Genomic DNA, 113,744 nt, shown 5'->3' with positions numbered 1-113,744 from the left:
GGAACTACCCGGGTGCGCTTGATCGGCGGCGTGGCCTTGAGGCGCACGCGACCCTCGGCATCGTTGTCGAGCATCTGCGCATCGGTGCTCAGCAAAGTCAGGCGCTGCGCCACCGAGGCCTGCACCGCCGCCTGGTTATCCGCCACCGGCTGCGCGGCCAGACGCCGATGCACTTCCAGCAACGAACGACTGCCACTCAACTCGGCGCGCTGCTCTTCGCTCAGCGGCAGATGGGCCAAGTATTCGCGCACGGTAATGGCGGCTGGCTTATTCATCGGCGGGCAACTGGTTGCTCCAGGTTTCGCTCAGCACCTGCACGGGCGGTGGCGGCGGTGGGGGCACGTCGCTGGCTGGCACCGGCGCAGCGGCAATAGGCGTGGCCGACGCGCTGGCCTCGACCGGCGCGGCAGGCGCTGGTGCTGGTGCTGGTGCCGCCTTGGGTTGCTCTTCATCCACGGCGGCGGGCACTTCCACCGGCAGGTCTTTGACCAGTGCCGCACGCATTTCCACCGGCTTGCTCGGGTCTTTCACCTTGAAGCGCAGGGTCAGGCGCCAGCCCTGGGTTTCGGGGTTGTAGCGCACGTTGTTTTCCATCAGCTTGGCGTTGTCATCCAGGCTGATTTCACTGCGCACCGGCGCGTCTTCCAGCAACGCTTTCAAGGCCGGACCTGCGAAATCGACCAGGTAGGCGATGCTGCCATCGGGCTCACGGATCAGGTTGGACTGCTTCACATCGCCGGTGGAGCGCAGGGTCTGTTTAACCGAGGCCAACTCTTGCGATCCCAGCGATGCTTCATCGGCGCTCCAGTGCAGGCGGTAGCTGAAATCGATGGGCTGCCCGGCCTCCGGCAGCGAGGCTGGTTTCCAGAAGGCGACGATGTTGTCGTTGGTTTCATCCGCCGTGGGAATTTCCACCAGATTGACCGTGCCCTTGCCCCAGTCGCCCTGGGGTTCGATCCAGGCGCTGGGGCGCTGGTCATAGCGGTCATCCAAATCTTCGTAATGGGAGAAATCGCGGCCGCGCTGCAGCAGGCCGAAGCCTTTCGGATTCTCCACGTCAAAGCTGCTCACACCCAGGTGTTTCGGGTTGTTCAGCGGACGCCAGATCCACTCATCGTTGCCGGCATGAATCGACAGGCCGCTGGAGTCATGCAGCTCACGACGATAGTTGAGGGTTTTCGGCGGCTGGTTGGCACCGAACAGAAACATGCTGGTCAGTGGTGCCACGCCCAGCTGGGCGACGTTCTCGCGCAGGTACATACGGGTTTTCACATCCACCACCGAATCGGTGCCGGGGCGCAGCACCAGGCGATAGGCACCGGTGGCGCGCGGTGAATCCAGCAGGGCGTAGATCACCAACTGCTTTTCACCGGGCTTGGGCCGCTCGATCCAGAACTCACTGAAATGGGGAAACTCTTCACCTGAAGGCAGTGCCGTGTCGATGGCCATGCCGCGTGCCGACAGGCCATAGGTTTGCCCCTTGCCCACCACACGGAAATAGCTGGCACCGAGCAGGGTCATGATCTCGTCCTGCTTGTCGGCCTTATTGATCGGGTAGAGCACGCGAAAGCCGGCGTAGCCCAATTGCTCGGTGGCTTTGGCGTCGAAGTGGAGGTCGCCGAAATCGAAGCGGCTGGGGTCGTACTTGATTTCACTGACGGTGGTGGCGGTGACTTCGTTGATCTTCACCGGCGTATTGAAGTGCATGCCCTGGTGATAGAACGACAGCTTGAATGGCGTTTGCAGGTTCTGCCATTCGGCCTTTTCGCTGCGAAAGCGGATCTTCTGATAATCCGCAAACTTCATCTCGCTGAATTCGCTGGGCAGGTTGCTCTTGGGCACCACATACTTCTGCGCGGCCAGGGCTTTGGCCTTCTCCGCCACGTCATCCAGGCTGAACGCCCAGAGTTGACCGGCGGCCAGCAATGACAGCAATGCCGTGGTCTGGGTGATGCTCTGGCGCAGTCGTTTACGTTTGCCGGTGGCGGCATTGGGGATGCTGAAAGTCACAGGGCCTCCTCGCGAAATCAGGGTTGCCAACGGGAATGCTAAGGGTGCTAAGCGAGTTGGCGGGACAAAGTTCCGACTGCAATTGCCCCCAATGATTCCAACGCAACGCGTCAAGCACGGCCCGGCCAGGGCTGGTGCGGGCTGCGCCGGGTTTGCCCGGTTGGCAGCGAAGCGCTGTAATGGCGGGCGCTGCGGCGCGGCTGGGTGGCACCGGGCCGGTCGATGATTTTGCCGATGAAAGGCAACGCGGGCGGCCGGGCCACGCCGCTGGCTGGGCTTTTTTTAGCACGATGGCTTTACGCCGCAGGGGTGCCGGTTCTACTGTTCAGCGCAGATAGGGAAGGTCGTTGAAACAAGGCTAGGAGCACAGGGCAGCATGATCGTCGGCATCGATTTGGGCACTACCAACAGTCTTGTCGCCGTCTGGCGCGCTGATCAGCCGCTACTGGTGGCCAACGCCCTCGGCGGTTTTCTCACCCCCAGCGTGGTCGGGCTGGATGATCAGGGCCAGATCCTGGTCGGTGAGGCCGCCCGCGAACGCCTGCAAACCCACCCGCAACTGACCACCGCGCTATTCAAGCGCTATATGGGCAGCAACCGCGAAATCCAGTTGGGTAGCCGTCACTTTCGCCCCGAAGAACTCTCGGCGCTGGTGCTGAAAAGCCTGGTGGCCGATGTCGAGCGCGCCTATGGCGAACCGGTGAGCGAGGCGGTGATCAGCGTGCCGGCCTATTTCAGCGACGCCCAGCGCAAAGCTACTCGCACCGCCGGTGAACTGGCCGGGCTGAAAGTGGAAAAGCTCATCAACGAGCCCACCGCCGCGGCGCTTTCCTATGGTTTGCAGCGCAAGGAAGAAAGCTCGTTTCTGGTCTTCGACCTCGGTGGCGGCACCTTCGATGTGTCGATTCTGGAACTGTTCGAAGGGGTGATGGAGGTGCGCGCCAGCGCCGGCGACAACTTCCTCGGCGGCGAAGATTTCGACGATGTGCTGGTGCAGCGTTTTATTGCCCTGCACGGTAAATCGCCCGGCTTCCCCGATGCCGATCAACCCAGCATCCGCAACCGGCTGCGCCGTGAAGCTCAGCGCCTGCGCCATGAGCTGGGGCATAACCCGCAGGCGACCTTCAGCCTGCGCCTGAACAATCAGGAGTGGCGCGAGGTGTTTACGCAGGAGCACCTGCACGAAGCTGCCTTGCCACTGCTCGAACGCCTGCGCGCGCCCATCGAGCGGGCGCTGCGCGATGCGCGGATTCGCGCGGCCGATCTCGACGAGGTGCTGCTGGTGGGCGGCACCACGCGTATGCCGTTGATACGCAAACTGACCGCCGGCCTGTTCGGGCGGATTCCGGCCATGCACCTTAACCCTGACGAGGTGGTAGCCCTTGGTGCCGCCATCCAGGCCGCGCTGAAGGCCCGTGATGCGGCGCTGGAAGAGGTGGTGCTGACCGATGTCTGTCCCTACAGCCTGGGTATCGAGGTGAGCAATCGGCTTGGCCACAGCGTTGAGCACGGCCACTATCTGCCGATCATCGAGCGCAACACCGTGGTGCCGGTCAGCCGGGTGCAGAACGTCTGCACCATGGGCGACCAGCAGAAGCAGGTAAAGGTGGTGATCTACCAGGGCGAGAGCCGTCTGGTGAAAGACAATATCTACCTGGGCGAACTGGCCATTGCCGTACCGCCACGGCCGGCCGGCGAAGTGGGCCTGGATGTGCGTTTCACCTACGACATCAATGGCCTGCTGGAAGCCTTTGTGACCATCCCGCTGACCGGCGAAAGCCATAGTCTGGTGATCGAAAACAGCCCCGGGGCGATGAGCCCGAGCGAAATTGCCCAGCGCCTGGCGGCCCTGCAAAGCCTGAAAATCCACCCCCGTGAAGAACAGGTCAATACCGTGCTGCTGGCGCGTCTGGAGCGCCTGTATCAGGAGAGCCTGGGGGAGATGCGCGAGTACGTCGGGCAGCTGGCCGGGCAGTTCCAGCAGCTGCTGGAAACCCAGGATGAGCGCCAGATACGGGTGGGTCGCGCGGATGTCAGCCAGCGCCTGCATGACCTCGAACAAGGGTTTCAGGGGCGATGAGTAAGCCCTCTTGTTGGCAGGTGCTCAAGCTTGAACGCGACAGCAGCGAACGGGATATCCGCCGCCAGTACGCCGCGCTGTTGAAGGTCACCCGGCCTGACGACGATCCGGCCGCTTTTCAGCAGCTGCGCGAAGCCTATGAACAGGCCATGGCCGAGGCACGCGAGCAGACGGCGGATGAGGAGGGCGATCTGAGTCTCGTCGAAGCGCCGGTTGCTGCGTCTGCGCAGATCGAAGAGCAAGAACAGCGGGTGCAGGAACTGCTCGCCCAGCTCACCACAGCCAACCTCGACGACAGCTTGAACAGCGCCCGACAACACAACTGCCAGGCGCTCTTCGAACATCGCCTGTTGCAGCTGTGCCTGAGCGAACATGCCGAGGCCGAGGCGATCACCCAATGGGCGCTGGTGCGCTTCGATTGGCTGTTGCCCTGGCAGTCGCCCATCTTGCCCCGTTCGTTTCTGCAGCTATTGGCCGAGCGCCTGTTGCGCTGGCAGTTCGCCCGCCTGGAGCACTTGCTGGCAGCCCGCTATGAGGCGGCGGCGCTGGACCAGGTCGAACAGCTGCTGAGCGCCCCCTGGCTCGATAGCCTGGACCGCCGTGAATGGCTGCAGCAGCGCCTGCTGAGCTGGCTGACCGGCAACACCGATTGGTCGCCGGGCTTCTTCGATGGTCTATGCCGGCGTCTGGAACTGCGCGCCGACGACTACCAAATGGAAAGCAACCCACTGTGGCGCGCCTTGCTGCACCGCTTGCAGGGGCAACATCTGCTGCACCGTTTGCAGCAGCAACTGACGCAGAAAAAGCCGGTGTTGTTCGGCGATCAGGCCGCCTGGCTGCTGCTTAAGGATCTGGGCTCGGGTAGGCGCCGTCGCCTGATCGACCGCATGGGCGATGCGGCCTGGAATGCCTGCGCCGAACTCACCGAGTTGCTTGGCCAGCGCCACCCGGAGTTGCTGGCCAAACTCGGGCTACAGCGCTTGCCGGACTGGCAGCAGTGGCGTCCGCAGCCGGTGGGCTCGGCCTGGCTGTGGTGGCTGCTGCTGGCCTGTTTTGCCGCCGTGCAGTTGGCGGCACCGTCGATGCCGACGCGAGGCGGGCTGAACATGGCGGATCAATCGCGACTCGGCGAGTACCTCGGCATGGCCACGGCCGGCGCGGCGGGGCTGTACTGTTGCAATGAAATCTGGCGGCACCTGTCGCGAACCCTGGCGATGCTCGACGGCTGGCTAAGCAACCTGCTGCTGCCTGCGGCGTTGAGCAGGCAGGGTGCCGGGTTGCTGGTGATGCGCCATGTCGTTCCGTGTCTGACGTTCGGCGCGCTGGTCGGCCTGTGGGTCAACCAATGGGTGGCGCAGGCGGGCGCGCTGGCTGGTCTGGCGGGGGTGATAACGGCGGCCGCCGCGCTGCTGTATTGCCTGTACCTGCACGGCCTGCTGCCGCTGGCGCGGGCGCGAAAGACCGGCAGCAAAGGCGGCTATATCTGGAATGTGCTGGGGGTGATCCTGCTGCTTAGCTTCCTGCTGTACTCCACCAACGGCAGCCATAACTCGAGCCGTTTCAGTAGCCAGGCACCGAGCAGCTACAGCCTGGGCAGTTCGCCGAAAGAGACGCCCAGCGCGGCGGCAAATCCTTTTGGCCTGAACGATTCACCGCTGGTGGACCCCGCCCAGGATCCGGATCTCGCACCGCCGGCGCTGAGCAAAGCGCCGGCGCAACCGCTCACCCAGCTGAAGTACAGCCCACCCGGGACGATTGATTCCAGGCCGCCCTAGCGCTGTTTGTCGGGTTCGCGATTCTCTGGCGCACTGAGGGTTTCGCGCTGCGCCAGGGTCGGGAACAGCTTGTACCAGGTGCCAGTGACCAGCAGGGTGCCGACCCCGCCCAGTACCACGGCATTGACCGTACCCAGCCAGTGGGCAGTGAGCCCGGATTCGAACTCGCCAAGCTGATTCGAGGCACCGATAAACAGGCCATTTACCGCGCTCACCCGGCCGCGCATGGCGTCCGGGGTTTCCAACTGCACAAAGGCACCGCGGATCACCATGCTGATCATGTCGGCCGCGCCGAGAATCGCCAGCACCAGCAGCGAGAACCAGAACGAAGTCGACAGGCCGAAGGCAATGGTCGCCACGCCGAACACCCCCACGGCAATAAACATCACCCGGCCGACCTTGCGTTTGATCGGGAAGCGGGCAATCCAGAACGCCATCAACAACGCCCCCACCGCTGGGGCCGAACGCAGCATGCCGAGGCCCCAGGGACCGGTGAGCAGAATGTCCTTGGCGAACACCGGCAGCAGCGCCGTGGCACCGCCCAGCAGCACGGCGAACAGGTCCAGGGAGATGGCACCGAAGATATCCGGGCGGCTGCGAATAAAGCGGATGCCGGCCAGCAACGAATGAATCGAGGGCCGTTCCTGATTCAGCTTGGCCTGATTTTTCGGCAGGCTGAGCATCAGGCCGCACGCCAGCACATAGAGCGCGGTAGTCGGGGCGTACACCCAGATGCTGCCAAAGGCATAAAGAAACCCGCCGAGGGCCGGGGCGACGATGGTGGCGGTCTGAATCGCCGACGACGACGCAGCAATCGCCGCTGGAAACAATGCTGCCGGCACCAGGCTGGGTAGCAGCGCCTGGGTCGCCGGCATTTCGAAGGCGCGGGTACTGCCGAGCAGGAAGGCCAAGACGAAAATCATCTCGCGGGTGACATCGCCGCTGGTGCTGCCCAGCACCAGGGCCAAAGCGATCAGGCCCTGGCAGGCCTGACAGATGGCGGCCACTTTGCGCCGGTCGTAACGGTCGGCGACATGGCCGGTGTGCAGCATAAACAGCACCCGCGGCAGGAACTCCACCAAGCCTACCCAGCCGAGGTCCATGACATTGCCGGTGAGTTGGTACATATGCCAGCCGATGGCTACGGTGAGCATCTGGAAGCCGCTGGCGGTGCAGACGCGGGCTAGCCAGAACTTCAGGAACGGGACGTGGTGACGGAGCAGCTGTGAGCCGGATGTGGACATGGCGGATGAGGTCTTGGCGTGGGGCGGGGAAGAAGGGGGCACAGGCTAGCATGGCGGGTCGGGGCGTGGGCCTGGGGCGGTCACTGATCGCCCGGTTTTTGTTTGGTGTTGGCGTTATTTTGGTGGGGGCTCGTACCTGCCCCAACCTTGGCCCTACGCTGCGCTCCGACGATTCGGGATAACGGAGGTTTTCGTCCCGAGCACCGTCATCCCGAATCGTCATCCCAGCGCAGGCTGGGATCCAGGATTTCGCAGACATACGACATTCATTCCGCCAACAAAGAACATGCTCTTGCTCGTGATCTGGCTGTTGATCTACCGCTACAGCGGGTAATGCCGCCCCAAAAACTCAATCAACAACTCATTCACCCGTTCCGCCTTCTCGTTCTGAATCCAATGCCCACAATCCCCCAGCACATGCTGCTCCAGTCGCGGCACCAGCTCCGCCATCTTCTTCACCGTATAAGCCTCCAACTTACCCACCGGGTCATCTTCTCCCAGCAAAAACAGCGTCGGCTGCAACACCTGCCGTCCAGCCAGAAACTCAGTGCTCTGCCAGTTCAACGTGAAGTTACGGTACCAATTCAACGGCCCTCGAAACCCATGCCGACTCAAGGTGCGCCGGTACACGGCGAAATCCGCTTCGCTGCACCACTGCGGAAAGCTGCTGGGCAACGGCACCCCATCCAGCAGACGGGCATCAGCCGGTTTTGGCTGCAGAAACACCTCACCAGTGCCACCAATCAGCAGACGCATGCTGCGCTCCAGGTCGGCATCCAGCTCGGCCTCGGCCACGCCAGGTTCCTGGAAGTACAGGATGTAGTTGAATCGTCCGGCATTGGCCTCGCGCATTATGTCGATGGCCGGGCGTTTCGGTCGCCCGCCAAAGGGCACCGACATGGCACCGAGCACGCTGACCCGTTCGGGCTCCAGCAAGCCCAAGTGCCAGGCCACCGGGGCACCCCAATCGTGGCCGATCACGCAGGCGTCGGTATGGCCAAGGGCGTCCATGGCACCTTGAATATCGGCGCACAGGGTCAGTAACTGATAGGCCTCGATTTCCTCTGGCGCGCTGCTGTCGCCATAGCCGCGCATCTCTGGCGCATAGACGCGGTAGCCGGCCTTGGCCAGGGCGGTCATCTGGCTGCGCCAGGAATACCAGCACTCGGGAAAGCCATGTAGCAGCCACACCGGCCGGCCGCTCTCGGGGCCTACGCTGTAGATGCTGAGGGTGATGCCGTTGACGTCGAGCAGATGCTGTTGGAAAGCAGGCATAGGGGTCACCAGGTATCCACGAAGGAGCGTTTTTTGCCGTCACGTTTGCCGGCACGCGGTGCGGCGTTGAAGCCACGGGTCAGCCAGCTGCGGGTTTCCAGCGGGTCGATCACTGCGTCGATCTCCAGGAAGCTGGCCATGTTGATGCCTTTGCCGCTCTGGTAGGCCTTGGCCACCAGCTTGTCGAACAGCGCTTGCCGCTCGGCGGGGTCTTCCAAGGCTGCCAGTTCTTTGGAGAAGCCCAGGCGTACCGCACCCTCCAAACCCATGGCACCAAACTCGGCGCTGGGCCAGGCGATGGTGAACAGCGGTGAGTGAAAGCTGCCCGCTGCCATGGCCTGGGCACCAAGGCCGTAACCCTTGCGCAGCACCACGGTGAAAAACGGCACGCTAAGGCTGGCCGCGGTGACGAACATGCGCGACACATGGCGCACCGTGGCCTGCTTCTCGGCATCCGGGCCGACCATAAAACCGGGGGTGTCGCACAGCGAAACCAACGGAATATCGAAGGCGTCGCACAGCTGCATAAAGCGCGCGGCCTTGTCGCCGGCCACTGCGTCGATGGCACCGCCCAGGTGCGCAGGGTTGTTGGCGAGCAGGCCGAAGGCTTGGCCTTCGATGCGGATAAAAGCGGTGATCAGGCCGGGCGCAAAGCTGCGGCGCAGTTCCAATACCGAGCCTTGGTCGGCGAGGGTGGCGATCACCTGGCGGATGTCGTAAACCCGCAGGCGGTTTTCCGGGATCAGCTGACGCAGTTCGCGCTGATCGGCGCACTGCCAGTCACTGAGGGGACCCTGGAAGTACGAGAGATATTGCTTGGCGGCTTGCACCGCTTCGGCTTCGTCCGCCACTTCCACGTCTATCACGCCGTTGGGACCCTGCACGCTGACCGGCCCCACCTGTTCCGGGGTAAAGGTGCCCAGCCCGCCGCCTTCGATCATTGCCGGCCCGGCCATGCCGATGCTGGCATTGGCGGTGGCGATGATCACATCGCAGCAGCCCAGTAGCGCGGCATTGCCGGCAAAGCAGCGGCCGGATACTACGCCCACCAGCGGCACCAGGCCGGAGAGCTTGGCCATGCCGATAAAGGTATGGCAATCCAGCCCGGCCACGCCGACAAAGTCGCTGTCCCCCGGGCGGCCGCCACCGCCTTCGGCAAACAGCACCAGGGGCAGGCGCCATTGTTCGGCCAGTTGCAGCATGCGATCGGTTTTCTTGTGGTTCATTGCCCCCTGGGTGCCGGCAAATACCGTGTAGTCGTAGGCGATGGCCATGCAGCGGCTGTGTTCGGCACCGAACTGTTCGGCATTCACCGTGCCAATGCCGCTGACCAGGCCGTCGGCCGGGCTCTGCACAATCAGGTCTTCCACCGAGTTGCGCCGCCGGCGGGCAGCCAGGGCCAGGGCACCGTATTCGATAAAGCTGCCGTCATCGAGCAGGTCATCGAGGTTTTCGCGGGTGGTGCGCTGGCCGGTTTTGCGCCGTTTGGCCACGGCCTGCGGGCGGCGTTCGTCGCGGGTCAGGGCATTGCGTTCGAGCACTTCGGCGAGGTCGGCGCGGATATGCTCGAGGTCGATGCTTTCTTCCGTGTGCTGGTGCTGCTGCGCCACGTCGGCCGGCTGGATAAACAGCAGAGCCTGGGCGGCAAACAGGTTCTCGCCAGGGCTGACGGCCAGGCTGTGGACGATGCCGCTGTGGGCGGCCTTGATCACGAATTCCATCTTCATCGCTTCCAGCACGGCGATGCTCTGCCCGACGGCTACGGCGTCGCCCACTTGCACCTGCAGGCTGACCACCACCCCCGCGCTTGGTACTTCGAGGGCGATGCAGCCGACCGGCGTGTCGATGTGTTGCTGCAGGTGCGTAGCACCGGCGGCCTGGGGGAAAAACAGAGGGCGGTGCGCCTGCTCCTGAGGGGCGAGCAGTTGGCCGATCTGTTCTTCGACAAAACGCGTGCTGACCTGATTGGCTGGCACCTGAGGGTGGCGCAGCAGGTTCTGCAGAAAGTGGATATTGCTCGCCACGCCCTCCAGGCGGAATTCGCACAGGGCGCGGTAGGCACGGCGCAGCACGCCCGGGTAGTCGTCGTTGGCCTGCACGATCAGCTTGGCCAGTAGCGAGTCGTAGCTGCTGCTGGTGGCATAGCCGCTGTAGCCGCAACCATCGACACGAATACCGGCACCGCTCGGTGGTTCGTAGGCACTAAGCAGACCGGCGGCCGGTTGCACGCTGCCATCGGCCTGCATGCTTTCCAGATTGATCCGCAGCTGCACGGCAAAACCGCGCGGCGCGGCTATCTGCGCCTGCTGCAAACCCAACTCGGCCAGGCTGGCGCCACCGGCCACGCGCAGTTGCGCCTGCACCAGGTCGATACCGGTCACGGCTTCGGTGACGGTGTGCTCCACCTGCAAGCGTGGGTTGGCTTCCATAAACACAAAGTCGCCGTTATCCACATCCAGCAGAAATTCGAAGGTGCCCAGGGTGCGGTAGCCCACGGCACCGGCCAGTTTCAGCGCGGCCGCGAACATCGCCTCGCGCACGGTGGGGTCGAGGTTGGGGCTGGGGGCGATTTCCAGCAGTTTCTGGTTGCGCCGCTGCAGGGTGCAGTCGCGTTCCCACAGGTGCACCACCTGCTCGCCGTCACCCAACACCTGCACTTCGATGTGCCGGGCATTGCCGATCAGGCGCTCGACATACAGATCGCCATTGCCGAACGCGGCCTTGGCTTCGGACTGGCAGCGGGCATAGGCCTCGGCCACGTCCTCGGCGGCAAATACCGCGCGCATCCCGCGCCCGCCACCGCCGGCCAGGGCCTTGATCATCATTGCGCCGCCATTCAGCTCGGCCATAAACGACTGGGCACGGGCCAGGCTGGTGGGCTGGTTGGTACCGCTGGCCAAGGGCACACCGCAACGCAGGGCCAGGGTGCGGGCCTGGGTTTTGTCGCCAAACTGTTCCAGCACCTCGGCGCTGGGGCCGACGAAAATCAGCCCGGCTTTTTTGCAGCGCCGGGCGAACTCGGCGTTTTCCGCGAGAAAGCCATAGCCGGGGTGTACCCCATCGCAGCCCTGGGCCTGGGCGATGGCAATCAGTTGATCCATATCCAGATACGCGCTGACGCCGCGGCCCTTGAGACCTACCGCCACATCGACCTTGCGCGTATGCAGGGCGGCCGCTTCGTCTTCGGCAAACACCGCCACGCTGCGCATATCCAGCTCGGCGGCGGCACGGGCGATGCGAATGGCGATTTCGCCACGGTTGGCGATCAGCAGATTGCGGATGGGCATTGGTACTCCCTGGTTTTTATTAAGCGCTCAGGGAGTGGAGCTTAGGCACCGCTCAAGGCCAAGTGAAAGCTTGCTGGCTGGGGCGAATGGCAGGGCAGAGGTGAGGGTGATAGTGGGCGCACCACGAAACGTAGGTTGGGTTGAGCCGCAGGCGAAGCCCAACCTACGTTTTTTATCGGTGGATCAGCTGCGGCGTTCGACGATATAGCGCGCCAGGTCGCGCAGCGGCTCGGCCGCTTCACCGAACGGGCGCAGGGCGTGCAGGGCCAGGTCGCGCAGTTCCAGGGCGTAGGCCTTGGCCGCATCCAGGCCCAGCAGGGCAGGGTAGGTGGGTTTGTGATTGGCTTGGTCCTTACCCTGGGTCTTGCCCAGGGTGGCGGTGTCACTTTCCACGTCGAGGATGTCGTCTTGCACCTGGAACGCCAGGCCCACCGCCTGGGCGTATTCCTGCAAGGCGTGCAGGCTCAGGCTGTCTGCCTCGCCACTGGCCAGGGCACCGAGGCGCACGCTGGCTTCGATCAGGGCACCGGTCTTGTGCCGGTGCATGATTTCCAGCGCTTGCTGGTCCAGCCATTGGCCGACCGAGCCGAGGTCGATGGCCTGTCCGCCGACCATGCCCGCGGGGCCGGCAGCCTGGCTCAGGCTGCTGATCATATCCAGGCGTACTTCGGCCTCCAGCGGATTGCGCCGGGCATCGGCCAGCACCTCGAAGGCCAGGCTTTGCAGACCGTCGCCGGCGAGAATCGCGCTGGCTTCGTCGAAGGCCTTGTGAGTAGTCGGTTGGCCGCGACGCAGGTCGTCATCGTCCATGGCCGGCAAGTCGTCGTGAACCAGCGAGTAAGCGTGGATCAGCTCCACCGCGCAGGCCGCCGCATCGGCGCGCTCGGCCTTGCCACCGAGGGCTTCGCAGGCGGCGTAGACCAGCAGCGGGCGTACGCGCTTGCCGCCATTGATCACGCTGTAGCGCATGGCTTGGTAGATAACCGAGAGTTCGCCGCGCGGTGCTTGGAACAGTTCGTCGAGCTTGGCGTCGACGCGCGTCTGACAGCTTTTCTGGTACGCCGCGATCATGCGTGTTCGTCCGCGTCGAAGGGGGCTTCCTCCAGCTCGCCGTCGCGCTCCAGAAGGATCTGCACTTTCTGTTCAGCCTGCGCCAGGGCACCCTGGCAATCGCGGGTCAGGCGGATGCCTTGTTCGAAGGCGGTCAGCGAGTCCTCCAGCGACAGCTCGCCGTTCTCCAGGCGCTCGACCAGGGTCTGCAGCTCGGCAAGGGATTGTTCGAAATCGACGGTGGCTTTTTTGCGGGCCATGGGCAGGGTCTCGGGAGGGCTGGCTGGAACCGCCGGGAGGCTAGCAGAGCTGGGCATGAGGGGCAAACCGCATGCAGTTGTCTCCAGGCGCCATTCCCTTGCAGACTAGCCGCCACTGTTTCAGCCCGGCCCGCCGATGAATATCGATACCCGCATCAAATTCCGTCACCTGGTGTGCTTTCTCGAAGTGGCGCGTCAAGGCACCCTGGCACGCGCGGCGGACAAGCTGGCGGTCAGCCAGCCGGCGATCTCCAAGACCCTCAAAGAGCTGGAAGAGCTGCTGGGCGCGAGCCTGTTCGAGCGCAGCAAGACCGGCGTCGCGCTCACCGAAGCCGGCGTGGCTTTTATGCGTTACGCCGGCCCCTGTGTGCAGGCCCTGCGGGATGGGGTGAACAGCTTGCGCAGCGGCGAGCATGAGTCCGGCACCGTACGTCTGGGGGTGCTTTCCACGGTGGAAAGTCTGCTGATTCCTGAAGTGGTGCGGCGCCTACACGAACGCCATCCGGCGCTGGTGGCCAGTGTGGTGACCGGGCCCAGCGCCTTTCTGTTATCCCAACTGCATGTCGGCGAGCTGGACCTGGTGGTCGGGCGGATGACCGACAGCCCGCAGATTCAGGGGCTGACCTTCGAGCATCTGTACAGCGAATCGATGACCCTGGTGGTGCGCCCTGGCCATCCACTGCTGGAGGCGGTGCAGGCGCAGCAACTGTTGCAGGACTACCCGCTGGTGCTGCCTCTGGCGGGCACCACCATCCGCAAATACGCCGATGCGCTGTTTGTGCAATGCGGCATCAGCCCGCCGCGCCAGCGCCTGGAAACTCTGTCCATCACCCTGAGCCGCCGCTATGTGCAAAGTAGCGATGCGGTATGGATCGCGCCTTATGACGCGGTGCAGTTGGACCTGGCCAACGGCGGTCTGGCCGAGCTGCAACTGGGGATCAAGGAGCCCGGTGGGTCGGTGGGTATTTGCAGTAACGCGGCGCTGCCCTTGTCGCTGGCGGCGCATTGGAGCGTTGAGGTGTTGCGCGAAGTGGGGCAGGCGTATCGGGAGGGCAGTTTTCCATAGCGGATTTTCACGCTTGCAGGGATCGCGGCTGAAGCCGCTCCTACAGACTGCGCTTCCCGTAGGAGCGGCTTCAGTCGCGATGCCCTTAAATGGATAACCATAACCAAATGGTTATGGAAGGGCCGCTAACATTCATTTTTCCTCGATCCTCAGCCTCAGCAGACTGGCTGCCTGTTCGCCCCTATAAATCCAAGAAAGGAGAACGACATGTCTGATGCAGACAGCAGTCGCTTCGTCATCCGTGATCGTAACTGGCACCCCAAAGCCCTGACGCCTGATTACAAAACCTCCATTCCCCGTTCGCCGCGCCAAGCGTTGGTGAGCATCCCGCAATCCGTTTCGGAAACCACCGGCCCGGACTTCTCGCACCTGAAGATGGGTCAGTACGACAACGACCTGTTGCTCAACTTTAATAACGGCGGCCTGCCGGTGGGTGAGCGCATCATCGTTTCCGGGCGGGTTTGCGACCAATACGGCAAACCGATTCCCCATACCCTGGTGGAAATGTGGCAAGCCAACGCTGGCGGCCGTTATCGCCACAAGAACGACCGCTACCTGGCACCGCTAGACCCCAACTTCGGTGGCGTCGGCCGTGCCTTGACCGACCGCGATGGCTATTACAGCTTCCGCACCATCAAGCCGGGCCCGTACCCATGGCGCAACGGCCCGAATGACTGGCGTCCGGCGCATATCCATTTCTCCATCAGCGGCCCGTCGATCTCCACCCGCTTGATCACCCAGCTGTATTTCGAAGGCGACCCGCTGATTCCGATGTGCCCCATCGTCAAATCCATCGCCAACCCGGAAGCGGTGCAAAGCCTGATCGCCAAGCTCGACATGAGCGCGGCCAATCCGATGGATTGCCTGGCGTATCGCTTCGATATCGTGTTGCGCGGCCAGCGCAAAACCCATTTTGAAAACTGCTGAGGAGGATGCGTCCATGCCTATTCAACTGCTGAACGAAACGCCCTCGCAGACCGCCGGCCCCTATGTGCATATCGGTCTGGCCCTGAGCGCTGCCGGCAACCCGGCCCGCGAGCAGGAAATCTGGAACGAAATGGCCAAGCCAGGCGCGCCGGGCGAACACATCCTGCTGCTGGGCAATGTCTACGACGGCAACGGCCACCTGGTGCGCGACTCGTTTCTGGAGTTCTGGCAAGCCGACCACCAAGGCCAATACGACGCCGATTTCAATCTGGCCAAACCCTTCAACAGCTTTGGCCGCACCGCCACCACCTTCGATGCCGGTGAGTGGACGCTGCACACCATCAAGCCCGGCGTGGTGAAGAACGCCGCCGGGGTGCCCATGGCACCGCATATCAACGTGTCGCTGTTTGCCCGGGGCATCAATATCCATCTGCAAACCCGTCTGTACTTCGATGACGAAGCCGAGGCCAACAAAGCCTGCCCGGTGCTTAACCTGATCGAGCAGCCGCAACGCCGTGAAACCCTGGTGGCCACGCGCTTCGAGGTTGACGGCAAGCTGGCTTACCGCTTCGATATCCGTATTCAGGGTGAGGGCGAAACGGTCTTCTTCGATTTCTAAAGGTGGGTTTTGACTTCTGATATAGCCGGGCCCGACGCCGAAGGCCTGCTCGAACCGGTCGAGCAGCGCATTCGGCGACGTTTCGTCGATGCGCTGGAAGCCCGCGGTTACCGGGCCGACAGCGCGCAACAGGCAGCTATCGACACCCTTGCCAGCTGGCTCGATGCCTGGCTGGCGGGGCGGCGCAGCTGGCTGCGCAAGCCCGTGGCGGGCATTTACCTGTGGGGCGGGGTAGGCCGGGGCAAAAGTTTTGTCATGGACACCTTCTTCGCCGCCGCTCCAGTGCAGGCCAAACGCCGGGTGCATTTCCATGCATTTTTGCAGGAAGTGCAGCAGCGTATGGGGGCCTTTACCGGGCAGAACGAGCCGCTGCTGCGGGTGGCCCGCGAGGTAGCGCAGGAAGCGCGCTTGCTGTGTTTCGATGAATTCCATGTGCATGACATCGCCGATGCCATGCTGCTCGGGCGTCTGCTCAAGGTGCTGGTGGAGGAGGGTGTAGGCCTGGTCTGTACCTCCAACTACGCGCCGATCAACCTCTGTCCCAATCCGCTGTACCGCGACCGTTTCAAGCCGGCCATCGAGCTGCTGGAGTCGCGTTTTACGGTGCTCCATCTGGATGCCGGCGAAGACTACCGCGAGCGGGCCAGTGCCCAGGAATCCTGGGGTTACTACGCCTGGCCGCTGTCGCCGGCGCTGGGCGATTGGCTGGAGCAGCAGCTGGGTTTCAGCCAGGCGGTGGAGCGCGAGCGGGTGCTGGAGGTCAATCACCATCCGCTGCGGGTGCAGGCGTTGGAGGGCACTCGCGCCTTGCTGGATTTTGATCAGCTGTGCCGCCATCCCCATTCCAGCGCCGACTTTCTCTGGCTGTGTCAGCGTTACCGGCAGATCGCCATTTACGGCGTGCCCTGTCTGGATAGCGAAGGCATCGATGTGCAGCAGCGCATTCTCAATTTCGTCGATATCGCCTACGACAGTGGCGTGCACCTGCTGCTCGGCTGCGCCGCCGAATTGGACGAGGTATGCCGCCCCGGTTCGCACCTGGACTTTGTCCGCACCCGCAGCCGCCTGCGCCAGCTCACTACGCAGGTGTTCGCTGCGCAGAACTGAAGGTTTATTTGATTGCTGAACGGGGTCGGTTGAGCCGGCCTGCCGGCGCGCGGGTAGCGCGACGGTGGCAGGGCTCGGACGGGGAGAGGAGGCGCCGTGGCGTCTCCAGGGCTGCACCTTGTGAGCACAACCCTTGCTGCTGCCGGTTATGGCAACAGGGCGGTCAAGGTAGGCGGCAGAGCCGAGAGGGTCAATTGCGATTATCGAACTACGGTTCGATAATCGGCCACACTTCAACAGACTGGGTTTTCTGCCCACGCTGCACGAGACAATAACAAGATGACTGACGAAGCCCGTATTTCCCTGCCGCCCCTGGCACCGCCGATCATTGCTTCACCGGCCAAGCGCATCGAAGCCTTTACCGGCGATCCGAATTTCATGACCTCCCTGGCCCGCGGCCTGGCGGTAATCCACGCCTTTCAGGAGCGCAAGCGCCACCTGACCATTGCGCAGATCAGCCACCGTACGGAAATCCCCCGTGCCGCGGTGCGCCGCTGCCTGCACACGCTGATGAGCCTGGGCTATGTCACCACCGACGGGCGCACCTACTCGTTGCTGCCCAAGGTGCTGACCCTGGGGCACGCCTACCTGTCCTCAACGCCGCTGGCGGTCACCGCTCAGCCGATTCTCGATCGCCTCAGCGAGCAACTGCACGAGGCCTGCTCGATGGCCACCCTGGAAGGCGACGAGATTCTCTATATCGCCCGCTCGGCCACCCCGCAGCGCCTGATCTCGGTGGACCTCAGCGTCGGCAGCCGCCTGCCGGCCTACTGCACGTCCATGGGGCGCATCCTGTTGGCGGCCCTGGATGACGCGGCGCTGAACGACTACATCGACCACGCCGAGATGCAGATCAAGACCAGCCGCACCGTGCACACCCCGGAGGCCCTGCGCGCCAGCATCGCCGAGATTCGCCAGCAGGGCTGGGTGATCATCGACCAGGAACTGGAAGTGGGCCTGCGCTCGATTGCCGTGCCGCTGAAAGACTCCGCCGGCCAGGTGCTGGCGGCGTTGAACGTTGGCACCCACGCCGGACGCATCTCGCGGCAAGAGCTGGAAACGCGCTTCTTGCCGGTGCTGCTGGAAGCCAGCAAAGAACTGAGTACGCGGTTGTTTCATTGACGCGGTTTGCCTGAAAACCCCACAACCCGTCGGAGCGGCCGGTCCGGCGCTCCGGTTAGCCGCGAGTTTTTGATGCTCTGAACGGCAATCCAAGATGGTCTCCTACACCTTGCGCACTCAATTCACATGCTCGCTTGTGTTCGATAAACGCCCAGTTAGTCGATTATCGGATTGAAGCGCCCCCCTGCCGCTGCGTACTGTGCTCCGGTCGCCCTCGCGACCCAAGCTACGACTCCAATAAAAACAAATGAGAGCCAGCCATGGACATCCGTTTGCCGCAGCGCCCCCGCGCTTCGCTGACCGTCGCGGTGCAGCGTGTGCCCGGCCCGTCCCTCATTCCTGTTCCATTCGCCTGCATGTGCCTGGCGAAGAAAAACTCACAGGAATTTTCCGCATGACCAGCCCAGCTCACGTGCCCACTGGCGGCACCCTCGACGTACAAGGTTTTATCAACGCCCAGCCGCTTTCCCGCTATCAGTGGAAGATCGTGCTGCTGTGCTTTCTGATCGTCTTTCTGGATGGCCTGGACACCGCCGCCATGGGCTTTATCGCCCCGGCGCTGACCGTGGACTGGGGCGTCGACCGCGCCAGCCTGGGCCCGGTGATGAGCGCCGCGCTGATCGGCATGGTCTTCGGTGCCCTCGGCTCCGGGCCGATTGCCGACCGTTTCGGGCGCAAGGTGGTGCTGGTGGTTGCCGTGGCCCTGTTCGGTTTCTTCAGCCTGCTGTCGGCCTTTAGTACCAGCCTCGACCAACTGCTGGTGCTGCGCCTGCTCACCGGTCTGGGCCTGGGCGCGGCCATGCCGAATGCCACCACCTTGCTGTCCGAGTACACCCCGGAGCGGCTCAAGTCGCTGCTGGTCACCAGCATGTTCTGCGGTTTCAACCTGGGCATGGCCGGTGGCGGTTTTATCTCGGCAAAAATGATTCCCGCCTTTGGCTGGCACAGCCTGCTGTTGCTCGGCGGCATTCTGCCGTTGCTGCTGGCGGTGGTGCTGTTGGTGTGGCTGCCGGAGTCCGCGCGCTTTCTGGTGGTGCGTAACCGCGGCGCGGAGAAAGTGCGCAAGGTGTTGCAACCCATCGCACCGGCCGAGGTGGCCATGGCCGCTGACTTCAGCGTGCCGGAACAGAAAACCGTACAGAGCCGCAATGTGCTGAAAGTGGTGTTCTCCGGCACCTACAGCGCCGGCACCTTGCTGCTGTGGCTGACCTATTTCATGGGCCTGGTGATCGTCTATCTGCTCACCAGCTGGCTGCCAACCCTGATGCGCGACAGCGGCGCGAGCATGGAGCAGGCCGCCTTTATCGGCGCGCTGTTCCAGTTCGGCGGTGTGCTCAGCGCGGTTGGCGTGGGATGGGCCATGGACAAGTTCAACCCGCACAAGGTCATCGGCACCTTCTACCTGCTGGCGGGGGTGTTCGCTTACTTCGTCGGCCAGAGCCTGGGCCAGGTGACTGTCCTGGCCACTCTGGTGTTGCTGGCGGGCATGTGCATCAACGGCGCGCAGTCGGCCATGCCGTCGTTGGCGGCGCGTTTCTACCCGACTCAGGGGCGCGCCACCGGTGTGTCCTGGATGCTCGGCATCGGCCGCTTCGGGGCCATCCTCGGTGCCTGGATCGGGGCCACCTTGCTGGGCCTGGGCTGGAACTTCGAGCAGGTGCTGACCGCCCTGGTGGTGCCAGCGGCGATAGCCAGCGTGGCGGTGGTGATCAAGGGCTTGGTCAGCCACGCCGACGCCACCTGAGTTCAGCGCTTTATCGACCTTGCCAGGCAGCCACTCGCTGTTTGGCAAGGCTGTTGATGTCCCCGCCAAACCTCGCCGTCCGCAACAAACCCCGCCGCTGATTTCCCTCGCGCGACAATCGACCACAGCAGCCCGTCTACGCTAAAGCGTTAGGCTTTGACTCATGTCAGTACACCCCTTGGTACTGCGTGCAGGGCCCAGCTGCCCCTATTTGCGTTGACCGTCATAACAATAATTTCCTGAACCGAATGCTGATTTCCGGGGCTAACGAGATGCCCGGAGAATGCTTGCTGATTGTTTTTGATGAGGAACATCCATGTTTGGCTTAGAGGCGCTGGATCTGGCGCGAATGCAGTTCGCGTTCACCATTTCCTTTCACATCATCTTCCCGGCCATCACCATCGGTCTGGCCAGCTACCTGGCTGTGCTCGAAGGTCTGTGGCTGAAGACCAATGACGAGACCTACCGCGACCTGTACCACTTCTGGTCGAAGATCTTCGCGGTCAACTTCGGTATGGGCGTGGTGTCGGGCCTGGTCATGGCCTATCAGTTCGGCACCAACTGGAGCGCGTTCTCCGACTTCGCCGGGGCGGTCACCGGGCCGTTGCTGACCTATGAAGTGCTGACGGCGTTCTTCCTCGAAGCCGGTTTCCTCGGCGTCATGCTGTTTGGCTGGAACCGCGTGGGCCCCGGCCTGCACTTTTTCGCCACGGTGATGGTGGCCATCGGCACGCTGATTTCGACCTTCTGGATTCTCGCCTCCAACAGCTGGATGCAAACCCCGCAGGGCTACGAGATCGTCGATGGTCGGGTGATTCCGGTGGACTGGATCGCGGTGATCTTCAACCCGTCGTTCCCCTATCGCCTGATCCATATGTCCACCGCCGCCTTCCTGGCTACCGCGTTTTTCGTCGGTGCCTCGGCGGCCTGGCACCTGCTGCGCAAGCGTGACAACCCGGCGATCCGCCGCATGCTGTCGATGGCCATGTGGATGGCGCTGATCGTCGCCCCGATCCAGATGGTGATTGGCGACTTCCATGGCCTCAACACCCTCAAGCACCAGCCAGCGAAAATCGCCGCCATCGAAGGCCACTGGGAAAACGTCGGCAACGAGCCGACCCCGCTGATCCTGTTTGGCTGGCCGGATATGAAAGCCGAGAAGACCCGCTTCGCCGTGGAAATTCCCTATCTCGGCAGCCTGATCCTCACCCACAGCCTGGACCAGCAAGTGCCGGCGCTGAAGGAGTTCAAAGCCGAAGACCGACCCAATTCCACCATCGTGTTCTGGTCGTTCCGCGTCATGGTCGGCCTCGGTCTGCTGATGCTGCTCACCGGCGTGTGGAGCCTGTGGCTGCGCTTTCGCGGCAAGCTGTATGAATCCAAACCCTTTCTGTACCTGGCGCTATGGATGGGGCCGTCGGGCCTGATCGCCATTCTCGCCGGCTGGTTCACCACCGAAGTCGGGCGCCAGCCCTGGGTGGTGTATGGCCTGATGCGCACCGCCGATGCGTCGTCCAACCACAGCTTCGCGCAGATGAGCCTGACCCTGATTCTGTTTGTGGTGGTGTATTTCGCCCTGTTCGGCGTTGGTCTCGGCTATATGGTGCGCCTGGTGCGCAAAGGCCCGGTCACCGACGAAGGCAAGGAACAAGGCATTGGCGGCCCTGGCCAGCACCGCACACCGGCACGCCCGCTGTCGGCGCCCGGTGAAGGCCTGGAAGCTGACCAGAACGGCGGGAGCAATTGACTATGGGTATCGATCTTTCGCTGATCTGGGCGGTGATCATCGTCTTCGGCATCATGATGTACGTGATCATGGATGGCTTCGACCTGGGCATCGGCATCCTCTTCCCGTTTGTCAAAGACGACGGCGAGCGCGACATCATGATGAACACCGTGGCACCGGTCTGGGACGGTAACGAAACCTGGCTGGTACTCGGCGGTGCGGCGCTGTTCGGGGCTTTTCCGCTGGCCTATTCAGTGGTGCTCAGCGCCCTCTATCTGCCGCTGATCTTTATGCTGCTGGGGCTGATCTTTCGTGGCGTGGCCTTTGAATTCCGCTTCAAGGCCAAGGAGCGCAAACGGCATATCTGGGACAAGGCGTTTATCGGCGGTTCGCTGACCGCCACCTTCTTCCAGGGCGTCGCCTTGGGGGCCTATATCGATGGCTTGCCGGTGGTCAGCCGGGTATATGCCGGCGGCTCGCTGGACTGGCTGGCACCGTTCCCGATCTTCTGCGGCTTTGCCCTGATCGCCGCGTACGCGCTGCTGGGCTGCACCTGGCTGATCATGAAAACCGAAGGCCGCTTGCAGGGCCAGATGCATGACCTGGCGCGGCCGCTGGCCTTTGTGCTGCTGGGCGTCACCGGGGTGGTCAGCTTGTGGACGCCGCTGGCCCACGCAGAAATCGCCGAGCGCTGGTTCAGCCTGCCCAACCTGTTCTACTTCCTGCCGGTGCCTCTGCTGGTGCTGGTGACCTTCTACGGCTTGCTGCGCAGCGTGCATAACAACCGCAACTACTCGCCGTTTATCCTCACCCTGGTGCTGATCTTCCTCGGCTACAGCGGCCTGGGTATCAGCCTGTGGCCGAATATCATCCCGCCGTCGGTAAGCATCTGGCAGGCTGCTGCGCCGCCGCAAAGCCAGGGTTTCATTCTGGTCGGAGCGCTGTTCATCATCCCGTTTATCCTCATGTACACCGCCTGGAGCTACTACGTATTCCGCGGCAAGGTGACGCCGGATCAGGGCTATCACTAATGGGAGCGCGCGTGATGGACAGCAGCGAAAAGAAACCCCTGTGGAAGCGCCTCGGCTGGCTGGTGGGCATCTGGGCGGCCAGCGTAGTGGCGTTGGGGGCGGTGTCGTATCTGTTGCGCATGTTTATGCATGCGGCGGGGATGACTACGCCGTAGCAGCCGCGATGCTCTTGAGGGGTAATAGCATCGCGGCTAAAGCCGCTCCTGCAGCTTGAAGGTCTCCGCCACCGTCGATTTATCAACATCGCGGTTCGTGGAACAAATCGGCTACTTGATCGCTTTGAGAATCACGAATTTCGGATTCGCCGCCACCTGCTCAACCCCTCGAAACAGGCGCTTGAGCTTGGCGTGGTAGCCCAGGTGACGGTTGCCGACTATCCATAGCTCGCCGCCTTTGACCAGGGCCGCGCGGGCTTGCTGGAACATGCGCCAGGCGAGGTAGTCGCCGACCACTTGCTGCTGATGGAACGGCGGATTGCACAGCACCAGATCCAATGAGTCTTCCGGCTGCTCGGCCAGGCCATCGCCAGCGCGGATATCCACCGGGCGAGCGCCCAGTGCCGCTTGCCAGTTTTGCGCAGCCGATTGCACCGCCATATACGACTCATCCACCAGGGTCAGCTGTGCCTCGGGGTTGGCCAGGGCGCAGGCGATGCCCAGCACGCCATTGCCGCAACCCAGGTCTGCCACCCGTGCCGTGCCGAGGTTCAGCGGCAGGTGCGGAAGAAAGGCACGGGTGCCGATATCCAGGCCTTCGCGGCAAAACACATTGGCGTGGTTCAGCAGTTCCAGGCGCGGGCTGTCGAGCAGATAGCGGCTGGGGTAGGGCGAGGTCACTGCCGGTTTATCCCCAGGCGTAACCAACAGCAGGCGGGCCTTTTTCACCGCCAGCGAAGCCTGCACCGGGCCGATATATTGCTCGAGCAAATCGCCGGCACTGCGTGGCAGGTGCTTGACCATGCCGGCGGCTACCACCCGAGCGCCGGGGGCGAGCTGGCCGTGCAGGCGAATCAGTTGTTCTTCCAGCAAGGCCAGGGTTTTCGGGATGCGGATCAACACCCAGTCGAAGGGCCCGCTCACGCGCTGGCTGGCCGGCACGAAATGCACGCTGTCGGCGGCCAATTGGTTGCACGCCAGGTTATTGGCCAGCGCCAATGCCCCCAGGTGCGAGTCGCCGCTGCTGACCACCTGCGCCTTGCCCACCAGGCTGGCGGCCAGTGCACCAAAGCTGTCGTTCAGCAACAGCATCCGCGCGTCTGCCGCCAGGCCCTGTTCGGCCAAGTGGTTGAGCAGGTACTCGTCGGCCGCATCGAAGGCCTGCAACGGATCGTCGCGCTGCGGCGGCTGGCGGAACAGGTCGAGGGCGGCGAAGGGGGTGGTGAACAGGGGCATGGCAGAAACCGCAGGGGAGCAAAGGCGGCAATGATGGCCGATGTGGCTGGAGGCTGCAAAGGGCCAAGGCCACCACCGGCGTAGGGCGAATATCCGCATCGCGGCTATCCGCCGCTTCCCGGTCTGTGTAGCGGCGGATACCGCCGAGGCGGTATTCGCCCTACGGTATGCTCTGCGCTTTCCCGTCCGAGTCGTTTCTGCATGGCAGCGCTTCAACCTCTGGCCGCTTACCACCACGCCATCACCCACAACGGTTTCTTTCCCGACACCGCGCAACTGCAAGCGGCGCAAGCCTTGCAGCGTTGTCACGACATCCTGGAACAGGGCGTGTACCTGTGGGGCCCGGTCGGCCGCGGTAAAACCTGGCTGATGGACTGCTTTTTCCACAGCCTGCAGGTGCCAGCCAGGCGTCAGCATTTCCATCACTTTATGCAGTGGGTGCACCAGCGCCTGTTCCAACTCACCGGCACGCCCGATCCGTTGCGCGCCTTGGCGGTTGAGCTGGGTCGTGAGCTTCGGGTGCTGTGTTTCGACGAGCTGTTTGTCAGCGACATTGGTGACGCGATCATCCTCGGCAACCTGTTCACCCTGATGTTCGAACAGGGCGTGGTGCTGGTCGCCACCTCCAACCAGCCGCCACAGCAGCTGTATGCCGACGGCTTCAACCGCGAGCGGTTTCTGCCGGCGATTGCCGCCATCGAGGCGCATATGCAGGTGGTGGCGATTGATGGCGGTGAAGACCATCGCCTGCACCCGGGCATCGCCCAGCAGCGGTATTGGCTGAGTGCCGAGGGCAATCCGTTGGCGGCGGTGTTCGCCCAACTGAGTGCCGGGCAGACGGTGGAGAAGGGCGTGCTCAGCGTGGGTAATCGCAGCCTGATGAGCGAGGCGTATGCCGGCACGGTGGTGTGGTGCCGCTTTGCCGAGTTATGCGAAAAGCCGTTTGCCGCGCCGGACTTTATGGCGTTATGCGACCGCTTCACTGCCATTCTGCTCAGCGACGTACCCAACCTCAGCGGCCGGCAACGCGCGGCGAAAATCGCCCGGGGTACCGAGGATGGTGTGCAGCAGGTGGCGGCGGGGGATCGGCAGTTGCCCGCGCTATCGGCGAGTGATGACAGCGTGCGGCGGTTTATTGCCCTGGTGGATGAATGCTACGACCGGCGTGTGCCGCTGTATGTGCAGGCGGAGGTGGCCCTTGCAGCGTTGTACACCGAGGGCTATCTGGCCTTTGCCTTTCGCCGCACCTTGAGCCGGTTGCAGGAGATGCAGTTGCAGCGTTTTGGGTCTTGAAGCGCATCGCGGCTGAAGCCGCTCCTACGGGACCGCACAATCCGTAGGAGCAGCCGCGATGCTGTTGGGGTCAAGTCCCGGACCGGATATTGCTCGGGTCCAACGACCCACCCGCCTCCCGCTGGGCCGCCAAGCGTGCGCCTTCTTTGGCGGTAAGCGTGTACAGCTGCTCAGGGTTGGCCACCCGCAGTTTCAGCGCCATCGCCTCGATGCCTTCGGCAATCGGAATTTCGCGCTGACGCTCGGCCAGGCCGGCGAGAATCTGTGCAGCGGCCACGCTCACGTCCATACCGTTTTCAATATTCGGGTCGGAGTGGCCACGGGCGCTGCCATCCCCGGACAGGGCATTGATCGCCACCGAGGTATGCACCGAACCCGGCAGTATCACGCTGACGGCAATGTCATAGGCCTCTTCCACCTCGGCGCGGATCGCGTCGAAGTAACCGATCACCGCGTGTTTGGCGCCGCAGTAGCCACTGCGCAGCGGTGTGCCAACCTTGCCGGCCACCGAGCTGACCACCGCCAGATGGCCGCCACGCCGGGCGGTCATTTTCGGCAGCAGCAATTGGGTGAGGGCGAGCGGTGCCATGTAATCCACTTCGATCAACTGGCGGTACACCTCCAGGTGGGTGTCCAGCGCCAGGCTGCGTTGGCTGACGCCGGCATTGTTGATCAGCAGATCGACCTGGCCGCTCCAGGCCCAGGCACGTTCGACCACGTCGGGCAGGGCCGGGTAGTCGGTACTTTCAAAGGGCAGCACCAGGCATCGTTCCGGGGCCTGGGCGGCGACGCGCTGGAGTTCCTCGACCCGGCGGCCGGACACAATCACCTTGGCACCTTGCTGCAGAAAGGCCGTGGCCAAGGCTTCGCCAATGCCCGATGAGGCACCAGTGATCCAGATGGTTTTTTGTGCGAAGGACATGGGTGTCTCCCTGGTTTTTGTTGTGTACCCACACTCTGCCGATTGGCCGGAGGCGTCCATGGCTTACGCGGCCAATGCGTTGGCTAAAACCCTATGCTTTGCGGGTATTGCCCAGCGCCACTTTGCGCGACACTGCGGGCTCGGCTCTGACAGGATCTGTGTGTATGACCGCTAGCGACGACAAATTCACCCGCGAAACCCTGCTGGACGTGCGGCCCTGGTCGCCCACCCTGTTCAGCCTGCGCACCACCCGCGATGCCGGCTTTCGTTTCCGCGCCGGGCAGTTCGCCCGCCTGGGCGTACGCAAGGCCGACGGCAGTCTGGTGTGGCGCGCCTACTCGATGCTGTCGGCACCCCATGACGAACATCTGGAGTTCTTTTCCATCGTGGTGCCCGGCGGTGAATTCACCAGTGAGTTGAGCCGTTTGCAGGTCGGCGATGAGCTGTTGGTGGAGCGCCAGGCCGTGGGTTATCTGACTCTCGAGCGCTTTGTCGATGGCCGCGACCTGTGGCTGATCGGCACTGGCACCGGGTTGGCACCGTTTCTGTCGATCCTGCAGGACTTCGAGGTGTGGCAGCGCTTCGAGCGCATTGTGCTGGTGTACAGCGCGCGTTCACGCACCGAGCTGGCCTATCAGGAGCTGATTGCCGGGTTGATGCAGCGCGAGTACCTGGCCGAATACGCCGACAAGTTTGTCTATGTGCCCATCGTCACCCGCGAAGAAATGCCCGGTGCCTTGCATGGGCGAGTGACCGGGTTGATCGCCAACGGCGAGCTGGAACAGGCGGTGGGCCTGGAACTGACGCCGGAGCATTCGCGGGTGATGTTGTGTGGCAACCCGCAGATGATCGAGGACTGCCGGGCGGTGCTGAAAACCCGCGATATGCAGCTGAGTTTGACCCGCCGGCCTGGGGCGGTGGCTGTGGAGAATTATTGGTAACGCCAAGAGCATCGCGGCTGAAGCCGCTCCTACGAGAGCACACAATCCGTAGGAGCGGCTTCAGCCGCGATGCTGTTGATCTTTACCCAGCGTGATTCCTGGAAAACTCGCCAATCACTTGATCAAAAATCGCCAACGCCTGCGCCACCTGCTGGGGATTGACGATGCACGGCGGCACCACGTGAATGCGGTTTTCCACGATAAAGGTGAGCAGGCCACGGGCCTGGAACGCCGCTTTCATCTGCGCCATTACGGGCGGTGCCAGCGGGGTTTTCTTGACGCGGTCGCTGACCATTTCCAACGCCCAGAACAAACCAATACCGCGCGCTTCACCAATCAACCGGTGTTTGGCCGCCAGCGCCTTGAGGCCGGGGCCGAGGTATTCCTGGCCGATCATCCGCGCGTTGTCGACTATGCCTTCTTCGGCCATTACATCCAGGGTGGCGACGATGGCGGCCATGGCCAGCGGGTGGCCGGAGTAGGTCAGGCCACCGGGGAAGAAACGGTTGTCGTAGAACTCGGCAATCGGTTGGGAAATCATCACGCCACCGGCCGGTACGTAACCTGAGTTCACCCCTTTGGCGAAGCAGATCAGGTCCGGCACCACGTCGAAGTTATCCATCGCCAGCCAGGCACCGGTGCGGCCGAAGCCGGCCATCACTTCGTCGAGAATCAGCAGCATGCCGAACTCATCGCACAAGGCGCGCACGCCATTCAGGTAGCCCTTGGGCGGCACCAGAATGCCGGCAGTGCCCGGTACGCTTTCCATCAGAATCGCGGCGATGGAGTTCGGCCCCTGGCATTCGATCACGCGGCGCAGGTGTTGCAGCGCGCGTTCGCATTCTTCCCCTTCGGTGGTCGCGTAAAACTCGCTGCGGTACAGGTAGGGGTTGAAGAAGTGCACATGGCCACGGGCGAATTCATTCGGTACGCGGCGCAGGTCGCCGGTGGCGGCAATCGATGAGCCGGTGCTGCCGTGGTAGGAGCGGTAGGCGGAAAGAATCTTGTCGCGCCCGGTGAACTGGCGGGCCATGCGCATGGCGTTTTCATTGGCGTCGGCACCGGCGTTGGTGAAGAACACCTTGCTGAAGTTGCTGGGCGCGTGGGAGAGGATGCGTTTGGCCGCTTCTCCGCGCATCAGGTTGGCAGTGGCGGGTGCCACGGTCACCAGCGAGCCGGCTTGTTCCTGAATGGCCGCGATCACTTTGGGGTGCTGATGGCCGATGTTGGTGTTGACCAACTGGCTGCTGAAATCCAGGTATTGGTTGCCATCGTAGTCCCACAGCGTGCAGCCCTGGCCACCGGCGATCACCAGCGGGTTGAGGGTGCTCTGGATCGACCAGGAGTGGAACACAAACTGGCGGTCGAGGGCGTGGACGTATGCGTTGGTGATTTCGCTGCTCATGGCGGGCCTCAAACGGTCGGCGGTGGAATGGGGTCACCTTAGAAACAAACCCCGGCGTGGTCGTAGGGCCAGATGGGGGAAAAGGGTGGGCCAGGAACTGCAGTCTGTCTTTTGTGGGAGCGGCTTTAGCCGCGATGCCTTTGATTTTAAAAGCTCGCGGCTAAATCGGATGGCCGCCCTCCCACAATGATCGCGGCGGTTTGAGCAAAACTGGCTCATCGGAGCACTTCATCTGTCCCTACTACCGAGTGCCCCTAACCCCGCTAGTCTTGCCCCATCGCCCTCTACTCAGGAGTCGCCGCCATGGCCCACGCCTTCGAACTCAACCGCGCCCCCGCCGCCGACATACTGGCCGCCGACCTCAACACCCCGGCCATCCGCGCTGCCCGCATCGACTTGGCCGCCTGCTTTCGGATGGCGGCGCGGCTGGGCATGGGCGAGGGCATCTGCAATCACTTCTCGGTGGTGCTGCCGGGTCACCCCGAGCTATTTCTGGTCAACCCCTATGGTTTGGCATTTGCCGAAGTCACCGCCTCGTCGCTGCTGATCTGCGACTTCAACGGCCGTGTGGTGTTGGGCGAGGGCAAACCAGAAGCCACGGCGTTTTTTATCCACGCCCAATTGCACCGCCTCAACCCCCGTGCCACGGCGGCGTTCCATACCCATATGCCCAACGCCACGGCGCTGTGCATGCTCGAAGGCGAGCCCTTTGTCTGGGCCGGGCAGACCGCCTTGAAGTTCTACGAGCGGCTGGCCGTGGATGAGCACTACAACGGCCTGGCGCTGGACAATGCCGAAGGCGAACGTATTGCCCGCGCGGCTGGCAATGCCGATGTGCTGATGCTGAAAAACCACGGCCCGCTGGTGCTGGGGCCGAGCATTGCCGAGGCCTGGGATGATCTCTATTACCTGGAGCGCGCCGCCCAAGTGCAGCTCAAGGCCATGAGCAGCGGGCGGCCGCTGAAGGCCGTATCCCATGAGATTGCCAGCGCGGCGGGCAAGCAGATGTTGATCGGCAATGCAGAGAGTGCGCGATTGCATCTGGATAGCGTTAAACGGCAGTTGGCGAAGACGGAGGCAGAGTTCGCCTCGTAAACACCGACCCTGTAGGAGCGGCTTCAGCCGCGATGCTTTTCAACATCAAAGGCATCGCGGCTAAAGCCCCTCCCACAAGATTTTGTGTTGGCGTTTAAATCGCGACCAACCCGCGAACCCCATCGGCTTCCATGGTCTCGCCACGCCCCTGCTGCACAATCTCGCCGCGGGACATCACCAGGTACTGGTCGGCCAGTTCGGCGGCAAAGTCGTAAAACTGCTCCACCAGCAGAATCGCCATATCGCCACGGGCGGCGAGCTTTTTGATCACCACGCCGATCTCTTTGATCACCGAGGGCTGAATACCTTCGGTGGGTTCGTCGAGGATCAGCAGGCGCGGGTTACTGGCCAGCGCCCGGCCGATCGCCAGCTGTTGTTGCTGGCCGCCGGACAGGTCGCCGCCGCGGCGTTGTTTCATTTCCTTGAGCACCGGGAACAGCTCGTAGATAAACGCCGGCACTTCTTTGGCCTGTGAGCCGGGAAAGCGCGACAGGCCCATCAGCAGGTTTTCTTCCACTGTAAGCCGGCCGAAGATTTCCCGGCCTTGCGGTACATAGGCAATACCGGCGTGCACGCGCTGGTGCGGCTTGAAGGTGGTGATGGCGTTGCCTTCCCATTGCACCGCGCCTTCCTTGGACGGAATCAGGCCCATCAGGCATTTCAACAGGGTGGTTTTGCCCACGCCGTTGCGGCCCAGCAGGCAGGTGACTTCGCCCACTTTGGCCTCGAACGACAGCCCGCGCAGGATATGGCTGCCGCCATAGAACTGATGAAGCTTTTCAACTTGCAACATAGCGATGTCCTTTGCACGCCCTCGTAGGAGCGGCTGTAGCCGCGATGCTGTAGATCTTGAAAAGCATCGCGGCTACAGCCGCTCCTACGGGGTATTTGTAGGTGGCTCAGCGCCCCAGATAAACCTCAATCACCCGCTCATCTGCCTGCACGTCGGCCAGCGACCCTTCGGCCAGCACGCTGCCCTGGTGCAGTACGGTGACGTGGTCGGCGATGGAGCCGACAAAGCCCATGTCGTGCTCGACCACCATCAGCGAGTGCTTGCGCGCCAGGGATTTGAACAGCTCGGCGGTGAATTCGGTTTCGGCGTCGGTCATGCCCGCCACCGGCTCATCCAGCAGCAGCAGTTGCGGGTCCTGCATCAGCAACATGCCGATTTCGAGAAACTGTTTCTGCCCGTGGGAGAGCAAGCCGGCGGTGCGATTACGCGAGCTTTCCAGGCGGATGGTGGTGAGCACTTCGTCGATCCGCTCGCGCTGTTCGCCATTGAGCCTGGCGCGCAGGCTGGCCCATACCGACTTGTCGGTTTTCAGCGCCAGTTCGAGGTTTTCAAACACGCTCAGGGCTTCGAATACCGTGGGTTTCTGGAACTTGCGGCCAATACCGGACTGGGCGATCTGTACCTCGCTCATCCGCGTCAGGTCGAGGGTTTCGCCGAAGTAGGCCTTGCCGTTGTCGGGGCGGGTCTTGCCGGTGATCACGTCCATCATGGTGGTCTTGCCGGCGCCGTTGGGGCCGATGATGCAGCGCAGCTCGCCGACGCCAATGTACAGGCTGAGGTTGGTCAGGGCCTTGAAGCCGTCGAAGCTGACGTTGATATCTTCCAGGGTCAGGATGGTGCCGTGGCGCACATCCAGGCCCTCGCCAGCGGCGCGGCCAAGGCCCAGCGCATCGCGGCTGGTGCCGGCGTCGCTATTGGGATTGTAAGCAGGCTCGAGCATAAATTCGGGTACCGGAGTGGCGCGCATTATTGTTCCCCCTTTTTGCGCAGCAGGCCGATCACGCCCTTGGGCAGATACAGCGTCACCAGGATAAACAAGGCCCCCAGGGCGAACAGCCAATACTCGGGAAAGGCCACGGTGAACCAGCTCTTCATGCCGTTGACGATACCGGCACCAAGGATCGGCCCAATCAGGCTGCCGCGCCCGCCAAGGGCCACCCACACTGCCGCTTCGATGGAGTTGGTCGGCGACATTTCGCTGGGGTTGATGATGCCCACCAGCGGCACATACAGCGCCCCGGCCAGACCACAGAGCACCGCGCTCAACACCCAGATAAACAGCTTGTAGCCGCGTGGGTCGTAGCCGCAGAACATCAGGCGGTTCTCGGCATCACGCAGCGCCGTCAGCACCCGGCCGAACTTGCTTTTGGCCAGACGCCAGCCCAGCAGCAGACTGACGAAAAGCAGCGCGACGATGGCCAGAAACAATGCCGTGCGCGTGCCTTGCGCGGTGATATCAAAGCCCAGAATGGTGCGGAAGTTGGTAAAGCCGTTGTTGCCGCCGAAGCCGGTTTCGTTGCGGAAAAACAGCAGCATGCCGGCGAAGGTCAGGGCCTGGGTCATGATCGAGAAGTACACGCCCTTGATCCGCGAACGGAAGGCGAAGAAACCGAATACCAGGGCCAATAAACCAGGCGCCAGCACCACCAGGCACAGGGCCCAGAGAAAATGCTGGGTGCCGGCCCAGTACCAGGGCAGTTCGCTCCAGGACAGAAACACCATGAATGCCGGCAGGCCATCGCCGGCGCTTTCACGCATCAGGTACATGCCCATGGCATAACCGCCCAAGGCGAAAAACAGGCCATGGCCGAGGGACAGCAAACCGGCGTAACCCCACACCAGATCCAGGGCCAGGGCAACGATGGCGTAGCAAAGAATCTTGCCCACCAGGGTCAGGGTGTAGGCCGACACTTGCAGCGGGTTGTCCGCCGGCAACAGGTGCAGCAACGGCAGAATGATCAGGACGGCGAGCACCACGGCAGCGATGCCGAGGGTCAGTTTCGGGCCGGCTTTCTGCGCCAGCGTAAGGCTGATTGGCTGGTTCAATCGATCACCCGACCTTTAAGTGCAAAGAGGCCCTGCGGACGCTTCTGAATAAACAGAATGATCAAGGCGAGGATAAGGATCTTGCCCAGTACGGCGCCGATCTGTGGTTCGAGAATCTTGTTGGCGATGCCCAGGCCAAAGGCGGCCATCACACTACCGGCCAACTGGCCGACACCGCCGAGCACCACCACCAGGAACGAGTCGATGATGTAGCTCTGGCCAAGGTCCGGGCCGACGTTGCCGATCTGGCTCAGGGCTACGCCGCCCAGACCGGCGATACCTGAGCCGAGGCCGAAGGCGAGCATGTCCACACGGCCGGTGGGCACCCCGCAGCAGGCAGCCATATTGCGGTTCTGGGTGACGGCACGGACGTTGAGGCCCAGGCGGGTTTTGTTCAGCAGCAGCCAGGTCAGCACCACCACAAACAAAGCGAAGCCGATGATCACCATACGGCTATACGGCAGCACCAGATTCGGCAGCACCTGCACGCCGCCCGACAGCCAGGCCGGGTTGGCCACTTCCACGTTCTGCGCGCCGAACAGCACGCGCACCAGTTGAATCAGGATCAGGCTGATACCCCAGGTGGCCAGCAGGGTTTCCAGCGGACGACCGTAGAGGTGGCGGATCACCGTGCGCTCCAGGGCCATACCGATGGCAGCGGTGACAAAGAACGCTACCGGCAGCGCCACCAAGGGGTAGAGCGCCAGCGCCTCGGGAGCGAAGCGTTGAAAAAGGATCTGCACCATATAGGTGGAGTAGGCACCGAGCATCAGCATTTCGCCGTGGGCCATATTGATCACCCCGAGCAGGCCGAAGGTGATCGCCAGGCCAAGGGCCGCCAGCAGCAGAATCGAGCCCAGAGACAAACCGCTGAAGGCCTGCCCCAGCAACTCGCCGAACAGCAGCCGGCGTTTAACCTGCGCCAGGCTGGTTTCGGCGGCGGTGCGCACGCTGGCATCGGTTTCTACCGCCGGGTCGAGCAGGGTTTCCAGGCGGGTGCGGGCCAGGGGGTCGCCGGTTTCACCCAGCAGGCGCACCGCGGCCAGGCGAATCGCCGGGTCGGCGTCGATCAACTGCAGGTTGGCCAGGGCCAGAGAGAGCGCGTCGCGCACCGTGTCGTCGTCTTCACTGGCCACGCGCGCATTGAGCAATTCCAACTGCGCCGGCTTGGCACTTTTCTGCAGTTGCTGCGCGGCGGCCAGGCGCACGGCCGGCTGTTTATCCAGCAGCAGGTGGCTGGCCTGGGCAGTGCCGATCAGGCCGCGCAGGCGGTTGTTCAATGGCAGTTTTTTCGGCGTTGCAGCCGGTTGCGCATCGCCACCTTCGGCGGCTTGCCAGCCACTGTCGGTCTGAATAAACGGCACCTTGTTGCTGTCGCTGGCCAGTTGGCCTTTTTGCAGGGCCTCGATCAGTGGCAAGCGCTTGGCATCGGGGTGGGCCGACCAGTCTTCCAGCAGGGTGGCCTGCTTGGCGGGGTTGGCGGCAACGAAATCGGCTGCATCGCCGGCCTGGGCAGTGGGTGCCAGGAGGGTGAGCAGCAGAGGAAGTAGGGGTAGAGAACGGAGCAGGGCAGTGAGCATAAGAGCGTCCTTGGAGATCGTGCCGGACGGGGGAGGGCAATGGGTGACGTGGACGCAACACCGTCGTCCCAGCGCAGGCTGGGACCCAGGTACGGAGATCGGTCGGCTGACACGGTTCCCCTGCACGATTCTGGGTTCCTGCCTGCGCAGGAACGACGGGGGTTGGGTGAGGGAATTCCTACTCAACCTACGTCCAGCACAATTGCCTTACTTCGACTTAACCGCGTAATCCGGCTTCTTGTCGTTACCCGGGATATACGGGCTCCATGGTTGAGCACGCACCGGACCTTCGGTCTGCCACACCACGTTGAACTGCCCGTTGTCCTGCACTTCGCCGATCATCACCGGCTTGTGCAGGTGGTGGTTGGTTTTGTCCATAACCATGGTGTAGCCGTCTGGCGAGACGAACTCCTGACCGGCCATGGCTTCACGCACTTTGTCGACATCGGTGGTGCCGGCCTTGTTGACGGCCTGGGCCCACATGTTGATGCCCACGTAGGTGGCTTCCATTGGGTCGTTGGTTACTGCGGTCTGGTAGTTCGGCAGGTTTTTGGCTTTGGCGTAGGCCTTCCAGCTGTCGACGAATTTCTTGTTGGTGGGGTTATCCACTGACTGGAAGTAGTTCCAGGCGGCCAGTTGGCCCACCAGTGGCTTGGTGTCGATGCCGCGCAGTTCTTCTTCGCCTACCGAGAAGGCCACAACCGGGGTCTCGGTGGCTTCGATGCCCTGGTTGCCCAGTTCCTTGTAGAACGGCACGTTGGAGTCGCCGTTAACGGTGGAGATCACCGCCGTTTTGCCACCGGCCGCGAACTTCTTGATGTTGGCCACGATGGTTTGATAGTCGCTATGACCGAAGGGGGTGTAGACCTCTTCGATGTCCTTGTCGGCCACGCCTTTGCTGTGCAGGAACGAGCGCAGGATCTTGTTGGTGGTGCGTGGGTAGACGTAGTCGGTACCCAGCAGGAAGAAGCGCTTGGCGGCGCCGCCGTCTTCGCTCATCAGGTATTCAACGGCCGGAATGGCTTGCTGGTTGGGCGCAGCGCCGGTGTAGAACACGTTCGGCGACATTTCTTCGCCTTCGTATTGCACGGGGTAGAACAGCAGGCCGTTGAGTTCTTCGTAAACCGGCAGCACCGATTTGCGCGATACCGAGGTCCAGCAACCGAAGGTTACTGCCACTTTGTCCTGGGTCAGCAGCTGGCGGGCTTTTTCCGCGAACAGCGGCCAGTTGGAAGCCGGGTCAACCACCACGGGCTCAAGCTTTTTACCGAGCACGCCACCTTTGGCGTTGATCTCGTCGATGGTCATCAACGCCATGTCTTTCAGCGAAGTTTCGGAAATGGCCATGGTGCCGGACAGCGAATGCAGAATGCCGACCTTGATGGTTTCGGCAGCTTGCAGGCTGTACGGGAACAGGCCACTGAGCAGCAGGGTACTGGCGGCGAGGGTAGCTTTGAGGAACGGGCGGCGTTTCATCGGGGGAAGCTCCTGGGCGGTCCGTGCACATCACTGATGGAAGGCAGATTGGTTCTTATCGGTTGGCGTAGCAGGCGAGGTATGCAACCTGCTCGCGTCAAAGCAATGGCAGCATCCGTGCCAAATCGCGCAAACCGCGTGTTGCTGCGGTTGACCGCCCTCTCAGGTTTTCGTCTGTAGTGTTGCCTGCTCCGTATTGGTGCATTTTTCGTTGGTTTTTCCGGGTGCGGGCGCTTTTATGTTCTGTTTTGTCGCTTTCAGGACACAAGGCTGCGGATTTTCAGACATAAATGCCTGAAACAGAGGCGATAGAATTCAGCGCAAAGTGGCTTGTCAGCGCGGCTTTTCGCAGTTTTATCAAAGGTTTGTGGATGCTTTGCCAGCTGTTGCGCGGGCCGGGACGAAGTCCTGACGATGAAGGTGGGGTGAATTTCGACTTGCATGACTGTGTTTATATACAGTACTATTTTCTCCCCTCAAGGCCGGAACCTTCCCCAATTTCCGGCCGCCCCTGGGCAGCTCCTTGATCGAGCTGCCCTTTTTTTTGCCTGGCGTTTGCCTTACAGGGTAAAGCGATTCACCAAACCGTTGAGGTCCACCGCCAGGCGCGACAAGTCCTGGCTGGCGGCGCTGGTTTCATGGGCACCGGCCGAGGTTTGCTGGGCCAGATCGCGGATGTTCACCAGGTTGCGGTCAACTTCGCGGGCGACCTGAGCCTGTTCCTCTGAGGCACTGGCGATCACCAGGTTGCGCTCGCTGATATGGCTGATGGCGTCGGTGATCTCGGCCAACGCCGCACCGGCGGCGCGGGCCAGTTCCAGGGTGCTGTTGGCGCGATGGGTGCTGCTTTGCATGGCGCTCATGGCCTGGTCGGTACCCTGTTGGATACCGCTGATCATCTGCTCGATTTCCTGGGTCGATTGCTGCGTGCGGTGAGCCAGAGCGCGCACCTCATCCGCTACCACGGCAAAGCCGCGGCCGGCATCGCCAGCGCGGGCGGCCTCGATGGCGGCGTTAAGGGCGAGGAGGTTGGTCTGCTCGGCGATGGAGCGGATCACATCCAGCACCTTGCTGATATCGCGTACCTTGGTGGCCAGCTGTTCCACATGCTCCGACGTGCTGGAGACATCGCCGGCCAGGTCGCTGATGGAATTGACGGTTTTGTTTACCTGATCCTGGCCCAGGCGTGCGGTGCGGTCCGAGGCATTGGAGGCTTCCGAAGTGGCCACGGCATTGCGCGCCACCTCATCCACCGCAGTGGTCATCTCGTTGACGGCAGTGGCCGCTTGCTCGATTTCGTTGTTCTGCTGGTGCAGGCCACGGCTGGAATCTTCGGTCACCGCATTGAGTTCTTCGGCCGCCGAGGCCAACTGATCCGAGGACTGGGCGATATGGTGAATGGTGTCCTTTAGGCTTTGCTGCATGGCGCGCAGCGAGCCCAGCAACAGTGCCGGTTCATCGGTGCCATCGACCAGAATGGTGGTGGACAGATTGCCCTTGGCCACGGTGGCGGCAACGTCCATCGCCTGGGTCAGCGGATTGACGATACTGCGGGTCAGCAGCACCGCCAGCACGCCGGTCAGCGCAGCGGCCACCAGCATAAAGGCCAGCACCACCATCACGGCTGCGTCATAGGCTGCGGCGGATTTTTTCGCTTCGTTCGCAGCGCTCAGACGGTTGATCTCCATGAGCTTTTCCAGCTGGGTGCCGAGGCCATCGGAATAGGTCTTGTACTCGCCGGCAAGGAAGGCTTTCATCTCCTCGACCTGACCGGCGGTTGAGAGCTCGGCCAACTTGGCATTGGCTCTGTAGTAGTCATCGAGCATGGCTTTGAAGCTTTTGTACTGCTCGCGCTCTGCGCCCTCTGCGATCAACGGTTCGTAGCTGGCTTGCGCTTGGCGCAACTGCTCGGTCAAGTCCTTCTGGCGGCTGACCACGGCCGGCAGCTGTGTCGGTTCGCGTTCCACCACAAAGCGGAAGGCGATGATGCGCAGGCGCAGCATCTTTTCATTGATGGTGCCGAGCGCCGCATAGCTGGGCATGCTGTTTTCGTTGAGATCGACAGTGGTGGCGCGGATGTCTTTCATCTTGCCCAGGGCGAACAGTCCGAGCAGAACCACCAGTACTGCCACCAGGGAGAAGCAGAAGATGGCCCGTGGTGCGATCTTCAAACGGCGTAATAGCATGAGCGAAAACCTCGTGTTGTTTTGAGGACAGCTGCCGGCACCGCACACACCGCCCGCTTATACGAGGCTATCGTCAACGGGCCCGGGAACATGAGCCGGGTATTTCACCGCCTGTGGTCAGCGGTCTTTGCGTTTACACTGCGCCATCCCTGAATTACTGAAAATTTCTATGCCCAGCCAAGCCCTAGCCCGCCTGCATCAGCACCTGCTCACCGCCCTGCAGGGCGACCTCAGCGATGCTCACCGCCTGTTCCATGGCCGTGGTCTGCGCTGGCCGGGGCTGGAAGAAATCACCGTCGACTGGCTGCAGGGTGTGGTACTGGTGTGCCTGTTCCGCCAGCCTGGCGACAGCGAACTGACCGAGCTGCAGAGCATGTTGCTGACTCTGGCCCAAACGCCGGTCTGGCAGCGTGCGCAAGCGCACAGCCTGCTTGTGCAGCATCGCTACAAGGAAGGCGACGCAAAGCAGCCGGCGCTTAATTCGGGGGGCGCTGGCACTCCCGCTTCTCCTCAGAGTAGCCGTGCCGAATGGATTGTGGGTGGGCCGCACAGCGAGTGGCTGATCAGCGAAGACGGCCTGCGTTTTCAGCTCGATCTGGGCAACAAACAGAACACCGGTCTGTTCCTGGATATGCGCTACGGCCGCCGCTGGGTGCGTGAGCAGGCCGATGGCAAACGCCTGCTCAACCTGTTTGCCTACACCTGCGGGTTTTCCGTGGCGGCGCTGGCCGGGGGTGCCACTCAGGTGGTGAATCTGGATATGGCCAAGGCGGCCCTCAACCGCGGGCGCGACAACCATCGCCTGAATCAACAGGACCTCAGCCGCGTGAGCTTCCTCGGTCATGAGCTGTTCAAGTCGTGGAGTGCGGTCAAACGTTATGCCCCCTATGACCTGATCATCATCGACCCGCCGACCTTTCAGAAGGGCAGCTTTGCCCTGACCCAGGACTACGCCAAGATCCTCCGGCGTTTGCCGGACCTGCTCAACCCGGGCGGCCAGGTACTGGCCTGCGTCAACGATCCCCATATCGGCCCGGATTTTCTCCTTGCCGGCATGGCCGAGCACGCCCCGGCATTGCAGTTCGAAAGGCGCCTGGACAACCCGCCGGAGTTTGCCGATGTGCATGAGCACGGTGGGCTCAAGGCCCTGGTTTTCGCCTATCGCCCCGGGGTTGAAAACGCCATGACGGCAGAGGCGTAAAAGCCTTAATCTGCCTCGCTCGCTGGTTCTGAAACCAGCCGCTTTCTACTCAACAGCAAGGAACCCCGCATGCCTGACTTGTCCGCGTTTCCTATCACCGCTAAATGGCCGGCGCAGCATCCCGAGCGCATTCAGCTGTATTCGCTGCCCACCCCCAACGGCGTAAAAGTATCGATCCTGTTGGAAGAAACCGGCCTGGCCTACGAGGCGCACAAAGTGCGTTTCGAGCAGAACGATCAGCTGTCGCCGGAGTTTCTCTCGCTCAATCCGAACAACAAGATTCCCGCCATCATCGACCCCAATGGTCCTGACGGTAAGCCGCTGGAGCTGTTCGAGTCGGGTGCGATTCTGCTCTACCTGGCTGACAAGGCAGGCGCGTTTATTCCGCAGGATGCAGCGGGTCGCTACCAGACGATTCAATGGCTGATGTGGCAAATGGGCGGGGTCGGGCCGATGTTCGGCCAGCTCGGTTTCTTCAATAAATTTGCCGGCAAAGAGTACGAAGACAAACGCCCGCGCGACCGTTATGTCGGCGAAAGCAAACGCCTGCTGGGCGTGCTGGATCAGCGGCTGCAAGGGCGTGAATGGATCATGGGCAACGAGTACAGCATTGCCGATATCGCCACCTTTCCGTGGGTCCGCAACCTGATCGGCTTCTATGAAGCGGGTGATCTGGTGGGCATCAAAAACTTCCCGGAAGTGAACCGCGTGCTGGAAAAATTCTTGCAGCGGCCAGCGGTAATCAAAGGGCTGACTATTCCTCAGTGATCTGAAATGCAGAGCAAAGCTCGCGGCTGAAGCCCCTCCCACAGGGCACCTCGAATTCTGTGGGAGGGGCTTTAGCCGCGAGCTCTTGCGATCCCAAGCAGCTATTGAGCAAGAGCCTATTGATGAACAACGCTCCACTCGTTCGCGACGCCCGCGATGATGATATGCCCGCCGTACAAGCCATCTACGCCCACCACGTACTCACCGGCATCGCCAGCTTCGAACTGCAACCACCGACCCTGGAAGAGCTGCTGCGCCGCCGCGCCGACGTGCTGGTTAACGGCCTGCCGTATCTGGTGGCCGAACTGGACGGCGAGGTGGTCGGCTACGGCTACGCCACCCTCTACCGCCCGCGCCCGGCCTACGGCAATACCGTGGAAGATTCGGTGTATGTCCGCGATGGCATGGGTGGGCGTGGCATCGGCCAGGCGCTGCTGGCCGAGGTGATCGAGCGCTGCATTGCCAATGGCCGGCGGCAGATGGTGGCAGTGATCGGCAACAGCGAAAACCACGGCTCCATCGCCCTGCATACGCGTATGGGCTTTCGTCTGGTGGGGGTATTCGAGGCGGTGGGTTTCAAACATGGCCGTTGGGTCGACACGGTGCTGATGCAGCGCAGCCTGGGCGACGGCGCGCAAACCCTGCCCGGCGTTTAGGCTTGCATCACCTGGTCCTGCAGCAGGGCCAGTAATTCCCGCTGCAAGGCGGTTATCGCACCGCCAGCGCTGACCAGCGCCAGCTCGCTGGGTGCCAGGGCCGGCAAGTCGTCGCACAGCTGATGCGTAGCCAGCACGGCGCTGCTGGGCAGTACGGAAATGCCCAGCCCGGACGCCACCGCCGCCTGGATGCCAGTCAGGCTGTGGCTGCCAAAGGCGATACGCCAGCGGCGCTTGGCCTTGTCCAGGCTGCGGATCGCCCGCAGGCGGTAGATGCAGCCCTGGGGAAACAGCGCCAGTGGCAGGGGCTGCTCATCCAGCAGCGCCTGTTGGCCCTTCACCCACACCAGGGATTCCGGCCAACTGGCCAGGCATTCGCCCTGACCCGGCTCGCGTTTGATCAGGGCGATATCCAGTTCACCACTGGCCAGTTTGTGCTGCAGATCCGTGCTCATGCCGCTGACGGTTTCCAAGCGCGCCGCCGGCCGGGCCTGGGTAAAACCGGCAAGCAGGGCGGTCATGCGCTGGGTATCGAAGTCCTCCGGCACCCCCAGGCGCAGCGGCAGCAAAGTGCCTTCGCTGGCCAGCGCCTCCTCGGCTTCCTGGGCCAGCCCGAGCAGACGTCGGGCATATTGCGCCAGCAGTTCGCCCTGGGCAGTGGGCGTTACCTGGTTGCCGCTGCGGTCGCGCAGCAACAGGCTGTGGCCGACGCTTTCCTCCAGGCGCCGCACCTGTTGGCTGACTGTCGACTGGGTGCGATGCACCCGCTCGCCGGCGCGGGTAAAACTGCCTTCGTCGACCACGCACACCAGGGTTTTGAGCAGTTCGAGGTCGAGCATGGCGGTTACCTGCTTATTTGAATTGGCACTGAGTGGTAGAGGTTAATTTAATTTAACACTATCAAAAAGGGCTCCTATGCTGGCCGCCTATTCTCTTCTGGAGCTGCGCCATGCCCCTTGAAACTCCGTCCCGCGAAAACAAGTCCCTTGAAGCCCTGCCACGGCCGTTGTGGCTGACCTTCGATTGCTACGGCACCTTGATTCAATGGGACGAGGGGCTGCTGCTGGCGGTGGAAAAAATGCTCAGCAAGCATTCCGGTCATCAGATCGAGCCGCGGCGGTTTATCGAGGTTTACGACCACCACGAACATGCGCTGGAGCAAACTCCGCCGCATCGCTCGTTTCGCCAGGTAACCCGCGAGGGGTTGCGCTTGGCCATGGAGCAGCTGGGGCTGCCGTCCAGCCCGGCCGATGGCGAGCTGCTGGCCGATAGCATCGCGGCGATGCCGCCCTTTGCCGAAGTGCCGGCTGCCCTGGCGCGTCTCAAGCACATGGGCTTTCGCCTGTGCATTGTTTCCAACACGGACGACGACATCATTGCCGGCAATGTGGCGCAACTGGGCGGCCATATCGACCGGGTGATCACCGCGCAGCAGGCCGGTGCCTACAAGCCGGCACCGCGGCTGTTTGACTATGCCCATGAACAACTCGGGGTCAGCCGCGAGCAGGTGGTGCACATCTGCGCCAGCCCCCATCTGGACCACGCCGCCGCCCGCGATATGGGCTTTCGCTGTGTGTGGGTGGATCGCGGCACCGGCCGCCAATTGCTGCCCGACTATCGCCCCGACGCCACGGTTTTCACCCTCGATCAGGTGCCGGATATGTTCCAGACCCTGGGTTGGTAGCGGGCTGCCAAACCGCCGGCTAAGGAAAAAGCCTGAACGAAATAACGCCCCTCACACTCAAGTTTTATAGGCCCCAGGAAAAACCAAAGGGGCTATCAAGCTCACAGGGTGAGGAAAACAATAATGCTCAATTCAGACGCTTACGTTGCTGCCTTGGATGAATCGTCTACCGCTTCCGGGGTTTCCTGGGCGGCGGTATTCGCAGGGGCTGTCGCCGCCGCGGCATTGTCCCTGATCCTCTTGTTGCTGGGCTCGGGCCTGGGCTTCGCCGCTGTTTCACCGTGGGCCGACAAAGGCTTGAGCGCGCAAGGCCTGGGAATTTCGGCGATTATCTGGCTGGCCTTTACGCAGCTGATTGCAGCCGCCATGGGTGGCTACCTGGCCGGTCGTCTGCGCAAGCGTTGGACGACGCTGCACAACGACGAGGTGTACTTTCGCGACACCGCCCATGGCTTTTTGGCCTGGGGTGTAGCGACGCTGGTAACCGCCTCCTTGCTGGTGGGTTCGGTCAGCAGCCTGGTGAGCGGTACCGCTCAGGTCAGCGCGACCCTGGCAACCAGCCCGGCAACCGCGCAGGTCGCCGAAAGCAATAACGACACTTACTTTATCGACAGCCTGTTCCGTGACAGCCGTGCCGCTCCGGTGACTTCCGACGCCGCCCACGACGTTGCCGCGCGTATCGTCGCCCGCAACCTGGCGAGCGATAGCGGCGCATTGAATACGCAAGACCGTGCCTACCTGGCGCAACTGGTGGCGCAACGTACCGACCTGAGTCAGGCCGATGCCGAGGCCCGTGTCGACAAGATTTACGGTGAGGCACATCAGGCCGTTGTCGACCTGAAAGTCGCTGCTGATGCCGCCAAAAAAGCTGCCGCTCATGCGACGCTGTGGATGTTTGTCGCGCTGCTGATCGGTGCCTTCGTCGCCGCGTTCACCGCCATCTACGGTGGTCGTCAACGTGATGCTGTGGTGATCGTCGAAGATCGTCGCACCGTGCCTGTTCGCTAACCGCCCCCGCAAACAAGGAGAACAACATGCCTGCCATTCTGCTCTGGTTACTTGGTGTGCCAATCCCGCTCATCATCCTGCTTATTCTTGTTTTCTAAGCGCTGGTTCTGTTTGAGAGGGTCTGGCCGCTGCGCCAGTCCCTTTCTTTGAAAGGAGTTCTTTTATGGCTACCCCCACTATTCATTACAAAACCGCTGGGCACCTGGCCTGTGGCCGTGACAGCCACCTGCCGTCCAGCACCGAACTCGCGCGGGTTAAATGCCGCACCTGCCGCAACACAGAGGCATTCAAAACTGCCCGTAAAGACACTCGCAACGCGGCCCGCCGCGCTGCCCGTAAAGCCAAGGCCACGCATAGCTCAATGGATTGGCGCGCCGCCTGGCGTGAACAGTTGGCCGCGCTGCCTGGGCAGAATCGCCTGCCGCGTGGCTTCGCCAGTCAGCCGTTCGTATAACGCGCAGGCGTTGGAATAATTCGGGCCCGGCAGGTAACTGTCGGGCCCGTTTTGTTTGGCGGGAGGGGTGGGGCCGGTTTATTCGCCGCGAATGTATTGTTCGAGGTGGTTAATCAGGCTTTCCTGCTCGGAGATGATGTCTTTCACCAGGTCGCCAATGGACAGCAGGCCGATCACTTTGCCGTCTTCGAGCACCGGCAGATGGCGCAGGTGGCCGTCGGTCATCAGTTGCATGCAGTGGCGGTTGCCTTCTTTGGGGCTCACCGTGATCACCTTGGCGGTCATGATTTCGCTGACCTTGGCCGACGAGTCGCGTTCCAGCATGGCGATCTTGCGCACGTAGTCGCGCTCACTGACGATGCCCACCAGCTCGCCCAGCTCAGTCACCAGCAAGGCGCCGATGCCCAGCTCGCCCATCAGTTTCACTGCCTCGAGCACCGAGGTGTCGGGGCTGACGCTGAAAATGCTGTTCCGGGTTTTCGCTTTGAGGATTTCCGCGACGGTTTTCATACCCTGACTCCTGTGGCTTCTTCTTGTTATAGCAGTGGCTATCACGTTTAGTGCCAACAGCACGGGCTACGGGCACCCGGGCAGTCGCTGAGACACTATTGAACAGGCTTTGCAGAGCGGTTACAGCGCTGAAAACGGCTTCTGCTAGTGCGCCAGCGGCAGGCTCAAACGAACCTCGACTCCACCGGCGACGTTGCCAATGGTTATAGCACCGCCATGCAGGCTGGCCACTTCCTGCACAAAGTTGAGGCCCAGACCGGTGCTCTTGCGCCCGCTGTGTGGGCGCGGCAGGGAGTAGAAACGTTCGGTCAGACGGGACAGCGCATAGTCGGGAATCGGCGCGCACTGGTTGAACACGCTCAGGGTCAGCACGTCGTCCTGCCGCTCGGCGCTAAAGCGCAATTCGCCACCTGCCGGGGTGAAGTCCAGAGCGTTATCCAGCAGATTGGCCAGCGCCTGCTGCAGCAGAAAACGTTCGCCCAGCACATGCACCTCGGCCGGCACCTGATTGGCCACCTGCAGTTGCCCACTCAGCAGACGTGCCGTCTGCGCCTGCAATTGCTCATCCAGCAGGGCCCGCAGCGGCAGCGGCACGCGCTCGTCCAGCCCCTGGCGTTGTTCCACCAGGGCCAGGTTGAGCAGGCGTTCGATCAGCCGTTGCAGGCGCGCACTTTCGGTCTGGATATTGCCAACGAAACGCTGGCGCTGCTCGCTGGGCATCTCGCCCTCGAGCAACTCCGCCGCGCCACGAATCGCCGCCAGCGGGCTTTTCAATTCGTGGGTCAGGGTGTGCACATAGCGCTCGACGTACGCCTTGCCTTCCAGTTCGCTGCGCATATGTTCCAGGGCTTCGGCCAGCTGCTTCAGCTCACCGCCCTGCAAGGCTGGCAATGGACTGCGTTCGCCGGCCGAGACCGCCTGGGCATAGTCGGTGAGGCGGCGCAGCGAGGCGCTCAGCCACCAGGACAACAAGCCGCCAGCCAGCAGGCCAAGAAAGATCAGCCCGGCACCGAACCAGGCCAGGCGTTTCTGCGAGCGCTCGATATAGGGCTGCAAGGTGCGACTCGGTTTGCTTACCGAGACCACGCCGATGATCTTGCCCTGCTCCTTGATCGGCGCAGCCACGTACATCACCGAGGTTTCCGGGTCTTGCGGATCTTCACGGGTGGAGCGCGCGCCGTACTCGCCGCGCAGGGTCAGGTACACATCGTTCCAGCGCGAGTAATCCTGGCCTACCGCTTCGCCACTGGAATCCACCAGCACCTTGCCCTGGGCGTCGGTGATGTAAATGCGGTGGCTGACCTCGCCTTTGGTCATGCCCCAGATCTGCGCGAGCGGCTGACGTTGGCCGTAGGCCTGGAAACGCTCCTGCCAGTGTTCCTGGGTGAGGCGGCCGCTGCGCAGGTCATCGCGCAACAGCTCGGCCAACAGGTTGGCGGTGTCCACCAGGGTTTCTTCGGTGGTCTGGCGTACGCCGGGACGGATTTCGTCCATCACCGTGCTCAGCACAAACCAGCCGGACAGGCCGACGAACACAAAGTAGACGAGGAAAATCCGGATCCCGAGCGGCATCAGTCCACCTTGATGCTGTAGCCCAGACCGCGATGGGTCTGGATCGGCTCGGCATTCGCCGCTATCTGGCGCAGCTTGGCGCGCAGGCTTTTGATATGGCTGTCGATATTGCGCTCGTAGCCGGCCTCGGCCGCCACCCCGGCGGCATCCAGCAACTGCTCGCGGCTGAACACCCGCAGCGGCTGCGCCAGCAGGGTTTGCAGCAGGCGGAACTCATGGCGGGTAAGGCCGAGCAGTTGGCCCTGGTAGTGAATCTGGAAGCGCTCGGCATCCACCGCGAACAGGCCGGCCGCCGCTGGTGCCGGCAGCGCGCGTGGTTGCATGCGCTTGAGAATGGCCTTGACCCGTGCCGCCACCTCGCGGGGGCTGAAGGGCTTGGTGACGTAGTCGTCAGCACCGATTTCGAGGCCCACCACACGGTCGATCTCGGCATTGCGTGCGGTAAGAAAAATCACCGGCACCTCGGAGAAACGCCGCAGCTGCTTGCAGGCCTCGAAGCCGGTCATATCAGGCAGACCGACATCGAGAATCAACAGATCGGCGGGGGAGTGTTGCTGATAGGCCAGGGCGTCACCGGCCAGGGTCAGCCAGTGGGTGCTGTAGCCCTCGCTTTGCAGGGCGTAGATCAGGGTGTCGGCGATCGCCGCTTCGTCTTCCACCAACAAGATATGGGGCATGGGCTTCCCGCCACGAGACACAGGTGCGAAAGCCTGCTGGAGCAGGGAAGGGGCGTCAAGCAACGAAAGGCGTAAACCAATAAAGACAGGGAAGCATCGGAGGTCTAACCCCCTAGCTCGGTATTTAAATAAGACTCGAGATAAGTGGTTTCTGATCAGTCCTACATGATAACGCCAGTGCATCAATAAAATCGCTTGCCTTCTCTTATGAACTTCACGTCGCTGAGTGCGAGAGCTTGGCGAGCGAGTTCTTTCAAGGTGTAAAAATGCACGCTGAACAATTTAAACAGTCTGCTCTGGCGTTAATCATTAGTAGCATTTTTTCGCAGTTCGCCCAGTCCGGTACAGTGCGTGATGATATCGATTACATGACCTATCGGAACTTTGCGGAAAATCGTGGATTATTCCGCCCCGGCGCAACCGATATTTCAATCTACTTCAAAGATGGCAGCCTGGCGGGCACGCTGGACAAGGCGCCGATGCCCGACTGGTCATCGGCGGTACTTACCGCCAAATCCATACTGGTCTCGCCGCAATACACGCTTTCAGCCACCCATAACGGCAGCATGGTCAACCTGGTTGCCTTTGGTTATTCGCAGCCCTTCAATACTACCGATACGCGCATATATAACTACCAGGTCGTGGCGCGCAATCCGCAGCCGGGAATGCGCGACACGGTAACGCCTCGCCTTAATAAGTTGGTAACCGAAGTTTATGCCATGCCGATTTATACCGGAGCATGGGCGGACTTGACCGATAAAAGCCGCTTCCCGATCTTTTATCGTGAAGGCAACGGCTATCAATATGTGCAGTCAGCGGATGGTACTAAAACGATTATTCCTGATACGCCGGGCGTTACCCGATATCGGACCGGCGGGATATTCAATACCGTCCGCTATTACCCAGGCACCAATATTCTTAATACCGTGGAATCCAGAGATGTGCTCAATAACTTGCATCTGCCTCTGCCAATTACCACCGAGGCTGGCGATAGCGGCTCGCCGCTTCTGGTATGGGATGCGGTGGAGAAAAGATGGTTGGTGCTGGCATCGCTGCTCGGTGTGTCGGGTAAGGCGAGTACCTATAACCTGATTTCCGCAGCGTTGTTTGACCAGTTGAAGAACAGCAATAGCGACCCGGATGTGCTGGACAGTGACCTCAATCAAACCATCAACTGGAATAGCTCCGCGCTTGAACAAGGCACCAGCAGCTGGCTTTGGCATGGTCCTGACGCCTCCCTTGTTGACGACACCACCACAGCGCTGAACGGCGGCAAGGATCTGGCCTTTAACGGTCTTGGCGGCACTATCGTTCTCAATCAGGACGTGGACATGGGCGCTGGGTCATTAACCTTCAACAACGACTACACCCTGAAAGCCGCCGCGGCACAAACCTGGAAAGGTGGCGGGGTTACGGTTAACAGCGACAAAACCCTGACCTGGCAAGTCAACGGGGTAAAGGGCGATAGCTTGCACAAGCTGGGAACAGGCACCTTGCTGATCAATGCCCAAGGCATCAATCCGGGCGAGCTCAGCGTAGGCGAGGGCACGGTCATTCTGGATCAACGCGCCGATGCCAATGGCAATGTTCAGGCGTTTTCCCTTGTGGATATCGTCAGCGGCAGACCCACTGTGGTGCTGCACGATGCCGGCCAGATAGATACCCACAACCTGTACTTTGGCTTTCGCGGTGGTCGCCTGGATATCAATGGCAACGACCTGAGCTTTAGTCACGTTCACCACGTCGATGGTGGCGCGCAGATCGTCAACCACGCGAGCGGTGCAGCAGCAACCCTCAGCGTGTCGGGTTATCGACTCGCCGATATCCCCCTGTTGAATTGGGATACCCAGGGCAACAAAGGCATTGGCAACGATCTGTTCAGCTATAAACGCGGTGCCATCACCCAGTATTTCGCGCTCAAGGCGACAGGCAGCTACGGTTTTTTCCCTACCAATGCCACCAGCAACGCCCAATGGGAGTATCTCGGCACCGATGAAACCCTTGCGAAACAAACCATTTTTTCCCGCCGTTATGCGCTCGATTACTACCTGGGCAAGTTGGGAGAGGACGATCCGCAACGGCTCAATGGTGCCTTGAACTTCACCTATAACCCGGAGGTTTCCGAGGCGTTGCTCAACCTGCAGGGCGGCTCGAACCTGAACGGTACCTTGAGTATCCAGAAGGGCACGCTGCTGTTGTCCGGCTACGCCCAGCTGAATGCCGATGGCACCTTGTACGGCTGGGACAGTAGCGACTATCTGGCGACTGCTACCGATGTCGGCAGCAATGCGACGTTACAGCTGGGTAATTACGCGCGCTTGCTGAGCAACCTCAGCGCTGCGGCAGGTAGCGTTATTTCGCTGGGTGCCGTGGATGCCACGCTAAGCAGCGACAGTCGCAGTTGGACCCAGTCATGCATTTTGTTCGGCGCGCTGGTTTGCCAGCCCGCGACCACCACCGATACCACCCCGGCCAGCCTGCTCAGGGGCAATGTGCAATTGCTGGATAACGCCGCCATGATCGTCGGCAACGGAGTGGTTGAGGGCGCGGTGCAGGGCAGTGCGTTGTCGTCGATGACCCTGGGCAGCAAAGGCTTATGGCTGATGCGCGATGACAGCCAGATCGGCGCACTGCGCATGCTGTCGGGATCTCGCGTTGCGCTGAATGCAGACAGCTCCGGCGTTGGTTACCGGCGTCTGGATATCAAAGGTGATCTGCTAGGTAGCGGCACCTTCAGCCTGAGCGTGGATCTGAACCGCGGGGTGGGCGACTCCCTGGCCCTTTATCAGGGTGGCAGCGGCAGTTTCTTCCTGGACGTAAATCCCATCGCCGCTGCCGCTTCGCCCACGGCCGTTAACCACCTGGGCCTGGTTTATCTGCAGAGCTCGCAGGCCGACTACAGCAACCTGCGCTTCAATCTGCCGACTGGTTACCTGGACAGCGGCAACTACCGTTATCAATTGCGCGACAGCGGCAGGCAATCCTGGGAGTTATACAACCCGCTGGCAGCGCAGACTCCAACCCCGGTAACCCCTACGCAGCCGCCCGCGCCTGCCGAGCCGGCGGTACCGCAAGTCCCGGCAAGCGCGGAAAACGCCATCAAGCAAAACGACTGGACCAGTCGGCGCACCAACGCCCTGTTATCGGATGATGCGGCGCGTTTCACGGCGGTGGTCGGGCAGATGGCCGGCCTGCAGGATCATCTGACAGAAGTGGCACCACAGAGCAGTGGGTTATGGACGGACGTGCGGCACAGCCAGCGGCAATTCGATAACTCACAAGTGCGTGACTGGAACCAGTACGTCACCTCCACATGGCTGGGTGCCGATAGCGCGGCGGCGACCCGATACGGCGATTTGCTGCTGGGTATCGCCGCGGCACAGGGCAGCGCCTCGTCGGCCTATGCGCAAGGCGACAAAGGCGACGACAGGCTGTACAGCGCAATGACCTATGCCAAGTTGTACCTTCCGAGCAATCTGTGGCTGGGCGCATCGCTGGGCACCCACCATTACCGAACCAGGCTGCAAAACTCGGTCAGCGCCAAGCAATCGGGGGGCATGAATACGGGCGCTCTGGCGACAGGCTATCGCTGGCAAATGGGCGGCTTTGGCATTCAACCGTCGTTGAGCGCAACCCTGATTGACGCGGGCGCGCAATCCTACAAGGTCGCCGATGCCGGGGCGGTGAAAGCGCCGGCTTCGACCAACCTCCAGTATCAGACTGGGCTGTTGGTGGATCGTACGTTCCTGCAAACGCCCGGCGCTGCGCTACGCGGCTTCGCCTCGCTTGGGTATGTGCTCAATAGCGATAAACAGGACACCGCGCAGATTGCCGATGCGGCGTTCATCAGCCGTCGCTACAACAACCTGACGACCAGCGATCTGGGCATGGAGCTGATGCTGGGGCACGCCCTGCAAACCAGCGCTCGTATGGGGTATTCCCAAGGCGAAGAGCGGGGTTCGGAGGTAACCGGCAGCCTGAGCCTGAAGTGGCTCTGGTAAGCGCTGCCGTCTGCCGCGCCGCGGCTAAACAGCCGCGGTATTGCGCTGCGAGGTGCTTAGCACTGCGGCTTGCCAGCGGTAAAGCGCCGCGCCGGATTTACCGCCGCATCGAATTCACGCAGGGCTTTGGCACCGATCAGCAGGGGGTAGTTGAAGCTACTGCGGTCGGTGAGATTGACCTCGATGACGCGGCTGACCCCGTCCATACACATGCGCATGGCCACCACTGGGCGCTTGGCAACTTCGGTACTTTCTTCGCCATCTTCCTCGTCGGAGCGGCTTTTGATTTTGCTGATACGCGCCACTTTGTGCTCATAGAGCTTGTCGTCGGCCTCTTTGGTGGCGAGGCGAAAACGCACCCAGTCTTCACCGTTTTTCTTGAACAACTCGATGTCCTTGGCGGACAGCGATGCGGTCAGAGCGCCGGTGTCCATCTTGGCTTTGAAGGTTTGGTCCAGCTCGGGAAGCTTGATGTATTCGTAGCGGCCATAAACGGTGGGTTCGGCGGCCAGAACGGGCAGTGCCAGCAGCGCTAGCAGGGCAATAAGCGGTTTCACGGGGCAGGTCTCTCCAGGCAGTAAAGGGGCTGCGTAAGGGTGAACAAAAGCCCTTAATACAGGCAATGGGGTGAAGAAAATGTAGCCGGTGAAGCAAAAGACTGTGTCGGCCAAACGTCCAGCCAGCGACTTGGAAGGCTCGCCAGGGCTGATTATCATTGACCGCCTGCGCTTAGTTAGGAGCCTTCATGCGCCGCTTGCTCACCGGTATGACCGTCGCCTCACTGCTTTTGCTCAACACATTGCTGTTGATCGGCCCGTTGATGATTCTGGGCCTGCTCAAGCTGATTTTGCCTGGCAAGCTCAGGGCCGCCTGTTCCGCCGGGGTGGTGTGGATTGCCGAAACCTGGTCGGACATCGACAAATTCATCTTCGCCCTCTGCCTGCCCACCGTCTGGGAAATCCGTGGCGACAATGAGCTGCGCATGGATCGCTCCTATCTGATGATCAGCAACCACCAATCCTGGGTGGATATTCCCGCGCTGATGCAGGCCTTTAACCGCAAGGCACCGTTCTTCAAGTTCTTTCTGAAAAAGGAATTGCTCTGGGTGCCGCTGCTGGGGCTGGCCTGGTGGGCGCTGGACTACCCGTTTATGAAGCGCTACTCCAAGGCTTATCTGGCCAAGCACCCGGAAAGGGCTGGGCAAGACCTGCTGATTACCCAACAAGCCTGCGAAAAATTCCGCAACCTACCAGTGAGCGTGGTCAATTACCTGGAAGGCACCCGCTGCACGCCGGCCAAACAGGCCGAGCAGCAGTCACCCTATAAACACCTGTTGAAACCCAAGGCCGGTGGCGTGGCCTTTGTGCTGGCCAGCCTGGGCGAACAGCTGGACGCCATTCTCGATATCACCGTGTTCTACCCCGGCGAGCGCATCCCCGGTTTCTGGGATCTGCTCTGTGGGCGTGTGCCCAAGGTGGTGGTGGATATCCAGACGCTGCCGATGGACCCGGCTCTGTGGCAGGGCGACTACCAGAACGACCCACAGTTTCGCGTGTATATGCAGAGCTGGATTTCCCAGCGCTGGGCGCAGAAGGATGCCCGCCTCAGCGCCATGAAGGCCGAAAGCCTGGCTTAACTCGCGGGCTTCCACAGACTGCCGAGGTTGCCCAACAGCGAACCGCCGACGCCCTGCTGACCGAGGTACTGCAACAGCAGTGGGGCGAATTGGCCGATCATGCCGCTGTCCATGCCCAGGGCACCGAAGGCGGCGCTAAGGTCTTGCGGGTTGTTCACATTGGCCACGGCGGCGGTGGCCTGCGGGCTCACCGGTTTGCCCGCCGACTTGCCCAACAGGCCGCTGAGCGAGCCCAACTGGGCCAGGCCGTTGGCCCCTTCGAACTTTTCCAGGCCCGGTACGGTTTGAGTCAGCTGGCTGTACTCATTGTTCGGCAGTTGATTCTTCGCCAGCCCCAGCATCGCCCCGGTACCGCCCACCGCTTGCTGCGGGGTGACCTTCAACTGCTTGAGCGCTGCCAGCAGCTGCAGGTTCTGTGGGTTGCTCAACAAGGCCGCCGAGGCGTCGCCGCCCTTATCGCCCTGGCTGGCGGAATACAGACTGGCGGCATCATTCAAGTTGAACGCAAACGCCTGGCAACTCAGCACAGACAACGCAGCAAGCAGAACCAGGCGGCGGGGAGCAGACATCGGGGGAAACCTCAGCGGGAAAGTAAGTGAGCGGTTGGACTTGGGAGAACCGGTGATGTTCCCAAGCGCCCGCGATTATCACGTAGGGTGCGTTCTGCGTACCATGCCCCTAACGCCGAAAGCGATTGAGAAACGAGCAATGAGCGAAGAACTGCAGATAGAAGACCTGGTGATCGGCGCTGGCAAAGCCGCCGTCAAAGGCGCCCTGATCACCACCCAGTACCGCGGCTTTCTCGCGGACGGCAGCGAGTTCGATTCCTCGTTTGCGCGGGGCAAAGCCTTCCAGTGCGTAATCGGCACCGGGCGGGTGATCAAGGGATGGGATATCGGCCTGATGGGTATGCAGGTCGGCGGCAAACGCAAACTGTGGGTGCCGGCACAGCTGGCCTATGGCGAACGCGGCATGGGTTCGCGGGTGCCGGCCAATGCCAATCTGCTGTTTGAGATCGAGTTGCTGGAAGTGCTGACGCGCGACGACTGAGCTCGCCCTATACGCCGGCATGGCAGCCGCGTGAAGCCCTGCGGCGATGGTCTAACCCTTGATCTTGAGCGGTGGCGGTTATACTGCCGGCCTTTGTGAGTGGAGACGGTGCTGTGCTGGATATCGCGATGTACGTTGTTCTCGGTATGGCCATGGGCACCTTGGGGGGCTTGTTCGGGATCGGTGGCGGGCTGGTCACCATTCCGATTCTGGGGGTGCTGTTCAACCTCGATCAGCAGATGGCCCAGGGCACCGCGTTGCTGATGGTGTTGCCCAATGTGCTGCTGGCGCTGTGGCGCTATAACCAGCGCAACCGTGTGGTGCCGCGCAATGCCCTGATGCTGATCGTGCCGAGCTTCTGTCTGGCCTGGCTGACCTCGCTGTTCGCCGTGCGCCTCGATCCGCAGATCATGCGTGTGGCCTTTGTCGGCTTTCTGCTGGTGCTGGTGCTGTTCAACCTGGCGCAGATGTTCTGGCACAAACCCACGGGTGAGCGGCAGCTGCGTTATGAAAATCGCCTGTGGATATTGGGTGCCGCTTCCGGGGTTACCGGCGGCCTGTTCGGCGTGGGCGGCGGGGTGGTGGCGACGCCGCTGCTGACCAGCGTGTTCGGTGCCAGCCAGGTGGTGGCTCAGGGGCTGGCGCTGGCGCTGGCGGCACCGTCCACCGGCATCACCCTGGTCACTTACGCTGTGCACCACCACGTCAACTGGGCCATGGGCATTCCCCTGGCGGTGGGCGGTTTGCTCAGTATCAGCTGGGGTGTGCGCCTGGCCCATGCTTTGCCGGAACAGGTGTTGCGCGCACTGTTCTGTGTCTTTTTGCTAGTGTGCGGCGCACTGCTGTTACTTAAGGTCTGAAGATGACTGAAGCGAGCAAGGAACCCTCCTGGCATCACCTGTTCCCCCTGATCACGGTGCTGATCTGGAGCGGTAATACCTTGGTCACCAAGCTGGCGGCAGGGCGCATCACGCCGCCCTCCATCACCTTCTACCGCTGGGCGCTGGCGTTTGTCCTGTTGTCGGTGTTTATGCTGCCCAGCGTCTGGCGCGCGCGGCAGCAGGTGAGGGCGCTGTTCCCCAAGCTGTTCACCCTCGGACTGCTGGGCATGATGATTTATCAGGGCCTGGCCTACTTTGCCGCGACCACCACCAGTGCCACCAATATGGGCATTCTGATTGCTCTGTCGCCCTTGCTGTCCTCGCTGTTTTCCACCCTGCTTACCCATGACCGTCTGACCCAGGGCGCGCTGGCCGGCGGCGTGGTGTCGTTCGCTGGGGTGCTGTGGCTGATCAGCGGCGGCCAACCGCAAACCTTGCTGGATTTCCAGCTCAAACCCGGTGATGCGCTGATGTTGCTCGCCGTCAGCGCCAACGCCCTGTACGGCGTGCTGCTGCGCCGCTGGAATTTCGACCTGAGCCGCTGGGTGCAGCTCTATGTGCAGATCGGCTGTGCGCTGCTGTTTCTCACCCCGTGGTTTTTCCTCAGCGGCCCATCAGCGCTGACCGCCGACAACCTGCCGCTGGTGTTGTACGCCGGTACCCTGGCCTCGATTGGCGCGCCCTGGCTATGGATCAAAGGCATCCAGAGCCTGGGGCCGGCGCGGGCCAGCCTGTATCTGAACCTGATGCCGGTGATGGTGGCCGTGGCGGCAATGTGCCTGTTAGGCGAGACGCTCGGGCTGCACCACCTGGTGGGTGGTGGCTTGGCGCTGGTGGGAGTGTGGTTGGGGCAATCGCTGCGTAAGCCGTTGCGGCCTGAGTAGATCCAGAGCATCGCGAGTAAAGCAAAGCGCGCCGCCTGGAAGCGGTGAATTTCGGCTCACACGTAAATGCTGATTCCCGCCTTGCTCTGCAGCCAGTCGCGGTAGGTTTCCAGCGAGTCGGTCTGCTGGTCGCCATTGAAGCCGGCCACCGACACCGAATCACTCAATCCCTTGTCGAGCAGTTTCTGCACCTGGGGCAGCAGGCTGGCGGCATCGTCGCGGCTCATGCTCGCCACGTCGGGCAACTGAATGGCGCTGCTGGCGCTGAAGTTCGCGGTGGCCGACTGGCTGGCGCTGGTCTGCTCGGTGCCGGCCAGGGCGCTGAACAGGCCGCCGCGCGATTGCGCAACGATGGCCGCAGCATATTTGCGCAGCTCGCCAATCGGGTCCTGGGTTTCTTCCGCGCTGCTGTCAGTTGCCGTGCCGGTGCTGGTGCCGGTAGTGGCTTTGCTGCTGTCGCTGGAATCGGACTTGGACAGGGAGCTGATATAGCTCAGCAGCGAGAGGTTGCTCGATACGCTGGTCATGGGGCATTGCCATTGGCTGAGTGGTGCAGCACCGATTGCACATCACGGGCCAACTTCGCAGAGCGCTCTGCAACGGGCTTTTCAGCCCGTTTCGAAGTGCCCTGGGCGGCACCTGCTTGCCAGGTGCGGCAAGCGTTTGCCGCTTGCCTTGTGCATCTGCCGAGGCGCTCAGCGGGTGCTGATCACCGCCAGGTATTCCTCATGCAAGCTCTTCAGCAGCTGTGCGGCTGGCAGGCTGCGGGCCTTGCCGGCGTTGGTGCCGGCCCAGTGCGCGGCGAACTCGGCGCTACCGGCCTGGCTGGCTGCTTCGATAAGTTTCTTGCCCGCGTTGTAGGCGATACCAAACCCGGGAACCTGCGGATGCCCCTGGGCACCGACCTCGAGCATAAAACGATTGAGAATGCCGCGCGCCGGACGCCCGGAGATCACCCGGGTGATCTGTGTCTGCCTGGCCCGCTCGCTGCCCAGCATCGCCCGGTAACTGGCATTGGCCGCCGACTCCGGGCACAGCACAAAGGCGGTGCCCAGTTGCGCGGCCACGGCACCGAGGTCGAGCATGGCGGCGATATCGGTGCCGTCCATGATGCCGCCGGCGGCAATCACCGGAATCTGCAGTTCGCGCACCAGTTCCTGGACCAGCTCGGCGGTGGTCAGGCAGCCATCGATCTGCTCGGGATCGAAGATGCCGCGATGGCCGCCGGCCTCGATGCCCTGAGCCACTACCATATCAACGCCGGCGGCTTGCACCAGACGGCCTTCGTCCAGCGAGGTGGCCGATGCCACCAGCACAATGCCGGCGGCTTTCAGCGCGTCGATTCGGTCCTGCGGGGGCAGGCCCAGGTGCAGGCTGACCATGGCCGGGCGTTCTTCCAGCAACACCTGCAGCTGCGCTTCGTCGTCATACAGGCTGGTGTAGATATCCTGAATGGCGGCTGGCGGCTGTGCGCCGAACTCGGCAAACCAGGGGGCCAGGTGCTGCAACCAGCGCTGCTCGACCGCGGCGTCCGGCTGTGCCGGCACATTGCAGAACACATTGATGTTGAATGGCTTGTCGGTGGCAGCGCGCAGCTGGCGAATCATCTCGCGCCCGGCTTCGGCACTGACTGCGGCGATGGAGATCGAGCCGAGCCCGCCGGCATTGCTCACGGCGGCGGCCATGGCCGGCGTCGCGGTACCGGCCATGGGCGCCTGGATGATGGGAAGAGGAATGCCCAGCAGGGCGTTGAGGTCGTTCATCCGGTAGTCCCTCGAAATGGCAGTCGCAAAGCTGCGGGCCGCTCAAGAGCCTGGCCCGCAGGCTGGCGAGTATATCGCCGCTGTCAGGCGAACCACGTACCGCTTGGTTAATCGAAGCTGTGATCTGTATATCGATACAGTAGAATCGCCCCACGCAGTTATAGGCACTTCCATGGCAGAGCAACCACCACAGCGCGGCTTTCTCCTTTCCCGGCACTGGCGCGACACCCCGGCCGGCACCCAGGTGAGTTTCTGGCTGGCCACCGAGCAGGGCCCGCGGCTGGTGCGTTTGCCGGTGCAGACCTCGGTGGCCTTTGTGCCGGCCGAGCAGCGTTTGCGGGTAGAAGGCATGTTGGCCAAGGAGAAAGATGTCGAGCTGCGTGAGCTCGAGCTGCAGGACTTTCATCACCGCCCGGTACTCGGCCTGTACACCCGCCAGCATCGGCAGCTGATGAATATCGACAAGCTGCTGCGCAGCGTCGGCGTCGATGTGTACGAAGCCGATGTGCGCCCGCCCGAGCGCTACCTGATGGAGCGCTTTATTACCGCCCCGGTGCTGTTCTCCGGTACGCCGGATGGGCAGGGCGGCTTCAATGACGCGCAGCTCAAGCCCGACCCCGATTACCGCCCGCAGCTCAAGTTATGTTCGCTGGATATCGAAACCACCCGCCATGGCGAGCTGTATTCGATAGCCGTGCAAGGCTGCGACCAGCGCCAGGTGTATATGCTCGGCCCAACCCATGGCGATGCCGGCGCGGTGGATTTCGATCTTGAATACTGCGACAGCCGCGCCCAGCTGCTGGAGCGCCTGAACAGCTGGCTGGCCACCCACGACCCCGACGCCATCATTGGCTGGAACCTGGTGCAGTTCGATCTGCGCGTGCTGCTGGAGCATTCGCAGAAATTGCAGGTGCCGCTGCGTTTGGGCCGTGACGGGGAGGCCATGGGCTGGCGCGAGCACGGCAGTCGCAATAACCACTTTTTCGCCGAGGCGGCCGGGCGGCTGATCATCGATGGCATCGAGGCGCTGCGCTCGGCCACCTGGAGTTTTCCCTCCTTCAGCCTGGAAAACGTCGCGCAGACCTTGCTTGGCGAGGGCAAGGATATTTCCACGCCCTACCAGCGCATGGACGAGATCGACCGCATGTTCGCCGAGGACAAGCCGGCCCTGGCGCGCTACAACCTCAAGGACTGCGAGCTGGTCACGCGGATCTTCGCCAAGACCGAGCTGCTCAGCTTTTTGCTCGAACGGGCCAGCGTCACCGGTTTGCCGGCCGACCGCAGCGGCGGCTCGGTGGCGGCCTTTACCCATTTGTATATGCCGTTGATGCACCGCCAGGGTTTTGTCGCGCCCAACCTCGGCGAGAAACCGCCGCAGGCCAGTCCCGGCGGCTTTGTGATGAACTCGCAACCGGGGCTGTATGAGTCGGTGCTGGTGCTGGACTACAAGAGCCTGTACCCGTCGATTATCCGCACCTTTCTGATCGACCCGGTGGGGCTGGTGGAAGGGCTGCGCGAGACGGATGAAAGCGCCAGCGTCGAAGGCTTTCTCGGCGCGCGTTTTTCCCGTCAGCGCCATTGCCTGCCCGCCATCGTTTCGCGGGTGGCCGAGGGCCGCGAGCAGGCCAAACGGGATAGCAACCAGCCGCTGTCGCAGGCGCTGAAAATCATCATGAACGCCTTTTATGGCGTACTGGGTTCCAGCGGTTGCCGGTTTTTCGACCCGCGTCTGGCCTCGTCCATCACCCTGCGTGGCCACCAGATCATGCACAAGACCCGCGAGCTGATCGAAGCCCAGGGGCACACCGTGATCTATGGCGATACCGACTCGACCTTCGTCTGGCTCGGCCGTGAGCACAGTGACGAGGCGGCGGGGGTGATTGGCCGTAGCCTGGTCAAGCGGGTCAACGACTGGTGGCGGGAGCAGCTGCAGGCCGAGTTCGGGCTTACCAGCGTGCTGGAGCTGCAATACGAAACCCACTTCCGGCGTTTTCTGATGCCGACCATCAGAGGCGCAGAGGAGGGCAGCAAGAAGCGCTACGCCGGGTTGATGGGCGAGCAGATGGTCTACAAGGGCCTGGAAACCGTGCGCACCGATTGGTCGCCGCTGGCCCAGCAGTTTCAGCAGGAGCTGTATTCGCGGATCTTCCGCCGCCAGCCCTATCAGGCCTACGTGCGTGACTATGTGGCGGCGACCCTGGCCGGTGCGCAGGACGACTTGCTGGTGTACCGCAAACGCCTGCGCCGGCCGCTTGCCGACTACGACCGCAATGTGCCGCCCCATGTGCGGGCGGCGCGTCTGGCCGACGAATACAACGCCGAACAGGGCCGCCCCCGGCAATACCAGCGCGGCGGCTGGATCAGTTACCTGATCACCCTGGCCGGCCCGCAGCCGCTGGAAGCCATCACCTCACCCATCGACTACGACCACTACCTGACCCGCCAGCTGCAGCCGGTGGCCGATGCGATTCTGCCCTTCGTTGATGACGACTTCGGCACGCTGGTTGGTGGTCAGCTGGATTTGTTTTAAGGCGCTCTGGCTTTTTGTGGGAGGGGCTTCAGCCGCGATGCCCTGGATTCTAAGAGCTCGCGGCTGAAGCCCCTCCCGCAGAGCGCACGCTGTCATCGGCCTTGTCACTTCCTGCGCACAAAACGTCAATCCAGCCCCTTTGCAATTCTGCAAAGTGGCCGTGCACCCCTGTCCGTTCCGCGCTTTTCAGCGGTGGGTGATCATGGCTCCACGGCTTGCAAACAAGCCAATGAGTTCAACCAAACCCGCTACTCACACCGTCAACACTGAAAAGGAAATCTACCCATGGCTATCGCAACTGCAGTTCCAGGCAAAACCCTGCTGAACCACGATGATCACACCCTGATCATGATCGACCACCAATCGCAGATGTCCTTCGCCACCAAGTCCATCGATGCGGTCACCCTGCGCAACAACGCCGCTCTGGTAGCCAAGGCCGCTCGTGAATTCAAGGTGTCGACCATCCTCACCACGGTTGCCGAGAAGAGCTTCTCCGGGCCGATCTTCGACGAAATCAAATCGGTATTTCCTGAGCACAATGTGATCGACCGTACCAGCATGAACACCTGGGAAGACGAGCGCATCGCGGTGGAAGTGAATAAGCACGGCAAGCAGAAAATCGTCCTCGCCGGGCTGTGGACTTCGGTGTGTATCGTTGGCCCGGCTCTGTCGGCCCTGGATCAGGGTTTCGAGGTGTACTTTATCGCCGACGCCTGTGGCGACGTTTCGGTGGAAGCCCATGAAATGGCGATCCAGCGCATGATCCAACTGGGTGCCCGTCCCATGACTTCGCTGCAATACCTGCTGGAACTGCAACGCGACTGGGCCCGCGGCGAAACCTACGACGAAACCGTGAAAACCTCGATTGCCCACGGCGGCGCTTATGGTCTAGGGCTGATCTACGCCAAGACCATGTTCAATGCTTCTGAAGGGCATTGATAGCTAGAAGCCTCCAAGACTCGTAGGAGCGGCTTCAGCCGCGATGCTCTTGACCTTAAAAGCATCGCGGCTGAAGCCGCTCCTACCGTTTTAGCGCGCAGCACGCTTGGTCGCTTTACCTGAACTTTTGCCCGCGCTGCGGCCTCCACCGCAGGAGAGCCACAGCGCCAAAAGGACAGGACCATGAAACTTCTATTGAGCATCACAGCAGCCGCCACCTTGCTTGCCGCCAGTTCGACCTGGGCCAGTTGCACGCCCGAAGAGGCCGAGCAGAAGGCCCAGCAATTGGCCGCCAAGGTGCATCAGCTCACCGAGCAGAATCCGCAGAAGGCCAAAGAGATCAACGACGAGATCGAGGATATGAACCTCAAGACCAAGTCGGCGGACAAGGCCAGTCATTGCGATATCTACGATAAGCGCATGAAAGAGTTGGAAACCGCCAAAGACAAAGCCGAGAACTGATCTCGGCCTTTGCATTTCTGCATGGCAGCTATGCAGGCGTGTCTATTCTCACGCACGCCTCGGCGGACCAGAATTGCTCCCACACCACAGGGAGCAACAAGCATGAATCGCATCGACCTTCGCCGCGTAGACCTCAATCTGCTGATCGTTTTCGAAATGATGATGATCGAGCGTAATGTCAGCCGCGCGGCGGAGCGTCTGTTTCTTGGTCAGCCGGCGGTCAGCGCCGCCCTGGGGCGCCTGCGTACTCTGTACAACGATCCGCTGTTCGTGCGCGTTGGCCGCAGCATGGAGCCCACCCCGCGGGCCATCGAACTGGAAAGCCTGTTGCGTCCAGCCCTGGACACCATCTCATCGGCCATCGGCCAGAGCGTCGACTTTGATCCCTGCACCAGCCGCGAAGTATTTCGCATCGGCTTGAGCGATGACGTCGAGCTCGGCCTGCTGCCGCAGCTGATGCGCGTGCTCAGCGTGGAAGCGCCCCATGTGACCCTGGTGGTGCGCCGTACCCACTACTTGTCGATCTGCAATCAACTGTCGGCGGGTGAGGTGTCCCTGGGTATCTGCTACGTCGGTGACTTACCTGCCAACGCCAAATGCAAAACCCTGCGCCGCAGTCGTTCGGTGATGGTGCGCGGCGATTCGGTCGAGACGCCCATCACCATGGATGAATACTGCGAACGTCCCCACGCCCTGGTGAGCTTTGCCGGTGATCTCAGCGGTTTTATCGACGAGGAGCTGGCCAAGCGCGGCCGTCGCCGGCAGGTGAAATTGGCTGTGCCGCAGTTCTATGGCCTGAGCCAACTGTTACCTGGAACCCAGATGGTTGCCACGGTGCCGGACTACGCCGCCGCTGCGTTGACTTCCAACGGTGGTTTGCGGGTTGATGAGCTGCCGTTCGAGGCACCGGTTTATGATCTGTCCATGGCCTGGGGTGCAACCCAGGATATGGACCCTGCCCAACGCTGGTTGCGCAGCAAAATTACTGAATGCCTGGGTGACTCTGCATGAGCAGCGCGATATCCCTTCGGGGACTGGAGAAAACCTACGCCAACGGCCATCAGGCCTTGCGCGGGATCGATCTGGAAATTCAACACGGCGAAATCTTTGCCTTGCTGGGCCCGAACGGTGCCGGCAAATCCACGCTGATCGGTGCCATCTGCGGCCTGGTCAAAGCCACCGCAGGCAGCATTCATATCGATGGCCTGGAGCTACCGCGGCAGTACCGCGAAGCCCGCGCCAAGGTGGGGCTGGTGCCGCAGGAAATGGTCAACGAAGGCTTTGAAAGCGTGCTGTCCAGCGTGCGCTTCAGCCGCGGTCTGTTTGGTAAACCGCCAGCGCCCAAGTTGCTGGAGCAGATTCTGCGCGACCTGTCGCTGTGGAATAAACGGGATGACGCGACCATGACCCTGTCCGGCGGGATGCGCCGACGGGTGATGATCGCCAAGGCCTTGGCCCACGAGCCGCAGGTGCTGTTTCTCGACGAGCCCACCGCCGGTGTCGATGTGGAATTGCGCCGCGATATGTGGGCCATGGTGCGCCGCTTGCGCGACCGCGGCGTGACCGTGGTGCTGACCACCCACTATCTGGAAGAAGCCGAAGAAATGGCGGACCGGGTGGGCGTGATCAGCGATGGCCGTCTGCTGCTGGTGGAGAACAAGTCCGATCTGATGGCTCGCCTGGGCCGCCGGCAACTGCGTCTGCAACTGCAGCAGCCGCTGCAGCAGCTGCCTGTCGATCTGGCCGGCTTTCCGGTGGAGCTGGCCGACCAGGGCCGCGAGCTGGTGCTGGATGTGGCCCGCGACAACCAGGGCATCGCCGACTTCCTGCGCCGTCTGGCCGCCAACGATATCGACTTCAAAGACCTGCACACCTCGGAAAGCTCCCTGGAGGACATCTTTGTCGAACTGCTGAGAAAACCCGCATGAACTTCTATTCCATCCACGCCATCTTCCGCTTCGAAATGGCCCGCTCGCTGCGCACCCTGATGCAGAGTCTGGCGGCTCCCGTGCTGGCCACCGCTTTGTATTTTGTCGTGTTCGGTTCGGCCATCGGTTCGCGCATGGCGGAGATCGGCAGCATTCCCTACGCCAGCTTTATCGTGCCGGGCCTGACCCTGTTGGCGGTGCTGACCCAAAGCGTGTCCAACGCGGCCTTTGGCATTTACATGCCGCGCTACTCCGGGGCCATTTACGAGATTCTCTCGGCCCCGCTGTCGCCCACTGAAATCGTGTTCGGTTACGTCGGCGCGGCGGTGACCAAGTCGATGGTGTTGGCGGCCGCCATTCTGCTGACCGCGCGGGTGTTCGTACCCTACGAAATCGCCCATCCGTTCTGGGCGTTTTTTATTCTGCTGCTGTGCGCCGTGTCGTTCAGCATGCTCGGCTTTATCGTCGGCCTGTGTGTGGACGGTTGGGACAAGCTGGAGGTGGTGCCGTCGCTGGTAATCACCCCACTGACTTTTCTCGGTGGCAGCTTCTACTCGCTGAACATGCTGCCGCCGACCTGGCAGACCATCAGCCTGTTCAACCCGGTGGTGTACCTGGTGGATGCCTTTCGCTGGGCGTTTTTCGATGTCACCGAGTTCAACCCGATGCTTGATGTCGCCTTTCTGCTCGGTTTTCTGCTGGTGTGCATCGTGATAGTCGGGCAGATCTTTCGCACCGGTTACCGCCTGCAGCACTAAACCAAAACGCAACTTCCCCCCGTAGGAGCGGCTTCAGCCGCGATGCTTTCAAGATCTAGAGCATCGCGGCTGAAGCCGCTCCTACGGAACCTTTCTTTGCCGCTGTGCGCAAAATTTATATCCCAGGTCAGCACGAGAATCCTATGCTTGTGCGCTAACCCGCCATGACGATGGCGGTTTGCGCGCGGATAAGGAGTGCCTGTGGATTTCGATTGGAATGACATTCCCCTGCTGCTGGCCCTGGCCCATGAAGGCAGCATGAGTGCCGCTGGCCGCACCCTGGGTATCGATCCCTCGACCATGAGCCGCCGCCTGGCCGCCGCCGAGGCCGCGTTGCAGCGCCGCTTGTTTATCCGTGATAACTCCGGCTACCACGCCACCGAGGCCGGGGTGGTGTTTCTCACCTACGCCGAGCGGGTGCTGGGCGATGTGAAAAGCATGCTGCTGGATACCTGCAGCGAGGCCGACGGTGTGGCCGGGCCGGTGCGCATCACCTCCATCGATTTCCTCTTCAGCCATTGGCTGGTCGACCATATGCCGGCGCTGATGGAGTGCCATCCGCAGCTGCAATTGCAATTGCTGGTAGCCAACCAGGCGCTGTCTTTCACCCGCCGCGAGGCCGATTTCGCCCTGCGCCTGGCGCGGCCGCAGGACGATGCGGCGCTGGTGATGCGCAAGGTCGGTGATCTGGGCTTTGCCGTGTATGGTGCCGAACGCTTTGCTGAAATTCCCCGTGACCTGTGGTGCGATCAACCCTGGCTGGCCTACGGCGAAGAGTTATCGGAAATGGCCGAGATGCGCTGGCTGCGCGATATCGCCCCGCTGGCCCATTACCCCCTGCGGGTCAGCAGTGTCAGTACCTTGGTGAGTGCTTGCGAGTCTGGCCTGGGCCTGGCCTTGCTGCCGTGCGTATTGGGCGACCGCATCGGTTTGCGCCGCCTCAGTGATGATGTGGAAGTACACCGTGAGGTATGGTTGCTCAGCCACCGCGATGCCGGGCGCATCGGCCGCTTCCAGGCGGTGGGCAACTGGTTGAAAGAGGTGTTTGAAAAAGACGCGGTGCGTCTGCGTGGCGAATGCCGCCAGACCCCGCCGCCGCTGTAGTCGCCAGCCATTGGAAAACCCATGCTCGAATTGATCAACAGTCACCTGCTGCTTATCGCCGCCGCCTTGTTGCTGGTGGATATCGCCGCCTGGCGCTTGCTGCCGGTGGATGCCAAAGGTTGGCGGGTGCTGCTGCGGGTGGTGTTTTTCCTCAGCTTCAGCCTGGTGATAGTCGAGGCCGGGCTCAGCCCGCTGTTGCCACCGCCCTGGCCCTCACCGGCGTTGAATATGCTCGGCAGCGTATTGGGCATTGCCTGGTGGCTGCTGCTGGCGCGCACCGCCACCGTGGTGATGGGCGTGGTGCTGATGCCGCGCAGCGGCCACACCGGCCGGCTGCTGCAGGACGTGCTGGGCGCGCTGATTTTTCTGTTGGCGGTGGTGGCCGCGGCAGCCTATGTCATGCAGTTGCCGGTCAAGGGTTTGCTGGCCACCTCCGGGGTGGTCGCCATCGTTGTCGGTCTGGCGTTGCAAAGCACCTTGAGCGATGTGTTTTCCGGCATTGTGCTGAACACCACCAAGCCCTATCGACTGGATGACTGGATCAGTATCGACGGAGTCGAGGGCCAGGTGATCGAGATCGACTGGCGCGCCACCTACCTGAAAACCGCCCAGGGCAGCACGGTAGTGATCCCCAACTCGGTGGCGGCCAAGGCCAAGGTCATCAACCTTAACCGGGCAGCCAATGTGCAGGGCGTGTCCATCAGCATCAGTGTGCCGGCGGCAGTGCGTCCGCGGGTGGTAATCGAGGCGCTGGAAAAAACCCTGCAAGGGGTCAGCGCGCTATTGCCCAAGCCGCCGGGCCGGGTCTCGGTAAAAGGCTCCGATCTGGAAGCCGTGGAGTACGAAGCCAGCGGCTTTATCGCCACCGGGCAGAACAGCGCCGAGGCCCGCAACCTGATGTTCGACCTCGCGCATCGCCTGCTCGAAGCCGCGGGTGTACAGCGCAGTGGCGAAGCACCGCGCAGCCGGATGCGCAGCGTGTTGGATGACGTGAAGATATTCCGTTCGCTGAGCAGCGAACAGAAGGACGAACTCAGCCAGAACATGCAGGCCCAGCGCTATGTCGCAGGGCAGGTGGTGCTGGAGTTCGACGAGGTTGCCGAACACCTGATGGTGATTGGCACGGGGGTGGTCTCGGCGTCCGTGCATAACGCGCAAGGCGACTTTGTCGAAGCCGGACGCATGGGGCCTGGCGAAATCCTCGGCGAAGAAGGCATCGCCCATGGCGTAGCGTCCCACGGACGTTTCACCACCTTGAGCTCGGCAGTGATTTACCACATCGACAAAGCGCATATTCAGCACTGCTTGCAAGAAAGCACAGAGGTCTCCAGCGCCCTGAACAAACTTCACACCTTCCGCATGAGCGCCACCGATTCGCTGCTACTGCAAAAACCAGTGGAAGTGAAGAAGGGTAAGTTCTTGAGTTGGTTGCAGCGCTCCTGAATCTGTTTCGCTGCGCACCCGCTTTAAAGACGGTCCAAAACTGGGACCGAGACATACAAGCCGAACAAAAAGCCCTGCCGAGTGCGGGGCTTTTTGTTGACTGAGATCTTTGTTTTCCACTGTCGTCCCAGCGCAGGCTGGGACCCAGAATTCGGCGGCAGGCTCGGTATTGAGGCCCGGTTCGAAAGACTGGGTCCCAGCCTGCGCTGGGACGACGGCGTGGGGGCGTTAACGTTTGAATGTCTTGCGGGCGACGATGCCAGCGAGGGCGTTGCGCAACCAAAAGCCCTGCCGACTGAGGGTTTTTTATTGACTGAAATCTGCGTTTTCCCACCGTCGTCCCAGCCTGCGCTGGGACGACGGGGTGGGGGCATTAACGCTTGAATGTCTTGCGGGCGACGATGCCTACGAGGGCGTTGCGCACAAAAAAGCCGCCAGCGCATCACGCTGGCGGCTTTTTGCTTGTTACGACTGCAGTTATTTCAGGTGTTTTTTCAGTTCGCTACCGGCTTGCAGCATGGCCGATTTGGCACCGCTGATATGGGCCAGCGGGTTGAGCAGGCCGAAGTCGTGGATCATGCCGTTGTAGCGGGTGCTGGTCACTTCCACGCCGGCTGCATCGAGCTTGCGACCGTAGGCTTCGCCCTCGTCACGCAGCACGTCGAATTCGGCGGTCTGGATCAGGGTTGGCGGCAGGCCTTTGAGCTGCTCGAGGCTGGCGCGCAGTGGCGAAGCATGGATATCGGCGCGCTCGGTGGCCGAGGTGGTGTAGTTGTCCCAGAACCATTTCATCAGCGGCTTGGTCAGGAAATGGCCCTGGGCAAACTGGTTGTACGAAGCGGTCTCCAGGTTGGCATCGGTTACTGGCCACAGCAGGGCCTGGAAGCGCAGTTTCGGCGTGCCTTTTTCTTTCGCCATCAAGGCCACGGCGGCAGTCATATTGCCCCCTACGCTGTTGCCGGCTACCGCCAGGCGGGAACCGTCGACATTGATTTCCTTGCCGTGCTCGGCCACCCATTTAGTTGCCGCGTAAGCCTGGTTAATGGCGGTTGGATAGTGGGCTTCAGGCGATGGGGTGTAGTCGACATACACCGCTACCGCGCCGGAATTCACCACCAGGTCGTGGATCAGGCGAGCATGGGTCGGGTAGTCGCCGAGCACCCAGCCGCCACCGTGGAAGAACATAAAGACCGGTAGGGTGCCGGTGACGCCGGCAGGACGGACGATGGTCAGCTTGATGGTCTGGCCATCAACGCTGATGGCTTTGTCGATGACCTTGGTATCGGAAAAATCGAACTTCACCGAGGCCTGGGCACCAGTCAGTACGGCACGGGCATCTTTCGCCGTCATTTGCTCCAGCGGCTTGCCACCGCCGGCTTCCAGGGCTTGCAGAAAGGCTTGGGTATCTTGTTCCACGCCAGGGCTGCCAGCTGCGAAGGCCGCGTTGTAGGACAGGGTCATGGCAGCAGCGATCAGGGTCTTTTGCAGTTTCATGGTGAGGCTCCTTGAAGGTGAGGGCTGAGTAAGGTGTGCGTCAGCTTTGGTCCGGGCTATAGGTTGGGTCTGGTCTGTGTGCCAGACCGTGAGCAAATGATGGCTGGGCGTTGGGAACTGCGGAATAGACAGGCCTGCACGGCCACTTTGCAGAACTGCAAAGCGCCGCGGCCGCCGGGCATTTGCCGGTTTTGGGGTGACAGGGGTGCAGAAGAATCTAGGGTATAGGTGTCAAACGCCTGTTGCCGTCGGCCATACCCCTGGGGGGATTTACATGCGCACAATCGTCAGCCGTGAGCCGTGGTGGGCCAAACCGCCACTGCCGGGGCAGGAAGAAATGCAGCTGGAATGGGGCTACCTGATTCTGTACAGCGATGGGGTGTTCGAGTTCGAACACCTGCGCCCCAGTGACGAAGAAATCCGCAACCGCAAGGGTTGTCGGGTCCACCATTCAGAGAGTGAGCCGAATGCCAAATCGAATTTCTGAGCGATGTCTGCTTGCGTGCGTGGCCTTGTTATCGCCCTGGCTGGCGATCTGCGCTCAAGCGGCCTCCTTCGACTGCAGTAAGGCCGCCGCCGGCAGCATCGAAGAACGGGTATGCAAGACCCCGGCGCTCAGCGCCCAGGATGAGCAACTGGCCAAGGTCTATAAACAGGCCCTGAGCAAAGCCAAAAACGAGCACCCGCCCACCCTCAAAGCTGAACAGCGTGGCTGGATCAAAGGCCGCGACGAGTGCTGGAAGGATGACGATAAAACCCGCTGCGTGGCCGACGCTTATCAGCAACGCATCGCCGAACTGCAAGCGCGCTATCAGTTGCTGCCGGGAATGGGGCCGGTGCGTTTTATCTGCGACAACCTGCCGACCAAGGAAGTGCTCGCCACCTTCTACGCCACCCAGCCGCCCACCCTGATCGCCGAGTTTGGTGACAGCACCTCGCTGATGTATGCCGAGTCGACCGCCAGCGGCAGCAAGTACCAGGGTCGCAATGAATCGTTCCGGGAACACCAGGGTGAGGCAACGGTGGTGTGGGGGTACGAGGCGGTGCCGATGCAGTGCAAGCGGCAGTAGGCCGGATGGGGGCGTAGCTAATGGGGACCACCTGTCGCTGTTTTTCGATTATTAGGTTTCTTTCACATCACCTTCACTTCTCGGTCACACCTTGCTGCCTAGAGTGTGATCACGTTTGCGGCATTCCTCTCTTTCGGGCCATTTTTTCGCCTGCTTTCGAGTGCCGCAGTTTTCTTCGTTGAACAATGTTTTGGAGCGGCCCATGTTGGTCACTGCGCCAGAAGTGTTGGTTGCTTCCCCTGCGTTACCGGTAAAACCCTTTGCCCGGTGGCGAAAACTGTTAGTGCCGGGCGTAGTCCTGCTGCTGTTGGTGCTGCTCGCCGCCTGGCTGATGCGTCCGGCTTATGCGCTGGACCTCAGTCGCGCCGCGCACATGAGTGAAAGTGGCCTGCTGCAACGCTGGAAAAACGGCGAGGTGGTGGTGCTGGTGCGCCATGCCGAGCGCTGCGACCAGTCGAGCAATCCCTGTCTGGGGCACCCCGGCGGTATCACCGTGGAAGGCAGCGATGCGGCCAGGCATGTCGGTGATGCCTTCAAGAGCCTGGGCATGGCGCACACCGATGTGTATTCCAGCCCGCTGGAGCGCACGGTGCAGACCACGTCCTTTATGTTTGGCCAGAACGTCGCTACCCAAGAGTGGCTGCGTACCTGTGAGTCGTCACTGCAGCACGACATGCTGGCGCACAAGGCTCCCCGGCGTAACCTGCTGCTGGTGACCCACAGCACCTGCATCAATGCCCTGGAGGACGAGCTAGATCGCAGCGGTGGCCACTATGACAGCGCCTATGCCAGCGCCCTGTTCGTTGCCGTCGATGGCCGCACCGGCAAGCCAGAACTGTTGGGTTTTATGAATGCTGACGACTGGGACCACGTACTGAAAGGCGCGCCGTTATGAGTCCACGGTTACGTTTCTACGCCTACAACCTGGGTATTCCGTTGCTGTTGGCGTTGCTGGTGTTTTGCCTGTTTGATCTGACCGACATCGACCGCGTGATCAGCAATGCACTGCTCGACCCGAGCACCGGCGAGTTCATTCTGCGCCATAGCGACCTGTTCGAAACCCTCACGCACAAATGGCCGCGGGTGATTCCCGACTGGACCGGCGAGCTGGCCATCATCGGTGCGCTCTTATCGTTTGTCTGGCCGCGTCTGGTGGCGCACCAACAAACCGCGTCAGTAGGTTTTCTCGAGCGCGCCCGGCTGGCACCCTTGTTGCGCTTTACCACGCAGCACCGGCGCGACCTGTTTTTTCTGATCGTCGCGTTTGCGCTGACCACAGGGGTTATTCACTACCTCAAAGCCCATACCAGTGTGTATTGCCCGGTGGAAACCACCCTGTATGGCGGCCACGAGCTGCGCAAGGAATGGTTCGAAAACTTCACCTGGCTGCAAAAGGCCGGTGACGGACGCTGCTGGCCAGGTGGGCATGCCTCCAGTGGGTTCACCATGGTGGCGCTGTACTTTATTGCCCGGCGCTACCGCTGGCAGCACGCCAAAGCCTTGCTGACTGCGGTACTGGTATTGGGCATGGTGTTTGGCACGACACGGGTGCTGCAGGGCTGGCACTACATGTCGCATACCTTCTGGGCGGGCATCTTCGTCTGGCTTAGCACGTTGCTGGTGGCGCTGCTGTTCTACGGCCGGACGTTATTGGACACCGAACCCGAGCCTAGCGTGGCGCGCCCGCAAGCACTGATCGGGGCGGTGCGCATCAGCTAAAAAAGCCCCCGTCAGCTAAACCTGACGGGGGCTTGGGTTACGCCGATTGGCTTACGCCACCACGGGAATCAGCGGGTCTGCTGCCGCCAGCGCTTCTGCGCGATCAGCCTTGGGCGGGTAGATCCAGAAACCGTTGATTTCACTCTTGATCCGCTTGCCTTCGTCGCGCACAAATTTCACTTCGCGCTGCCAACCTTCGGTAAACACCGCGCCCCAGGCACCCAGGTCCAGACAGGTGACGTACTTGACCTGGCTATAGGGGATGGGCTCGACACCGATCAGACTGGCGGCCACGTTATTGCCGGCTGAACGACCAAGGGCGATGGCGTGTTGGCAGGTCATCATGGCGTAGTTGCCGAGGTCATCAACCAGGGCGTAGGCGACGTCACCGGTGGCGAACACATCTTCCTGGCCCAACACTTTCAGATTGCGGTCCACATGCAGGCGCCCCTGAGCATCGCGCTCGCCAGGCACTTGAGCGGTCAGCGAGCTGGCGCGCACACCGACCGTCCACACTACGGTTTTGGCCTCGATGCGCTGGCCGTCCGCCAGGGTCACGCCGTTGGCATCCACGGACGCCACCGAGCTATTCAAACGCCATTCCACTCCCAACTCAGCGCAGGCTTCAGCTACCAACTGTTGCGGGCCATCGCCCATGGCACCGCCGACCTGATTGCCACGATCCACCACTATCACCCGCACATCGGCATCGGCACCCAGGGCGGCGCGCAGACGGGCCGGCATTTCGGTTGCGGTTTCGATACCGGTAAAACCGCCGCCGGCCACCACCACGGTATTACGGGCTGGCGAGTCGGGCAGGGTATGCAGGTTGTTGAGGTGCTGCTCCAGATGCGCGGCGTGCTCAATCTGGTCGACGTCGAACGCGTGCTCCAGGCCCGCTAGGTCAGGACGCCAGCCCTTGCTGCCGCTAGCCAATACCAGGCGGTCGTAAGCCAGGGTGGCAAGGGCGCCACCGCCGTCACGGTAGCCGACCTGTTTGCTGGCGACGTCGATCTCTTCCACGCTGCCTTTGATAAAGCGCACGCCCACAGCCGCGAACAGTTCGGCCAGCGGCGCGGTCATGGTCTGCACATTGGGCTCATAGAAGCGCGGGCGAATGCGCAGTTCGGCTTGCGGTGCCAGCACGGCGACCTCGGCTTCGCTATTGTTGTGCTGATCCAACAGACGAGCCGCGCTAAGGGCGCTCCACATACCCGCAAAGCCTGCACCGACGATCAGAATGCGTTGTTTCATGTTCTTGTCTCTCTTGGAAGGGAAGGAAAGTTCGCTCAAAAACGAGTACATCGATCGCCTTTTGCCCGGGCTGGCTGGTTAACTCGTAATGCCGACTGTATTTGTCGGAGTTATGTCGTGCAACTGTTTTTTTGCGTTCGGCCTGAGCGCGTTTAATTCGCGCACTTGGTTTTTTCGCTTTTATTCCCTGATTTAGAGACGTTTAAGGGCGAAGGAGAGTGTCGTTACAGGGCGCTGTACGGACTGGATATTTTTTATCCAGGTTGCGGCTTCAGGTGCTTATCGGCACAATGGTGCGACTAAACGAGTCGGAGTTGTCTATGGCGCTTTATAGCGCAGGCGTGGAGTACGGCATTCACTGCATGCTGTGGCTGGCGGATGAAAAGGGCGATAGCCGCGAAGCCAGCGTGCGTGCCCTGGCCGAATTGCAAGGCGTACCGCCGGAGTTGTTGGCGAAGATCTTCACCCGTCTGGCCAAGGCCGACCTGGTGGTGGCCACTGCCGGAGTGCGCGGTGGCTTCAAGCTGGCGCGGCCGGCGGACGAAATCACCATGCTCGATATCGTGCGAGCCATCGACGGTGAAAAATCCATCTTCGACTGCCGTAACGTCCGCGAACGCTGCGCAGTGTTCGACGGCTCGCCACCCGAATGGGCCATGGCCGGCACCTGTGGCGTGCACGCGGTCATGCTCACCGCGCAAAAACGCATGGAAGAAGCCCTGGCCCAACAAACCGTACTCGACATCGCCCGCCGCTTCGGCCGCAAGGCACCACCGGAGTTTGGCGAGCAGGTGCTGAAATGGTGGGATGGGCAGCGCGACGGCAAGGGCGGGTCGACGGTTTCCTGAGTATCAACCTCTGGACCCGGCGGCCTTCAGCGTTGCACCTCGACGGCAGTGATCCCCAGCACCTCAGCCGGCTCCGACACTTCTGCCGTCGAAGCCTCGGCGTCTGGCATCAGCAAACTATTTTCCGCATCGCCATGGTGCAACTCGATCAGATGGCGCGTGGCGTCTGCCAGGGTCAGATGGGGTTGGTTCAGCTCATTTCGCATGGAAAAAGTCATTTGCGCACCTACTGTGGCGCAACGTCGCCGCCTAAGATGCCCGCCATCACACACTGATTGGCGTACTTATGAATCTCTGGTTCCGACTTATCTTCATGCTACTGCACCGCCCTTGGCGCAAACCGGTTGAGCCCATGGCCACCACCGTCGTGCGTATGCGCGTGTGGCCCCTCGACCTGGACCTCAATCGCCACGTCACCAACGGCCGCTACTTCACCCTGGCTGACATCGGCCGTATGGATTACGTGTTACGCAGCGGCGCCTTTCGCGTCGCCCTGCGGCACAAAGCCGTGCCCATCGTCGGCGACACCTGGGGCAAATTTCGCCGCGAGCTGAGGCTGTTCGAAACCTTCGAAATCCACACCCGCATGCTGGGCTGGGACGAGAAGTGGAGCTTTATGGAACATCGCTTTGTAAAAGACGGGCGAGTGCTGGGCGTAGTGGTTATGCGCGGCTTGTTTCGCTCGCCCAAGGGCGGCGTCTCACCGGGGGAATTTGCCCGGCACCTGGGCTTGGCCGAGGACTCGCCGCCGATGCCGGAGTGGCTGCTGGGGTGGTCGCGCAGCTGTGATGAAATGAGTGGCGCGTTGCGGGCGGAGGAGGGTGCGCGATGCTAGGTCGTGTAGCAGCGCTGCAAGTAGCCATCGACCCGCTACACCCCGGAACCCGCGACGCGGCCAGGAAAAACGCTTGGGCTTATCGAATATTCAAGGAGCACGAATGTTGCTATTTATCGGCGAACTGCTTGAAGGAATTCTGAGCTTTTTGGCGGACGTATTCCTCCTGCGAAGATGGCGCGCCAATAAAGGACGTCCGGAAAACGCCTGGAGCAAGGACGCAGCCGATGTGGCCTACCTGGATTGGTGGCTGAGTGCGAAGTTGTTCGTGCTGGCGCTGGCGGGTTTCGTGCTGTTGTTTTATCTATTCGGCTTTTCGTTCGCGGTCAGCTTTTTTGTTCCGCTGGTTGCGGTGAGCCTGTACGGCGTTTATCGCTGGATCGCTTTGATCAAGGCCTGAGGCACGCCCGATTCGATGGTGCCCAGGTGGCTCGACTCTCAGCCCTGGCGTTGCCCGCCGAACTGCGCCCAAAGAAAAACCCCGAAGGCGTTCGCCTTCGGGGTTTTTTGTGTTTGGTGGAGCCGGGGGGATTTGAACCCCCGTCCGCCAGTCCGCTGCTGTCGGTTCTACATGCTTAGCCGTGTCTATTGAGTTAACCCTCAGCCGCCCGACGGGCAGGGTGCTTTGGGCGAGTTGTGTAAGTTTTAGCCGGTTCGTCCACAACGTACTACGCGGCGATTCTGTTCTATATGACAATCACTTTGGGTTTACAGACATCCCCTCGTGATTGCTGGAGCCGAAGCTACCAGAAGTGCGACTAGGCTGCTTACGCAGCTAGTTGGGCACCGTAATTGTCATCATTGGCAATTATAGAGTTTTGCAACAGTGGATTTACGAGTTCTGTTACCAACTCGGCATGCCCCTCAAGTTTTGTAACCGGCGTCGAATCCTAATCGGCCCCAAAACCTACCGTGATACACGATTGGGACCGGCAGTGTACGGGAAAGGTTCCAGTGCGTCGACCTGCTTGCCGTACGTCATCCGCGCCAACAGGCTATATGATTAGGCTCAAAAGCTTTCTGTAGTACCTTGCAGACATTCTTGAAGAGCTGCCCTATGCCGCGTACGCCGCGTTACCCTTTGCGCCAATGGATTTGGCGCGCATTTCTGCAGAGCGCCCTGATTCCCCTGGTGTTGGTGGAGTCGGTGTTGATTGCTGTCTATCTGCTGACCAATACCGCCATCCGCGACACCCAGCTGGATTATCTACAGCAGCGCGCTGCGCAGGATCTGACCGGTACGGTGCAGCGCGAGGGGGAGATCATCGGGCGGCGCCTGGAGGGGCTGGAGTCGCAGGCGAAGGTCTATCAGGCGGCAACTACCCGCGCCCTCAGCGATATGACGTACCACGCTGACGTGCTGGAGCGTTCGCGTTATTCAATTACCCCCGATGGCGTGCATTACACCCACCGCGATGATGGCCGTGCGGCGTCGTTCTATTCCAATGTCACGCCTGTGGATAAGCAGGATCACGACAAGGCCTTGCGCCTTTCGCGGGTCGATGTGCTGATGCGCTGGATCCGCGATGCCAACCCTTTGGTGTCGGCGTTGTATTTCAATGGCTGGGACAGTTACAACCGCATCTATCCGTTCTTTATGACCCCCGATCGCTATGCCCATGACATGGTGATCCCCGATTACAACTTCTATTACCTGGCCGACGCCAAACACAACCCCGAGCGCAAGGTGGTGTGGACCGATGTGTATCTGGACCCGGCCGGCCAGGGCTGGATGATGTCGGCGATTGCTCCGGTGTACCGCGATGACTTCCTTGAGGGGGTGGTAGGACTGGATGTCACAGTGGGGCAGATGGTCAGTGAGATCGGCAATTTGCAGGTGCCTTGGCATGGTTATGCCGTGCTGGTCAGCCGTGATCAGAAAGTGATCGCCCTGCCGGCGGCCGGTGAGCAGGATTTCGGCCTCAATGAGCTGACCGAATACAGCTACGCCGAGGCCGTGCGCCGCGAAGTGCTCAAGCCCGATGATTTCGATCTCAAGGATCGCCGCGATCTGCAGCCGCTGTTGCAGGCGATGTCCGCCGGCCGCACTGATGTAAAGGAAGTGCTGTTGGGTGGGCGCAAACAGCTGGTGGCCTGGAGCGAAATTCCGCAAACCGGCTGGCGTTTGCTGGTGGTGGTGGATGAAGCGAATATCTTCCAGGCCACGGAAAATCTGGCCGAGCGATACCAGCAGATAGGTTATCTGCTAATTGCCGGGCTGCTGTTTTTCTATCTGTTGTTCTTTGCCTGGATGTGGCGGCGCTCGCGCTTGCTGACGGCCAAGCTGGCCAAGCCGATGGCCGACGTCGTCGAGATGATGGGCGAGCTGGGCAAGGGCAATTTCAAGCCGCAACCGGTGGATATCCAAATCGATGAGCTGGCCTATATGGCCGCCGCCGCCGAGCAGACCGGGCAGCAACTGCAAGCCAGCGAGGACGAACGCCACAAGGCGCAAAGCCAGTTGGAGCTGGTGCTGGAGAGTACCACCGAAAGCCTCTGGGAAGTCGAGGCGCGGAGCATGACCATCACCGTACGCGGCCGTGGAGTGAAGCGTTATGGCCTGAATATCCAGTGCCTGACCTTTGCCGAGTTCAACCAGCGCGTACACCCCGACGACCTCGACCGTCTGCGCCAATTGCGTTTCGGTTTTGCCGACAGTGGCGATGACACTTTCGAGGCGCAGTATCGCTTTGCCGATGCGGAAGGCAACTACGTGTGGTTGCTCAGCCGTGGCAAGGTGCTCGAACGCGACAGCAAAGGCCGCGTGCTGCGAGTGGCCGGTACCCATGTGGATATCTCCAGCCTCAAGCAGGTGCAGGAAGACCTGCGTCGTACCAGTCTGGAAGCCCAGGAAGCCAGCCAGGCCAAGAGCCGTTTCCTGTCGAGCATGAGCCATGAACTGCGCACGCCGTTGAATGCGATTTACGGCTTTGCCCAGTTGATTGAGCTGGATGCTCAGGAGCAGCCGGGCAGCGAGCAGCAGGCCGACTACGCACGTGAAATCGTCAACGCCAGCCGCCACCTGACGGCGCTGGTGGAAGACATTCTCGACCTCTCCAGCATCGAAAGCCGTCGCCAGCAGTTGCAGTTCTCGGCGGTGGATGTCGGCGAGTTACTGGTTAGCTGTGCCGAGCTGGTGCAGCCGGAGGCTTCCCAGCGTGGCCAGCAATTGCAGGTGTTGGCTGCCGAGCAACCGGGCATGTATGTCTGGGCCGACGTGCGCCGGGTGCGTCAGGTGTTGCTCAACCTGCTGTCCAACGCGATCAAATACAACAGTCCGCAGGGCCTGGTCAGCCTCGGTTATGAAGTGCGCGCCAGCGGCATACGCTTGTGGGTGCAGGACACCGGCCCGGGTTTGACCGAGGAACAGCAAGCGCGGTTGTTCCAGCCGTTTCAGCGGTTGGGTTGGGAGAATTCAACCATCCCTGGCGCCGGTATCGGTCTGGTACTTAGCCGCGAGCTGGCCGAGTTGATGGATGGTGAGCTGGGTCTGTTGAGCACGCCGGGTATCGGTAGCCGTTTCTGGATCGACCTGCCCAGTGCCGCCGCACCAGACGCCAATGGCCAAGTGAAACCGGTGGCTGCCGATGAGCCCAAGGCGCTGGCGGCTGTGCTCTGCGTCGAGGACCACCCGGCGTGCATGCGCGTACTGCAGGAAGGCCTGCGGGAGATGGCCGAAGTGCGCGGTGCGGCGTCGATCCAGCGTGCCTATGCGGTGTTGGAAAGCTTTACCCCAGACCTGATGTTGCTCGACATCGATCTGCCTGACGGCGACGGTCTGCTTATCCTCGACATGCTGCGCCGCACGCCGCACCTGAGTGACATACCGGTGCTGGTGGTCAGTGCTGCCGCTGACGAAGAGATGTTCGCCGATGCCCTGCGCCGTGGTGCCCAAGCCTGCCTGGCCAAACCCATCGACCTGCAGCAATTGCGGCAATTGGCGGTGTCGCTGTTGGTGGATGTGGTGGTGATCGATCAGGAATGATGTTTGGCGCGGTGCAAGCAAAGCGCAGATAAGAGAAAGCCGGCGAAGTGCCGGCTTTTTCGTGGGAGCTTAAAAACGCCAGATCAACTGCCGTTATCGCCACTACCTTCACTTTTGGGTGCTTCCAAGCGTTTCACCGCCATGGCCGAGGTTTCGGTGCATTTCTTGTCGTCACCGGCGGCCTTGGCCTGCTGGGCTTTGGCTTGCAGTTCGGTCACTTCGGTTTTCAGTGACTCGCTGAGGGTGGCTTTTTCGGTGGCCAGGGTATCTTTGATTTTTTGCAGGTTGGCGTCGCACAGGTCGGCGGCGAACACGGGGGATGCCATCAGGGTCGCGGACAGTAGTGCCGCTGGATACAGCAAGGCAGTGCGCTTCATGGTGAATCTCCTTCTCGTGGCTGCAGCTCTCGTCCAGAACCCCCGGGTGGGGCTCGCGGAGCCGTGAGGGGCGAGACTTTCAACCCGCTCAAATAAGCGGGCGTATACAGATGGACTGGCAGCCAAACGCAGCGGTTCAAGGTTTTTTCCGCGCAAATCACCACCGTTGGCCGCAGTGCGGTTGCTGTGGGAGGGGTGCTGCGTCATTCAGCGATAGCTGACTGTCTACGCGGCTGGGTCACCCGATCCACCAGGTACACCAACCCGTGGTAGTCGATACCGCCATGCTGGCTCAGGCCGATCTCGCAGGTGCGGCTGGTGGAGATGCCTTCAGCGCAGTACTGCACGGCGTCTTTCAGGCTGCGCAATGAATGGGCGTTGAGTTCGGGGGTGGTGAAGCCTTTGTCGCCGGCAAAGCCGCAGCAGTGAATGCCTTCCGGCACCACCACCTGCTTGCTGCACAGGCGCGCCAGGTCGATCAGGGCCTGGCTTTCGCCCAGGTGCTGGGTGCTGCAGGTGACATGCACGGCGATGGGCGCGTCCTGGGCCTGGAAGTCGAGTTTGTCGACCAGGTGGGTGCGGATAAAACGCACCGGGTCATAGAGGTCCAGACGCGATTCGCCCAGGTCCTGGACCAGGCGCAAGGTGCAGGGGCTGGTGTCACAGTAGATCGGGTCAAGACCGCCGCGGCTGGCTTTGAGCAGCGCGCCAATCAGCTCCTGGCGCTTGCTTTCGGCCTGTTCGTTATAGCCCTTGGAAGCGAACGGCTGACCGCAGCAGAGGTTGTCCAGATTGTCCGGGAACACCACCTGGTAGCCGGCTTTTTCCAACAGGCCGCGGGTTTTATCCAGAAGTGACTGTTGTTCGCTGTCGCCGGCCGCCGGGCCCATCACCCGCGATACACAGGCCGCCAGGTACACCACCCGTGGACGCTGATCGTCGACGGGCAGACTGAAACGAATGGCGCTTTCCGGCTGCGGCATGGCAGCGTTCCATTGCGGCACACGCTGCTGTGAGGCTTTGCTGAGCGCGGCGGAAAGCTTCGCCAGACGTGGCGCACCCAGCATCATTCGTGCGCCGTTGGCCACATGCAGGGTAAAGCGCGCACCTTGCAGCGCAGTGTGGAAGTTGCGCGCCAACCAGCCGGCGGCTTTGTCTTGAACGGCGTGTTGGCTGCGAAGCTTTTTCACCAGCTCGCCGGTGTTGATGCCCACCGGGCAGCGTTGCGCGCACAGGCCGGTGGCGGCGCAGGTGTCGAGGCCCTGGTATTGGTAGTCGCGCTCAAGCGTGCTGGTGTCGATGCCGGCCCTTTGCTTGGCCTGAATACCCCGCCAGATCACGATGCGCTGGCGTGGGCTGAGGGTCAGGCCCTTGGATGGGCACACCGGTTCGCAGAAGCCGCACTCGATGCACTTATCGACAATCTCGTCGGCGGCCGGCAGCGGTTTCAGATTCTTCAGGTGCACCTGTGGGTCCTCGCTGAGCACCACATCCGGGTTGAGAATGCCGCGTGGGTCGAGCAGACGCTTGAGTTGCCACATCAGTTGGTAGGCGTCGCTGCCCCATTCCAGTTCCACGAAGGGGGCCATATTGCGCCCGGTGCCGTGTTCGGCTTTCAGTGAGCCGCCGAACTCCACCGCCACCAGTTGCGCCACGTCTTCCATAAAGGCCGAGTAGCGCGCCACTTGCTCAGGGGTGTCGAAGGCCTGGGTAAAGACAAAGTGCAGATTGCCCTCCAGGGCATGGCCGAACAGGATGGCTTCGTCGTAGCGGTGCTTGTCGAACAGGGCGATCAGGCGGTTGACGCCGGTGGCCAGGTGTTCCACCGGGAAAGTGACGTCTTCGATGATCACCGTGGTACCGGTCTGGCGTACCGCACCGACGGCAGGGAAGGTGTCTTTACGAATCGCCCACAGCTGGTTGTACACCTTGGGGTCGCTGCTGAAGTCCACCTGCTTTTCCACCGGAAAACCGGCCAGGGAGGCCATGATCACACCGATCTGCTCCTGCAGCAGGCTATCGCTGGCGGCGCGGGATTCGATCAGCAGGGCGCAGGCACCATCGGACAGTTCGCGCACAAACCCCGGCATGCCGGCTTTGTTCTGCACCGAGCGCAGGCTGCGGCGGTCGAGCAATTCCACCGCCGATACCGGCTGGCTTTTCAGTACGGCAACGGCGTTGCAGCAGCTCTGCACGTCGGTGAATACGATCAGCGCCGAGGCTTTGTGCGGATGGTCGAGCACAGTGTCGTAGGTCACCGCGCTGATAAATCCCAGGGTGCCTTCGGAGCCCACCATCAGGTGGGTAAGGATATCCAGCGGCTGGTCGTAATCCACCAGGGCATTGAGCGACAGGCCGGTGGTGTTTTTCAGTCGGTATTTATGCCGGATCTTGGCCGCCAATTCGCTATTGGCGCGGGTGCTGCGGCCTAGTTCTGCCAACCGTTCCAGCAACGGCCCATGGCTGGTTTGGAAGGCGGCGACACTGTGCAGGTCTTCACTATCCAGTGCGGTGCCATCGGCCAATACCAGGCGCATTCCAGCCAGGGTGTGATAGGTGTTCTGCGCCGTGCCGCAGCACATGCCGCTGGCGTTGTTGGCGACGATGCCGCCGATTTTGCAGGCGTTGATCGAGGCTGGGTCCGGGCCGATCTTGCGTCCGAACGGTGCCAGCCAGGTGTTGGCCTGGGCGCCGATAACGCCGGGTTGCAGACGGATCTGCCCACCGTTATGACGAATCTCACGGCCATTCCAGTTGTCGCCCAGCACGATCAACACCGAGTTGCTAATCGCCTGCCCCGAAAGACTGGTGCCGGCGGCGCGAAAGGTCACCGGTACCTGTTCGGCGTGCGCCAGTTTCAATAACTGCACCACTTCCTCTTCGCTTTCCACACGCACTACCAGCTTGGGAATCAGCCGATAGAAACTGGCGTCGGTGCCGAAGGCCAGGGTGGACAACGGATCATCGAAACGCCGCTCACGCGGGATCAATTGTTCAGCGGCGGCGAGGAAGGCGGCGGGCAACGGCATGGGAGCTCCAGGGTAGTGCGTATAAAGCGTAGGGCGAATATCGCGAAGCGATATCCGCCGCTGCGGTCTTTCGGTATGACTTCGTTACGGCGGATACCGCTTTGCGGTATTCGACCTACGTCGAGCGTTATTGTTGGTATTGCTCTACTTCGGCTTTGCCGATCTCGCGTACCAGCGACTCGGCGCTGATCTCGGCAATGCTCTTGGCACCGGTCAGCACCATGGCTACGCGCATTTCCTTTTCGATCAGCTCCAGCAGGTTAGTCACCCCGGCACCACCGGCAGCGGCCAGGGCGTAGATAAAGGCGCGACCGAGCATCACGGTGTCGGCACCGAGGGCGAGCATACGCACCACGTCCAGACCGTTACGGATGCCCGAGTCGGCCAAAATCGCCAGCTCGCCTTTTACCGCGTCGGCAATCGCCGGCATGGCGCGGGCGCTGGACAGCACACCGTCGAGCTGCCGGCCGCCATGGTTGGAGACAACTATGCCGTCGGCACCGAATTTCACTGCGTCCTTGGCATCTTCTGGATCGAGGATGCCCTTGATCACCATCGGGCCTTCCCAGAAGTCGCGGATCCATTCCAGGTCTTTCCAGGAAATCGATGGGTCGAAGTTGTTGCCCAGCCAGCCGATGTAGTCCGCCAGGCCGGTGGGGTTGCCGCGGTAGGCGGAGATATTGCCCAAGTCGTGGGGGCGGCCGAGCAGGCCGACGTCCCAGGCCCAGCTCGGGTGGGTGAAGGCTTGCAACATGCGGCGCATGCCGGCGTTGGCACCGCTCATGCCCGAGTGCGCATCGCGGTAGCGGGCCCCAGGCACCGGCATGTCCACGGTAAATACCAGGGTGTTAACGCCGGCGGCCTTGGCGCGCTCCAGGGCGTTTTTCATAAAGCCGCGGTCCTTCAGCACATAGAGCTGGAACCACATGGGGCGGTCGATGGCCGGAGCCACTTCTTCAATCGGGCACACCGAGACGGTGGACAGGGTAAAGGGAATGCCTTTGGCCGCCGCGGCCTTGGCCGCCTGCACTTCGCCACGGCGGGCGTACATGCCGGTGAGACCGACGGGCGACAAGGCCACGGGCATCGCCAGGGTTTCATTGAACAGACGGGTTTCCAGGCTCAGCTCGGACATATTGCGCAGCACCCGCTGACGCAGGGCGATGCTGGCCAGATCCTCGACATTGCGGCGCAGGGTGTACTCGGCATAGGCACCGCCGTCGATGTAATGGAACAGGAACGGCGGCAGCTTGCGTTGCGCGGCGATGCGGTAGTCGGAGGATGCGGAAATAATCATGGGATGGCCCCGTATTGAAGACGACGCAAGGCGGCTACAGCCGCCTCGTTCAGTTCAGCCCCGGCACCGCTCGCGCGCCACCGGGGCCAGCGGGTTTAGTGCACCAGCATGCCGGTTAGCCAATAGGCCTGCGCCAGGGTGATCAGGCCGACAAAGGCGGCGAAGATCAGGCTGTGCTTGAGGGTGAAGCGGAACAGGTCCGACTCTTTGCCCACCAGGCCGGTCGCGGCGCAGGCCACGGCGATGGACTGCGGCGAGATCATCTTGCCGGTCACGCCGCCGCTGGTATTGGCGGCCACCAGCAAGGTGTCGTTAACCCCGATCTGATGCGCGGTGGTGGCCTGCAGCGAGCTGAACAGCGCGTTGGAGGAAGTATCCGAGCCAGTGAGAAACACCCCCAGCCAGCCAAGGAACGGCGAGAAAAACGGGAAGGCAGCACCGGTGCCTGCCAATACCAGCGCCATGGTCGAGGACATGCCCGAGTAGTTGGTGACAAAGGCGAACGCCAACACCATGCCGATAGACAGAATCGGCCAGCGCAGTTCGTACAGGGTTTCTTTAAAAGTGGTCAGACCAGTTTTGAAGTCGATTTTCAGGATCAGCATGGAGATCAATGCCGAAAAGAAAATCGCCGTGCCGGTGGCCGAGATCGGGTCGAGCTTGAAGATCGCCGGAATGGCGGTCGGTGCGGTGACGATTGGTGCGGTTTTGATTACCAATTGATCAAGGTGCGGAATGGCGAAGTTGAACACCGTGCTGTACATCGCCCCGCCTGCGGCAAACAGAGCCTTGAACGGCTTCAGCGTCCAGATGGTCACCAGCACGGTGAGAATCAGGAACGGCGACCAGGCTTTGAAAATTTCACCCAGGCTGTATGGCGAGGCGGTGGTGGTGCGCGGTTGACCAAAGCCGCCGGCACTGGCTACCGCAGAACCGCCGCTGGCACCCGCGATCTGGGCATTGGCGCTGCGGCGCGGTTGCCAGACCTTCAGGAACAGGGTCAGCGATATCAGGCTGATCAGCGCCGAGGTGATATCCGGCAGTTCCGGCCCGATGAAATTCGAGGTGAAGTACTGGGTGACGGCGAAGGACAAGCCGGCCACCAGGGCAGCGGGCCAGGTTTCCTTGATGCCACGCCAGCCATCCATCATTGCCACCAGCCAGAACGGCACGATCACCGACAGCAGCGGCAGTTGGCGGCCGGCCATGGCACCGATCTTGAAGGCGTCGATACCGGTAACCTGCCCGGCAACAATGATCGGAATGCCCAGGGCACCGAAGGCCACCGGCGCGGTATTGGCAATCAGGCACAGGCCCGCCGCATACAGCGGGTTGAAGCCCAGTCCTACCAACAGCGCTGCGGTGATCGCCACGGGCGCACCGAAGCCGGCTGCACCTTCCAGGAAGGCACCGAAAGCGAAACCGATCAGTAGCACCTGCAGGCGCTGGTCGTCGGTGACCGACAGTACCGAGCTGCGGATGATTTCGAACTGACCGCTCTTGACCGTCAGTTTGTACAGAAACACCGCCGCGACAATGATCCAGGCGATAGGCCACAGGCCATAGAGAAAGCCATAACCGGCGGCGGCAAAGGCCATGTCGGCAGGCATCTGGAAGGCGACGATGGCGATCACGATCGACAGTGCCAGGGTAATGCTGCCAGCCACATGACCTTTGAGGCGGAACACGGCCAGAGCGAGAAAGAAGAAAACGATGGGGACGACGGCCGCCAGGGCTGATAGCCCGAGGCTGCCCAATGGGGTGTACAGCTGCTGCCAGGTTTGCATCGTGGGTTGGCTCCCTGATTATTGTTGGGTGTGCCTGAGTGTCGAGTCGCTGCACCCAGGCGCTTGTGGCGGGGCGGAGTGCTCAACCTGCTTGCCGGCTAAATTGGTCATACCAATTTACAAATTCGACGGCTCAGGGTAAAAGCCCTACACGGAGTCTGTCAATTTGTCGCAGTTAAGACTTTGGTCTCGGATGAAATCTTGGATCGCCTGGCAACGGTTGTTGTAGGAAGGTGGAGTGGGTCGTTAGGCTTGCGCCGATGGGCTGCAGGCCAGAGTAGAGAAGGCAGGAAAGAGCATGGGGTTTGGTCAGGTACAGCAGCGCCGTTTGTCGGACGATATCGTCGAGCAACTGGAGCGCATGATTCTCGAGGGCACCTTGAAGGCCGGCGAGCGTCTGCCGGCAGAGCGGGCGCTGGCCGAGCAGTTCGGCGTATCGCGCCCCTCGCTGCGCGAGGCGATTCAGAAGCTGGCGGCCAAGGGCCTGTTAGTGAGCCGGCAAGGCGGCGGTAACTATGTGGCGGAATCTTTGGGCTCGACCTTTAGCGATCCGCTGCTGCATCTGTTGGAAAGCAACCCCGAAGCCCAGCGTGACCTGCTCGAGTTTCGCCATACGCTGGAAGGCTCCTGCGCCTTCTACGCCGCGCAACGCGCCACTGAGCTGGATCATCAGCGCCTGCGCGAAGCCTTCGAGGCGCTGCAGAAGTGTTATGCCAGCGAGGGAAAAGTCAGTCGCGCCGAGGAGGGGGCCGCTGATGCGCGCTTTCATCTGGCGATTGCCGAAGCCAGTCATAACGCCGTTTTGCTACACACCATTCGCGGTCTGTTCGACCTGCTCAAACGCAATGTGGTGACCAACATCGGCGGCATGTACGCCCTGCGCAGCGAAACCCGCAACATGCTGATGCAGCAGCACAGCGAGCTGTATCACGCGATCGTCGAGGGGCGTGCGGAACAGGCGCGGGAAATCTCCAATCGCCATATTCATTACGTACAGGAAGTGTTGGCCGAAGGATTACAGGAAGCCCAGCGCGTGGCGCGGGCGGAGCGGCGGCAGGGGTTCTAAAGGCGAAAAAGCATCGCAGCTAAAGCCGCTCCTACGGGTTATGCAGTCCGTAGGAGCGGCTTTAGCTGCGATGCTTTTTGCCTAGTCGTCTTTGCCCTTGGTGCGAACGGCGCGTTGCAGTTCACGGTCGGAATCACGTTCACGCTCGGTATGGCGCTTGTCGTATTCCTTCTTGCCCTTGCCCAGGCCGATCTCGATCTTGATCAGGTGGGCTTTCCAGTAAATCGACAGGGCCACGCAGGCAAAGCCTTTTTGCTGCACGGAGCTGGTGATCTTTTCGATTTCGCGCTTGTTCAGCAGCAGCTTGCGGGTGCGCACCGGGTCGGCGATGACGTGGGTGCTGGCGGTGGTCAGCGGTGCGATGTGGGCACCGATCAGCCAGGCTTCATCGTTTTTCAGCAGCACATAGCTGTCGACCAGCTGTGCTTTGCCCGCGCGCAGGCTTTTGACTTCCCAGCCAGCGAGCACCATACCTGCTTCGAATTTATGTTCGATGAAGTAGTCGTGACGGGCTTTCTTGTTTTGGGCAATGGTGCCCTCGGGGTGTTTTTTTTGCTTGGCCATAGGCGGCGCATTATAGGCAGTAGTCCTGCCGCTGGCGACAGTTTACGCAAGCGCCAGGCTCAGGCCGTGCATTCGGGCACCGGCCCTTGAGAGGGCTGGGTGAATCTCGGACAATGCGCGCCTCTTTTTGCTGGCCTACCCTTTGGCCACTCTATGGCTAGGCGGGCTTTCATGGCGGGCGACAAGGTTTCAATTCACGGCTCCTGGGCCAGTCGCTGGGTATTTATCCTCGCGGCCACGGGCTCGGCCGTTGGCTTGGGCAGCATCTGGAAGTTCCCGTATATGACCGGCGTGTACGGCGGCGGGGCTTTTGTATTGATGTTTCTGCTCTGCATCGCCTTGCTCGGTTTGCCGGTGATGCTCGCCGAAACCCTGATCGGCCGACGTTCACGGCAGAGCCCGGCAAATGCCTTGCGCGAGTTGGCTGTGGAGGCGGGGCACTCAGGCAAATGGTCGTGGGCGGCCTTTGCCGGGATGGTCACGGCGCTGCTGATTCTGTCTTTTTATAGCGTCGTCGGCGGCTGGTCGCTGGACTATATCCTCGATCTCGGTCGAGGCGATTTCCAGGGCATCGGTGCCGAGCAGGCTGGTGCCTATTTTGCCGCTATGGTCAGCGATCCCTGGCGCCTGATTCTCTGGCACACGCTGTTTATGCTGTTGTCGGCCTGGGTGATTGCCAAAGGCGTGGTGGCCGGCTTGGAACGCAGCCTGAGGATCATGATGCCGCTGCTGTTTGTGTTGCTGGTGATACTGCTCGGCTACAGCCTGACCACTGGACATTTTATGGAGGGCTTCCATTTTATGTTCCACCTCGACCCCTCGCGCCTGCTGGACGGCTTGTTGCCCGCCATGGGGCATGCGTTTTTCTCGCTTAGCGTGGGTGTTGGCTCGATCCTGATTTACGGCGCCTATATGCCCAAGCAGTCGTCGATTGCCGGCACTGTGGTGGCGGTGGCATTGCTGGATACCTTTGTCTCCCTGCTTGCCGGCCTGGCGTTGTTCCCCATCGTGTTTGCCGCTGGCTTGAATGCCAGTGAGGGGCCGGGGCTGATGTTCGTCACCCTGCCGCTGGCGTTCGGTAACGTCGCCTTCGGGCAGTTGATGGGCGTGGTGTTCTTTGTGCTGGTGGCAGTGGCCGCATGGAGTTCGGCGATCTCCTTGCTGGAGCCGATGGTGGCGTATCTGGTGGAGCGCACCAGGGTCAGCCGCTTGTGGGTAACCGCAGCGTTGGCGTTTATCTGCTGGTTCGCCGGCCTGGGTACGGTGTTCTCCTTCAATATCTGGAAGGAAGCCAAGTTCTTCGTCAGCGAAGGTGGTGCCTTCCAGCTGTACCAGTGGGGTGCCGCCGGTGGCCTGGATCTGTTTGGCGTGATCGATTTCTTTACCTCGCGCATCATGTTGCCCCTCGGTGCCCTGACCTTTGTGGTGTTCGCCAGTTGGGTGATGGGGCGCGAGACGGTCCGTGACGAACTGGCCATGCGCAATGCCGGACTGTTTGCCGTAACCTTCTGCCTTATGCGCTATGTTGCGCCGCTGGGTATCCTCATTGTGTTCGCTGCGCAGCTATTGAAGTGAGATCTGCATGACCACCCATATTCAACGCTCTGCCTTGTTGCCCTATCCGGCGCAGGCTCTTTATGACCTGGTCAATGATGTGGCGAACTATCCCGCCTTTCTGCCCTGGTGCGCCTCGACCACAGTGATCGAGGAAACCGCCACTCTGATGCGTGCCAGCCTGCAAGTGGCCAAGGGCGGTATCAGTCAGCAGTTCGTTACGCGCAATATCCTGGTGCCGGGGCAAAGTATCGAGATGAATCTGGAGGAAGGGCCCTTCACCGAACTGCACGGCGTCTGGCAATTCAAGGCGCTGACGGACAAAGCCTGCAAGATCAGCCTGGACCTGTCGTTCGAATATTCCGGGCAGCTGGTGCGCGCCACCCTGGGGCCGTTGTTCAACCAGGCCGCCAATACCCTGGTTGACGCGTTCTGCCAGCGGGCCAAGCAGCTGTATGGCTGAGGTGTTGATCGAGGTGGAAGTGGTGTATGCCCTGGCGAGCGTGCAGCGATTGATACGTTTGCAGGTGCCGAGCGGCACCACGGCTAGGCAGGCTGCTGAGCGGTCCGGCCTGGATGCGGAATTCCCCAAACTGGATCTGCGAAACTGCCCGTTGGGTATCTTCGGCAAAGCGCTGCCGGATGCGCAGGCGCGTGTGCTGGAGGCGGGTGAGCGTGTGGAAATCTACCGGCCCCTGATCGCCGATCCTAAGGAAGTGCGCAAGCAGCGAGCGGCCAAGGCAGCAGCCAACAAGCGCGTGTAGCTGTGCCGCAAGCTCTTGGGGTGCAACGTTATCGATCAGAGAGCACCAGAAACGAAAAAGCCCGGACAAGTCCGGGCTTTTCTCTGCGCGACAGCCAATTACTGCGGCGTTTTTTCCAGCGGAGTCGGCGTTGGTACCGGCACGGTCTCTACGTCCACATCCTTCTGGATTTTTTCCAGCAGCGAACCTGGCTTGGCCGGCTCTTGCGCTGTGGATTTTTCTTCGCTCTTCGGCTGCGCTTGCGGTGCACCATCCGGGCCGAGGATTTCCTGGTCGCGGCTCACACCCGGCATAAAGTCGCCGGACAGGCCCGCCAATTGGTCGTTGGCATCGAAGGTGATGCTCACGCGCTCTTGCAGGCGCTGACGGCCGCCGGGCTGGATGCTGTACAGATAATCCCAGCGATCGGCGTGGAAGGTGTCGGAGATCATGGGGTTGCCCATGATAAACCGCACTTGGCGTCGGGTCATTCCAGGCTTCAACTGGTCTATCATGTCCTGCGTCACGACATTGCCCTGCTGAATGTCGATTTTATAAACCCCGGGGAATGAACAGCCGGCGAGTGCGAGTAAGCCCACAAAGGTGAGGCTAGTCAGCAAGAGCTTGGTGTTTTGCATCGGTGGGAGACTTCCACTATCTTGGCTGGGCAATTTGGCCACCGATCATACCTGCATTGAAGGAAGCTGCGAAGCAGCAACCACGAGAAAGCTGACCATGGTAGAAAATAGCGAACTACGTAAAGCTGGCCTGAAAGTGACCCTGCCACGGGTCAAGATTCTGCAGATGCTCGACTCTGCAGAACAGCGCCATATGAGTGCGGAAGATGTTTACAAGGCACTGATGGAGGCTGGCGAGGATGTGGGTTTGGCCACGGTCTACCGTGTTCTGACTCAGTTCGAAGCCGCTGGTCTCGTGGTGCGTCATAACTTCGATGGCGGCCATGCCGTGTTCGAGCTGGCTGATGGCGGCCACCACGACCATATGGTCTGTGTCGATTCTGGCGAGGTGATCGAGTTCTTCGACGCGGAGATCGAGAAGCGCCAGAAAGAAATCGTGCGTGAGCATGGTTTTGAGCTGGTGGATCACAACCTCGTGTTGTACGTCCGTAAAAAACGTTGATGCTTATCGAGGCTGAAGCCTCTCCTGCAAGGATGCGAATCCTGTGGGAGAGACTTCAGCCTTGAGCTTTTAAAGCGCATAAAAACGCCGCGACCTGAAAAGGGCGCGGCGTTTTTGTTGGTGTGCCTTTTGTTGGGCTTCGCCGTTGGCTCAACCCAACAATGAAGCCCAAACTATTACGCGCTAGCCGCACTACTAACCATCTTGCGTGCGTGAGCCAGGGACTCTTTGGTCAGGTCCACGCCGCCCAACATGCGCGCCACCTCTTCTATGCGCCCGGCGCTGTCCAGCGTGGCCACGGCGGTGTGGGTTTCGCCATCGCCACGGGCTTTATGCACAAACAGATGCTGGTGGCCCTGCGCCGCCACTTGCGGCAGGTGGGTGACGGTCAGTACCTGGCCGCGTTCGCCCAATCGGCGCAGCAGTTGGCCGACCACTTCGGCGGTGGGACCGCCAATGCCGACGTCGACTTCGTCGAACACCAGGGTGGGCACCCGTGAGGTTTGTGCGGTGATCACCTGGATCGCCAGGCTGATGCGCGACAGTTCGCCCCCCGAGGCCACTTTGGCGAGCGCTTTGAGCGGTTGACCGGGGTTGGCACTAACCAGAAATTCCACCTGCTCCAGCCCCTGCGGATGGGGGTCGCTGCTGCTGGTGCCGTGCAGTTCGATGCTGAAGCGCCCGCCGGGCATGCCCAGGCGTTGCATTTCCACTTCCACCGCGGCGGCCAGATTGCCGGCGGCACCGTGGCGCAGGGTGCTGAGCTCCTGAGCCTTTTCCTGGTAGTGGCGGGCGTAGGCGGACAGTTCTTCGCCCAGGCGCTCGGTGGCCTGGTCGTCGGCGTTCAGGCTTTCCAGCTCGTCGAACAGCTGCTGCTGCATGGCCGCCAGCTCGCTGGGCAAAATGCGGTGTTTGCGCGCCAGGGTATAGATGGAATCGAGGCGCTCCTCCAGCAGTTGCAGGCGTTCCGGGTCGGCGTCGAAGTGGTCGAGGAAGCGGTTCAGCTCGCCCACAGCCTCTTCCACTTGGATCTGTGCGCTGGCCAGCAGATTTACGGCTTCGCCCAGGGCACCGGGCTGGCTGCGGAAGTTGCTCAGGCGACCGACGCTGCTGGTGAGGGCCGACAGTACGTTGCCGCCATCGTTTTCGCTGCACTGCTCGATCACCAGGCGGCAGGCGCTCAGCAGGCCCTCGGCGTTGGTCAGGGTTTTATGTTCCTGTTCCAACTGTTCCAGTTCGTTGTCGCCAAGGCCGAGGTTGTCCAGCTCTTCCAACTGATAGCTGAGCAACTGGTGGCGGGCGCGTTGTTCGTCGCTGGCGCTGGACAGCCGCTCCAGCTCGCTTCTGGTCTGCTTCCAGCGCTGCGCGGCCAGCTGTACCTGGCGCGCCAGTTCCTGGCTGCCGGCGTATTCATCCAGCAGGCGGCGGTGGGTTTCCGGCTTGAGCAGGGATTGATGTTCGTGCTGGTTGTGGATGTCGATCAGCAGTTCGCCGATGGCTTTCAGGTCGCCCTGGGGGCAGGGCGAGCCATTTATATAGCCGCGGGAACGGCCTTCGGCGGTGATCACTCGACGCAGGATGCACGGGCCGTCGTTGTCCAGGTCGCGTTCGGCGAGCCAGGCTTTGGCTTCGGGAATATCGCTGAGATCGAAGCTGGCGAGGATATCCGCCTTGTCGGCACCCGGACGCACCACACCGCTGTCGGCACGATCGCCGAGGGTCAGGCCCAAGGCGTCGAGCATGATCGACTTGCCGGCCCCGGTCTCACCGGTGATCACGCTCATTCCGCCATTCAGCTCGAGGTCGAGATGTTCGACGATGGCGTAGTTATGTACGGAGAGATGTACCAGCATGGCGGAGGCTCCAGGCGTAAAGTCTGGTTATTTATACAGTGTTTGTTTTATCCCTGACAATCCTCCTTTGCTCTTGAATCGCCAGATTGTGGCCCCATATAAGCGGCAGAACCGTGAGTTAAGGCTCGCGAACCGGATAGTCAGGGCTCGTAAAAGCTGTAACCCGAGCTCGCGAGGAATATAGATAGGAGGACCGCATGGCCGACGAACAGACCCAGAATTCCCAAAATCCAGATATCGAAACCGCTGCAGAGACCGCTGCGAGCGAAGATCTGGCTGCCCGCGTGCAAACGCTGGAAGAACAGCTGGCGGCCGCTCAGGATCAGGCTTTGCGCGTGGCGGCTGATATGCAGAACGTGCGCCGCCGCGCCGAGCAGGATATTGAGAAAGCGCACAAGTTCGCCCTGGAGAAATTCGCCAACGACCTGCTGCCCGTAGTCGATAGCCTCGAGCGTGGCCTGGAGTTGTCCAACCCTAACGACGAAGCCATCAAGGCTGTGCGTGAAGGCATCGAGCTGACCCTCAAGCTGTTCCAAGACACCCTCAAGCGTTACAACCTGGAAGCCATCGACCCGCACGGTGCGCCGTTCAACGCCGAGCACCACCAGGCCATGGCGATGCAGGAAAGCACCAATGTCGAGCCCAATAGTGTGCTCAAGGTGTTCCAGAAGGGTTACCTGCTCAATGGTCGTCTGCTGCGCCCCGCGATGGTGGTGGTCAGTAAGGCTCCGGCCGAGCCGCAACCTTCTATTGATGAGCAGGCTTGAAATTCGCCGTAAGGCCCCCATTTATTAGTCAAGCGTTTAAGTGCTACCGCAGTTAACCACCACTGCTGCGGCAACCAAATTCAGTTTCAGGAGAACAAACATGGGCAGAATCATCGGTATCGACCTGGGGACCACCAACTCCTGCGTCTCGATCCTCGAAAACGGTAGCGTCAAGGTGCTGGAAAACGCCGAAGGCGCGCGTACCACTCCTTCGATCATTGCTTACACCAACGATGGCGAAATCCTCGTGGGTCAGTCGGCCAAGCGTCAGGCAGTTACCAACCCGCACAACACCCTGTACGCGGTTAAGCGTCTGATCGGTCGCCGTTTTGAAGAAAACGTCGTACAGAAAGACATCGAAATGGTGCCGTACAAAATCGTCAAAGCCGACAATGGCGACGCCTGGGTGGAAGTGAAGGGCCAGAAAATGGCACCGCCACAAATTTCCGCCGAAGTGCTGAAAAAGATGAAGAAGACCGCCGAAGACTACCTCGGCGAGCCAGTGACCGAAGCGGTGATCACCGTTCCGGCCTACTTCAACGACAGCCAGCGGCAGGCCACCAAAGACGCCGGCCGCATCGCGGGTCTGGAAGTCAAACGCATCATCAACGAACCGACCGCTGCTGCTTTGGCCTACGGTATGGACAAGGCCAAGGGCGATCACACCGTGATCGTTTATGACCTGGGTGGCGGTACCTTCGATATCTCGGTAATTGAAATTGCCGAAGTCGATGGCGAGCACCAGTTCGAAGTGTTGGCCACCAACGGTGACACCTTCCTCGGTGGTGAAGACTTCGACATCCGTTTGATCGACTACCTCGTCGACGAATTCAAGAAAGAAAGCGGCATTAACCTCAAAGGTGATCCGCTGGCCATGCAGCGTCTGAAAGAAGCTGCTGAAAAAGCCAAGATCGAACTGTCGTCCGCTCAGCAGACCGACGTCAACCTGCCGTACATCACAGCAGATGCCAGCGGTCCTAAGCACCTGAACGTGAAGATCTCCCGTGCCAAGCTGGAGTCGCTGGTGGAAGACCTGGTGCAGCGCACCATCGAGCCTTGCCGTATCGCGTTGAAAGACGCCGGTATCGACGTTGGCGCGATTCACGACGTGATCCTGGTTGGCGGTCAGACCCGTATGCCGCTGGTGCAGAAGCTGGTTACCGAATTCTTCGGTAAAGAAGCTCGCAAAGACGTGAACCCGGACGAAGCAGTCGCCATGGGCGCTGCGATTCAGGGTGCGGTACTGGCTGGTGACGTTAAAGACGTACTGCTGCTGGACGTCAGCCCGCTGACCCTGGGTATCGAAACCATGGGTGGGGTGATGACTGCGCTGATCGAGAAAAACACCACGATTCCTACCAAGAAGTCGCAAGTGTTCTCGACTGCCGACGACAACCAGGGCGCCGTGACCATTCACGTGCTGCAGGGCGAGCGTAAGCAAGCCGCACAGAACAAGTCGTTGGGCAAGTTCGACCTGGCCGAGATTCCGCCAGCACCGCGTGGCGTGCCGCAAATCGAAGTTACCTTCGATATCGACGCCAACGGTATTCTGCACGTGTCGGCCAAAGACAAGGCCACTGGCAAGCAGCAGTCCATCGTGATCAAGGCCAACTCGGGTCTGTCCGAGGAAGAAATCGAACAAATGGTGCGTGATGCCGAGGCCAATGCCGAGGAAGACCGCAAGTTCGAAGAGCTGGCCGGTGCACGTAACCAGGGTGATGCTCTGGTGCACGCGACCCGTAAGATGATCACCGAGGCAGGCGACAAGGCCACCGCGGACGAGAAAGCAGCCATCGAAAAAGCGTTGGGTGAACTGGAAGTGGCCGTCAAAGGCGACAGCAAGGAAACCATCGACGCTAAAGTAGCGGCTCTGTCCGAAGCCACTGCTCCGCTGGCGCAGAAAATGTATGCCGAGCAGCCTCAGGCTGGCGAAGCTGCGCCTGGCCAGGAAGAGCCGAAGGGCGGTGCCGACGATGTGGTCGATGCCGAGTTCGAAGAGGTTAAAGAAAACAAGTAAGCGTCCATTTGCTTGCTCTCCAACCCGGCCGGCCATTGAGCTGGCCGGGTGTTATCCGCCACGCGGGAGCTTGCTCCCGCGTTGGCGTGTCTGGGGAAGCCGATTTAAGAGTGTTGAAGAATTATGGCTAAGCGTGACTTTTACGAAGTGCTGGGGGTTGAGCGTGGTGCCAGCGAAGCGGAGCTGAAGAAGGCTTATCGCCGCTTGGCGATGAAGCATCACCCGGACCGCAATCCTGGCGACAAAGAGGCCGAAGAGCGTTTCAAAGAGGCCAATGAGGCCTATGAAGTGCTGTCCGACGCCAACAAGCGCGCGGCGTTTGACCAGTACGGTCATGCCGGCGTCGACCCGAGCATGGGTGGCGGTGGTGCCGGCGGTGCCGGTTTCGGCGGCGCAAACTTCTCCGATATTTTCGGCGACGTGTTCAGCGACTTCTTCGGTGGTGCTCGTGGCGGTTCCCGTGGTGGCGCGCAGCGCGGTAGCGACCTGCGTTACACCCTGGAGCTGGATCTGGAAGAGGCGGTGCGCGGCACCACCGTAACCATCCGCGTGCCGACCCTGGTCAATTGCAAAACCTGCGATGGCTCCGGCGCGAAAAAGGGCACCAGCCCGGTTACCTGTACCACCTGCGGCGGTATCGGTCAGGTGCGCATGCAGCAGGGCTTCTTCTCGGTGCAGCAAACCTGCCCACGTTGCCACGGCAACGGCAAGATGATTGCCGACCCGTGCGGCACCTGCCACGGCCACGGTCGTGTCGAAGAACACAAAACCCTATCGGTAAAAGTTCCGCCAGGTGTTGATACGGGTGATCGCATTCGTCTGTCTGGCGAAGGCGAGGCGGGTGCCATGGGTGGCCCGGCTGGCGACCTGTACGTGGTGGTGAATGTGCGCGAGCACTCGATTTTCCAGCGCGACGGCAAGCACCTGTACTGCGACGTGCCGATCAGCTTCGCTGACGCAGCATTGGGCGGCGAGCTGGAAGTGCCGACCCTGGATGGCCGCGTAAAGCTGAAAATTCCCGAAGGTACGCAAACCGGCAAGCTGTTCCGCTTGCGTGGCAAGGGCGTGGCTCCGGTACGTGGCGGCGGTGCTGGCGACCTGATGTGTCGCGTAGCTGTGGAAACACCGGTGAACCTGGACAAGCGTCAGCGTGAACTGCTGGAAGAGTTCCGCAACTCGCTGGCCACCGACGACAGCCACTCGCCCAAGGCCAGCGGTTGGTTCGAAGGCGTGAAGCGTTTCTTCGGCGACGTGTGAATCGGGCTTGGCGAGGCGCTGCAGGCACCTCGTCAGCCGCAAGTTATTAGCTGGGAGCTAGATGCATGGCATGTATAGCGCGACGTATAGCCGTAGTGGGTGCCGCCGGGCGCATGGGCAAAACCCTGATTGAGGCGATTGGCCTGGCCGAAGGTGCCACGTTGACTGCAGCGATTGATCGTCCGGACAGCAGCCTGATTGGTGCTGATGTGGGCGAGCTGGCGGGCATGGGTAAATTGGGCATCACCTTGGCGGGTAATCTCGCTGACGTGCTGGATCAGTTCGATGTACTGATCGATTTCACCCATCCCACCGTTACCCTGAAAAACCTGGAAGTCTGCCGCAAGGCTGGCAAGTCCATGGTGATCGGTACCACCGGTTTTAGCGTCGAGGAAAAACAGCTGCTGGCTGAGGCGGGCAAGGACATCTCGATTGTTTTTGCGGCCAACTTCAGTGTTGGCGTGAATCTGTGTCTGAAACTGCTGGATACCGCTGCGCGGGTTCTGGGTGATGACGTGGATATCGAGATTCTCGAAGCGCACCACCGTCACAAGGTCGATGCGCCGTCGGGCACGGCTGTGCGCATGGGCGAAGTAGTCGCCAAAGCCTTGGGTCGTGATCTGCAGAAAGTGGCGGTTTACGGCCGCGAAGGTCAGACCGGGGCCCGTGATCGCGAAACCATCGGCTTTGCCACCGTGCGTGCTGGCGACGTGGTGGGCGACCATACCGTGCTGTTCGCCGCCGACGGCGAGCGGGTGGAAATCACCCATAAAGCCTCTAGCCGCATGACCTTTGCGCGCGGTGCAGTACGTTCGGCTTTATGGCTGGATAGCAAGTCTGCCGGGCTCTACGATATGCAGGATGTGCTTGATCTGCACTGAGATGACTAAACGGTTGTCATCTTGGGTAGACCAAAAATGCCTTTTTCTGTAAGCTACAGCTTTAGTGTGTCCACTAAAAGCGCGCAGTTAACTTGAAAAAGTGATTCTAAAAAAAGCGGGGTGACGTGTCTAAACGTCATCCCGCTTTTTTACAACCTGCGTATGCCCTGTCAGGCTTGATTTACGGGAGGTCTTCTTGACTAAGCCAGCCATACTCGCCCTTGCTGATGGCAGCATTTTTCGCGGCGAAGCCATCGGAATCGACGGTCAAACCGTCGGAGAGGTGGTGTTCAATACTGCTATGACCGGCTATCAGGAAATCCTTACCGATCCTTCCTATGCCCAACAAATCGTTACCCTGACTTATCCCCACATCGGTAACACCGGCACCACGCCGGAAGATGCCGAATCGAACCGCGTCTGGTCCGCCGGCCTGGTTATCCGTGATCTGCCATTGGTTGCCAGCAACTGGCGTAACACCCTGTCGCTGTCCGATTACCTGAAAGCCAACAACGTTGTGGCTATCGCGGGTATCGACACCCGCCGCCTGACCCGCATCCTGCGTGAGAAAGGCGCTCAGAACGGCTGCATCCTGGCCGGCGACGATATCTCCGTCGAGCAAGCCCTGGCAGCCGCTCGCGGCTTCCCCGGCCTGAAAGGCATGGACCTGGCCAAAGTAGTCAGCTCCACCGAGCGCTACGAATGGCGTCACAGCGTCTGGAACCTGAAAACCGACAGCCACCCGGAAATTGCTGCCAGCGAACTGCCGCACCACGTGGTGGCGTTCGACTACGGCGTCAAGCTGAACATCCTGCGCATGCTGGTTGAGCGCGGCTGCCGCGTCACCGTGGTACCGGCCCAGACTCCGGCCAGCGAAGTGCTGGCGTTGCAACCGGACGGCGTGTTCCTGTCCAACGGCCCGGGCGACCCTGAGCCATGCGACTACGCGATCCAGGCCATTAAAGACGTGCTGGAAACCGAGATTCCGGTATTCGGCATTTGCCTCGGCCACCAGCTGCTGGCCCTGGCCTCCGGAGCCAAGACCGTGAAAATGGGTCACGGCCACCACGGTGCCAACCACCCGGTGCAAGATCTCGACACTGGCGTAGTGATGATCACCAGTCAGAACCACGGCTTTGCTGTGGACGAGGCGACTCTGCCAGCCAACCTGCGTGCTACTCACAAGTCGCTGTTCGACGGCACTCTGCAAGGCATCGAGCGTACCGACAAAGTGGCCTTCAGCTTCCAGGGGCACCCCGAGGCGAGCCCAGGTCCACTGGACGTTGCTCCGCTGTTCGACCGATTTATCGAAGCCATGGCCGCGCGCCGTTAAGCCTGCCGACAGACCTTAGGATTCGAGAGTAGAAAATGCCAAAACGTACAGACATCAAAAGTATCCTGATCCTCGGCGCCGGCCCCATCGTCATCGGCCAGGCCTGTGAGTTCGACTACTCTGGCGCCCAGGCCTGTAAAGCCCTGCGCGAAGAGGGTTACCGGGTCATCCTGGTGAACTCCAACCCAGCCACCATCATGACCGACCCGGCCATGGCCGACGCTACCTATATCGAACCGATCAAATGGCAGACTGTGGCCAAGATCATCGAGAAAGAGCGTCCAGACGCCTTGCTGCCGACCATGGGCGGCCAGACTGCTCTGAACTGCGCCCTGGACCTGGAGCGCCACGGCGTTCTGGAAAAGTTCGGTGTGGAAATGATCGGTGCCAACGCTGACACCATCGACAAAGCCGAAGACCGTTCGCGCTTTGACAAGGCGATGAAAGACATCGGCCTGGCCTGCCCGCGTTCCGGTATCGCCCACAACATGGACGAGGCCAACGCAGTGCTCGAGAAGCTTGGCTTCCCGTGCATCATCCGTCCGTCCTTCACCATGGGCGGCACCGGTGGCGGTATCGCTTACAACCGTGAAGAATTCGAAGAAATCTGCGCCCGTGGTCTGGATCTGTCGCCGACCAAAGAGCTGCTGATCGACGAATCGCTGATCGGCTGGAAAGAGTACGAGATGGAAGTGGTCCGCGATAAAAAGGACAACTGCATCATCGTCTGCTCCATCGAGAACTTCGATCCGATGGGCGTGCACACCGGTGACTCGATCACCGTGGCACCGGCACAGACTCTGACCGACAAGGAATACCAGATTCTGCGTAACGCCTCCCTGGCGGTACTGCGCGAAATCGGCGTAGAAACTGGTGGCTCGAACGTGCAGTTTGGTATCTGCCCGGAAACTGGCCGTATGGTTGTGATCGAGATGAACCCACGGGTTTCTCGCTCTTCCGCTCTGGCGTCGAAAGCCACTGGCTTCCCGATTGCCAAAGTCGCTGCCAAGCTGGCAGTGGGCTACACCCTTGATGAGCTGCAGAACGACATCACCGGCGGTAAAACCCCGGCTTCGTTCGAACCGGCCATCGACTACGTCGTTACCAAGATTCCGCGTTTCGCCTTCGAAAAATTCCCGAAAGCCGATGCCCGCCTGACCACTCAGATGAAGTCGGTCGGTGAAGTCATGGCCATCGGCCGCACCTTCCAGGAGTCCCTGCAGAAAGCTCTGCGCGGTCTGGAAGTGGGCGTCAACGGTTTCGATCCCAAGCTGGATCTGACCAACCCGGAATCCAAGGCTGCGCTCAAGCGCGAGCTGACCGTGCCGGGCGCCGAGCGTATCTGGTACGTGGCTGACGCCTTCCGTGCCGGCATGAGCTGCGACGATATCTACGCCTTGACCATGATCGACCACTGGTTCCTGGTGCAGATCGAAGACCTGATCAAAGACGAAGAACGCATCAAGACCCTGGGCCTGTCGTCCATCGACCGCGATGTGATGTACAAGCTCAAGCGCAAAGGCTTCTCCGACGCCCGTCTGGCCAAGCTGCTGGGCGTGACCGAGAAGAACCTGCGCAGCCACCGTCACAAGTTGAAGGTGCTGCCGGTGTACAAGCGCGTTGACACCTGCGCCGCCGAGTTCTCCACCGACACCGCCTACATGTACTCGACCTACGAGGAAGAGTGCGAAGCGAACCCGTCGACCCGCGACAAGATCATGATTCTCGGCGGTGGCCCGAACCGTATCGGTCAAGGCATCGAGTTCGACTACTGCTGCGTACACGCCGCGCTGGCGATGCGTGACGATGGTTACGAAACCATCATGGTCAACTGCAACCCGGAAACCGTTTCCACTGACTACGACACCTCGGACCGCCTGTACTTTGAGTCGGTAACCCTGGAAGACGTGCTGGAAATCGTCCGCGTCGAGCAGCCCAAAGGTGTGATCGTTCAGTACGGCGGCCAAACCCCGCTGAAACTGGCTCGCGCCCTGGAAGAAGCCGGCGTGCCGATCATCGGTACCTCGCCTGACGCCATCGACCGTGCCGAAGACCGTGAACGCTTCCAGCAGATGGTTGAGCGCCTGAACCTGCGTCAGCCGCCAAACGCCACTGTGCGCAGCGAAGACGAAGCCATTCGTGCCGCTAACAAGATTGGTTACCCGCTGGTGGTGCGTCCGTCCTACGTGCTGGGCGGTCGGGCGATGGAAATCGTCTACGAAGAAGAAGAGCTCAAGCGCTATCTGCGTGAAGCCGTACAGGTTTCCAACGATAGCCCGGTATTGCTCGACCACTTCCTCAACTGCGCCATCGAAGTCGATATCGACGCGGTGTGCGACGGCGAGACCGTGGTGATCGGTGCGATCATGCAGCACATCGAACAAGCGGGCGTGCACTCCGGTGACTCCGCCTGCTCGCTACCCCCGTACTCGCTGCCGGCACACATCCAGAACGAGATCCGTGAACAGGTCAAGAAAATGGCCCTGGAACTCGGCGTGGTTGGCCTGATGAACGTGCAGATGGCCGTGCAGGGCGAGGACATCTTCGTCATCGAAGTGAACCCACGTGCTTCGCGTACCGTGCCGTTCGTGTCCAAGTGCATCGGTGTTTCCCTGGCGATGATCGCGGCACGCGTGATGGCCGGTAAAACCCTGAAAGAAGTCGGCCTGACCGAAGAGATCATTCCGAACTTCTACAGCGTTAAAGAAGCGGTATTCCCGTTCGCCAAGTTCCCAGGCGTTGACCCGATCCTCGGCCCAGAAATGAAGTCGACCGGTGAAGTGATGGGCGTGGGCGACACCTTTGGTGAAGCTTTCGCCAAGGCCCAGATGGGTGCCAGCGAAATCTTGCCTACCGGTGGCACTGCGTTTATCAGCGTGCGCGACGACGACAAACCTTTAGTGGCCGGCGTTGCTCGCGACCTGATCAACCTGGGTTTCGAAATCGTTGCCACCGCCGGTACTGCCAAGCTGATCGAAGCGGCTGGCTTGAAAGTCCGCCGGGTGAACAAGGTGACCGAAGGCCGTCCGCACGTGGTCGACATGATCAAGAATGACGAAGTCACCCTGATCATCAATACCACCGAAGGTCGTCAGTCGATCGCTGACTCTTACTCCATCCGCCGTAACGCGCTGCAGCACAAGATCTACTGCACCACCACCATTGCTGCGGGCGAGGCTATCTGCGAAGCGCTGAAGTTCGGTCCTGAAAAAACCGTACGCCGCTTGCAGGATCTGCATGCAGGATTGAAGGCATGATCAAGTACCCAATGACCGTCCAGGGTGCTCGCGCCCTGGAAGAAGAACACGCCCATCTGACCAAGGTCGTGCGTCCGAAGCTCAGCCAGGACATCGGCACGGCCCGCGAATTGGGTGACCTCAAGGAAAACGCCGAATACCACGCCGCTCGTGAGCAGCAAGGTATGGTCGAGGCGCGTATCCGTGACATCGAAGGGCGTATGCAGAATGCGCAGATCATCGATGTCACGGCCATCGAGCCGACCGGCAAGGTGATTTTCGGTACCACGGTGGAGATCGCCAACGTCGAGACTGACGAGCGCGTGACCTACCAGATCGTTGGTGAAGACGAAGCGGACATCAAGCTCGGCAAGATCTCCGTCGGCTCACCCATCGCTCGCGCCTTGATCGCCAAGGAAGAGGGCGATGTAGTGGCGGTGCGCACGCCCAGCGGCCTGATCGAGTACGAGATCGTCGAGGTTCGTCATATCTAAGGCCCGCGTCATCGATGCCGGTGCAATCAGTTGGCGGTTGGCTCAGACGTTCTGGGTCGGCGGCCTGTGGCTGCTGCACTTGGTGATGCTGCCGGCGCTGGAGCGAATCGGTCTGGCACCGATGCTGGTCGGCGAAATTGCCAACACCCTCAGTCCGTTGCTGGTATTGCTGGCGGTGGTTGGGTTGTTGGTGCAAACCTTGATCCTGCTGCAGGTCGAGCGTTTTTCCGCGCTTTGGCGCGATTCCCGTGGCCAATTGCTGGTCGTGAGTTTGCTAGTGGCGTTGGGCTACGGTGCGTTGCAGCGCTGGTTGCCGGACGCACTGCGGCTACAGTTATTCTGTTTTCTGGTCTTGGCGTTGTGCGGTGCGCTGCTGGTGTTGCAGCCAGTGCCGGACGGCGAGGCAGCCAGGGCGCGCAAGGCGCGCCACTGACAGGGAGCGGGATATCAGCTGAAGCGGGTGACGTTGGACAGCTGCTTGTTGACCTTCGGGTTCTTGCGGTAAATCAGTGCCATCTTGCCGATGACCTGAACCAGTTCGCTATTGCCGGCCTTGCACAGTTCGGCAATCGCGGCCAGGCGGGACTCGCGTTCGGTAATTCTGAGTTGGATTTTGATCAGTTCGTGATCAGTCAGTGCGCGCTCCAATTCGGCAAGCACACCTTCGGTCAAACCATTGTCAGCAACAATCAATACCGGTTTTAGATGGTGACCGATAGATTTGTACTGTTTCTTCTGCTCCTGAGTGAGCGGCATAATCTGACCCCTGCGTCTGATCTTGTAAAAAGCGGCGGCTAGTTTACCCGAGCGCTCTCGGTACCGCCCAGTTAATCACGCCCCGTTAATTTTTGAGGTGCCCAGTGGCACGTTCCAAGACAAGTCAAGGTTGGTTGAAAGAGCATTTCGACGACCCCTACGTGAAAATGGCGCAGAAGGACGGCTACCGTTCCCGTGCCAGCTACAAACTTCTGGAGATCCAGGAGAAAGACCGCATTTTGCGCCCCGGGAACACCGTGATCGACCTCGGCGCCGCGCCGGGTGGCTGGTCGCAGGTAACCAGTCGAGTGTTAGGCGACAAAGGTCGCTTGATCGCGTCCGATATCCTGGAGATGGACAGCATCCCGGACGTTACCTTTATTCAAGGCGATTTCACCGAGGAGTCCGTGCTGGCGCAAATTCTCGAAGCGGTCGGCAATAATCCGGTAGACCTTGTGATTTCCGATATGGCCCCCAATATGAGTGGGGTGAAGATGGCTGATCAGGCGCGCTCGATGTATTTGTGCGAGTTGGCGCTCGATCTGGCGAGCCAGGTGCTGCGCCCCGGCGGCGATTTTCTGATCAAAATCTTCCAGGGCGAAGGCTTTGACGTCTATCACAAGCAGGTGCGCGCGATGTTCGAGAAAGTGCAGATGCGCAAGCCACTGTCTTCCCGTGATCGGTCCCGTGAGCAATATTTGCTGGCCCGAGGCTTTCGCGGGGCGCAAGATTGAACCCATGAAGAACGGGTTCAGTCGAACGTTATACGAATCGAGCGTTGTTTTGCCGCTTTACCACGGCAGTGCCTCATAAAGGGTTACAGACGCTTCCTGCCTAGGTTCGGAAGTTGTGTAGTAAGTTAGGCTGATCAATATCCAGCCGTAATGCGAGGTTCGTCCCGCGTGGGGCCTGCTTCAGAGGGTAGCTAATTGAACGACATGGCAAAGAACCTGATCTTGTGGCTGATCATCGCCGCCGTCCTCGTCACGGTGATGAACAACTTCTCCAGCCCGAGCGAACCTCAGACGCTGAACTACTCGCAATTTATCGAGCAGGTCAAAGATGGTGGTGTGCAGAAAGTCACCATCGAGGGCTTCACCATCACGGGTATCGGCACTGACGGCAAGCCGTTCACCACGGTGCGCCCGATGATCGAAGACCGCGGCCTGATCGGCGATCTGATCAACAATAACGTGACCGTTGAAGGCAAGAAGCCTGAGCAGCAAAGCATCTGGACTCAGTTGCTGGTAGCCAGCTTCCCGATTCTGGTCATCATCGCCGTCTTTATGTTCTTTATGCGCCAGATGCAGGGCGGTGCCGGCGGTAAGGGCGGCCCGATGAGCTTTGGCAAGAGCAAGGCGCGCCTGCTCTCTGAAGACCAGGTCAAGACCACTCTGGCTGACGTAGCCGGTTGCGACGAGGCCAAAGAGGAAGTGGGTGAGCTGGTCGAGTTTCTGCGCGATCCAGGCAAATTCCAGCGCCTGGGCGGCCGTATCCCTCGCGGCGTGCTGATGGTGGGCCCACCTGGTACCGGTAAAACGTTGCTGGCCAAAGCCATTGCCGGCGAAGCGAAAGTACCGTTCTTCACCATTTCCGGTTCCGACTTCGTGGAAATGTTCGTGGGCGTCGGCGCCAGCCGTGTTCGCGATATGTTCGAGCAAGCCAAGAAACACGCACCGTGCATCATCTTCATCGACGAGATTGACGCCGTTGGTCGCCATCGTGGCGCTGGCATGGGTGGCGGTCACGACGAGCGTGAGCAGACTCTGAACCAGTTGCTGGTTGAGATGGACGGCTTCGAAATGAATGACGGCATCATCGTCATCGCCGCCACCAACCGTCCCGATGTGCTCGACCCAGCGTTGCTGCGTCCAGGCCGCTTCGACCGCCAGGTTGTGGTGGGGCTGCCGGATATCCGCGGTCGTGAGCAGATTCTGAAAGTTCACATGCGCAAAGTGCCGATGGGTGACAACGTCAAGCCAGCGGTAATTGCTCGCGGTACGCCGGGCTTCTCCGGTGCCGACCTGGCCAACCTGGTCAACGAAGCGTCGCTGTTCGCTGCTCGTGCGGGCAAGCGCATCGTTGAAATGAAAGAATTCGAACTGGCCAAAGACAAGATCATGATGGGCGCTGAGCGCAAATCGATGGTCATGTCCGAGAAAGAGAAAATGAACACCGCGTTCCACGAGGCGGGTCACGCTATCGTCGGCCGCCTGGTGCCAGAGCATGACCCGGTTTACAAGGTGTCCATCATTCCGCGCGGTCGTGCCCTGGGCGTGACCATGTTCCTCCCGGAGGAGGACCGCTATAGCCTGTCCAAGCGCGCGTTGATCAGCCAGATCTGCTCGCTCTATGGTGGCCGTATCGCCGAAGAGATGACATTGGGTTTTGACGGTGTCACCACCGGTGCGTCCAACGACATCATGCGCGCCAGTCAGATTGCGCGGAACATGGTGACCAAGTGGGGGCTCTCCGAGAAGCTCGGTCCGCTGATGTATGCCGAAGAAGATGGTGAAGTGTTCCTCGGTCGCAGCATGGGCAGCCAGCAGAGCAACGTTTCCGCTGATACCGCCAAGCTTATCGACCTGGAGGTGCGTAGCATCATCGATGAGTGCTACGGCACCGCCAAGCGCCTACTGGAAGAGAACCGCGACAAGCTCAACGCTATGTGTGATGCGTTGATGAAGTACGAAACCATCGATGCCGAGCAAATCGACGACATCATGAATGGCCGTACGCCGCGTGAGCCCCGTGATTGGCAGGATGATGGCGATTCCGGCACCACGATCAGCAAGCAGGATCAAGCCGAAACCCCAGAGAAACCTATCGGTGGCCCGGCCGCCGAGCATTAAGGCCTGACATGTCCCTGACGCAATACCCAAACCGGCTGCCTTGTGGCAGCCGGTTTCTTGATTTAAGCCGCCCGCATGTGATGGGCATCCTCAACGTTACCCCTGACTCCTTTTCCGATGGCGGGCGCTTCAGTCGCATTGACCTGGCGTTGCAGCATGCTGCGGATATGGTGGCGGCGGGTGCCACGTTGATTGATGTCGGTGGTGAGTCCACGCGACCGGGTGCCCGTCCGGTTTCGCCTGTCGAAGAGCTGGAACGTGTTGCTCCGGTGGTCGAGGCGATTGCCCGTGAGCTGGACGTGATCATTTCCGTGGACACCTCCACTCCAGCGGTCATCCGCGAGTCTGCGCGCCTGGGTGCCGGCTTGATCAACGACGTGCGCTCGCTGCAGCGTGATGGCGCGCTTGAAGCGGTGGCTGCGACCAATCTGCCGGTATGCCTGATGCATATGCGTGGCGAGCCGGGCACCATGCAGGACAACCCGGTATACGTCGACGTGGTGGCCGAGGTGCGGGACTTTCTGGTTGAGCGCATGGCCGCTTGTACGGCTGCCGGTATCGCCCCTGAGCGCGTGGTGCTGGACCCGGGATTCGGCTTTGCCAAGACCTATGAGCACAACCTTTCGCTGTTCAAAAATATGCAGGAACTGCATGCCCTTGGTCGGCCGTTATTGGTCGGTGTCTCGCGCAAGAGCATGATTGGTCGGGCGCTGGGGCGGGAAGTGGGTGAGCGCCTGTTCGGTGGCTTGGCTTTGGCGGCCCTGGCAGTGGCCAAGGGCGCACATATTTTGCGTGTGCACGACGTTGCCGAGACGGTGGATGTGGTGCGCATGATTGCTGCTGTGCAAGCGGCAGAATAAAAAGATCGGAGAATGTATGGGTAAAAAGTATTTCGGCACCGACGGTATTCGTGGGCGCGTAGGACAGTTTCCGATCACCCCTGACTTTATGCTCAAACTTGGCTGGGCTGCCGGTATGGCGTTCCGCAAGCAGGGCACTTGTCGGGTGCTGATCGGCAAGGACACGCGTATTTCCGGGTATATGTTCGAGTCTGCGTTGGAGGCCGGGCTTTCTGCCGCTGGTGCTGACGTCATGCTGCTGGGCCCTATGCCCACGCCTGCCATCGCTTATCTGACACGTACCTTCCATGCCGAGGCCGGTATCGTGATCAGTGCCTCGCATAACCCTCACGATGATAACGGCATCAAGTTCTTTTCCGGTCAGGGCACCAAACTGCCGGACGAGTTGGAGCTGATGATCGAGGAGCTGCTGGATACGCCGATGACCGTGGTCGAGTCGGCGCAACTGGGCAAGGTTTCCCGGATCAACGACGCGGCTGGCCGCTATATCGAGTTCTGCAAAAGCAGCGTGCCCACCAGCACCGATTTCGCCGGCTTGAAGTTGGTAGTCGATTGCGCCCATGGCGCGGCCTACAAGATCGCTCCCAGCGTGTTCCGTGAGCTGGGTGCACAGGTCACTGTGCTCTCGGCGCAACCTAACGGGCTGAATATCAACGAGGACTGCGGGTCCACCCATATGGATGCGCTGCAGGCGGCGGTGGTGGCCAATCAGGCCGATCTCGGTATCGGTTTCGACGGCGACGCCGACCGGGTATTGATGGTGGATCACACCGGTGCGTTGGTGGATGGCGACGAGCTCCTGTACATCATTGCTCGCGACCTTCAGGAGCAGGGCAAACTGCAAGGTGGCGTGGTTGGTACCTTGATGAGCAACCTGGGCCTGGAGCTGGCCTTGGGCGAGCTGAATATTCCCTTTGTGCGCGCCAATGTCGGCGACCGCTATGTGATCAGCGAGTTGCTGGAGCGTAACTGGCAGATCGGTGGGGAAAACTCCGGTCATATCGTGTGCTTCCAGCACACCACCACCGGCGATGCGATTATCGCCGCGTTGCAGGTATTGCTGGCCTTGAAACGCTGGGGCAAAAGCCTGGCGGAGGCGCGACAGGGTTTGCGCAAGTGTCCGCAGGTTCTGGTCAATGTGCGATTTGCCGGTGGCGTCGACCCTGTTTCCCACCCTGCGGTGACCGACGCCTGTGCGCGTGTCACCGAACGTATGGGCGGGCGAGGTCGGGTATTGCTGCGAAAATCCGGTACCGAACCCTTGGTCCGCGTGATGGTCGAGGGTGACGATGAAGCCCTGGTGCGTAGCTATGCTGATGAATTAGCTAAAGTAGTTACCGAAGTCTGTGCCTGATTCGGCTTGCTAATCTCTAATCTCTTGGGTAGCATCTGCGCCCACTTTGATCGACGAGGTAGAACATGCGTCGCCCCTTGGTAGCTGGTAACTGGAAGATGCACGGTACCCGCGCCAGCGTCGCTGAGTTGATCAAAGGCCTGCACGCATTGGCACTGCCAGAGGGTGTAGAGGTAGCGGTTTTTCCGCCCAGCCTTTACATCAACAACGTGCTTGCTGGTCTGGAGGGTAAGTCCATTGCGGTAGGCGCGCAGAACTGTGCAGCTGAGCCGGCGCAGGGCGCTCTGACTGGGGAGATTGCTTCGAGCCAACTGGCTGATGCAGGTTGCGAATTGGTGCTGGTTGGCCACTCCGAGCGTCGTCAGATTCTGGGTGAGAGTGATGAGCTGCTGGTGCGCAAGTTTGCCGCGGTGCAAGCCTCTGGTTTGACTCCCGTGTTGTGTATAGGTGAAACCCTGGAGCAGCGCGAGGCGGGGCAGACCATTGAGGTGGTCAATCGCCAGCTCGGTAGCGTGATTGAAGTGTTGGGCGTTGCAGTGTTTGCTCGTGCTGTTGTTGCGTACGAGCCGGTCTGGGCCATCGGTACAGGTCTGACCGCAACGCCAGAGCAGGCTCAGGAAGTGCACGCAGCAATACGTGCGCAACTGGAAGCGGAAAATGCCGAAGTGGCTCGCGGTGTGAGAATTCTTTATGGCGGCAGTGTCAAGGCGGCCAATGCGGTTGAATTGTTCGGCATGCCGGATATCGATGGGGGGCTCATTGGTGGAGCCTCTCTGAATGCGGATGAGTTTGGTGCGATCTGTCGCGCCGCAGGAAACTAAGAGATGCTGGAAACTGTCGTTGTAGTTCTGCACCTGCTGGCGGCCCTGGGCGTTGTTGCGCTCGTACTGCTGCAGCAGGGTAAAGGTGCCGATGCGGGTGCCTCGTTTGGTTCGGGTGCTTCGGCAACTGTTTTTGGTAGCCAAGGTTCCTCTACCTTTCTTAGTCGTTTTACTGCTATACTTGCCGCCGCTTTTTTCATAACTAGCTTGGGCTTAGGCTTCTTTGCTAAGGAAAAAGCTCACTCGCTGAGTCAGGCCGGTTTGCCCGCCCCAGCAGTGGTAGAGCAGCAGCAGAAAAAACCGGTAGCAGAAGATGTGCCGGTGCTCGAAGAGCAAAAGCCAGCGTCTGACGCCGGCGATGTACCTCAAGCTCCAGAGCAGAAGTAAGTGCGTTAATTGCCGAGGTGGTGGAATTGGTAGACACGCTACCTTGAGGTGGTAGTGGCCATAGGCTGTAGGGGTTCGAGTCCCCTTCTCGGTACCAATTAAACAGGAAAGCCCGCTTCATGCGGGCTTTCCTGTTGCTGGGGGTTGGATTGACCCATGTGTGAGTTCGGTCGTATACTTCGGCCCCAGCTTTAACGTGGGGTTTGGCCGTTCGATCGCTCGATGGGCTCATGGCCAAAGGTTGTGGTTTGACCTTCCTTCCCCTGCAATCGGTTGTAGCGGAGCCCCTTTTTAGGGGCTTTTTGTTAGCCGGTTGCTTTGTTGGCTTGACTGTTTTGTCGTTGGGCTTAAGGTTCAGCGGCTTCAAGGGATGGGCGTTTCGCCCATTTTTTATTTGTACGACATGCACGAGGGGTTCAAGTGTCGAGCAAGCTAGAAGAGTTGCAGGCCTTGCTGGCCCCGGTAGTCGAGGCCCTTGGCTATCAATGCTGGGGTATCGAGTTCCTGTCCCAGGGGCGGCATTCCCTGCTTCGCGTCTATATCGATCATGCCAACGGCATTCTCGTCGAGGACTGCGAAAAGGTCAGTCGCCAGTTGAGCGGTGTCCTGGATGTCGAAGACCCGGTAGCCAGCGAGTACACCCTTGAGGTGTCTTCGCCGGGCATGGATCGGCCGCTGTTCACTATTGAACAGTTTGCCGCGCACGCCGGTGAGCAAGTAAAGATCAAACTGCGTACACCCTTTGATGGGCGGCGTAACTTTCAGGGCCTCCTCCGCGGAGTAGAGGAACAGGACGTTGTGGTGCTGGTTGATGACCACGAGTATCTGTTGCCGATCGATTCGATCGACAAGGCCAATATTGTTCCCAGTTTTGACTGAGACGCGGATCCCGCGGATCCAATGGATTGCGAAAGGCGAGGCGTACGATGAGCAAAGAAGTACTGCTGGTTGTTGAGTCGGTATCCAACGAAAAGGGCGTACCGGCCGGCGTTATTTTTGAGGCGTTGGAGTTGGCTCTGGCCACTGCGACGAAAAAACGTTTCGACGTTGAAGTTGAACTTCGCGTAGAGATCAACCGCGTAACGGGCAGCTACGAGACATTCCGTTGCTGGACCGTGGTTGATGATCAATCGCTGTTCAACCTGGCATCCGAGCTGACGCTCGACGAGGCGCGCGAGATCAAGCCTGATGCCCAACTCGGTGATTTGATCGAAGAGAAGATCGAGTCCATTGAGTTCGGTCGCATCGCTGCGCAAACCGCCAAACAAGTTATCGTGCAGAAAGTTCGTGAAGCTGAACGTGCCCAAGTGGTCGAGGCTTACCGCGAGCGTCTGGGCGAAATCATCTCCGGCACTGTTAAGAAAGTAACCCGCGACAACGTCATTGTTGACCTGGGTAACAACGCCGAAGCACTGCTGGCTCGCGAGGACATCATCTCCCGCGAGACCTTCCGTGTAGGCGCTCGCCTGCGTGCTCTGCTGAAAGAAATTCGCACCGAGAACCGCGGCCCTCAGTTGATCCTGTCGCGTACTGCGCCGGAAATGCTGATCGAGCTGTTCCGTATCGAAGTGCCAGAAATTGCTGAAGAGCTGATCGAAGTGATGGCCGCCTCCCGTGATCCGGGTTCGCGCGCCAAAATTGCCGTGCGCTCCAAAGACAAACGTATTGACCCGCAAGGCGCCTGCATTGGTATGCGCGGCTCGCGTGTACAAGCGGTGTCGGGTGAGTTGGGCGGCGAGCGTGTCGATATCGTGCTGTGGGATGACAATCCTGCTCAGTTCGTGATCAACGCCATGTCACCGGCCGAGGTTGCCGCCATCATCGTTGACGAAGATGCCCATGCCATGGACATCGCCGTCGGTGAAGACAATCTGGCGCAAGCAATCGGCCGTGGCGGTCAGAACGTTCGTTTGGCCAGTCAGTTGACCGGCTGGACACTGAATGTAATGACCGAAGCGGATATTCAGGCCAAGCAGCAAGCTGAAACTGGCGACATCCTGCAAAGCTTTATCGACGAGCTGGAAGTCGACGAAGACATTGCCCAGGTGTTGGTAGAAGAAGGCTTCACCAGCCTGGAAGAAATCGCCTATGTCCCGATGGAAGAGATGCTCAGCATCGATGGCTTCGACGAGGAAATCGTCACCGAGCTCCGCGCTCGCGCCAAAGATCGCCTGCTGACCAAAGCCATCGCGACAGAAGAAAAGCTGGCAGACGCGCACCCCGCCGACGACCTGCTCTCCCTTGAGGGTATGGACAAGGCTCTGGCGCAAGAACTGGCAGTGCGCGGCGTGATTAACCGCGAAGACCTGGCCGAGCAGTCGATTGATGACCTGCTCGACATCGACGGTATCGACGCAGAGCGTGCCGGCAAGTTGATCATGGCCGCCCGAGCCCATTGGTTCGAGTAAGTTGGCGGCCTGAGGAGAGAAGTGCATGACGCAAGTCACGGTCAAAGAACTGGCCCAAGTGGTCGCCACCCCTGTAGAGCGTCTGTTGTTGCAGATGCGCGAAGCGGGTTTACCGCACACCGGTGCCGACCAAGTTGTGACCGATAGCGAGAAGCAAGCCCTGTTGGCGCATCTCAAAGGCAGTCACGGCGAGAAAGTGGAAGAACCGCGCAAAATCACTTTGCAGCGCAAAACCACCAGCACCCTGCGTGTAGCGGGTAGCAAAACCATCAGCGTTGAAGTGCGCAAGAAGAAAACCTTCGTCAAGCGCAGCAACGAAGAAATCGAAGCTGAGCAAAAGCGCGAGCAGGAAGAGCGCGCGGCGGAAGAGGCGCGCGTGCAAGCGGCCGAAGATGCCAAACGTCAGGCCGAAAACACGGCTCGCCGTGAAGCTAACACCGCTAGCGCTGCGCCGGAATCGGCTGCAGACGCGGCACCTGTCGCGCCAGCTGCCGAACCAGCAGTGGTCGACATCGAGCTGCCACCGGTTGTTGCGCCTGTTGAAGAACGCAAGAAGGATGATCAGCGTCGTCCGGACAAGCCGCGCAATGACGACGACCGTCGTGGCGGCGAGCGCAAAACCACCGCGCACCGTCCTTCTGTTAAAGAGAAGGAAAAGGTTCCGACGCCTCGCGTTGCTCCACGTACCACCGACGAGGAAAGCGACAGCTTCCGTCGTGGCGGTCGTGGCAAGGCCAAGCTGAAGAAACGCAATGCCCATGGTTTCCAGAGCCCGACCGGTCCGGTTGTGCGCGACGTATCCATCGGCGAGACCATCACCGTTGGCGAGCTGTCAGCGCAGATGTCGGTCAAAGCGGCTGAAGTGATCAAGTTCATGTTCAAGATGGGCACCCCGGTGACCATCAACCAGGTACTGGATCAGGAAACCGCTCAGCTGATCGCTGAAGAGCTGGGTCACAACGTCAAGCTGGTGAGCGACAACGCCCTTGAAGAGCAGTTGGCCGAGTCCCTGAAATTCGAAGGCGAGGCCATTTCCCGTGCGCCGGTCGTGACCGTAATGGGCCACGTTGACCACGGTAAAACCTCGCTGCTGGACTACATTCGTCGCGCCAAAGTGGCTGCCGGCGAAGCGGGCGGTATCACCCAGCACATCGGCGCCTACCACGTAGAAACCGAGCGCGGCATGGTGACCTTCCTCGACACCCCGGGCCACGCTGCGTTTACCGCCATGCGTGCCCGTGGTGCCAAGGCCACCGACATCGTGATCCTGGTTGTTGCAGCGGACGACGGCGTGATGCCACAAACCGTGGAAGCTGTTCAGCATGCGAAAGCAGCTGGCGTTCCGCTGGTGGTTGCAGTGAACAAAATCGACAAGCCTGGCGCTGACCTGGAACGCATCAAAAGCGAACTGGCCGCGCACGGCGTAACCCCGGAAGAGTGGGGCGGCGACAACCCGTTCGTGTACGTGTCGGCGAAGATGGGTACTGGCGTAGACGAGCTGCTCGAAGCCGTTCTGCTGCAAGCCGAAGTACTGGAACTCAAAGCGACGCCATCGGCTCCTGGCCGTGGTGTGGTGGTTGAGTCCCGTCTGGACAAGGGCCGTGGCCCGGTGGCTACCGTTCTGGTTCAGGACGGTACGCTGCGCCAAGGCGACATGGTTCTGGTCGGTTCGAACTTCGGTCGTATCCGCGCCATGCTCGACGAGAACGGCAAGTCCATCAAGGAAGCCGGTCCATCGATTCCGGTCGAGATCCTCGGCCTGGACGGTACGCCGGACGCCGGCGACGAAATGAGCGTGCTGGCTGACGAGAAGAAAGCCCGCGAAGTTGCGCTGTTCCGTCAAGGCAAGTTCCGCGAAGTGAAACTGGCTCGTGCCCACGCTGGCAAGCTGGAAAACATCTTCGAGAACATGGGCCAGGAAGAGAAGAAGACGCTCAACATCGTCCTCAAATCCGACGTCCGTGGTTCGCTGGAAGCACTGCAAGGTGCGCTCGGCGGTCTGGGTAACGACGAAGTGCAAGTGCGCGTAGTGGGTGGCGGTGTCGGTGGTATCACCGAGTCCGACGCCAACCTGGCACTGGCCTCCAACGCTGTTCTGTTTGGCTTCAACGTGCGTGCCGATGCCGGCGCGCGCAAGATCGTCGAGCAGGAAGGTCTGGATATGCGTTACTACAACGTGATCTACGACATCATCGAAGACGTCAAGAAGGCCCTCACCGGCATGCTCGGCAGTGATGTTCGCGAGAACATTCTCGGTATCGCCGAAGTACGTGACGTGTTCCGTTCGCCGAAGTTTGGTGCCATTGCAGGTTGCATGGTGGTTGAAGGTACGGTCTTCCGTAACCGTCCGATCCGTGTACTGCGTGAAGACGTGGTTATCTTCGAAGGCGAGCTGGAATCCCTGCGCCGCTTCAAAGACGACGCCTCTGAAGTTCGTGCCGGCATGGAATGCGGTATCGGCGTGAAGAGCTACAACGACGTCAAGGTCGGCGACAAGATCGAAGTGTTCGAGAAGATCCAAGTGGCTCGCAGCCTTTAAGCACGAGCTGTTTTACGCAACGCCCGGTCCGGCTCACGCCTGGCCGGGCGTTTGCCGCTTTCAGACCGTCAGGGTTTTGCGCCGTGACGGGAGGTAACAGGTAGTTAGATGGCCAAAGAATATAGCCGTACCCAACGCATCGGCGATCAGATGCAGCGCGAGCTGGCGCAACTGATCCGTCGCGAAGTCAAAGACCCGCGTGTCGGTCTGGTGACTGTCACTGCCGTGGATGTCAGCCGCGATGTCGGTCACGCGAAGATTTTTATCACCGTGATGGGCCAGGACACCCCTGAAGAAATCGCCCAGAACGTTAAAGCGCTGAATCTCGCTGCCGGTTTTCTGCGTATGCAGTTGGCCCGCGCCATGAAGCTGCGCAGCGTGCCGCAACTGCACTTCCATTACGACGAAAGCGTCATGCGCGGCGCGCATCTGTCGTCGCTGATCGAGCGTGCCGTGGCGGAAGATAGCCAGCACGTCGAGCTGGATGCTGACGCAACGCCTGCGGCTGACAAGCCCGTGGCTGACGAGGAATAAGGCGTGGCTCAGGTCAAGCGCATTCGTCGTAACGTCAGCGGCATTATCCTGCTCGACAAGCCCAAAGGCTTTAGTTCCAACGCCGCGCTGCAGAAGGTGCGCTGGTTGCTCAATGCCGAGAAGGCCGGGCACACCGGCAGTCTCGACCCGCTGGCCACCGGCGTCCTGCCGTTGTGCTTCGGTGAAGCGACCAAGTTCTCCCAGTACCTGCTCGATGCCGACAAAGGCTACGAAACCCTGATGCAGATGGGTGTTACCACCACCACGGCGGATGCCGAGGGTGAGGTGATCGAGCGTCGCGAGGTGACCGTTGGTCGCGCTGATATCGAGGCGGTTTTGCCCAGATTTCGTGGTGAAATCAGTCAGATACCACCGATGTACTCAGCTCTCAAACGTGATGGCCAGCCTCTGTACAAGTTGGCCCGTGCAGGCGAAGTAGTGGAGCGCGAAGCGCGTTCTGTTACTATTGCGCGCCTGGAAATGCTGGGCTGTGAAGGCGAGCAGGCACGCTTGTCGGTCGCCTGCAGCAAAGGCACCTACATCCGGACCCTGGTGGAAGACATCGGCCAGGCGTTGGGCTGTGGTGCACACGTTGCCGAGCTGCGTCGTACCCAGGCCGGGCCGTTCGTGTTAGCCCAGACCGTTACCCTGGAAGAGCTGGAGCAGGTACACGCCGATGGTGGCAACGAAGCAGTCGACCGCTTCCTGCTGCCCTCCGATAGCGGCCTGGAACACTGGCCTCTGGTGCAGTTCTCCGAACACAGCGCGTTTTACTGGTTGCATGGGCAAGCTGTTCGCGCCCCGGACGCGCCGAAGTTCGGCATGGTCCGCGCATATGATCACAATGCTCGCTTTATCGGGATTGGCGAAGTGAGTGAAGACGGGCGCATCGCGCCGCGTCGTTTGATTCGGTCAGAATGACCGAACCATGCCGGGCAACCGGGGTGGGCGAGGGTGGCTGTTAATAGGCACGGTCACATCTCATTTTTTAATACGAGGATTTGTCCTCGGCCTATTGGAGTCGTATTCACTGGAATGCAGCTCCTTACTGAGAGGAAGCCCACATGGCACTCAGCGTTGAAGAAAAAGCTCAGATCGTTACCGACTACCAACAAGCTGTTGGTGATACTGGTTCGCCAGAAGTGCAAGTTGCACTGCTGACCGCCAACATCAACAAGCTGCAAGGTCACTTCAAAGCCAACGGCAAAGATCACCACTCCCGTCGTGGTCTGATCCGCATGGTAAACCAGCGTCGTAAGCTGCTGGACTACCT

102 protein-coding genes, 1 tRNA gene, 1 other RNA gene and 1 pseudogene (2 of these 105 only partly in view) are annotated in these 113,744 nt (G+C 61.0%); 68 read left to right on the top strand and 37 right to left on the bottom strand.

The features are described from left to right. Together mdoH and ACVW0Y_RS12560 are read right to left on the bottom strand one after the other, a co-directional pair. Positions 1-275, bottom strand: partial view of a glucans biosynthesis glucosyltransferase MdoH gene (mdoH, locus tag ACVW0Y_RS12565; RefSeq protein WP_457438667.1) — the beginning only. It extends 2,275 nt beyond the left edge of the window; only the first 275 of its 2,550 coding nucleotides appear in the window; its start codon is at positions 273-275; the stop codon falls past the left edge of the window. Further along, complete coding sequence (locus tag ACVW0Y_RS12560) at positions 268-2,010, bottom strand: glucan biosynthesis protein G (protein ID WP_457438666.1); 1,743 nt, start codon at positions 2,008-2,010, stop codon at positions 268-270. Before ACVW0Y_RS12560 ends, mdoH begins: the two co-directional genes overlap by 8 nt. Before the next feature lie 376 nt (positions 2,011-2,386). Between ACVW0Y_RS12560 and ACVW0Y_RS12555 the strand changes: the two genes are divergently transcribed. Continuing rightward, positions 2,387-4,090: an Hsp70 family protein gene (locus ACVW0Y_RS12555; protein ID WP_457438665.1), complete on the top strand. Its 1,704-nt coding sequence runs from the start codon at positions 2,387-2,389 to the stop codon at positions 4,088-4,090. Next, positions 4,087-5,865 carry a J domain-containing protein gene (locus ACVW0Y_RS12550; protein WP_457438664.1) on the top strand — a complete coding sequence of 593 codons (1,779 nt, stop codon included), beginning with the start codon at positions 4,087-4,089 and terminating at the stop codon, positions 5,863-5,865. Before ACVW0Y_RS12555 ends, ACVW0Y_RS12550 begins: the two co-directional genes overlap by 4 nt. On the opposite strand, the gene ACVW0Y_RS12545 is transcribed toward ACVW0Y_RS12550, so the two are convergent. The 5 genes from ACVW0Y_RS12545 to ACVW0Y_RS12525 form a co-directional block, all read right to left on the bottom strand. Continuing rightward, on the bottom strand, positions 5,862-7,109 hold the full coding sequence (locus tag ACVW0Y_RS12545; protein ID WP_457438663.1) for an MFS transporter: 1,248 nt from the start codon (positions 7,107-7,109) through the stop codon (positions 5,862-5,864). The two genes, ACVW0Y_RS12550 and ACVW0Y_RS12545, sit on opposite strands and share 4 nt — an antisense overlap. Positions 7,110-7,430: 321 nt before the next feature. Next, positions 7,431-8,384, bottom strand: a complete 954-nt coding sequence (locus ACVW0Y_RS12540; RefSeq protein ID WP_457438662.1) for an alpha/beta fold hydrolase — start codon at positions 8,382-8,384, stop codon at positions 7,431-7,433. Positions 8,385-8,389: 5 nt separating this feature from the next. Then, on the bottom strand, positions 8,390-11,671 hold the full coding sequence (locus ACVW0Y_RS12535) for a carboxyl transferase domain-containing protein (RefSeq protein ID WP_457438661.1): 3,282 nt from the start codon (positions 11,669-11,671) through the stop codon (positions 8,390-8,392). 183 nt (positions 11,672-11,854) lie between these two features. Next, positions 11,855-12,742, bottom strand: a complete 888-nt coding sequence (gene ispA, locus ACVW0Y_RS12530) for a (2E,6E)-farnesyl diphosphate synthase (protein WP_457438660.1) — start codon at positions 12,740-12,742, stop codon at positions 11,855-11,857. Beyond that, entirely contained in the window at positions 12,739-12,981 is a 243-nt protein-coding gene (locus ACVW0Y_RS12525; protein WP_457438659.1) for an exodeoxyribonuclease VII small subunit, read from the bottom strand. The genes ispA and ACVW0Y_RS12525 overlap by 4 nt, the downstream gene beginning before the upstream one ends. A 136-nt stretch (positions 12,982-13,117) precedes the next feature. Between ACVW0Y_RS12525 and pcaQ the strand changes: the two genes are divergently transcribed. The 10 genes from pcaQ to ACVW0Y_RS12475 all read left to right on the top strand — a co-directional run bounded on the left by pcaQ (position 13,118) and on the right by ACVW0Y_RS12475 (position 22,478). After that, positions 13,118-14,047, top strand: coding sequence for a pca operon transcription factor PcaQ (pcaQ, locus tag ACVW0Y_RS12520; RefSeq protein ID WP_457438658.1), 930 nt, complete (start codon positions 13,118-13,120; stop codon positions 14,045-14,047). 207 nt (positions 14,048-14,254) lie between these two features. Next, positions 14,255-14,974: a protocatechuate 3,4-dioxygenase subunit beta gene (gene pcaH, locus ACVW0Y_RS12515; RefSeq protein WP_457438657.1), complete on the top strand. Its 720-nt coding sequence runs from the start codon at positions 14,255-14,257 to the stop codon at positions 14,972-14,974. A 13-nt stretch (positions 14,975-14,987) separates the two neighbouring features. After that, positions 14,988-15,593, top strand: coding sequence for a protocatechuate 3,4-dioxygenase subunit alpha (gene pcaG / locus ACVW0Y_RS12510; protein WP_457438656.1), 606 nt, complete (start codon positions 14,988-14,990; stop codon positions 15,591-15,593). A gap of 9 nt (positions 15,594-15,602) precedes the next feature. Further along, positions 15,603-16,700 (top strand): cell division protein ZapE, encoded by a 1,098-nt coding sequence (gene zapE, locus ACVW0Y_RS12505; protein ID WP_457438655.1) that lies wholly within the window; start codon positions 15,603-15,605, stop codon positions 16,698-16,700. Between the two features lie 279 nt (positions 16,701-16,979). Continuing rightward, positions 16,980-17,822: an IclR family transcriptional regulator domain-containing protein gene (locus ACVW0Y_RS12500; RefSeq protein WP_457438654.1), complete on the top strand. Its 843-nt coding sequence runs from the start codon at positions 16,980-16,982 to the stop codon at positions 17,820-17,822. A 260-nt stretch (positions 17,823-18,082) separates the two neighbouring features. Further along, a complete protein-coding gene (locus ACVW0Y_RS12495; protein ID WP_457438653.1) occupies positions 18,083-18,220 on the top strand; it encodes a hypothetical protein in 138 nt (45 codons plus the stop codon). Continuing rightward, positions 18,217-19,566, top strand: a complete 1,350-nt coding sequence (locus ACVW0Y_RS12490; RefSeq protein WP_457438652.1) for an aromatic acid/H+ symport family MFS transporter — start codon at positions 18,217-18,219, stop codon at positions 19,564-19,566. Before ACVW0Y_RS12495 ends, ACVW0Y_RS12490 begins: the two co-directional genes overlap by 4 nt. A 316-nt stretch (positions 19,567-19,882) precedes the next feature. Continuing rightward, complete coding sequence (locus tag ACVW0Y_RS12485; protein WP_457438651.1) at positions 19,883-21,313, top strand: cytochrome ubiquinol oxidase subunit I; 1,431 nt, start codon at positions 19,883-19,885, stop codon at positions 21,311-21,313. 2 nt (positions 21,314-21,315) lie between these two features. Continuing rightward, on the top strand, positions 21,316-22,323 hold the full coding sequence (gene cydB, locus ACVW0Y_RS12480; RefSeq protein WP_457438650.1) for a cytochrome d ubiquinol oxidase subunit II: 1,008 nt from the start codon (positions 21,316-21,318) through the stop codon (positions 22,321-22,323). 14 nt (positions 22,324-22,337) lie between these two features. Beyond that, complete coding sequence (locus ACVW0Y_RS12475; RefSeq protein WP_457438649.1) at positions 22,338-22,478, top strand: DUF2474 domain-containing protein; 141 nt, start codon at positions 22,338-22,340, stop codon at positions 22,476-22,478. Positions 22,479-22,589: 111 nt separating this feature from the next. On the opposite strand, the gene ACVW0Y_RS12470 is transcribed toward ACVW0Y_RS12475, so the two are convergent. After that, positions 22,590-23,714, bottom strand: coding sequence for a methyltransferase (locus tag ACVW0Y_RS12470; RefSeq protein ID WP_457438648.1), 1,125 nt, complete (start codon positions 23,712-23,714; stop codon positions 22,590-22,592). 201 nt (positions 23,715-23,915) lie between these two features. Between ACVW0Y_RS12470 and zapE (ACVW0Y_RS12465) the strand changes: the two genes are divergently transcribed. After that, a complete protein-coding gene (zapE, locus tag ACVW0Y_RS12465; RefSeq protein ID WP_457438647.1) occupies positions 23,916-25,007 on the top strand; it encodes a cell division protein ZapE in 1,092 nt (363 codons plus the stop codon). 70 nt (positions 25,008-25,077) lie between these two features. Here the strand turns inward: zapE (ACVW0Y_RS12465) and ACVW0Y_RS12460 are convergent, their stop codons facing one another. After that, positions 25,078-25,929: an SDR family NAD(P)-dependent oxidoreductase gene (locus ACVW0Y_RS12460; RefSeq protein ID WP_457438646.1), complete on the bottom strand. Its 852-nt coding sequence runs from the start codon at positions 25,927-25,929 to the stop codon at positions 25,078-25,080. 164 nt (positions 25,930-26,093) lie between these two features. Here ACVW0Y_RS12460 and ACVW0Y_RS12455 point away from each other — a divergent pair, with 164 nt between their 5' ends. Further along, entirely contained in the window at positions 26,094-26,870 is a 777-nt protein-coding gene (locus ACVW0Y_RS12455; protein WP_457438645.1) for a ferredoxin--NADP reductase, read from the top strand. A gap of 82 nt (positions 26,871-26,952) precedes the next feature. On the opposite strand, the gene ACVW0Y_RS12450 is transcribed toward ACVW0Y_RS12455, so the two are convergent. Continuing rightward, positions 26,953-28,275, bottom strand: coding sequence for an aminotransferase class III-fold pyridoxal phosphate-dependent enzyme (locus ACVW0Y_RS12450; RefSeq protein ID WP_457438644.1), 1,323 nt, complete (start codon positions 28,273-28,275; stop codon positions 26,953-26,955). Positions 28,276-28,578: 303 nt separating this feature from the next. Between ACVW0Y_RS12450 and ACVW0Y_RS12445 the strand changes: the two genes are divergently transcribed. Beyond that, positions 28,579-29,370, top strand: coding sequence for an aldolase (locus ACVW0Y_RS12445; protein WP_457438643.1), 792 nt, complete (start codon positions 28,579-28,581; stop codon positions 29,368-29,370). Between the two features lie 94 nt (positions 29,371-29,464). On the opposite strand, the gene urtE is transcribed toward ACVW0Y_RS12445, so the two are convergent. From urtE to ACVW0Y_RS12410, 7 genes and pseudogenes are all read right to left on the bottom strand, one after another. Continuing rightward, positions 29,465-30,163: an urea ABC transporter ATP-binding subunit UrtE gene (gene urtE, locus ACVW0Y_RS12440; RefSeq protein ID WP_457438642.1), complete on the bottom strand. Its 699-nt coding sequence runs from the start codon at positions 30,161-30,163 to the stop codon at positions 29,465-29,467. A gap of 106 nt (positions 30,164-30,269) precedes the next feature. Continuing rightward, positions 30,270-31,130 (bottom strand): urea ABC transporter ATP-binding protein UrtD, encoded by an 861-nt coding sequence (gene urtD / locus ACVW0Y_RS12435; RefSeq protein WP_457438641.1) that lies wholly within the window; start codon positions 31,128-31,130, stop codon positions 30,270-30,272. Then, the gene (gene urtC, locus ACVW0Y_RS12430; RefSeq protein WP_457438640.1) at positions 31,130-32,209 is read right to left on the bottom strand and encodes an urea ABC transporter permease subunit UrtC; all 1,080 of its coding nucleotides are present in this window, start codon (positions 32,207-32,209) and stop codon (positions 31,130-31,132) included. Before urtC ends, urtD begins: the two co-directional genes overlap by 1 nt. Continuing rightward, positions 32,206-33,789 (bottom strand): urea ABC transporter permease subunit UrtB, encoded by a 1,584-nt coding sequence (gene urtB, locus ACVW0Y_RS12425; protein ID WP_457438639.1) that lies wholly within the window; start codon positions 33,787-33,789, stop codon positions 32,206-32,208. Before urtB ends, urtC begins: the two co-directional genes overlap by 4 nt. Before the next feature lie 207 nt (positions 33,790-33,996). Continuing rightward, entirely contained in the window at positions 33,997-35,265 is a 1,269-nt protein-coding gene (gene urtA, locus ACVW0Y_RS12420) for an urea ABC transporter substrate-binding protein (protein WP_457438638.1), read from the bottom strand. A 560-nt stretch (positions 35,266-35,825) separates the two neighbouring features. Next, positions 35,826-36,689: a methyl-accepting chemotaxis protein gene (locus ACVW0Y_RS12415; RefSeq protein WP_457438697.1), complete on the bottom strand. Its 864-nt coding sequence runs from the start codon at positions 36,687-36,689 to the stop codon at positions 35,826-35,828. After that, a pseudogene (locus ACVW0Y_RS12410) lies at positions 36,681-37,451 on the bottom strand (MCP four helix bundle domain-containing protein); the annotation flags it as partial. The pseudogene ACVW0Y_RS12410 and the gene ACVW0Y_RS12415, both read right to left, overlap by 9 nt. A 169-nt stretch (positions 37,452-37,620) precedes the next feature. Between ACVW0Y_RS12410 and ACVW0Y_RS12405 the strand changes: the two are divergent. From ACVW0Y_RS12405 to ACVW0Y_RS12395, 3 genes are all read left to right on the top strand, one after another. Then, positions 37,621-38,652 carry a class I SAM-dependent methyltransferase gene (locus ACVW0Y_RS12405; protein WP_457438637.1) on the top strand — a complete coding sequence of 344 codons (1,032 nt, stop codon included), beginning with the start codon at positions 37,621-37,623 and terminating at the stop codon, positions 38,650-38,652. A 69-nt stretch (positions 38,653-38,721) separates the two neighbouring features. Continuing rightward, entirely contained in the window at positions 38,722-39,420 is a 699-nt protein-coding gene (locus tag ACVW0Y_RS12400; RefSeq protein WP_457438636.1) for a glutathione S-transferase N-terminal domain-containing protein, read from the top strand. 122 nt (positions 39,421-39,542) lie between these two features. Continuing rightward, the gene (locus ACVW0Y_RS12395; protein ID WP_457438635.1) at positions 39,543-40,076 is read left to right on the top strand and encodes an N-acetyltransferase family protein; all 534 of its coding nucleotides are present in this window, start codon (positions 39,543-39,545) and stop codon (positions 40,074-40,076) included. On the opposite strand, the gene ACVW0Y_RS12390 is transcribed toward ACVW0Y_RS12395, so the two are convergent. Next, positions 40,073-40,915 carry a LysR family transcriptional regulator gene (locus tag ACVW0Y_RS12390; protein WP_457438634.1) on the bottom strand — a complete coding sequence of 281 codons (843 nt, stop codon included), beginning with the start codon at positions 40,913-40,915 and terminating at the stop codon, positions 40,073-40,075. The genes ACVW0Y_RS12395 and ACVW0Y_RS12390 overlap by 4 nt on opposite strands. A gap of 110 nt (positions 40,916-41,025) precedes the next feature. Here ACVW0Y_RS12390 and ACVW0Y_RS12385 point away from each other — a divergent pair, with 110 nt between their 5' ends. From ACVW0Y_RS12385 to ACVW0Y_RS12375, 3 genes are all read left to right on the top strand, one after another. After that, positions 41,026-41,760, top strand: coding sequence for a haloacid dehalogenase type II (locus tag ACVW0Y_RS12385; RefSeq protein ID WP_457438633.1), 735 nt, complete (start codon positions 41,026-41,028; stop codon positions 41,758-41,760). A gap of 123 nt (positions 41,761-41,883) precedes the next feature. After that, positions 41,884-42,768, top strand: a complete 885-nt coding sequence (locus ACVW0Y_RS12380) for a hypothetical protein (protein WP_457438632.1) — start codon at positions 41,884-41,886, stop codon at positions 42,766-42,768. 163 nt (positions 42,769-42,931) lie between these two features. Next, on the top strand, positions 42,932-43,222 hold the full coding sequence (locus ACVW0Y_RS12375) for a hypothetical protein (protein WP_457438631.1): 291 nt from the start codon (positions 42,932-42,934) through the stop codon (positions 43,220-43,222). Positions 43,223-43,300: 78 nt separating this feature from the next. Here the strand turns inward: ACVW0Y_RS12375 and ACVW0Y_RS12370 are convergent, their stop codons facing one another. From ACVW0Y_RS12370 to creB, 3 genes are all read right to left on the bottom strand, one after another. Then, positions 43,301-43,732: a CBS domain-containing protein gene (locus ACVW0Y_RS12370; protein WP_108099151.1), complete on the bottom strand. Its 432-nt coding sequence runs from the start codon at positions 43,730-43,732 to the stop codon at positions 43,301-43,303. Between the two features lie 144 nt (positions 43,733-43,876). Further along, positions 43,877-45,304 (bottom strand): two-component system sensor histidine kinase CreC, encoded by a 1,428-nt coding sequence (creC, locus tag ACVW0Y_RS12365; RefSeq protein ID WP_457438630.1) that lies wholly within the window; start codon positions 45,302-45,304, stop codon positions 43,877-43,879. Further along, complete coding sequence (gene creB / locus ACVW0Y_RS12360) at positions 45,304-45,981, bottom strand: two-component system response regulator CreB (protein ID WP_457438629.1); 678 nt, start codon at positions 45,979-45,981, stop codon at positions 45,304-45,306. Before creB ends, creC begins: the two co-directional genes overlap by 1 nt. Before the next feature lie 266 nt (positions 45,982-46,247). Between creB and ACVW0Y_RS12355 the strand changes: the two genes are divergently transcribed. Further along, positions 46,248-49,982, top strand: a complete 3,735-nt coding sequence (locus tag ACVW0Y_RS12355; protein WP_457438628.1) for a S6 family peptidase — start codon at positions 46,248-46,250, stop codon at positions 49,980-49,982. Positions 49,983-50,038: 56 nt separating this feature from the next. On the opposite strand, the gene rloA2 is transcribed toward ACVW0Y_RS12355, so the two are convergent. Next, positions 50,039-50,539 carry a retropepsin-like aspartic peptidase RloA2 gene (gene rloA2, locus ACVW0Y_RS12350; protein ID WP_457438627.1) on the bottom strand — a complete coding sequence of 167 codons (501 nt, stop codon included), beginning with the start codon at positions 50,537-50,539 and terminating at the stop codon, positions 50,039-50,041. Positions 50,540-50,727: 188 nt separating this feature from the next. Between rloA2 and ACVW0Y_RS12345 the strand changes: the two genes are divergently transcribed. Continuing rightward, a complete protein-coding gene (locus tag ACVW0Y_RS12345) occupies positions 50,728-51,618 on the top strand; it encodes an acyltransferase (protein WP_457438626.1) in 891 nt (296 codons plus the stop codon). Here ACVW0Y_RS12345 and ACVW0Y_RS12340 read toward each other — a convergent pair. Continuing rightward, positions 51,615-52,187 carry a DUF2780 domain-containing protein gene (locus ACVW0Y_RS12340; RefSeq protein ID WP_457438625.1) on the bottom strand — a complete coding sequence of 191 codons (573 nt, stop codon included), beginning with the start codon at positions 52,185-52,187 and terminating at the stop codon, positions 51,615-51,617. The genes ACVW0Y_RS12345 and ACVW0Y_RS12340 overlap by 4 nt on opposite strands. 139 nt (positions 52,188-52,326) lie before the next feature. Here ACVW0Y_RS12340 and ACVW0Y_RS12335 point away from each other — a divergent pair, with 139 nt between their 5' ends. The 3 genes from ACVW0Y_RS12335 (at position 52,327) to ACVW0Y_RS12325 (ending at position 54,433) form a co-directional block, all read left to right on the top strand. Beyond that, the gene (locus ACVW0Y_RS12335) at positions 52,327-52,668 is read left to right on the top strand and encodes an FKBP-type peptidyl-prolyl cis-trans isomerase (protein WP_457438624.1); all 342 of its coding nucleotides are present in this window, start codon (positions 52,327-52,329) and stop codon (positions 52,666-52,668) included. A 113-nt stretch (positions 52,669-52,781) separates the two neighbouring features. Then, complete coding sequence (locus tag ACVW0Y_RS12330; RefSeq protein ID WP_457438623.1) at positions 52,782-53,528, top strand: sulfite exporter TauE/SafE family protein; 747 nt, start codon at positions 52,782-52,784, stop codon at positions 53,526-53,528. Positions 53,529-53,530: 2 nt separating this feature from the next. Continuing rightward, positions 53,531-54,433 carry a DMT family transporter gene (locus ACVW0Y_RS12325; RefSeq protein WP_457438622.1) on the top strand — a complete coding sequence of 301 codons (903 nt, stop codon included), beginning with the start codon at positions 53,531-53,533 and terminating at the stop codon, positions 54,431-54,433. A 56-nt stretch (positions 54,434-54,489) separates the two neighbouring features. On the opposite strand, the gene ACVW0Y_RS12320 is transcribed toward ACVW0Y_RS12325, so the two are convergent. Both ACVW0Y_RS12320 and ACVW0Y_RS12315 read right to left on the bottom strand, forming a co-directional pair. Next, complete coding sequence (locus ACVW0Y_RS12320; protein ID WP_457438621.1) at positions 54,490-54,960, bottom strand: hypothetical protein; 471 nt, start codon at positions 54,958-54,960, stop codon at positions 54,490-54,492. 168 nt (positions 54,961-55,128) lie between these two features. After that, entirely contained in the window at positions 55,129-56,196 is a 1,068-nt protein-coding gene (locus tag ACVW0Y_RS12315; RefSeq protein WP_457438620.1) for an NAD(P)H-dependent flavin oxidoreductase, read from the bottom strand. Between the two features lie 172 nt (positions 56,197-56,368). On the opposite strand from ACVW0Y_RS12315, the gene ACVW0Y_RS12310 reads away from it, so the two are divergent. From ACVW0Y_RS12310 to ACVW0Y_RS12275, 8 genes are all read left to right on the top strand, one after another. Further along, positions 56,369-58,726, top strand: coding sequence for a DNA polymerase II (locus ACVW0Y_RS12310; protein WP_457438619.1), 2,358 nt, complete (start codon positions 56,369-56,371; stop codon positions 58,724-58,726). Positions 58,727-59,011: 285 nt separating this feature from the next. Beyond that, entirely contained in the window at positions 59,012-59,665 is a 654-nt protein-coding gene (locus ACVW0Y_RS12305) for a hydrolase (RefSeq protein WP_457438618.1), read from the top strand. Positions 59,666-59,848: 183 nt separating this feature from the next. Beyond that, positions 59,849-60,127, top strand: a complete 279-nt coding sequence (locus ACVW0Y_RS12300) for a hypothetical protein (protein ID WP_457438617.1) — start codon at positions 59,849-59,851, stop codon at positions 60,125-60,127. Between the two features lie 102 nt (positions 60,128-60,229). After that, positions 60,230-61,138, top strand: coding sequence for a LysR family transcriptional regulator (locus ACVW0Y_RS12295; protein ID WP_457438616.1), 909 nt, complete (start codon positions 60,230-60,232; stop codon positions 61,136-61,138). Next, positions 61,135-62,055, top strand: coding sequence for an ABC transporter ATP-binding protein (locus ACVW0Y_RS12290; RefSeq protein ID WP_457438615.1), 921 nt, complete (start codon positions 61,135-61,137; stop codon positions 62,053-62,055). The genes ACVW0Y_RS12295 and ACVW0Y_RS12290 overlap by 4 nt, the downstream gene beginning before the upstream one ends. Beyond that, entirely contained in the window at positions 62,052-62,813 is a 762-nt protein-coding gene (locus ACVW0Y_RS12285) for an ABC transporter permease (protein WP_457438614.1), read from the top strand. The genes ACVW0Y_RS12290 and ACVW0Y_RS12285 overlap by 4 nt, the downstream gene beginning before the upstream one ends. A 201-nt stretch (positions 62,814-63,014) precedes the next feature. Continuing rightward, positions 63,015-63,917 (top strand): LysR family transcriptional regulator, encoded by a 903-nt coding sequence (locus tag ACVW0Y_RS12280; protein WP_457438613.1) that lies wholly within the window; start codon positions 63,015-63,017, stop codon positions 63,915-63,917. A gap of 21 nt (positions 63,918-63,938) precedes the next feature. Next, positions 63,939-65,360, top strand: a complete 1,422-nt coding sequence (locus ACVW0Y_RS12275) for a mechanosensitive ion channel domain-containing protein (RefSeq protein ID WP_457438612.1) — start codon at positions 63,939-63,941, stop codon at positions 65,358-65,360. Positions 65,361-65,837: 477 nt separating this feature from the next. On the opposite strand, the gene ACVW0Y_RS12270 is transcribed toward ACVW0Y_RS12275, so the two are convergent. Next, complete coding sequence (locus ACVW0Y_RS12270) at positions 65,838-66,854, bottom strand: alpha/beta hydrolase (RefSeq protein WP_457438611.1); 1,017 nt, start codon at positions 66,852-66,854, stop codon at positions 65,838-65,840. Positions 66,855-67,128: 274 nt separating this feature from the next. Here ACVW0Y_RS12270 and ACVW0Y_RS12265 point away from each other — a divergent pair, with 274 nt between their 5' ends. From ACVW0Y_RS12265 to ACVW0Y_RS12250, 4 genes are all read left to right on the top strand, one after another. Next, positions 67,129-67,341, top strand: coding sequence for a hypothetical protein (locus tag ACVW0Y_RS12265; RefSeq protein ID WP_457438610.1), 213 nt, complete (start codon positions 67,129-67,131; stop codon positions 67,339-67,341). A 19-nt stretch (positions 67,342-67,360) separates the two neighbouring features. After that, positions 67,361-67,924 carry an MliC family protein gene (locus tag ACVW0Y_RS12260; protein ID WP_457438609.1) on the top strand — a complete coding sequence of 188 codons (564 nt, stop codon included), beginning with the start codon at positions 67,361-67,363 and terminating at the stop codon, positions 67,922-67,924. A 202-nt stretch (positions 67,925-68,126) separates the two neighbouring features. Continuing rightward, positions 68,127-68,819 carry a lipopolysaccharide core heptose(II)-phosphate phosphatase PmrG gene (pmrG, locus tag ACVW0Y_RS12255; RefSeq protein WP_457438608.1) on the top strand — a complete coding sequence of 231 codons (693 nt, stop codon included), beginning with the start codon at positions 68,127-68,129 and terminating at the stop codon, positions 68,817-68,819. Further along, positions 68,816-69,643 (top strand): phosphatase PAP2 family protein, encoded by an 828-nt coding sequence (locus ACVW0Y_RS12250; RefSeq protein WP_457438607.1) that lies wholly within the window; start codon positions 68,816-68,818, stop codon positions 69,641-69,643. The genes pmrG and ACVW0Y_RS12250 overlap by 4 nt, the downstream gene beginning before the upstream one ends. Before the next feature lie 51 nt (positions 69,644-69,694). Here the strand turns inward: ACVW0Y_RS12250 and ACVW0Y_RS12245 are convergent, their stop codons facing one another. After that, entirely contained in the window at positions 69,695-70,897 is a 1,203-nt protein-coding gene (locus ACVW0Y_RS12245; protein WP_457438606.1) for an NAD(P)/FAD-dependent oxidoreductase, read from the bottom strand. Positions 70,898-71,217: 320 nt separating this feature from the next. Here ACVW0Y_RS12245 and ACVW0Y_RS12240 point away from each other — a divergent pair, with 320 nt between their 5' ends. Next, positions 71,218-71,745, top strand: a complete 528-nt coding sequence (locus tag ACVW0Y_RS12240) for an RrF2 family transcriptional regulator (protein ID WP_457438605.1) — start codon at positions 71,218-71,220, stop codon at positions 71,743-71,745. Positions 71,746-71,771: 26 nt separating this feature from the next. Here the strand turns inward: ACVW0Y_RS12240 and ACVW0Y_RS12235 are convergent, their stop codons facing one another. Continuing rightward, the gene (locus ACVW0Y_RS12235; protein ID WP_457438604.1) at positions 71,772-71,951 is read right to left on the bottom strand and encodes a hypothetical protein; all 180 of its coding nucleotides are present in this window, start codon (positions 71,949-71,951) and stop codon (positions 71,772-71,774) included. 80 nt (positions 71,952-72,031) lie between these two features. Between ACVW0Y_RS12235 and ACVW0Y_RS12230 the strand changes: the two genes are divergently transcribed. Both ACVW0Y_RS12230 and ACVW0Y_RS12225 read left to right on the top strand, forming a co-directional pair. Then, a complete protein-coding gene (locus tag ACVW0Y_RS12230) occupies positions 72,032-72,580 on the top strand; it encodes a thioesterase family protein (protein ID WP_457438602.1) in 549 nt (182 codons plus the stop codon). 73 nt (positions 72,581-72,653) lie between these two features. Further along, positions 72,654-72,980: a hypothetical protein gene (locus tag ACVW0Y_RS12225; RefSeq protein WP_457438600.1), complete on the top strand. Its 327-nt coding sequence runs from the start codon at positions 72,654-72,656 to the stop codon at positions 72,978-72,980. A 114-nt stretch (positions 72,981-73,094) separates the two neighbouring features. On the opposite strand, the gene ssrA is transcribed toward ACVW0Y_RS12225, so the two are convergent. After that, positions 73,095-73,482, bottom strand: a transfer-messenger RNA (tmRNA) gene (gene ssrA / locus ACVW0Y_RS12220). 155 nt (positions 73,483-73,637) lie between these two features. Between ssrA and ACVW0Y_RS12215 the strand changes: the two genes are divergently transcribed. Then, positions 73,638-76,565 carry a response regulator gene (locus ACVW0Y_RS12215; protein WP_457438598.1) on the top strand — a complete coding sequence of 976 codons (2,928 nt, stop codon included), beginning with the start codon at positions 73,638-73,640 and terminating at the stop codon, positions 76,563-76,565. Positions 76,566-76,648: 83 nt separating this feature from the next. Here ACVW0Y_RS12215 and ACVW0Y_RS12210 read toward each other — a convergent pair whose 3' ends face one another. The 4 genes from ACVW0Y_RS12210 to ACVW0Y_RS12195 form a co-directional block, all read right to left on the bottom strand. Beyond that, positions 76,649-76,942, bottom strand: a complete 294-nt coding sequence (locus tag ACVW0Y_RS12210) for a hypothetical protein (protein WP_457438596.1) — start codon at positions 76,940-76,942, stop codon at positions 76,649-76,651. Positions 76,943-77,145: 203 nt separating this feature from the next. Further along, a complete protein-coding gene (locus ACVW0Y_RS12205) occupies positions 77,146-79,971 on the bottom strand; it encodes an FAD-binding and (Fe-S)-binding domain-containing protein (protein ID WP_457438594.1) in 2,826 nt (941 codons plus the stop codon). 127 nt (positions 79,972-80,098) lie between these two features. Further along, positions 80,099-81,268 carry an FMN-dependent L-lactate dehydrogenase LldD gene (gene lldD, locus ACVW0Y_RS12200; protein WP_457438592.1) on the bottom strand — a complete coding sequence of 390 codons (1,170 nt, stop codon included), beginning with the start codon at positions 81,266-81,268 and terminating at the stop codon, positions 80,099-80,101. A gap of 95 nt (positions 81,269-81,363) precedes the next feature. Further along, positions 81,364-83,055: a lactate permease LctP family transporter gene (locus tag ACVW0Y_RS12195; protein ID WP_457438590.1), complete on the bottom strand. Its 1,692-nt coding sequence runs from the start codon at positions 83,053-83,055 to the stop codon at positions 81,364-81,366. Between the two features lie 298 nt (positions 83,056-83,353). On the opposite strand from ACVW0Y_RS12195, the gene ACVW0Y_RS12190 reads away from it, so the two are divergent. Beyond that, entirely contained in the window at positions 83,354-84,121 is a 768-nt protein-coding gene (locus ACVW0Y_RS12190) for a GntR family transcriptional regulator (RefSeq protein ID WP_457438588.1), read from the top strand. Positions 84,122-84,202: 81 nt separating this feature from the next. Here ACVW0Y_RS12190 and smpB read toward each other — a convergent pair whose 3' ends face one another. Continuing rightward, on the bottom strand, positions 84,203-84,685 hold the full coding sequence (smpB, locus tag ACVW0Y_RS12185) for an SsrA-binding protein SmpB (protein ID WP_108098230.1): 483 nt from the start codon (positions 84,683-84,685) through the stop codon (positions 84,203-84,205). 171 nt (positions 84,686-84,856) lie between these two features. Between smpB and ACVW0Y_RS12180 the strand changes: the two genes are divergently transcribed. Genes ACVW0Y_RS12180 through ACVW0Y_RS12170 form a run of 3 tightly spaced genes read left to right on the top strand, consistent with a single transcriptional unit; the run spans position 84,857 to position 87,003 of the window. After that, positions 84,857-86,260 (top strand): sodium-dependent transporter, encoded by a 1,404-nt coding sequence (locus ACVW0Y_RS12180; protein WP_457438585.1) that lies wholly within the window; start codon positions 84,857-84,859, stop codon positions 86,258-86,260. Between the two features lie 7 nt (positions 86,261-86,267). After that, a complete protein-coding gene (locus ACVW0Y_RS12175) occupies positions 86,268-86,702 on the top strand; it encodes a type II toxin-antitoxin system RatA family toxin (RefSeq protein WP_457438583.1) in 435 nt (144 codons plus the stop codon). After that, a complete protein-coding gene (locus ACVW0Y_RS12170) occupies positions 86,695-87,003 on the top strand; it encodes an RnfH family protein (protein WP_457438581.1) in 309 nt (102 codons plus the stop codon). The genes ACVW0Y_RS12175 and ACVW0Y_RS12170 overlap by 8 nt, the downstream gene beginning before the upstream one ends. A 98-nt stretch (positions 87,004-87,101) precedes the next feature. Here ACVW0Y_RS12170 and ACVW0Y_RS12165 read toward each other — a convergent pair whose 3' ends face one another. Next, the gene (locus ACVW0Y_RS12165) at positions 87,102-87,620 is read right to left on the bottom strand and encodes an outer membrane protein assembly factor BamE (RefSeq protein WP_457438696.1); all 519 of its coding nucleotides are present in this window, start codon (positions 87,618-87,620) and stop codon (positions 87,102-87,104) included. Between the two features lie 97 nt (positions 87,621-87,717). Between ACVW0Y_RS12165 and fur the strand changes: the two genes are divergently transcribed. Continuing rightward, positions 87,718-88,122 carry a ferric iron uptake transcriptional regulator gene (gene fur, locus ACVW0Y_RS12160; protein WP_122454032.1) on the top strand — a complete coding sequence of 135 codons (405 nt, stop codon included), beginning with the start codon at positions 87,718-87,720 and terminating at the stop codon, positions 88,120-88,122. A gap of 176 nt (positions 88,123-88,298) precedes the next feature. On the opposite strand, the gene recN is transcribed toward fur, so the two are convergent. Then, a complete protein-coding gene (recN, locus tag ACVW0Y_RS12155; protein ID WP_457438579.1) occupies positions 88,299-89,975 on the bottom strand; it encodes a DNA repair protein RecN in 1,677 nt (558 codons plus the stop codon). A 197-nt stretch (positions 89,976-90,172) separates the two neighbouring features. Between recN and grpE the strand changes: the two genes are divergently transcribed. The 8 genes from grpE to ACVW0Y_RS12115 all read left to right on the top strand — a co-directional run bounded on the left by grpE (position 90,173) and on the right by ACVW0Y_RS12115 (position 100,393). Beyond that, a complete protein-coding gene (gene grpE / locus ACVW0Y_RS12150) occupies positions 90,173-90,742 on the top strand; it encodes a nucleotide exchange factor GrpE (RefSeq protein ID WP_457438577.1) in 570 nt (189 codons plus the stop codon). A gap of 100 nt (positions 90,743-90,842) precedes the next feature. Further along, complete coding sequence (gene dnaK / locus ACVW0Y_RS12145; protein WP_457438576.1) at positions 90,843-92,759, top strand: molecular chaperone DnaK; 1,917 nt, start codon at positions 90,843-90,845, stop codon at positions 92,757-92,759. 123 nt (positions 92,760-92,882) lie between these two features. Continuing rightward, positions 92,883-94,016: a molecular chaperone DnaJ gene (gene dnaJ / locus ACVW0Y_RS12140; protein WP_457438574.1), complete on the top strand. Its 1,134-nt coding sequence runs from the start codon at positions 92,883-92,885 to the stop codon at positions 94,014-94,016. 65 nt (positions 94,017-94,081) lie between these two features. Next, a complete protein-coding gene (gene dapB, locus ACVW0Y_RS12135; RefSeq protein WP_457438573.1) occupies positions 94,082-94,897 on the top strand; it encodes a 4-hydroxy-tetrahydrodipicolinate reductase in 816 nt (271 codons plus the stop codon). Positions 94,898-95,093: 196 nt separating this feature from the next. Continuing rightward, positions 95,094-96,230 (top strand): glutamine-hydrolyzing carbamoyl-phosphate synthase small subunit, encoded by a 1,137-nt coding sequence (gene carA, locus ACVW0Y_RS12130; protein WP_457438571.1) that lies wholly within the window; start codon positions 95,094-95,096, stop codon positions 96,228-96,230. A gap of 35 nt (positions 96,231-96,265) precedes the next feature. Next, the gene (gene carB / locus ACVW0Y_RS12125; RefSeq protein WP_457438570.1) at positions 96,266-99,487 is read left to right on the top strand and encodes a carbamoyl-phosphate synthase large subunit; all 3,222 of its coding nucleotides are present in this window, start codon (positions 96,266-96,268) and stop codon (positions 99,485-99,487) included. Beyond that, positions 99,484-99,960, top strand: a complete 477-nt coding sequence (gene greA, locus ACVW0Y_RS12120) for a transcription elongation factor GreA (protein ID WP_108098217.1) — start codon at positions 99,484-99,486, stop codon at positions 99,958-99,960. Before carB ends, greA begins: the two co-directional genes overlap by 4 nt. 37 nt (positions 99,961-99,997) lie before the next feature. Then, positions 99,998-100,393 (top strand): DUF4149 domain-containing protein, encoded by a 396-nt coding sequence (locus tag ACVW0Y_RS12115; protein ID WP_457438568.1) that lies wholly within the window; start codon positions 99,998-100,000, stop codon positions 100,391-100,393. Between the two features lie 14 nt (positions 100,394-100,407). Here the strand turns inward: ACVW0Y_RS12115 and ACVW0Y_RS12110 are convergent, their stop codons facing one another. Then, a complete protein-coding gene (locus ACVW0Y_RS12110; RefSeq protein WP_457438567.1) occupies positions 100,408-100,716 on the bottom strand; it encodes a YhbY family RNA-binding protein in 309 nt (102 codons plus the stop codon). Positions 100,717-100,820: 104 nt separating this feature from the next. Between ACVW0Y_RS12110 and rlmE the strand changes: the two genes are divergently transcribed. The 13 genes from rlmE to rpsO form a co-directional block, all read left to right on the top strand. Next, positions 100,821-101,450, top strand: a complete 630-nt coding sequence (gene rlmE, locus ACVW0Y_RS12105; protein WP_271197313.1) for a 23S rRNA (uridine(2552)-2'-O)-methyltransferase RlmE — start codon at positions 100,821-100,823, stop codon at positions 101,448-101,450. Positions 101,451-101,654: 204 nt separating this feature from the next. Beyond that, positions 101,655-103,568, top strand: a complete 1,914-nt coding sequence (gene ftsH, locus ACVW0Y_RS12100; protein WP_457438566.1) for an ATP-dependent zinc metalloprotease FtsH — start codon at positions 101,655-101,657, stop codon at positions 103,566-103,568. An 8-nt stretch (positions 103,569-103,576) separates the two neighbouring features. Beyond that, positions 103,577-104,428 (top strand): dihydropteroate synthase, encoded by an 852-nt coding sequence (folP, locus tag ACVW0Y_RS12095; protein WP_457438564.1) that lies wholly within the window; start codon positions 103,577-103,579, stop codon positions 104,426-104,428. A 16-nt stretch (positions 104,429-104,444) separates the two neighbouring features. After that, entirely contained in the window at positions 104,445-105,782 is a 1,338-nt protein-coding gene (gene glmM / locus ACVW0Y_RS12090) for a phosphoglucosamine mutase (RefSeq protein ID WP_457438562.1), read from the top strand. A 65-nt stretch (positions 105,783-105,847) separates the two neighbouring features. Next, positions 105,848-106,603, top strand: a complete 756-nt coding sequence (tpiA, locus tag ACVW0Y_RS12085) for a triose-phosphate isomerase (RefSeq protein ID WP_457438560.1) — start codon at positions 105,848-105,850, stop codon at positions 106,601-106,603. Positions 106,604-106,606: 3 nt separating this feature from the next. Continuing rightward, a complete protein-coding gene (gene secG, locus ACVW0Y_RS12080) occupies positions 106,607-106,990 on the top strand; it encodes a preprotein translocase subunit SecG (RefSeq protein WP_457438559.1) in 384 nt (127 codons plus the stop codon). A gap of 11 nt (positions 106,991-107,001) precedes the next feature. Further along, positions 107,002-107,087, top strand: a tRNA-Leu gene (locus ACVW0Y_RS12075). 323 nt (positions 107,088-107,410) lie between these two features. Next, positions 107,411-107,869, top strand: a complete 459-nt coding sequence (rimP, locus tag ACVW0Y_RS12070) for a ribosome maturation factor RimP (RefSeq protein ID WP_457438557.1) — start codon at positions 107,411-107,413, stop codon at positions 107,867-107,869. A 47-nt stretch (positions 107,870-107,916) separates the two neighbouring features. Then, positions 107,917-109,398, top strand: coding sequence for a transcription termination factor NusA (nusA, locus tag ACVW0Y_RS12065; RefSeq protein WP_457438555.1), 1,482 nt, complete (start codon positions 107,917-107,919; stop codon positions 109,396-109,398). Between the two features lie 25 nt (positions 109,399-109,423). Then, positions 109,424-111,937, top strand: coding sequence for a translation initiation factor IF-2 (infB, locus tag ACVW0Y_RS12060; RefSeq protein ID WP_457438553.1), 2,514 nt, complete (start codon positions 109,424-109,426; stop codon positions 111,935-111,937). A gap of 108 nt (positions 111,938-112,045) precedes the next feature. Beyond that, entirely contained in the window at positions 112,046-112,471 is a 426-nt protein-coding gene (gene rbfA / locus ACVW0Y_RS12055) for a 30S ribosome-binding factor RbfA (RefSeq protein ID WP_457438552.1), read from the top strand. Between the two features lie 3 nt (positions 112,472-112,474). Next, on the top strand, positions 112,475-113,392 hold the full coding sequence (gene truB, locus ACVW0Y_RS12050; RefSeq protein ID WP_457438550.1) for a tRNA pseudouridine(55) synthase TruB: 918 nt from the start codon (positions 112,475-112,477) through the stop codon (positions 113,390-113,392). Positions 113,393-113,535: 143 nt separating this feature from the next. Next, positions 113,536-113,744, top strand: partial view of a 30S ribosomal protein S15 gene (rpsO, locus tag ACVW0Y_RS12045; RefSeq protein WP_010447232.1) — the 5' portion only. Its footprint extends 61 nt past the window's final position; only the first 209 of its 270 coding nucleotides appear in the window; it begins with the start codon at positions 113,536-113,538; its stop codon lies beyond the right edge, outside the window.

The organism is Pseudomonas sp. TE3786, assembly GCF_054057335.1.
The sequence above is the reverse complement of the archived record's forward strand: the minus strand, read 5'-3'. Positions and strand labels throughout refer to the sequence as shown.

Bases quoted from the DNA above. Each gene is read 5' to 3' on its own strand.
- infB (WP_457438553.1), top strand. From the start codon at position 109,424: ATGACGCAAGTCACGGTCAAAGAACTGGCCCAAGTGGTCGCCACCCCT.
- ACVW0Y_RS12500 (WP_457438654.1), top strand. From the start codon at position 16,980: ATGACTGACGAAGCCCGTATTTCCCTGCCGCCCCTGGCACCGCCGATC.
- ACVW0Y_RS12415 (WP_457438697.1), bottom strand. From the start codon at position 36,689: ATGCAGCAAAGCCTAAAGGACACCATTCACCATATCGCCCAGTCCTCG.
- ACVW0Y_RS12345 (WP_457438626.1), top strand. From the start codon at position 50,728: ATGCGCCGCTTGCTCACCGGTATGACCGTCGCCTCACTGCTTTTGCTC.
- zapE (WP_457438647.1), top strand. From the start codon at position 23,916: ATGGCAGCGCTTCAACCTCTGGCCGCTTACCACCACGCCATCACCCAC.
- ACVW0Y_RS12195 (WP_457438590.1), bottom strand. From the start codon at position 83,055: ATGCAAACCTGGCAGCAGCTGTACACCCCATTGGGCAGCCTCGGGCTA.
- ACVW0Y_RS12245 (WP_457438606.1), bottom strand. From the start codon at position 70,897: ATGAAACAACGCATTCTGATCGTCGGTGCAGGCTTTGCGGGTATGTGG.
- dnaK (WP_457438576.1), top strand. From the start codon at position 90,843: ATGGGCAGAATCATCGGTATCGACCTGGGGACCACCAACTCCTGCGTC.
- ACVW0Y_RS12165 (WP_457438696.1), bottom strand. From the start codon at position 87,620: ATGCAAAACACCAAGCTCTTGCTGACTAGCCTCACCTTTGTGGGCTTA.
- lldD (WP_457438592.1), bottom strand. From the start codon at position 81,268: ATGATTATTTCCGCATCCTCCGACTACCGCATCGCCGCGCAACGCAAG.
- urtE (WP_457438642.1), bottom strand. From the start codon at position 30,163: ATGTTGCAAGTTGAAAAGCTTCATCAGTTCTATGGCGGCAGCCATATC.
- ACVW0Y_RS12205 (WP_457438594.1), bottom strand. From the start codon at position 79,971: ATGCCGTTGCCCGCCGCCTTCCTCGCCGCCGCTGAACAATTGATCCCG.
- carB (WP_457438570.1), top strand. From the start codon at position 96,266: ATGCCAAAACGTACAGACATCAAAAGTATCCTGATCCTCGGCGCCGGC.
- ACVW0Y_RS12190 (WP_457438588.1), top strand. From the start codon at position 83,354: ATGGGGTTTGGTCAGGTACAGCAGCGCCGTTTGTCGGACGATATCGTC.
- ACVW0Y_RS12215 (WP_457438598.1), top strand. From the start codon at position 73,638: ATGCCGCGTACGCCGCGTTACCCTTTGCGCCAATGGATTTGGCGCGCA.
- cydB (WP_457438650.1), top strand. From the start codon at position 21,316: ATGGGTATCGATCTTTCGCTGATCTGGGCGGTGATCATCGTCTTCGGC.
- ACVW0Y_RS12295 (WP_457438616.1), top strand. From the start codon at position 60,230: ATGAATCGCATCGACCTTCGCCGCGTAGACCTCAATCTGCTGATCGTT.
- fur (WP_122454032.1), top strand. From the start codon at position 87,718: ATGGTAGAAAATAGCGAACTACGTAAAGCTGGCCTGAAAGTGACCCTG.
- grpE (WP_457438577.1), top strand. From the start codon at position 90,173: ATGGCCGACGAACAGACCCAGAATTCCCAAAATCCAGATATCGAAACC.
- ACVW0Y_RS12525 (WP_457438659.1), bottom strand. From the start codon at position 12,981: ATGGCCCGCAAAAAAGCCACCGTCGATTTCGAACAATCCCTTGCCGAG.
- ACVW0Y_RS12315 (WP_457438620.1), bottom strand. From the start codon at position 56,196: ATGAACGACCTCAACGCCCTGCTGGGCATTCCTCTTCCCATCATCCAG.
- ACVW0Y_RS12535 (WP_457438661.1), bottom strand. From the start codon at position 11,671: ATGCCCATCCGCAATCTGCTGATCGCCAACCGTGGCGAAATCGCCATT.
- ACVW0Y_RS12495 (WP_457438653.1), top strand. From the start codon at position 18,083: ATGGACATCCGTTTGCCGCAGCGCCCCCGCGCTTCGCTGACCGTCGCG.
- ACVW0Y_RS12170 (WP_457438581.1), top strand. From the start codon at position 86,695: ATGGCTGAGGTGTTGATCGAGGTGGAAGTGGTGTATGCCCTGGCGAGC.
- ACVW0Y_RS12340 (WP_457438625.1), bottom strand. From the start codon at position 52,187: ATGTCTGCTCCCCGCCGCCTGGTTCTGCTTGCTGCGTTGTCTGTGCTG.
- ACVW0Y_RS12305 (WP_457438618.1), top strand. From the start codon at position 59,012: ATGGCTATCGCAACTGCAGTTCCAGGCAAAACCCTGCTGAACCACGAT.
- dapB (WP_457438573.1), top strand. From the start codon at position 94,082: ATGGCATGTATAGCGCGACGTATAGCCGTAGTGGGTGCCGCCGGGCGC.
- ACVW0Y_RS12395 (WP_457438635.1), top strand. From the start codon at position 39,543: ATGAACAACGCTCCACTCGTTCGCGACGCCCGCGATGATGATATGCCC.
- ACVW0Y_RS12310 (WP_457438619.1), top strand. From the start codon at position 56,369: ATGGCAGAGCAACCACCACAGCGCGGCTTTCTCCTTTCCCGGCACTGG.
- ACVW0Y_RS12540 (WP_457438662.1), bottom strand. From the start codon at position 8,384: ATGCCTGCTTTCCAACAGCATCTGCTCGACGTCAACGGCATCACCCTC.
- ACVW0Y_RS12390 (WP_457438634.1), bottom strand. From the start codon at position 40,915: ATGCTCGACCTCGAACTGCTCAAAACCCTGGTGTGCGTGGTCGACGAA.
- secG (WP_457438559.1), top strand. From the start codon at position 106,607: ATGCTGGAAACTGTCGTTGTAGTTCTGCACCTGCTGGCGGCCCTGGGC.
- ACVW0Y_RS12370 (WP_108099151.1), bottom strand. From the start codon at position 43,732: ATGAAAACCGTCGCGGAAATCCTCAAAGCGAAAACCCGGAACAGCATT.
- ACVW0Y_RS12250 (WP_457438607.1), top strand. From the start codon at position 68,816: ATGAGTCCACGGTTACGTTTCTACGCCTACAACCTGGGTATTCCGTTG.
- ACVW0Y_RS12450 (WP_457438644.1), bottom strand. From the start codon at position 28,275: ATGAGCAGCGAAATCACCAACGCATACGTCCACGCCCTCGACCGCCAG.
- pmrG (WP_457438608.1), top strand. From the start codon at position 68,127: ATGTTGGTCACTGCGCCAGAAGTGTTGGTTGCTTCCCCTGCGTTACCG.
- ACVW0Y_RS12285 (WP_457438614.1), top strand. From the start codon at position 62,052: ATGAACTTCTATTCCATCCACGCCATCTTCCGCTTCGAAATGGCCCGC.
- ACVW0Y_RS12110 (WP_457438567.1), bottom strand. From the start codon at position 100,716: ATGCCGCTCACTCAGGAGCAGAAGAAACAGTACAAATCTATCGGTCAC.
- urtA (WP_457438638.1), bottom strand. From the start codon at position 35,265: ATGAAACGCCGCCCGTTCCTCAAAGCTACCCTCGCCGCCAGTACCCTG.
- nusA (WP_457438555.1), top strand. From the start codon at position 107,917: ATGAGCAAAGAAGTACTGCTGGTTGTTGAGTCGGTATCCAACGAAAAG.
- ACVW0Y_RS12455 (WP_457438645.1), top strand. From the start codon at position 26,094: ATGACCGCTAGCGACGACAAATTCACCCGCGAAACCCTGCTGGACGTG.
- ACVW0Y_RS12265 (WP_457438610.1), top strand. From the start codon at position 67,129: ATGCGCACAATCGTCAGCCGTGAGCCGTGGTGGGCCAAACCGCCACTG.
- folP (WP_457438564.1), top strand. From the start codon at position 103,577: ATGTCCCTGACGCAATACCCAAACCGGCTGCCTTGTGGCAGCCGGTTT.
- ACVW0Y_RS12335 (WP_457438624.1), top strand. From the start codon at position 52,327: ATGAGCGAAGAACTGCAGATAGAAGACCTGGTGATCGGCGCTGGCAAA.
- pcaG (WP_457438656.1), top strand. From the start codon at position 14,988: ATGCCTATTCAACTGCTGAACGAAACGCCCTCGCAGACCGCCGGCCCC.
- ACVW0Y_RS12290 (WP_457438615.1), top strand. From the start codon at position 61,135: ATGAGCAGCGCGATATCCCTTCGGGGACTGGAGAAAACCTACGCCAAC.
- ACVW0Y_RS12550 (WP_457438664.1), top strand. From the start codon at position 4,087: ATGAGTAAGCCCTCTTGTTGGCAGGTGCTCAAGCTTGAACGCGACAGC.
- ACVW0Y_RS12380 (WP_457438632.1), top strand. From the start codon at position 41,884: ATGCTCAATTCAGACGCTTACGTTGCTGCCTTGGATGAATCGTCTACC.
- ftsH (WP_457438566.1), top strand. From the start codon at position 101,655: ATGGCAAAGAACCTGATCTTGTGGCTGATCATCGCCGCCGTCCTCGTC.
- ACVW0Y_RS12405 (WP_457438637.1), top strand. From the start codon at position 37,621: ATGCCCAGCCAAGCCCTAGCCCGCCTGCATCAGCACCTGCTCACCGCC.
- greA (WP_108098217.1), top strand. From the start codon at position 99,484: ATGATCAAGTACCCAATGACCGTCCAGGGTGCTCGCGCCCTGGAAGAA.
- ACVW0Y_RS12460 (WP_457438646.1), bottom strand. From the start codon at position 25,929: ATGTCCTTCGCACAAAAAACCATCTGGATCACTGGTGCCTCATCGGGC.
- creC (WP_457438630.1), bottom strand. From the start codon at position 45,304: ATGCCGCTCGGGATCCGGATTTTCCTCGTCTACTTTGTGTTCGTCGGC.
- ACVW0Y_RS12555 (WP_457438665.1), top strand. From the start codon at position 2,387: ATGATCGTCGGCATCGATTTGGGCACTACCAACAGTCTTGTCGCCGTC.
- ispA (WP_457438660.1), bottom strand. From the start codon at position 12,742: ATGATCGCGGCGTACCAGAAAAGCTGTCAGACGCGCGTCGACGCCAAG.
- ACVW0Y_RS12320 (WP_457438621.1), bottom strand. From the start codon at position 54,960: ATGACCAGCGTATCGAGCAACCTCTCGCTGCTGAGCTATATCAGCTCC.
- ACVW0Y_RS12355 (WP_457438628.1), top strand. From the start codon at position 46,248: ATGCACGCTGAACAATTTAAACAGTCTGCTCTGGCGTTAATCATTAGT.
- urtD (WP_457438641.1), bottom strand. From the start codon at position 31,130: ATGCGCGCCACTCCGGTACCCGAATTTATGCTCGAGCCTGCTTACAAT.
- ACVW0Y_RS12475 (WP_457438649.1), top strand. From the start codon at position 22,338: ATGGACAGCAGCGAAAAGAAACCCCTGTGGAAGCGCCTCGGCTGGCTG.
- dnaJ (WP_457438574.1), top strand. From the start codon at position 92,883: ATGGCTAAGCGTGACTTTTACGAAGTGCTGGGGGTTGAGCGTGGTGCC.
- tpiA (WP_457438560.1), top strand. From the start codon at position 105,848: ATGCGTCGCCCCTTGGTAGCTGGTAACTGGAAGATGCACGGTACCCGC.
- ACVW0Y_RS12300 (WP_457438617.1), top strand. From the start codon at position 59,849: ATGAAACTTCTATTGAGCATCACAGCAGCCGCCACCTTGCTTGCCGCC.
- ACVW0Y_RS12545 (WP_457438663.1), bottom strand. From the start codon at position 7,109: ATGTCCACATCCGGCTCACAGCTGCTCCGTCACCACGTCCCGTTCCTG.
- ACVW0Y_RS12180 (WP_457438585.1), top strand. From the start codon at position 84,857: ATGGCGGGCGACAAGGTTTCAATTCACGGCTCCTGGGCCAGTCGCTGG.
- ACVW0Y_RS12235 (WP_457438604.1), bottom strand. From the start codon at position 71,951: ATGCGAAATGAGCTGAACCAACCCCATCTGACCCTGGCAGACGCCACG.
- ACVW0Y_RS12385 (WP_457438633.1), top strand. From the start codon at position 41,026: ATGCCCCTTGAAACTCCGTCCCGCGAAAACAAGTCCCTTGAAGCCCTG.
- ACVW0Y_RS12175 (WP_457438583.1), top strand. From the start codon at position 86,268: ATGACCACCCATATTCAACGCTCTGCCTTGTTGCCCTATCCGGCGCAG.
- ACVW0Y_RS12210 (WP_457438596.1), bottom strand. From the start codon at position 76,942: ATGAAGCGCACTGCCTTGCTGTATCCAGCGGCACTACTGTCCGCGACC.
- ACVW0Y_RS12445 (WP_457438643.1), top strand. From the start codon at position 28,579: ATGGCCCACGCCTTCGAACTCAACCGCGCCCCCGCCGCCGACATACTG.
- smpB (WP_108098230.1), bottom strand. From the start codon at position 84,685: ATGGCCAAGCAAAAAAAACACCCCGAGGGCACCATTGCCCAAAACAAG.
- ACVW0Y_RS12485 (WP_457438651.1), top strand. From the start codon at position 19,883: ATGTTTGGCTTAGAGGCGCTGGATCTGGCGCGAATGCAGTTCGCGTTC.
- ACVW0Y_RS12275 (WP_457438612.1), top strand. From the start codon at position 63,939: ATGCTCGAATTGATCAACAGTCACCTGCTGCTTATCGCCGCCGCCTTG.
- ACVW0Y_RS12400 (WP_457438636.1), top strand. From the start codon at position 38,722: ATGCCTGACTTGTCCGCGTTTCCTATCACCGCTAAATGGCCGGCGCAG.
- ACVW0Y_RS12375 (WP_457438631.1), top strand. From the start codon at position 42,932: ATGGCTACCCCCACTATTCATTACAAAACCGCTGGGCACCTGGCCTGT.
- recN (WP_457438579.1), bottom strand. From the start codon at position 89,975: ATGCTGGTACATCTCTCCGTACATAACTACGCCATCGTCGAACATCTC.
- ACVW0Y_RS12230 (WP_457438602.1), top strand. From the start codon at position 72,032: ATGAATCTCTGGTTCCGACTTATCTTCATGCTACTGCACCGCCCTTGG.
- pcaH (WP_457438657.1), top strand. From the start codon at position 14,255: ATGTCTGATGCAGACAGCAGTCGCTTCGTCATCCGTGATCGTAACTGG.
- ACVW0Y_RS12490 (WP_457438652.1), top strand. From the start codon at position 18,217: ATGACCAGCCCAGCTCACGTGCCCACTGGCGGCACCCTCGACGTACAA.
- rbfA (WP_457438552.1), top strand. From the start codon at position 112,046: ATGGCCAAAGAATATAGCCGTACCCAACGCATCGGCGATCAGATGCAG.
- ACVW0Y_RS12470 (WP_457438648.1), bottom strand. From the start codon at position 23,714: ATGCCCCTGTTCACCACCCCCTTCGCCGCCCTCGACCTGTTCCGCCAG.
- ACVW0Y_RS12270 (WP_457438611.1), bottom strand. From the start codon at position 66,854: ATGAAACTGCAAAAGACCCTGATCGCTGCTGCCATGACCCTGTCCTAC.
- glmM (WP_457438562.1), top strand. From the start codon at position 104,445: ATGGGTAAAAAGTATTTCGGCACCGACGGTATTCGTGGGCGCGTAGGA.
- creB (WP_457438629.1), bottom strand. From the start codon at position 45,981: ATGCCCCATATCTTGTTGGTGGAAGACGAAGCGGCGATCGCCGACACC.
- ACVW0Y_RS12325 (WP_457438622.1), top strand. From the start codon at position 53,531: ATGACTGAAGCGAGCAAGGAACCCTCCTGGCATCACCTGTTCCCCCTG.
- pcaQ (WP_457438658.1), top strand. From the start codon at position 13,118: ATGAATATCGATACCCGCATCAAATTCCGTCACCTGGTGTGCTTTCTC.
- urtB (WP_457438639.1), bottom strand. From the start codon at position 33,789: ATGCTCACTGCCCTGCTCCGTTCTCTACCCCTACTTCCTCTGCTGCTC.
- ACVW0Y_RS12240 (WP_457438605.1), top strand. From the start codon at position 71,218: ATGGCGCTTTATAGCGCAGGCGTGGAGTACGGCATTCACTGCATGCTG.